General features: G+C 71.4%; 95 protein-coding genes and 1 pseudogene. 44 read left to right on the top strand and 52 right to left on the bottom strand.

What is annotated here, in order from left to right; genetic code table 11:
- Positions 1-97: 97 nt before the first annotated feature.
- Together H293_RS0117340 and H293_RS0117335 are read right to left on the bottom strand one after the other, a co-directional pair.
- Positions 98-2,446 (bottom strand): MFS transporter, encoded by a 2,349-nt coding sequence (locus H293_RS0117340; protein WP_020119130.1) that lies wholly within the window; start codon positions 2,444-2,446, stop codon positions 98-100.
- A gap of 148 nt (positions 2,447-2,594) precedes the next feature.
- Positions 2,595-3,038: an SRPBCC family protein gene (locus tag H293_RS0117335; protein ID WP_020119129.1), complete on the bottom strand. Its 444-nt coding sequence runs from the start codon at positions 3,036-3,038 to the stop codon at positions 2,595-2,597.
- Between the two features lie 143 nt (positions 3,039-3,181).
- On the opposite strand from H293_RS0117335, the gene H293_RS0117330 reads away from it, so the two are divergent.
- The 4 genes from H293_RS0117330 to H293_RS0117315 all read left to right on the top strand — a co-directional run bounded on the left by H293_RS0117330 (position 3,182) and on the right by H293_RS0117315 (position 6,974).
- The gene (locus tag H293_RS0117330; RefSeq protein ID WP_020119128.1) at positions 3,182-4,219 is read left to right on the top strand and encodes an Rv2578c family radical SAM protein; all 1,038 of its coding nucleotides are present in this window, start codon (positions 3,182-3,184) and stop codon (positions 4,217-4,219) included.
- A gap of 135 nt (positions 4,220-4,354) precedes the next feature.
- The gene (locus H293_RS0117325) at positions 4,355-5,950 is read left to right on the top strand and encodes an alpha/beta hydrolase (protein WP_028807929.1); all 1,596 of its coding nucleotides are present in this window, start codon (positions 4,355-4,357) and stop codon (positions 5,948-5,950) included.
- Positions 5,951-6,069: 119 nt separating this feature from the next.
- Positions 6,070-6,405, top strand: a complete 336-nt coding sequence (locus H293_RS0117320) for a RidA family protein (RefSeq protein ID WP_020119126.1) — start codon at positions 6,070-6,072, stop codon at positions 6,403-6,405.
- A 41-nt stretch (positions 6,406-6,446) separates the two neighbouring features.
- Entirely contained in the window at positions 6,447-6,974 is a 528-nt protein-coding gene (locus H293_RS0117315; RefSeq protein ID WP_020119125.1) for a GNAT family N-acetyltransferase, read from the top strand.
- Here the strand turns inward: H293_RS0117315 and H293_RS0117310 are convergent.
- Positions 6,955-7,554: an adenylosuccinate lyase gene (locus H293_RS0117310; RefSeq protein ID WP_028807927.1), complete on the bottom strand. Its 600-nt coding sequence runs from the start codon at positions 7,552-7,554 to the stop codon at positions 6,955-6,957. The genes H293_RS0117315 and H293_RS0117310 overlap by 20 nt on opposite strands.
- Positions 7,555-7,963: 409 nt before the next feature.
- Here H293_RS0117310 and H293_RS0117305 point away from each other — a divergent pair, with 409 nt between their 5' ends.
- From H293_RS0117305 to pssA, 13 genes are all read left to right on the top strand, one after another.
- Complete coding sequence (locus H293_RS0117305) at positions 7,964-9,769, top strand: 3-hydroxyacyl-CoA dehydrogenase family protein (protein WP_020119123.1); 1,806 nt, start codon at positions 7,964-7,966, stop codon at positions 9,767-9,769.
- Positions 9,770-9,911: 142 nt separating this feature from the next.
- Positions 9,912-10,745, top strand: coding sequence for a TetR family transcriptional regulator (locus tag H293_RS0117300; RefSeq protein ID WP_199790171.1), 834 nt, complete (start codon positions 9,912-9,914; stop codon positions 10,743-10,745).
- Positions 10,746-11,060: 315 nt separating this feature from the next.
- Positions 11,061-12,338 carry a nucleotide sugar dehydrogenase gene (locus H293_RS0117295; protein ID WP_020119121.1) on the top strand — a complete coding sequence of 426 codons (1,278 nt, stop codon included), beginning with the start codon at positions 11,061-11,063 and terminating at the stop codon, positions 12,336-12,338.
- Complete coding sequence (locus H293_RS0117290) at positions 12,335-13,831, top strand: glycosyltransferase family 2 protein (protein ID WP_020119120.1); 1,497 nt, start codon at positions 12,335-12,337, stop codon at positions 13,829-13,831. Before H293_RS0117295 ends, H293_RS0117290 begins: the two co-directional genes overlap by 4 nt.
- Before the next feature lie 100 nt (positions 13,832-13,931).
- Positions 13,932-16,001, top strand: a complete 2,070-nt coding sequence (locus tag H293_RS49650; protein WP_158694425.1) for a polysaccharide deacetylase family protein — start codon at positions 13,932-13,934, stop codon at positions 15,999-16,001.
- On the top strand, positions 15,953-16,798 hold the full coding sequence (locus tag H293_RS0117275; RefSeq protein ID WP_020119117.1) for a hypothetical protein: 846 nt from the start codon (positions 15,953-15,955) through the stop codon (positions 16,796-16,798). Before H293_RS49650 ends, H293_RS0117275 begins: the two co-directional genes overlap by 49 nt.
- Positions 16,799-17,139: 341 nt before the next feature.
- Positions 17,140-18,477 (top strand): crotonyl-CoA carboxylase/reductase, encoded by a 1,338-nt coding sequence (ccrA, locus tag H293_RS0117270; RefSeq protein ID WP_028807925.1) that lies wholly within the window; start codon positions 17,140-17,142, stop codon positions 18,475-18,477.
- A 17-nt stretch (positions 18,478-18,494) separates the two neighbouring features.
- A complete protein-coding gene (locus H293_RS0117265; protein WP_028807924.1) occupies positions 18,495-20,543 on the top strand; it encodes a protein meaA in 2,049 nt (682 codons plus the stop codon).
- Positions 20,540-21,499: an HpcH/HpaI aldolase/citrate lyase family protein gene (locus tag H293_RS0117260; protein WP_020119114.1), complete on the top strand. Its 960-nt coding sequence runs from the start codon at positions 20,540-20,542 to the stop codon at positions 21,497-21,499. The genes H293_RS0117265 and H293_RS0117260 overlap by 4 nt, the downstream gene beginning before the upstream one ends.
- A 5-nt stretch (positions 21,500-21,504) precedes the next feature.
- The gene (locus tag H293_RS0117255; protein WP_007385824.1) at positions 21,505-22,011 is read left to right on the top strand and encodes a MaoC family dehydratase; all 507 of its coding nucleotides are present in this window, start codon (positions 21,505-21,507) and stop codon (positions 22,009-22,011) included.
- A gap of 5 nt (positions 22,012-22,016) precedes the next feature.
- Complete coding sequence (locus tag H293_RS0117250; protein WP_020119113.1) at positions 22,017-23,222, top strand: acyl-CoA dehydrogenase family protein; 1,206 nt, start codon at positions 22,017-22,019, stop codon at positions 23,220-23,222.
- Between the two features lie 170 nt (positions 23,223-23,392).
- A complete protein-coding gene (locus H293_RS0117245) occupies positions 23,393-24,049 on the top strand; it encodes a phosphatidylserine decarboxylase (RefSeq protein ID WP_020119112.1) in 657 nt (218 codons plus the stop codon).
- A 22-nt stretch (positions 24,050-24,071) separates the two neighbouring features.
- Positions 24,072-24,890, top strand: coding sequence for a CDP-diacylglycerol--serine O-phosphatidyltransferase (pssA, locus tag H293_RS0117240; protein ID WP_020119111.1), 819 nt, complete (start codon positions 24,072-24,074; stop codon positions 24,888-24,890).
- 76 nt (positions 24,891-24,966) lie between these two features.
- On the opposite strand, the gene H293_RS0117235 is transcribed toward pssA, so the two are convergent.
- The 5 genes from H293_RS0117235 to H293_RS0117215 are packed head-to-tail and all read right to left on the bottom strand — an operon-like array spanning position 24,967 to position 29,758.
- A complete protein-coding gene (locus H293_RS0117235) occupies positions 24,967-26,235 on the bottom strand; it encodes an ABC transporter substrate-binding protein (RefSeq protein ID WP_020119110.1) in 1,269 nt (422 codons plus the stop codon).
- Positions 26,232-27,314 carry a branched-chain amino acid ABC transporter permease gene (locus H293_RS49645; RefSeq protein ID WP_020119109.1) on the bottom strand — a complete coding sequence of 361 codons (1,083 nt, stop codon included), beginning with the start codon at positions 27,312-27,314 and terminating at the stop codon, positions 26,232-26,234. The genes H293_RS0117235 and H293_RS49645 overlap by 4 nt, the downstream gene beginning before the upstream one ends.
- Entirely contained in the window at positions 27,307-28,197 is an 891-nt protein-coding gene (locus H293_RS0117225) for a branched-chain amino acid ABC transporter permease (RefSeq protein ID WP_020119108.1), read from the bottom strand. Before H293_RS0117225 ends, H293_RS49645 begins: the two co-directional genes overlap by 8 nt.
- Complete coding sequence (locus H293_RS0117220) at positions 28,194-28,976, bottom strand: ABC transporter ATP-binding protein (RefSeq protein WP_028807923.1); 783 nt, start codon at positions 28,974-28,976, stop codon at positions 28,194-28,196. Before H293_RS0117220 ends, H293_RS0117225 begins: the two co-directional genes overlap by 4 nt.
- Positions 28,964-29,758, bottom strand: a complete 795-nt coding sequence (locus H293_RS0117215; protein WP_020119106.1) for an ABC transporter ATP-binding protein — start codon at positions 29,756-29,758, stop codon at positions 28,964-28,966. Before H293_RS0117215 ends, H293_RS0117220 begins: the two co-directional genes overlap by 13 nt.
- Before the next feature lie 181 nt (positions 29,759-29,939).
- Between H293_RS0117215 and H293_RS0117210 the strand changes: the two genes are divergently transcribed.
- Positions 29,940-31,136: a PucR family transcriptional regulator gene (locus H293_RS0117210; RefSeq protein WP_020119105.1), complete on the top strand. Its 1,197-nt coding sequence runs from the start codon at positions 29,940-29,942 to the stop codon at positions 31,134-31,136.
- A gap of 40 nt (positions 31,137-31,176) precedes the next feature.
- Here the strand turns inward: H293_RS0117210 and H293_RS0117205 are convergent, their stop codons facing one another.
- Positions 31,177-32,295 carry a glycerate kinase gene (locus H293_RS0117205; protein WP_020119104.1) on the bottom strand — a complete coding sequence of 373 codons (1,119 nt, stop codon included), beginning with the start codon at positions 32,293-32,295 and terminating at the stop codon, positions 31,177-31,179.
- A gap of 168 nt (positions 32,296-32,463) precedes the next feature.
- Between H293_RS0117205 and H293_RS0117200 the strand changes: the two genes are divergently transcribed.
- From H293_RS0117200 to H293_RS0117190, 3 genes are all read left to right on the top strand, one after another.
- On the top strand, positions 32,464-33,543 hold the full coding sequence (locus H293_RS0117200) for an ADP-ribosylglycohydrolase family protein (protein ID WP_020119103.1): 1,080 nt from the start codon (positions 32,464-32,466) through the stop codon (positions 33,541-33,543).
- Positions 33,544-33,584: 41 nt separating this feature from the next.
- The gene (locus tag H293_RS0117195; protein WP_020119102.1) at positions 33,585-34,079 is read left to right on the top strand and encodes an NUDIX domain-containing protein; all 495 of its coding nucleotides are present in this window, start codon (positions 33,585-33,587) and stop codon (positions 34,077-34,079) included.
- 93 nt (positions 34,080-34,172) lie between these two features.
- The gene (locus H293_RS0117190) at positions 34,173-34,910 is read left to right on the top strand and encodes an SIR2 family NAD-dependent protein deacylase (RefSeq protein WP_020119101.1); all 738 of its coding nucleotides are present in this window, start codon (positions 34,173-34,175) and stop codon (positions 34,908-34,910) included.
- On the opposite strand, the gene H293_RS0117185 is transcribed toward H293_RS0117190, so the two are convergent.
- The 3 genes from H293_RS0117185 to H293_RS0117175 are packed head-to-tail and all read right to left on the bottom strand — an operon-like array spanning position 34,907 to position 39,110.
- Positions 34,907-35,389, bottom strand: coding sequence for a methylated-DNA--[protein]-cysteine S-methyltransferase (locus H293_RS0117185; protein WP_020119100.1), 483 nt, complete (start codon positions 35,387-35,389; stop codon positions 34,907-34,909). The genes H293_RS0117190 and H293_RS0117185 overlap by 4 nt on opposite strands.
- A gap of 9 nt (positions 35,390-35,398) precedes the next feature.
- A complete protein-coding gene (locus tag H293_RS0117180) occupies positions 35,399-36,889 on the bottom strand; it encodes an AlkA N-terminal domain-containing protein (protein WP_020119099.1) in 1,491 nt (496 codons plus the stop codon).
- A 49-nt stretch (positions 36,890-36,938) separates the two neighbouring features.
- Positions 36,939-39,110: an HAD-IC family P-type ATPase gene (locus H293_RS0117175; RefSeq protein WP_028807922.1), complete on the bottom strand. Its 2,172-nt coding sequence runs from the start codon at positions 39,108-39,110 to the stop codon at positions 36,939-36,941.
- Between the two features lie 35 nt (positions 39,111-39,145).
- Here H293_RS0117175 and H293_RS0117170 point away from each other — a divergent pair, with 35 nt between their 5' ends.
- Positions 39,146-39,508, top strand: coding sequence for an ArsR/SmtB family transcription factor (locus H293_RS0117170; protein ID WP_028807921.1), 363 nt, complete (start codon positions 39,146-39,148; stop codon positions 39,506-39,508).
- A gap of 16 nt (positions 39,509-39,524) precedes the next feature.
- Complete coding sequence (locus H293_RS0117165) at positions 39,525-40,658, top strand: MFS transporter (protein WP_020119096.1); 1,134 nt, start codon at positions 39,525-39,527, stop codon at positions 40,656-40,658.
- A gap of 42 nt (positions 40,659-40,700) precedes the next feature.
- Here H293_RS0117165 and H293_RS0117160 read toward each other — a convergent pair whose 3' ends face one another.
- The 7 genes and pseudogenes from H293_RS0117160 to H293_RS59190 form a co-directional block, all read right to left on the bottom strand.
- Positions 40,701-44,561 (bottom strand): glycoside hydrolase family 2 TIM barrel-domain containing protein, encoded by a 3,861-nt coding sequence (locus H293_RS0117160; RefSeq protein WP_020119095.1) that lies wholly within the window; start codon positions 44,559-44,561, stop codon positions 40,701-40,703.
- Between the two features lie 261 nt (positions 44,562-44,822).
- Positions 44,823-45,392, bottom strand: coding sequence for a hypothetical protein (locus H293_RS0117155; protein WP_020119094.1), 570 nt, complete (start codon positions 45,390-45,392; stop codon positions 44,823-44,825).
- A gap of 188 nt (positions 45,393-45,580) precedes the next feature.
- Positions 45,581-46,090 (bottom strand): O-acetyl-ADP-ribose deacetylase, encoded by a 510-nt coding sequence (locus tag H293_RS0117150; RefSeq protein ID WP_020119093.1) that lies wholly within the window; start codon positions 46,088-46,090, stop codon positions 45,581-45,583.
- A 53-nt stretch (positions 46,091-46,143) separates the two neighbouring features.
- Positions 46,144-47,556, bottom strand: coding sequence for a phytoene desaturase family protein (locus H293_RS0117145; protein WP_020119092.1), 1,413 nt, complete (start codon positions 47,554-47,556; stop codon positions 46,144-46,146).
- A 318-nt stretch (positions 47,557-47,874) separates the two neighbouring features.
- Positions 47,875-48,720: an inositol monophosphatase family protein gene (locus H293_RS0117140; protein ID WP_020119091.1), complete on the bottom strand. Its 846-nt coding sequence runs from the start codon at positions 48,718-48,720 to the stop codon at positions 47,875-47,877.
- 125 nt (positions 48,721-48,845) lie between these two features.
- The gene (locus tag H293_RS0117135; RefSeq protein WP_020119090.1) at positions 48,846-50,675 is read right to left on the bottom strand and encodes a gamma-glutamyltransferase family protein; all 1,830 of its coding nucleotides are present in this window, start codon (positions 50,673-50,675) and stop codon (positions 48,846-48,848) included.
- Positions 50,676-50,758: 83 nt separating this feature from the next.
- Positions 50,759-50,866, bottom strand: a pseudogene (locus tag H293_RS59190) (DNA-binding response regulator); the annotation flags it as partial.
- 449 nt (positions 50,867-51,315) lie between these two features.
- On the opposite strand from H293_RS59190, the gene H293_RS0117125 reads away from it, so the two are divergent.
- Together H293_RS0117125 and H293_RS0117120 are read left to right on the top strand one after the other, a co-directional pair.
- Positions 51,316-52,284 (top strand): carboxymuconolactone decarboxylase family protein, encoded by a 969-nt coding sequence (locus H293_RS0117125; RefSeq protein WP_020119088.1) that lies wholly within the window; start codon positions 51,316-51,318, stop codon positions 52,282-52,284.
- A 150-nt stretch (positions 52,285-52,434) separates the two neighbouring features.
- Positions 52,435-53,106 carry a hypothetical protein gene (locus H293_RS0117120; protein ID WP_028807920.1) on the top strand — a complete coding sequence of 224 codons (672 nt, stop codon included), beginning with the start codon at positions 52,435-52,437 and terminating at the stop codon, positions 53,104-53,106.
- Positions 53,107-53,160: 54 nt separating this feature from the next.
- On the opposite strand, the gene H293_RS0117115 is transcribed toward H293_RS0117120, so the two are convergent.
- The 9 genes from H293_RS0117115 to H293_RS0117075 form a co-directional block, all read right to left on the bottom strand.
- On the bottom strand, positions 53,161-54,711 hold the full coding sequence (locus tag H293_RS0117115) for an NCS1 family nucleobase:cation symporter-1 (RefSeq protein ID WP_020119086.1): 1,551 nt from the start codon (positions 54,709-54,711) through the stop codon (positions 53,161-53,163).
- A 161-nt stretch (positions 54,712-54,872) separates the two neighbouring features.
- Complete coding sequence (locus tag H293_RS0117110; RefSeq protein ID WP_020119085.1) at positions 54,873-55,892, bottom strand: TIGR03842 family LLM class F420-dependent oxidoreductase; 1,020 nt, start codon at positions 55,890-55,892, stop codon at positions 54,873-54,875.
- An 11-nt stretch (positions 55,893-55,903) separates the two neighbouring features.
- Positions 55,904-57,298 (bottom strand): dihydropyrimidinase, encoded by a 1,395-nt coding sequence (hydA, locus tag H293_RS0117105; protein WP_020119084.1) that lies wholly within the window; start codon positions 57,296-57,298, stop codon positions 55,904-55,906.
- Positions 57,299-57,329: 31 nt separating this feature from the next.
- Entirely contained in the window at positions 57,330-58,172 is an 843-nt protein-coding gene (locus H293_RS0117100) for a nitrilase-related carbon-nitrogen hydrolase (protein WP_020119083.1), read from the bottom strand.
- A 155-nt stretch (positions 58,173-58,327) separates the two neighbouring features.
- A complete protein-coding gene (locus H293_RS0117095; protein ID WP_020119082.1) occupies positions 58,328-59,911 on the bottom strand; it encodes a PucR family transcriptional regulator in 1,584 nt (527 codons plus the stop codon).
- Positions 59,912-59,934: 23 nt separating this feature from the next.
- Positions 59,935-61,224 (bottom strand): aspartate aminotransferase family protein, encoded by a 1,290-nt coding sequence (locus tag H293_RS0117090; protein ID WP_020119081.1) that lies wholly within the window; start codon positions 61,222-61,224, stop codon positions 59,935-59,937.
- Entirely contained in the window at positions 61,221-62,063 is an 843-nt protein-coding gene (locus H293_RS0117085) for a nitrilase-related carbon-nitrogen hydrolase (protein WP_020119080.1), read from the bottom strand. Before H293_RS0117085 ends, H293_RS0117090 begins: the two co-directional genes overlap by 4 nt.
- Positions 62,064-62,243: 180 nt before the next feature.
- On the bottom strand, positions 62,244-64,244 hold the full coding sequence (locus tag H293_RS0117080; RefSeq protein ID WP_028807919.1) for a hypothetical protein: 2,001 nt from the start codon (positions 64,242-64,244) through the stop codon (positions 62,244-62,246).
- Between the two features lie 134 nt (positions 64,245-64,378).
- A complete protein-coding gene (locus H293_RS0117075; RefSeq protein WP_020119078.1) occupies positions 64,379-64,630 on the bottom strand; it encodes a helix-turn-helix domain-containing protein in 252 nt (83 codons plus the stop codon).
- A gap of 33 nt (positions 64,631-64,663) precedes the next feature.
- On the opposite strand from H293_RS0117075, the gene map reads away from it, so the two are divergent.
- Both map and H293_RS0117065 read left to right on the top strand, forming a co-directional pair.
- Positions 64,664-65,431, top strand: a complete 768-nt coding sequence (map, locus tag H293_RS0117070) for a type I methionyl aminopeptidase (RefSeq protein ID WP_020119077.1) — start codon at positions 64,664-64,666, stop codon at positions 65,429-65,431.
- A 172-nt stretch (positions 65,432-65,603) separates the two neighbouring features.
- The gene (locus tag H293_RS0117065; protein ID WP_020119076.1) at positions 65,604-68,144 is read left to right on the top strand and encodes an ATP-dependent Clp protease ATP-binding subunit; all 2,541 of its coding nucleotides are present in this window, start codon (positions 65,604-65,606) and stop codon (positions 68,142-68,144) included.
- Between the two features lie 51 nt (positions 68,145-68,195).
- On the opposite strand, the gene ggt is transcribed toward H293_RS0117065, so the two are convergent.
- Positions 68,196-69,992 carry a gamma-glutamyltransferase gene (ggt, locus tag H293_RS0117060; protein ID WP_028807918.1) on the bottom strand — a complete coding sequence of 599 codons (1,797 nt, stop codon included), beginning with the start codon at positions 69,990-69,992 and terminating at the stop codon, positions 68,196-68,198.
- A 144-nt stretch (positions 69,993-70,136) separates the two neighbouring features.
- Between ggt and H293_RS0117055 the strand changes: the two genes are divergently transcribed.
- Both H293_RS0117055 and H293_RS0117050 read left to right on the top strand, forming a co-directional pair.
- Positions 70,137-70,898, top strand: a complete 762-nt coding sequence (locus H293_RS0117055; protein ID WP_020119074.1) for a hypothetical protein — start codon at positions 70,137-70,139, stop codon at positions 70,896-70,898.
- Positions 70,899-71,014: 116 nt separating this feature from the next.
- Entirely contained in the window at positions 71,015-72,580 is a 1,566-nt protein-coding gene (locus tag H293_RS0117050; RefSeq protein WP_020119073.1) for a CocE/NonD family hydrolase, read from the top strand.
- A 170-nt stretch (positions 72,581-72,750) separates the two neighbouring features.
- Here H293_RS0117050 and H293_RS0117045 read toward each other — a convergent pair whose 3' ends face one another.
- The 6 genes from H293_RS0117045 to H293_RS0117020 form a co-directional block, all read right to left on the bottom strand.
- Positions 72,751-73,497, bottom strand: coding sequence for an amino acid ABC transporter ATP-binding protein (locus H293_RS0117045; protein WP_020119072.1), 747 nt, complete (start codon positions 73,495-73,497; stop codon positions 72,751-72,753).
- Between the two features lie 126 nt (positions 73,498-73,623).
- Positions 73,624-74,031, bottom strand: coding sequence for a DUF6278 family protein (locus tag H293_RS0117040; protein ID WP_020119071.1), 408 nt, complete (start codon positions 74,029-74,031; stop codon positions 73,624-73,626).
- Between the two features lie 87 nt (positions 74,032-74,118).
- Positions 74,119-74,898, bottom strand: coding sequence for an exodeoxyribonuclease III (locus tag H293_RS0117035; RefSeq protein WP_020119070.1), 780 nt, complete (start codon positions 74,896-74,898; stop codon positions 74,119-74,121).
- Positions 74,899-74,928: 30 nt separating this feature from the next.
- Positions 74,929-75,564: an MBL fold metallo-hydrolase gene (locus H293_RS0117030; protein WP_020119069.1), complete on the bottom strand. Its 636-nt coding sequence runs from the start codon at positions 75,562-75,564 to the stop codon at positions 74,929-74,931.
- A gap of 33 nt (positions 75,565-75,597) precedes the next feature.
- Positions 75,598-76,920: a bifunctional 3-oxoadipate enol-lactonase/4-carboxymuconolactone decarboxylase PcaDC gene (gene pcaDC, locus H293_RS0117025; protein ID WP_028807917.1), complete on the bottom strand. Its 1,323-nt coding sequence runs from the start codon at positions 76,918-76,920 to the stop codon at positions 75,598-75,600.
- Between the two features lie 430 nt (positions 76,921-77,350).
- Positions 77,351-78,376, bottom strand: coding sequence for a 6-phosphofructokinase (locus tag H293_RS0117020; RefSeq protein WP_020119067.1), 1,026 nt, complete (start codon positions 78,374-78,376; stop codon positions 77,351-77,353).
- Between the two features lie 62 nt (positions 78,377-78,438).
- Here H293_RS0117020 and H293_RS59185 point away from each other — a divergent pair, with 62 nt between their 5' ends.
- The gene (locus H293_RS59185; protein WP_199790170.1) at positions 78,439-78,771 is read left to right on the top strand and encodes a hypothetical protein; all 333 of its coding nucleotides are present in this window, start codon (positions 78,439-78,441) and stop codon (positions 78,769-78,771) included.
- A gap of 109 nt (positions 78,772-78,880) precedes the next feature.
- The gene (locus tag H293_RS0117010) at positions 78,881-79,582 is read left to right on the top strand and encodes a CBS domain-containing protein (protein ID WP_020119065.1); all 702 of its coding nucleotides are present in this window, start codon (positions 78,881-78,883) and stop codon (positions 79,580-79,582) included.
- A 243-nt stretch (positions 79,583-79,825) separates the two neighbouring features.
- On the opposite strand, the gene H293_RS0117005 is transcribed toward H293_RS0117010, so the two are convergent.
- The 5 genes from H293_RS0117005 to H293_RS0116985 all read right to left on the bottom strand — a co-directional run bounded on the left by H293_RS0117005 (position 79,826) and on the right by H293_RS0116985 (position 87,950).
- Entirely contained in the window at positions 79,826-81,808 is a 1,983-nt protein-coding gene (locus H293_RS0117005) for an SWIM zinc finger family protein (protein ID WP_020119064.1), read from the bottom strand.
- Positions 81,809-82,398: 590 nt separating this feature from the next.
- Entirely contained in the window at positions 82,399-85,281 is a 2,883-nt protein-coding gene (locus H293_RS0117000) for a DEAD/DEAH box helicase (RefSeq protein WP_028807916.1), read from the bottom strand.
- An 85-nt stretch (positions 85,282-85,366) separates the two neighbouring features.
- Positions 85,367-85,951: a hypothetical protein gene (locus H293_RS0116995; protein ID WP_020119062.1), complete on the bottom strand. Its 585-nt coding sequence runs from the start codon at positions 85,949-85,951 to the stop codon at positions 85,367-85,369.
- Positions 85,948-87,096 carry an ROK family glucokinase gene (locus H293_RS0116990; RefSeq protein WP_020119061.1) on the bottom strand — a complete coding sequence of 383 codons (1,149 nt, stop codon included), beginning with the start codon at positions 87,094-87,096 and terminating at the stop codon, positions 85,948-85,950. The genes H293_RS0116995 and H293_RS0116990 overlap by 4 nt, the downstream gene beginning before the upstream one ends.
- 116 nt (positions 87,097-87,212) lie before the next feature.
- The gene (locus H293_RS0116985; protein ID WP_199790169.1) at positions 87,213-87,950 is read right to left on the bottom strand and encodes a GntR family transcriptional regulator; all 738 of its coding nucleotides are present in this window, start codon (positions 87,948-87,950) and stop codon (positions 87,213-87,215) included.
- A 130-nt stretch (positions 87,951-88,080) separates the two neighbouring features.
- On the opposite strand from H293_RS0116985, the gene H293_RS0116980 reads away from it, so the two are divergent.
- Entirely contained in the window at positions 88,081-89,103 is a 1,023-nt protein-coding gene (locus tag H293_RS0116980; RefSeq protein WP_020119059.1) for a Gfo/Idh/MocA family protein, read from the top strand.
- Positions 89,104-89,173: 70 nt separating this feature from the next.
- Here H293_RS0116980 and H293_RS0116975 read toward each other — a convergent pair whose 3' ends face one another.
- The 3 genes from H293_RS0116975 to H293_RS0116965 form a co-directional block, all read right to left on the bottom strand.
- Entirely contained in the window at positions 89,174-90,376 is a 1,203-nt protein-coding gene (locus H293_RS0116975) for a cytochrome P450 family protein (RefSeq protein ID WP_020119058.1), read from the bottom strand.
- Positions 90,377-90,415: 39 nt separating this feature from the next.
- On the bottom strand, positions 90,416-91,105 hold the full coding sequence (locus H293_RS0116970; RefSeq protein ID WP_020119057.1) for a response regulator transcription factor: 690 nt from the start codon (positions 91,103-91,105) through the stop codon (positions 90,416-90,418).
- 82 nt (positions 91,106-91,187) lie between these two features.
- Positions 91,188-92,447, bottom strand: coding sequence for a sensor histidine kinase (locus H293_RS0116965; protein WP_020119056.1), 1,260 nt, complete (start codon positions 92,445-92,447; stop codon positions 91,188-91,190).
- 169 nt (positions 92,448-92,616) lie between these two features.
- Between H293_RS0116965 and H293_RS0116960 the strand changes: the two genes are divergently transcribed.
- A complete protein-coding gene (locus tag H293_RS0116960) occupies positions 92,617-92,817 on the top strand; it encodes a hypothetical protein (RefSeq protein WP_020119055.1) in 201 nt (66 codons plus the stop codon).
- A 49-nt stretch (positions 92,818-92,866) separates the two neighbouring features.
- On the opposite strand, the gene H293_RS0116955 is transcribed toward H293_RS0116960, so the two are convergent.
- A complete protein-coding gene (locus H293_RS0116955) occupies positions 92,867-93,256 on the bottom strand; it encodes a guanyl-specific ribonuclease (protein WP_020119054.1) in 390 nt (129 codons plus the stop codon).
- A 187-nt stretch (positions 93,257-93,443) separates the two neighbouring features.
- Here H293_RS0116955 and H293_RS0116950 point away from each other — a divergent pair, with 187 nt between their 5' ends.
- On the top strand, positions 93,444-94,190 hold the full coding sequence (locus tag H293_RS0116950; protein ID WP_028807915.1) for a 3-oxoacyl-ACP reductase family protein: 747 nt from the start codon (positions 93,444-93,446) through the stop codon (positions 94,188-94,190).
- Between the two features lie 117 nt (positions 94,191-94,307).
- Here H293_RS0116950 and alc read toward each other — a convergent pair whose 3' ends face one another.
- Together alc and allB are read right to left on the bottom strand one after the other, a co-directional pair.
- Positions 94,308-95,423, bottom strand: a complete 1,116-nt coding sequence (alc, locus tag H293_RS0116945; RefSeq protein WP_028807914.1) for an allantoicase — start codon at positions 95,421-95,423, stop codon at positions 94,308-94,310.
- A 36-nt stretch (positions 95,424-95,459) separates the two neighbouring features.
- Positions 95,460-96,800: an allantoinase AllB gene (gene allB / locus H293_RS0116940; RefSeq protein ID WP_020119051.1), complete on the bottom strand. Its 1,341-nt coding sequence runs from the start codon at positions 96,798-96,800 to the stop codon at positions 95,460-95,462.
- A gap of 263 nt (positions 96,801-97,063) precedes the next feature.
- Here allB and H293_RS0116935 point away from each other — a divergent pair, with 263 nt between their 5' ends.
- Positions 97,064-97,858 carry an IclR family transcriptional regulator gene (locus H293_RS0116935; RefSeq protein ID WP_020119050.1) on the top strand — a complete coding sequence of 265 codons (795 nt, stop codon included), beginning with the start codon at positions 97,064-97,066 and terminating at the stop codon, positions 97,856-97,858.
- Between the two features lie 34 nt (positions 97,859-97,892).
- On the opposite strand, the gene H293_RS0116930 is transcribed toward H293_RS0116935, so the two are convergent.
- Entirely contained in the window at positions 97,893-98,177 is a 285-nt protein-coding gene (locus tag H293_RS0116930; protein WP_020119049.1) for a DUF5955 family protein, read from the bottom strand.
- Positions 98,178-98,379: 202 nt separating this feature from the next.
- Between H293_RS0116930 and H293_RS0116925 the strand changes: the two genes are divergently transcribed.
- Together H293_RS0116925 and aceB are read left to right on the top strand one after the other, a co-directional pair.
- Complete coding sequence (locus tag H293_RS0116925) at positions 98,380-98,979, top strand: nucleotidyltransferase family protein (protein WP_020119048.1); 600 nt, start codon at positions 98,380-98,382, stop codon at positions 98,977-98,979.
- Positions 98,980-99,163: 184 nt separating this feature from the next.
- A complete protein-coding gene (aceB, locus tag H293_RS0116920) occupies positions 99,164-100,798 on the top strand; it encodes a malate synthase A (RefSeq protein WP_020119047.1) in 1,635 nt (544 codons plus the stop codon).
- Positions 100,799-100,805: 7 nt separating this feature from the next.
- Here the strand turns inward: aceB and H293_RS0116915 are convergent, their stop codons facing one another.
- Entirely contained in the window at positions 100,806-101,093 is a 288-nt protein-coding gene (locus H293_RS0116915; RefSeq protein WP_020119046.1) for an Rdx family protein, read from the bottom strand.
- An 11-nt stretch (positions 101,094-101,104) separates the two neighbouring features.
- Positions 101,105-102,010, bottom strand: coding sequence for a HipA family kinase (locus tag H293_RS0116910; protein ID WP_028807913.1), 906 nt, complete (start codon positions 102,008-102,010; stop codon positions 101,105-101,107).
- Between the two features lie 302 nt (positions 102,011-102,312).
- On the opposite strand from H293_RS0116910, the gene H293_RS0116905 reads away from it, so the two are divergent.
- Positions 102,313-103,794: an RICIN domain-containing protein gene (locus tag H293_RS0116905; protein WP_020119044.1), complete on the top strand. Its 1,482-nt coding sequence runs from the start codon at positions 102,313-102,315 to the stop codon at positions 103,792-103,794.
- Between the two features lie 115 nt (positions 103,795-103,909).
- On the opposite strand, the gene H293_RS0116900 is transcribed toward H293_RS0116905, so the two are convergent.
- Together H293_RS0116900 and H293_RS0116895 are read right to left on the bottom strand one after the other, a co-directional pair.
- Positions 103,910-104,428, bottom strand: a complete 519-nt coding sequence (locus tag H293_RS0116900; protein ID WP_020119043.1) for a GNAT family N-acetyltransferase — start codon at positions 104,426-104,428, stop codon at positions 103,910-103,912.
- 47 nt (positions 104,429-104,475) lie between these two features.
- A complete protein-coding gene (locus tag H293_RS0116895; RefSeq protein ID WP_051138116.1) occupies positions 104,476-105,993 on the bottom strand; it encodes an IucA/IucC family protein in 1,518 nt (505 codons plus the stop codon).
- 71 nt (positions 105,994-106,064) lie between these two features.
- Here H293_RS0116895 and H293_RS0116890 point away from each other — a divergent pair, with 71 nt between their 5' ends.
- The 3 genes from H293_RS0116890 to H293_RS0116880 are packed head-to-tail and all read left to right on the top strand — an operon-like array spanning position 106,065 to position 109,672.
- Positions 106,065-107,552: an IucA/IucC family protein gene (locus H293_RS0116890; RefSeq protein ID WP_020119041.1), complete on the top strand. Its 1,488-nt coding sequence runs from the start codon at positions 106,065-106,067 to the stop codon at positions 107,550-107,552.
- Between the two features lie 45 nt (positions 107,553-107,597).
- On the top strand, positions 107,598-108,863 hold the full coding sequence (locus H293_RS0116885) for a VWA domain-containing protein (RefSeq protein ID WP_028807912.1): 1,266 nt from the start codon (positions 107,598-107,600) through the stop codon (positions 108,861-108,863).
- Entirely contained in the window at positions 108,863-109,672 is an 810-nt protein-coding gene (locus H293_RS0116880; RefSeq protein WP_020119039.1) for a hypothetical protein, read from the top strand. The genes H293_RS0116885 and H293_RS0116880 overlap by 1 nt, the downstream gene beginning before the upstream one ends.
- Positions 109,673-109,716: 44 nt before the next feature.
- Here the strand turns inward: H293_RS0116880 and H293_RS0116875 are convergent, their stop codons facing one another.
- Entirely contained in the window at positions 109,717-110,343 is a 627-nt protein-coding gene (locus tag H293_RS0116875) for a winged helix-turn-helix transcriptional regulator (RefSeq protein WP_020119038.1), read from the bottom strand.
- 87 nt (positions 110,344-110,430) lie between these two features.
- Here H293_RS0116875 and H293_RS0116870 point away from each other — a divergent pair, with 87 nt between their 5' ends.
- From H293_RS0116870 to H293_RS0116860, 3 genes are all read left to right on the top strand, one after another.
- Positions 110,431-111,639 carry a pyridoxal phosphate-dependent aminotransferase gene (locus tag H293_RS0116870; protein WP_020119037.1) on the top strand — a complete coding sequence of 403 codons (1,209 nt, stop codon included), beginning with the start codon at positions 110,431-110,433 and terminating at the stop codon, positions 111,637-111,639.
- Between the two features lie 103 nt (positions 111,640-111,742).
- On the top strand, positions 111,743-114,061 hold the full coding sequence (locus tag H293_RS0116865; protein WP_020119036.1) for a hypothetical protein: 2,319 nt from the start codon (positions 111,743-111,745) through the stop codon (positions 114,059-114,061).
- Positions 114,058-114,453: a DUF5955 family protein gene (locus H293_RS0116860; protein WP_020119035.1), complete on the top strand. Its 396-nt coding sequence runs from the start codon at positions 114,058-114,060 to the stop codon at positions 114,451-114,453. Before H293_RS0116865 ends, H293_RS0116860 begins: the two co-directional genes overlap by 4 nt.
- Positions 114,454-114,849 lie beyond the last annotated feature (396 nt).

Below are 114,849 nucleotides of genomic sequence, written 5' to 3'. Positions count from 1 at the left end.
TGCTCCACCGTACGGCGCCGGGCGGTCACGGTGTGCGGCAACGCGGGAATTGGCCCGGACCGGGTCTCCCCGGCGTGCGCCCCGCGCTGACGCACCGTCAGTCCTCGTGTCCCAGCTGGAGATCCCGCTCCGTGCGGCCGCCTCCGGCCACCTGGAGGTGGGTGGCGACCGGCGGGTAACCGGCGGCGATGACCGTGTACTCGCCGCCGGTCAGGTCGACGAAGCGGAAGCTGCCGTCGGGGCCGGTCGTGAGGGTGTCCACCACGTTGCCCGCGACGTCCAGGAGCGTCACGCGCGCGTCCTCGACGCATCGTCCGTCACCGGCCCGCACGGTGCCGCGCAGCACCGCGCCGCCCGCGAGTTCGACGTCCTGGCGGGTCTCCCTGGAGGCCCGGACGGTGACGGGGAGCGCCGCGGGGCGGAACGCGGGCGCGCCGACGGCGAGGGTGTACTCCCCCGCGACCAGTTCGGTGACGACGTAGGTGCCCTCCGGTCCGCCGCGGGTGGTGGCGACGACCTCACCGCGCGCGTCGGTGAGGGTGACGGTGGCGTCCGGTACGGGTGAGCCGCCGGAGAGCACCCGGCCGGCGAGCCGTCCGGCGCCGCCGAGGACGATGTCCAGCTCGACCGGGCCGTCGCCGATTGTCACGGAGACGGCCTGCGGCTGGTGGCCGCTCGCGGCGGCGATGAGGACGTACGCCCCTGGCCCGGGCGTCGACAGCGCGAACCGTCCGTCCTCGCCGCTGGCACCGCGCCCGGTCTGCGCCCCGGCGACGTCGATGAGGGTGAGGGCGGCCCGGGGGACGACGGTCCCGTCGGTGTGCCGCACCGCGCCGCACACGGGGAGCGCGGTGGCGTGCGGCGAACGGCACTGTGGGATCGGGGCCGTCTCCGTGTCGGCGGGGTGGGACACCAGCGGTTTCTCCTTGAGGAAGAAGGCGATGAGCAGACCGAGGACGAGCACCGGCACCAGGTAGAGGAAGATCCTCGGCATGGCGTCGGCGTAGGCCCGGATGTAGCCGTCGCGCAGCGCCGGGGGCAGACCGTGGACGAGCTGCGGGGTGAGGGACTCGGGGTCGGGCAGCCCTTCCGCGCTGGGGAGTCGCTGCTGCAGGGAGTCCGCGAGCCGGTGGGCGAAGAGGGTGCCGAAGACCGCCGCTCCGACGCTGCCGCCGATCTGCCGGAAGTAGGTGTTCGCGCTGGTGGCGGTGCCGAGGTCGGCCGGGCGGACCGAGTTCTGCACGGCGAGCACCAGCACCGGCATCACCATGCCGATCCCGGTGCCGAGGACCGCCATCCAGATGCTGTAGTGCAGCCTGGGCGTGTCCACCTCCAGGCGGGACAGCAGCCACATGCCGACGGCGGAGAGGGCACTGCCGAGGATCGGCCAGATCCGGTAGCGGCCGGTGTGGCTGATGAGCTGTCCGGCGAGGACGGAGGCGCCAACGATGCCGGCCATCATGGGCAGCATCAGCAGGCCGGACTCGGTGGCGCTCGCGCCGTCGACCATCTGCAGGAAGGTCGGCAGGTAGCCGGCGGCCCCGAAGAGTGCGACCCCGATCACCAGACCCACCAGAGCGGTGATGTTGAAGACGGAGTCCCTGAACAGCCGGAGCGGGATGAGGGGTTCGGCCGCGAAGTGCTCGGCGACCAGGAAGAGGATGGTGGAGGCCACCGCTCCGGCCCCGAGGCCGAGGATCACCCGGGAGTCCCAGGCGTACTCGGTGCCGCCCCAACTGGTCAGCAGCACCAGGCAGGTGGAGGCCGCGGCGAGCAGCAGCGCGCCGGGCAGGTCGAGCCGGGGCCGCACCCGCGGCTTCGGAAGCTTCAGTACGGCGGTGACGACGGCCAGGGTCAGCAGCCCGAAGGGCACGTTGACATAGAAGCACCACCGCCAGGACAGGTGGTCGGTGAAGTAGCCGCCGAGCAGCGGGCCCGCGACGGAGGCGAGTCCGAAGGCGGCGCCGATCAGGCCCATGAAGCGGCCGCGCTGCCGGGGCGGCACGATGTCGGCGATGATCGCCTGCACACCGATCATGAGGCCGCCCGCGCCGACGCCCTGCACCGCGCGGAAGGCGATCAGCTGGTCCATGGTCGCGGCCCGTCCGGCCAGCGCGGAGCCGGCGACGAAGACGACGATCGCGAACTGGAAGACGCCCTTGCGGCCGAGGAGGTCGCCGAGCTTGCCGTAGACCGGCAGTCCGATCGTGGCGGTGAGCAGGTAGGCGGTGATCGCCCAGGACATCCGGTCCAGGCCGTGCAGTTCACCGACGATCCTGGGGAGCGCGGTGGCGACGATCATCTGCTCCAGCGCGGCGAGCAGCAGCGCGAGCATCAGCCCGAAGAAGATCAGCCGGACCCGGCGCGGGCCGAGTTCGACGGTCGGGGCGGGGGCTTTCGGTGGCGCTTCGACCCGTTCCTCGTGCGTCGCAGTCGTCACGCCCACGTCCCGCTCCCCTCGTCGCGCCTGCCCCGCATTTCCCGCATAAGGCGACAACTACGAGCAAGCGCGACGAGTTACGGCACGCCGGTGGGCCGTACGGAGATCCACTCGATCCGGTGACCGAGAGCAACGTCCGCCCGGTGCCGGGGACTTACTTCTCGACCTCGGCGGCGAGCCGGTCGAGGAGGGAGTCGTAGATCCGGCCGAGGCCCTTGGGGGCGAAGGTCTTCTCGAAGAAGCCGCCGATACCGCCGGCGCCCTCCCAGGTGGTGGTCACGACGACACGGGACTTGCCCTCGCCGGCCGGGGTGACCCGCCAGGTGGTGACCATGGAGGAGTTGCGGTCCTTCTCGACGAGCTCGCCGTCGGTGGGCTCGGTGACCTCCAGGAGGCAGTCGCGCACGCGCTTGCTGGTGGCCTGGAGCTTCCAGTGGACGAGGGTGCCCTCGCCGTCGCCGCCCTCGCGCACCTCGTACTCGCTGAACTGCTCGGGCAGCACCTTCGACCGCGTGCCGGTGTAGTCGGCGACGGCGTCGAACACCTTCTCCGCGTCCGCCGCGACGATCCGCTCCGTAGTGGCCTCGACCTGCGCCATCGACTTCCTCCAGGACTTCGGGTTCTCGGGTTCTCGGGCTGGGGGCAAGCCAACCACCCCCGCCCGCGGGCCCCCAAATCGGGGTTGCACAGAAATTCGAACAAGTGTTTCACTCAAGGGGCAGTGCTACCCGAGGAGGCCTCATGCGCTGGGAGAACCTCACCGAGTCCGCGGAACACGGGCGGGCCGACGCCGCCCTCTTCGGCGCCGACGCGGTGGTCAGCCGTACCTTCGACACACCCGAGTTCGCCGGGATCACGTTCCACGAGATCCGGGCCCGCTCGATCATCAACCGGGTGCCGGGCGCCTCCCGCATGCCCTTCGAGTGGACCGTCAACCCCTACCGGGGCTGCTCCCACGCGTGTGTGTACTGCTTCGCCCGCAAGACCCACAGCTATCTCGACCTGGACACCGGTCTCGGCTTCGACTCGCAGATCGTCGTCAAGGTGAACGCCCCCGAGCTGCTGCGCCGCCAGCTGGGCTCGCGCCGCTGGACCGGCGACCACATAGCGATGGGCACCAACGTCGACTGCTACCAGCGCGCCGAGGGCCGCTACCGGCTGATGCCGGGCATCCTCGCCGCCCTGCGCGACCACGCGAACCCCTTCTCGATCCTGACCAAGGGCACGCTGATCCTGCGCGACCTCGACCTGCTCCGGCAGGCCGCCGCGGTGACGGACATCGGCATCTCGGTCTCGGTCGGCTTCACCGACCCGGAACTGTGGCGCACCGTGGAGCCGGGCACACCCGCCCCGGAGCGGCGCCTGGACGTCGTACGGACGCTGGGCGAGCACGGCATCGGGTGCGGGGTGCTGATGGCGCCGGTGATCCCGTTCCTGAGCGACGCCCCGGCGCAGCTGCGGGCGACCGTGCGCGCGATCGCCGCCTCGGGGGCCACGTCGGTCACCCCGCTGGTGCTGCATCTGCGGCCCGGCGCCCGGGAGTGGTTCATGGCCTGGCTGAACCGGGAGCACCCGTATCTGGTACGCCGTTACGAGCGGCTCTACGCGGACGGCGCCTACGCTCCGAAGTGGTATCAGCGCCGGATCACCCGTCAGGTCCATGAGCTGGCCCAGGAGTACGGCATCGGTCCCGCGGGCGCGGGCATGCCCCGGCGGATCCGGGAGCCGGAGCCCGAGGTCGAGCCGGTGTCCGAACCGATTCAACTCACGTTGATCTGAGAGCGTTCGAGCGCATCGGACTGACCAATCGGGTCAACTATCGTCATAACACGTTCTTCCGGGCGCGCTTTCCGGGACGATGCGGCAGGGACCGTGACCCTCGCGGTCCGGAACCCTCCGTCCTGGGAGGACCCCATGAGAAAACGCGCAGCCGTGCTGTGCGGTGCCGCCGTCGTCGTGGCCGGGACCTTCACCGCGGTCCCCGCCGAGGCCGGCACCCCGCAGCACACGCAGACCACTTCGACCGCTCTTGCCGCTCACGCCGCGAAGCTCACCTGGAAGAAATGCGGCACCGCCAACTACCCGACGCTTCAGTGCGCGTCCCTCAAGGTGCCGCTCGATCACGCGAACCCGCGCGGGCAGCAGATCACCCTCGCGCTGTCCCGGGTCCCGCACACCGCGAAGACGTACCAGGGCCCGCTGCTGGTCAACCCCGGCGGTCCCGGCGGCAGCGGTCTGACGTTCGCCGGGTTCATCGCCTCGGGCCTGCCCAAGGCGGTCGCGGCCCAGTACGACGTCATCGGCTTCGACCCGCGCGGGGTGGGCGCGAGTAAACCCGCCCTTAACTGCAAGCCGGGCCACTTCAAGCCGGTGCGCCCGGACTCCGTGCCGAGCACACCCGCGATCGAGAGGGCCAACCTCACACGCGCCCGGTCCTTCGCCGCCGCCTGCGGCCGGAAGTACGCGAGCGTGCTGCCGTACATCGACACCATCAGTGCCGTGCGGGACATGGACTCGATCCGCCGGGCCCTCGGCGCCAGGAGGATCAACTACTTCGGGTACTCGTACGGCACCTACCTGGGCGCGGTTTACGCGAAGCTCTTCCCGCACCAGGTGCGCCGTCTGGTCCTGGACTCGATCGTCGACCCGACCGGCGTCTGGTACGACGACAACCTCGCCCAGGACTACGCCTTCAACGACCGGCACCGCGCGCTGATGGCCTGGATCGCCAAGTACGACACCACGTACAAGCTCGGCACCGACCCGGAGCGGATCGAGGCCAGGTGGTACGCGATGCGGGCGGCCCTCGCCAAGAAGCCCGCGGGCGGCAAGGTCGGCGCCTCCGAACTGGAGGACACCTTCATGCCGGGCGGCTACTACAACGGCTACTGGCCCTACCTGGCCGAGGCGTTCGCGGCGTACGTGAACCACAAGGACGCCGACCCGCTGGTCGAGGCGTACGAGAACTTCGCCGCCGTCGACGCCTCCGGGGACAACGGCTACAGCGTCTACACCTCGGTGCAGTGCCGTGACGCCTCCTGGCCGCGCGACTGGCGCCAGTGGCGGAAGGACAACTGGGACGTGTACGAGAAGGCGCCGTTCATGGCCTGGAACAACGCCTGGTACAACGCACCGTGCGCGTTCTGGCCCACGAAGTCGCTGAGCCCGGTGAACGTCGCCAACGGCAAGCTGCCGCCGGTGCTGCTCTTCCAGGCGACGAACGACGCGGCCACGCCGTACGAGGGCGGTGCCACGGTCCACCGGCTGCTGGCGGACTCCAGTCTCGTCGTCGAGGAGGGCGGCGGGAACCACGGCATCACGCTCAGCGGAAACACGTGCCTGGACAAACACCTGGCCGCGTACCTGACCGACGGAAAGGTGCCGCGGGGCGGCGGCGAGGCCGACGCGGTGTGCAAGGCGCTGCCCGATCCGAAGCCGCTGACCTCCAAGGCGGCGTCGACGTCCGCGCGCGGCGCGGCACTGCACAGGCTGCTCGGCTCCCGCGGCTGAGCGTCCGGGGCTCCTTCGGGGACGGGGACTGTCAGTGGCGTGGTCCACCATGGACGCATGGTGAGCTGACCAGGATTCCCGCCCCCGACGGGGTCGCCCCCGCGGCCCAGTACTCCCACGTGGTGCTGGGCCGCGGCCGTTTCGTGGCGGTCTCGGGCCAGGTGGCCGTCGACGAGGACGGCAAGGTCGTCGGGGAGAGAGACGCCGTCGCCCAGGCCCGCCAGGTCTTCGAGAACCTCCGGCGCTGTCTGGCCGCCGCCGGAGCAACCTTCGACGAGGTCCTCAAACTCACCTATTTCGTCTCGGACATGGCCCACCTGCCGGCGATCCGGGCGGCCCGTGCCGCACACATACCCGACGACCGGCTGCCGGCGGCCTCGGCCGTCCAGGTGGCAGCGCTGGTGCGGCCGGAGTTCCTGCTGGAGATCGAGGCGTTCGCCGTGGTGGACGGGTAAATCGGAGGCCGGAGCGGATGGGTGGTGCCTAGGGTGCCGCCATGGACGACCCTCTCCTCATCCGCGAGATGACGCTCGCCGACTGCCCCCGCGTCTCCGAGATCCGGATCCGGGGCTGGCAGCGCGCGTACCGAGGCCTCCTGCCCCAGCCGTTCCTCGACGCGCTCAGCGTGAAGGGGGACACCGAGCGCCGCCGGGCCCGGTTCGGACGGGGCGGCGGCAGCGTGGTGGACCTGGTCGCCGACCGGGACGGCGAAATCCTGGGCTGGGCCTGCCACGGCCCGTACCGCGACGGCGAACGGCGCACCGAGGACGCCGAGTTGTACGCGATCTACGTGGACGCGCGGCGGTACGGCAGCGGTCTCGGACACGCCCTGCTCCAGGAGTCCGTACGCCGCTGCACGCGGGCCGGCCACCCCCGCATGCTGCTCTGGGTCGTCAAGGGCAACACCCGCGCCCGGCGCTTCTACGAACGCCAGGGCTTTCGGACCGACGGCGCCGAGGATCCCTACGAGGTGGACGGGGTCGCAGTGCCCGAGGTGCGGTACGTCAAGGACCTGTCCCTTTGACACCTCCCCGCTGCCCCGGAATCCGCGCCAGCGCCCGCACCGCCGCCTCCGCGAGCGCCGGATGCGCGAGGGCCTCGTTGAGCACGGGTCTGGCGCGGGCGTCGGCCAGGGTGCCCAGCCCCTCCACACAGGCGAGCGCCACGCGGCGGTAGGGGTCGTGCGGGCGCAGCCGGCGCTCCAGTGTGGTGATGAGGGCGGGTACGGACTCGGGAGAGCCCAGTTCGGCCAGCAGCCGGACCGGGTGCAGGGCGTAGGCGACCCTCAGTTCGTTGGTGGCGAGGGCGGCGGCCGCGCGGGCCGTGCGCGGGTCGTCGAGCCGGGCGAGGGCGTACGCGGCGGCGGCGCAGCGCGGCGGATCGCGGTGGTTGAGCAGCAGGACGAGCGACTCGAAGGCCCGGCGGTCCCCGGCGAGGCCGAGCCGGAACGCGGCCAGCTCCCGGGCCCACAAGGGCTGTCCGGGTTCGGTGAGCACTCCGGCCAGTTCGTCCGGGTCCTCGGTCGCCACCAGACGGTCGAAGGCGGCCGACGCACCCGACTCCTGCCGTAAGCGCTCCGTGAGCGATCGCAACTCTTCGTCCATGAACCCGAGGTTAGGCGGCCCGCCCGGGGCGCGGGACGTACATCACAAATCCGGGGGCTGGCGCGCTCGTTACCCACCGGTTAAGCTCAGACGAGCGAGTTACCCACTCGCGGAACTCCTTGCGGTGGCCTGGTGACGCAGCCGCCGTGTGGGGGCACCTCCCACGCCCTTAGGGCAGTGGGGGAAGTCGGTTCGGTACCTCAGGTACCACCAGTACGACCCGGCCTGGGACAGGGCCGGTCGGATTCCACCGTTCTCCGGGCCTGTGCAAGGCCTGCGACGACGGCCCGGGCGTGTGCGCTCGCAGCCCGGCAACACCCGCAACGCAGCAGTTCCGCACGCACCCGGTGCGCCTCTCGGCGTACCGGGTCGCGTTCCCAGTCGTCACCCTCATTCCTGGAGTTCCGCGATGGCCACTCCCCTGTCCGACCCTTCTCTGTCCCCTCTCCAGACGATCGCCGTCGTGGGCCTCGGCACCATGGGCACCGGTATCGCCGAGGTCCTTGCCAGGGCCGGCCGCGAGGTCGTCGGCATCGACGTCAGCGAGGCGCAGGCCGCCAAAGCCCTCGCCACCCTGGAGACCGCGACGGCCCGTGCCGTGGAGCGCGGCCGGCTCACCGAGCAGGAGCGCGCGGACGTCCTCGCCCGCGTCCACGTCTCCACCGACCTGCGGGCGGCGGCCGACGCCGACCTCGTCATCGAGGTGACTCCGGAGTCGTACGAGATCAAGCACCAGATCTTCCGCGAACTCGACGGGATCGTGCGCCCCGAGACGATCCTCGCGACCGGCACCAACGCCCTGTCGGTGACCCGTCTGGCCGCCGACTCGGCCCGCCCGGAGCGGGTGCTGGGGCTGCACTTCTTCAACCCGGCGCCCGCGATGAAGCTGGTCGAGGTCGTCTCCTCGGTGCTCACCGCCCCGGCGGCCGTCACCGCGGTCACCAACCTCGCCCTCGACCTCGGCAAGGAGCCCGTCGCGGTCGGCGACCGGCCCGGTTTCGTCGCCGACGGGCTGCTGTTCGGCTACCTCAACCAGGCGGCCGCGATGTACGAGGCGAAGTACGCCTCCCGCGAGGACATCGACGCGGCGATGCGGCTCGGCTGCGGTCTGCCCATGGGACCGCTCGCCCTGCTCGACCTGATCGGCGTCGACACCGCGCGCACCGTCCTGGAGGCCATGTACGCCGAGTCCCACGACCGGCTGCACGCCCCCGCCCCGATCCTCAAGCAGCTCAGCGAGGCGGGCCTGACCGGCCGTAAGTCGGGACGCGGCTTCTACACGTACGAGGCTCCGGGCAGCGCGGCGGTCGTGCGGGACGCGCTGACGCCCTCGGAGAGCGCCGCGCAGGTCCAGGGCCGCGAGGTCCGTTCCGTCGGGGTCGCGGGCTCCGGGACCATGGCGTCCGGTATCGCGGAGGTCTTCGCCAAGGCCGGGTACGAGGTCGTGCTCGCCGCCCGCAGCGAGGAGAAGGCGCAGACGGCCAAGGCGCGTATCGGCAAGTCTCTTTCGCGCTCTGTCGACAAGGGCCGCATGACCGCCGAGGCGGCCGAGCAGACCCTGGACCGGATCACCGCGGCGGGCTCGTACGAGGCGTTCGCGGACGTCGACCTGGCCGTCGAGGCCGTCGCCGAGGACCTGGAGATCAAGCAGCAGCTGTTCCAGGCGCTGGACAAGGTCTGCAAGCCCGGCGCGGTCCTGGCCACCACCACCTCCTCGCTGCCCGTCGTCGCCTGCGCCCGCGCCACCTCGCGCCCGCAGGACGTGATCGGCATGCACTTCTTCAACCCGGCGCCCGCGATGAAGCTGGTCGAGGTCGTCCGCACGGTCCTGACGGCCGAGGACGTGCACGCCACGGTCCGCGAGGTCTGCGGCAGGATCAAGAAGCACGCGGTGGACTGCGGGGACCGCGCGGGCTTCATCGTGAACGCGCTGCTGTTCCCGTACCTCAACAACGCGGTCAAGATGGTGCAGGAGCACTACGCGTCCCTCGACGACATCGACGCGGCGATGAAGCTGGGCGGCGGCTATCCGATGGGCCCCTTCGAGCTGCTGGACGTCGTCGGCCTGGACGTCTCGCTCGCGATCGAGAAGGTCCTGCACCGCGAGTTCCGCGACCCGGGTCTGGCTCCGGCCCCGCTCCTGGAGCACCTGGTGGCCGCGGGCTGCCTCGGCCGAAAGACCGGTCGTGGCTTCCGCGAATATGCCCGCCGCTGAGCACGTCGGCGACTGGTTCAACGACGGCGAGGACTGGGGCGGACTGCTCGATCCGGGCAGTCCTCTCCCGCCCGCGGGATCCGGCGGCTCCCTGCCGGCCCGGGGCGGGACAAACCCCGGACAGGCGCACCAACCTGCGCACATGCAGTACGTTCGGGTCATGCCCCAGCCCGCCAAGTCGTCCCGTACACCAGCCACGCCCGACGCGCCGGAGAGTGCCGCAGGCAATCGTGCGGCCGCCCAGCGGCTCAAGATGCGCCGCGAGCTGGCCGCCGCCGCGATGGAGCTGTTCTCCACCAAGGGGTACGAGGCGACGACCGTCGACGAGATCGCGGCCGCGGCCGGTGTCGCCCGCCGCACCTTCTTCCGCCACTTCCGCTCCAAGGAAGAGGCGATCTTCCCCGACCACGACGACACCCTGATCCGCGCGGAGGCCGTGCTGAACGCGGCCCCCGCGCACGAGCACCCGCTCGACACGGTGTGCCGCGGCATCAAGGAAGTCATGAAGATGTACGCGGCCCGGCCGGAGATCTCGGTCGCCCGCTACAAGCTGACGCGCGAGGTGCCGACCCTGCGGGAGGCGGAGATCGCCTCGGTGGCCCGCTACGAGCGGCTGTTCACGCGGTATCTGCTCGGGCACTTCGACGAGCACGCGCACGACGACGACGCGAACGACGACCCCCTGCTGGCGGAGGTCGCCGCGTCGGCCGTGGTCACCGCGCACAACCATGTGCTGCGACGGTGGCTCCGGGCCGGGGGCCAGGGGGACGTCGAGGCGCAGCTGGACCACGCCTTCGCGATCGTGCGCAAGACCTTCGGGACCGGGATCGGGGCGGGCCGCACCGCCACCGCCCAGCCGCCGACCGCCGCGACGGTCTCCGCCCAGGGTGAGGTCCTCGTCGCCCTCGCCCGCACCGACGCCCCGTTGGACGAGGTCATGCGCACCATCGAGCAGGCGCTCAAGGAGCGTTCCTGAGGTACACGTCAAGGGGCCGGTACCGGGAAAACCCGGTACCGGCCCTTTTTCGCGTTCGAAGAAAAGATTCTCTTCGAACTCTTCGCCAGGGATGATCCAGCTCCTTCGCGATCTTCACCGAAAATCCCTTTCGCGGTCCGACGGCATGGCAGGCTTTCGGATCGTCGGACCAAAGACCCGCGGGCCTGGGGAGGCCTGCGGTCCTGGCGCGGACACCGGAGAAAGCCTCGGGGAACAGGGGAATGAGGCTCGGTGCGCGCCCTCTCGCAATCCTTTTGTGCCGCCTGCCCGCGGCATTCTTCAGGGGGGATTTCCATGTCCTTTTCCACGCCACCTGTCGTCGGCATCATCGGACTCGGCTATGTCGGCCTGCCGACGGCTCTCGCCCTGCTGGAGTCGGGTCTCACGGTCATAGGCCTCGACGTGGACTCCGCCCGGCTGGACGCCATCCGTGCGCACCGCGTCGACCTGGTCCCCGACGACCACCGCCGACTGCGCGCCCACACCGGTGCCGGCCCGGGCGCCGACCGATTCGTCCTGACCACCGACCCCACGGCCCTGCGCGCCGCCGAGACGGTCCTGATCTGCGTCCCGACCCCCGTCGACGACCACCTGGTGCCCGACCTGCGGGCCCTGTCCGGCGCCTGTGCCACCGCCGCGGCCCAGGCGGTCCCCGGGCAGACCCTCGTGCTCACCTCGACCAGCTATGTCGGCACCACCCGGGACCTGCTGCTGGGCCCGCTCGCCGAGCGCGGACTGCGGGTGCCCGAGGACCTCAGCGTGGCCTACGCACCGGAGCGCATCGACCCGGGCAGCACCGAGCACACCCAGAGCACGACCCCGCGGGTGGTCGGAGGAGTGAGCCCCGAGTGCACCCGACGCGCCGCCGACGTGTTGCGGCGCACCGGCGCCGAGGTGCACGAGGTGCTCTCGCCCGAGGCCGCCGAGATGACCAAGCTGCTGGAGAACACCTTCCGCGCGGTCAACATCGCCTTGGCCAACGAGTTCGCCACCATCTGCGGGGAGTTGGGTCTGGAGGCCCTGGAGGTCATCCAGGCGGCGGCCACCAAGCCGTACGGCTTCATGCCGTTCTTCCCCGGCCCCGGCGTGGGCGGCCACTGCATCCCCTGCGACCCGCACTACCTGCTGTGGCAGCTGCGCGAGAAGCGGGTCGCCTCGCCTTTGATCGACACGGCGATGACCGCGATCGCCACCCGGCCGCACGCGGTGGTGCAGCGCGCCCGGGACGTCCTCGCCGACGGGGGTGTGCCGCTGCGCGCGGCCCGGGTGCTGGTGGTCGGGGTGACGTACAAACCTGGGGTGGCCGATCTCCGGGAGTCGCCCTCCCTGGAGATCATGGCCGCGCTCGGCGAGGCCGGCGCCGACGTCGCGTACACCGATCCGCTCATTCCGTCGGTGTCCGTGGGCGGGCGGCGACTGCGGTCCGAGCCCGAGCCCGGCGAGCGGGACTGGGACCTGGTGCTGGTCCACTGCGTGCACCCACGGCAGGACCTGTCATGGATCGGGGACGACGTCCCGGTCCTGGACACCACCTACCGACTGCAGGACTTCAAGCACCGGGCGGTGGTATGAGCGTCCAGGCCCGGCGGCCCGCCCCTCCCGGCGGACCCGAACCCTCCCCGTTCGTGCCCGGTCAGCGCGGTGAACCGCCGGCCGGCCGGGCCCGCCTCACCGCGCTGACCGACCGTATGGACCCCGGGGTACGGCACGCCGCGCGCCGTCTGCTCGTGGTGATCGTGCTGCTGCCGCTGCTGCTGATCCTGGCCCACGAGGCGCCCCGGCTGGTCCAGGCCCCCCTGATCCTCGGGTACGGCTTCCTGGTCCTGACGGTGACCGTCTCCATGCTGTTCATCGCCTACAGCCGCTACGACGACCCGTCCCGGCGGACGCTGCGCGGCCGACCGCGCCACCTGGACCGCTTCCCCGAGCTGCCCGCACGAGCACGGGTGAGCTTCCTCGTGGCGGTGAAGGACGAGGAGGACGGCATCGAGGCGTGTGTGCGGTCGATGGCCGGGAGCGACTACCCGAACCTGCAGATCGTGGTGGTCGATGACGCCTCCACCGACGGCACCCGCGCGGTGCTGCGCCGCCTGGCGCGTGAACTGCCCCTGCGGGTGCTCTACCTGGAGCACAACGTCGGCAAGAAGCACGCCCTGGTCCGGGCCGCCGAGCTCGCGGACGGGGACATCCTCGCCTTCACCGACTCCGACTGCGTACTCGCCCCCGACGCGCTGCGGCGGTGTGTGACCGCGCTGACGCTGCACCGGGAGCTGGGCGCGGTCAGCGGCCACGCCCGGGCGCTGAACGCCGATGAGAGCGTGCTGTCCAAGGCGCAGGACGTCTGGTACGAGGGCCAGTTCCGGGTCGCCAAGGCCGCGGAGGCGACGTTCGGGTCCGTCTCGTGCGTGTCCGGGCCGCTCGCCGTGTTCCGCCGGGACGCGATTGTCAACTACCTCCCCGCCTGGGCCGGCGACCGTTTCCTCGGTGGTGAATTCCGGTTCGCCACCGACCGGCAGCTGACGGGATACGTCCTGGGCCAGAAATGGAAGGGGCAAAAACTCAAGGCGCAGTACGCCGACTCCCCTTTCGTCACCGAGCGGAATCATCCGGAACTGCCGTGGCGTATCGGCTATGTGCAGTCCGCGAAGGTCTGGACGACCGTGCCGGCTCGATTCAGGCCTTTCATGCGGCAGCAGGTGCGCTGGAAGAAGAGCTTCATCCGCAATCTGTTCTTCACCGGCACCTTCATGTGGCGGCGCGGGCTCGGTCCGGCGGTGCTCTTCTACGGGCACGTCCTGTGGGTGCTGTGTGCTCCGCTGATGGCCGTGCGCCACCTGGTCTGGGCGCCGTACCACGGGCTGTGGTTCCTGACCGGGCTGTATCTGGGGGGCGTCCTGCTCAAGGGCGTGGTGTGGGGCCTGGCCTTCAAGGCGGACAACCCCCGCTCCACGCGGTGGCGGTACCGGCCGCTGATGAGTCTGCTGTCGTCGCTGGTGCTGTCCTGGCTGCTGCCGTACTCGCTGCTGACCATCCGGCGCGGCGTCTGGTCGAGGAGGCTGTCGTGAAGGCCGTACGAGCCGTCGGACGGGGGCTGGCCGCGCTGCTGGCCGCGGGCGTCGTCATCGCCCTGTATCTGCTGGTGCTGACCCGGGGGAGCTGGCAGCCGTGGACCGCCCTGTGACCGGGAGGCGGTCCCGCCTCACCGCCCGCCTGCGCCGCGGCACCCTGCGCGGCGCCCTGGCCGCGCTGACCGCGCTGGTGCTCACCGTGCCCTTCGTGGTCGCCTGGCGTGTCTACGTCGACCAACGCAACGTGACCCGCCAGGTGAGCGTGCCGGCCGCGCGCGTCGACGCGGCGACCGCCGCCCGCTGGAAGGCCGTCGGAGCCGGTCTTCCGGAACGCGCGGCGCCGGTCATCCTCACCTACCACGACCTCAAGCCGTACAGCGGCAGCCGCTACATCGTGGACCCGGCCGTGTTCGAACGGCAGCTCAGCGCCCTCCAGGCGGCGGGATACCGCACCCTCACCACCGACGAGTTCGTCGCCTACCTGCTCGGCGCGCCGGTGCCGCCGCGCTCGGTGATGCTGACCTTCGACGACGGCACCCACGGCCTGTGGAGCTACGGGGACCGCATCCTCGCGCGGCACCGCATGAACGCCGTCTCGTTCCTCATCACCGGCAGGGTGGGCCGGCACCGGCCCTACTACCTGTCCTGGCAGGAGATCGCCCGGATGGCCCGCTCGGGCCGCTGGGACTTCGAGGACCACACCCACGACCTGCACAGCCGCACCCGGATCGGCCCGCACGGCGAGCTGGGCTCACTGCTCGCCCACCGCAGATACCTGGCCTCCACCGGCAGTCTGGAGAGTACGGAGCACTATCAGCGCCGGGTGAGAGCGGACTTCACCAGGTCCCTGGCGGACTTCGAACGACACGGCCTGCCCCGGCCCAGTCTGTTCGCCTATCCCTTCTCGGAGTCGGCGGACCCGCAGCAGACCTCGTATGTGCGCGACCTGATCGAGCGGACCTTCGCGGCGGCCCTGACGGACAAGACGTTCAGCCCCGAGCCGGCGGCCCGCAGATCGGCTGTCCACCAGGAGTACCAGCGTCTCGAGGTCTTCGCGGACACCACCCCCGACGCCCTGCTCGCGCAGGTGGCGGCCCGTACGCCGGTGCCTCCGGCGGGCGACCCGCTGCGCTTCCCCGAGCGCTGGACGGGCATCAGCTGGAAGCCTCTCGGCGGCACCGGCGCCCTGACCGGCAAGGACATCCCCCCGGGCGCCGGGCGTTATGTGTACGGCGCCTACGCCCCGTACGGCGCCGCCGACTGGGACCACTATTCGGTCGCCGCCGGCCTGACCGCCCTGCCCGCGCGAGGGGGCAGCGCCACGGTGTTCGTGCGGGTGGGCGGGGACGCCACGGTCGGGGTGCGCGTCTCCCACGGCACCGCCCAGATGGTCGGCGGCCGGACGCGGAACCGTGTGCTGGCCGAGCACACGCTGACTCCGGGGCCGACCCACGAGGTCCGGCTGACGGTGGACGGTACCCGGACCGAGGCGGTGGTGGACGGCCGCCACCGGTTCACCGTCCCGAACAGCGGCGGGGTGCGCGGCACCGGCGGGATCGCCCTGGCCCTGTCCCAGGGGGACACCGGCCCGTCCTGGCCGGCGTTCAGCCACGTGGAGACCGCTCCGCTGCCCGGCTCGCCCGCCATCGCGGGGACCTTCGACGGCCCCGCCGGCTGGACCGACGGGGACGGCCGCCGGGCGCGGGCGGTGATCGGGGCCGGCGGTGTGCAGCCGATCGGCTCGCGCGGCTGGGCCTTGGCCGCCTACCGGCCCGGCAGCACCGCGCACTGGTCCGGCTACACGCTGAAGAGCCGGCTGACGGGCCTGTCGGAGGAGGGGCTGCACAGCTCGGTCGTGGTGCGCCGGGGCGCCCCGGACCAGCTCACGGTCCGCGTCTCCCGCGGCTGGATCACAGTCCTCTCCGGGCCCGGCGCCCACCCTCGTACCGTGCTCTCCCGCAAGCTGCCGGACGCCGCGGAGAGGGACGTGCGGGTGTCGGTCGGGGCACGGACCACCGAAGTCACCGTCGGTGCCGGGCTGGTGCACACGTCCGTCCCCGCCGCGGGCGGCACCGGTGGCATCGCGCTCGGCGTCTACCGGCGGTCGGAGGCCCAGCCGTGGCCCGGGTTCGAGGGCTGCGCCGTCAGCGGGGGGCGTACGGCGTGATCCGGCGGCTCGCACGGCGCAGGCGGGCAGGGCTCCTCACCGGGGCCCTGCTCGCTCTGCTGCTGGCGTCGGCGTTCGCGGGCGGGCTGACGCTGCACGCCGTCGGCCGGGTCGGGCCGGCGTCGGAGTTCCGGCCCGAGTTTCCCGAACGGGGCCTGGTCACCAATGAGTTCGCGTACTGGCACCCCGACGCCCCCGGCGCCCACCACTCCCCCGACTGGACCATGACCAGCGGCTCGCTGTTCGGGCTCGACGGCGCCGGCTGGTCGGGCCATCCAGACGGTGAGCGTCCCGACGCCGAATCCGTCCGGGCCACGGACTCGGCGGTCTTCCGGCTGGCCTCGCGGCGCCGCGACTTCGGTGACACCCGCCTCTCCCTGCGGCTGCGCCTCACGGACCTGGTGACGACACCGCGCACCCCGGCGCAGCCGTACGACGGCGTCCATCTGTGGCTGCGGTTCCACAGCGAGCAGGAGTGCTACGCGGTCAGCGTGGTCCGGCGGGACGGGCAGGTCGTGGTGAAGCGCAAGACGCCCGGCGGCCCGGCAAACGGGGGCACCTATGTGACCCTTGCCAGCGCATCCGCCATGTTCCCGCCGGATGTCTGGACCCAGGCGGTGGCCACGGCCACCGACCTCCCGGACCACCGGGTGCACATCACCTTGGAACTCGCGGGCCGTCGGGTGCTGGATGTGACCGACGCCTCACCGGGGGGCCTGTACGCACCCGGCGGCATCGGCGTCCGGGGTGACAACACGGAGTTCCTGTTCCGTGACCTCACGGCACAACCGGAATGACCCAAACGGGACGAACCGTCTACCGTCCGGTAGCTTTGATCGATCATCGCTCATTTGTTACGTAAAGATTTCATCTGAGGGCAATATCTGGCACTCAGTGCCTTGCACGGTGGCACGCGGTGTCTTACGTTGAGGGGAGTCCGGGCGGCCGGCGTGCAGAGACCTTTCGTACGCCGGCTGTCCCAGCAAGTCATCGACTTGCCCGCCCGGACGCCTGCGTCACAGGCAACCTCCCGCGCCACAAAGCGCTGCCGAACAGCACGACCGCCGAACCGACGGCACCGACGTAACCCTCAGCGTCTCCCCTCAAGACGCCATTCGCCGGAGGCAACACCGTGACCGTGAAGGACATCCTGGACGCGATCCAGTCGCCGGACTCGACGCCGGCCGACTTCGCCGCCATGCCGCTCCCCGAGTCGTACCGCGCCATCACCGTGCACAAGGACGAGACGGAGATGTTCGCGGGCCTGGAGACCCGCGACAAGGACCCGCGCAAGTCGATCCACCTCGACGACGTGCCGCTGCCCGAGCTCGGCCCGGGCGAGGCCCTGGTCGCCGTCATGGCATCGAGTGTCAACTACAACTCGGTGTGGACCTCGATCTTCGAGCCGCTGTCGACCTTCGGGTTCCTGGAGCGCTACGGCCGCACCAACGACCTGGCCAAGCGGCACGACCTGCCGTACCACATCATCGGCTCCGACCTCGCGGGCGTGGTCCTGCGCACCGGCCCCGGCGTCAACGCCTGGAAGCCCGGTGACGAGGTCGTCGCGCACTGTCTGTCCGTCGAGATGGAGTCCTCGGACGGCCACAACGACACCATGCTCGACCCCGAGCAGCGGATCTGGGGCTTCGAGACCAACTTCGGCGGCCTCGCCGAGATCGCGCTCGTCAAGTCCAACCAGCTGATGCCGAAGCCCGGCCACCTGAGCTGGGAGGAGGCCGCCGCCCCGGGTCTGGTCAACTCCACCGCCTACCGGCAGCTGGTCTCCCGCAACGGCGCCGGCATGAAGCAGGGCGACAACGTCCTGATCTGGGGCGCGAGCGGCGGACTCGGCTCGTACGCCACGCAGTTCGCCCTCGCCGGCGGCGCCAACCCGATCTGTGTCGTCTCCAGCGACCAGAAGGCGGACATCTGCCGCTCCATGGGCGCCGAGGCGATCATCGACCGCAACGCCGAGGGCTACAAGTTCTGGAAGGACGAGCAGACCCAGGACCCCAAGGAGTGGAAGCGCTTCGGCAAGCGCATCCGCGAGCTCACCGGCGGCGAGGACATCGACATCGTCTTCGAGCACCCCGGCCGCGAGACCTTCGGCGCGAGCGTCTTCGTCACCCGCAAGGGCGGCACGATCACCACCTGCGCCTCGACCTCGGGCTACATGCACGAGTACGACAACCGCTACCTGTGGATGTCCCTGAAGCGGATCATCGGCTCGCACTTCGCCAACTACCGCGAGGCCTGGGAGGCCAACCGGCTCATCGCGAAGGGCAAGATCCACCCGACCCTCTCCAAGGTGTACTCCCTGGAGGAGACCGGGCAGGCCGCCTACGACGTGCACCGCAACCTCCACCAGGGCAAGGTCGGCGTGCTGTGCCTGGCCCCCGAGGAAGGTCTCGGTGTGCGCGACGAGGAGATGCGCGCCCAGCACATCGACGCCATCAACCGCTTCCGCAACATCTGAGACACCCGGGGTCATAGATGACTGAGCGTCAGAATGCCGCAGGCAAGCGGGAGAAGGACCGGCCGTGGCTCATGCGCACGTACGCCGGTCACTCCACGGCCGAGGCGTCCAACGAGCTGTACCGGCGCAACCTCGCCAAGGGGCAGACAGGGCTCTCCGTGGCCTTCGACCTGCCCACGCAGACCGGCTACGACTCCGACCACATCCTCGCCCGGGGCGAGGTGGGCCGGGTCGGCGTGCCGATCGCGCACCTCGGTGACATGCGCCGGCTGTTCCAGGACATCCCCCTGGAGCAGATGAACACCTCGATGACGATCAACGCCACCGCCATGTGGCTGCTGGCGCTCTACCAGGTCGTCGCCGAGGAGCAGGGCGCGGACATCACCCAGCTCCAGGGCACGACCCAGAACGACATCGTCAAGGAGTACCTGTCCCGCGGCACGCACGTCTTCCCGCCGGGGCCGAGCCTGCGTCTGACGACCGACATGATCGCGTACACGGTCTCCCACATCCCCAAGTGGAACCCGATCAACATCTGCAGCTACCACCTGCAGGAGGCGGGCGCCACGCCGGTCCAGGAGATCGCGTACGCGATGTCGACGGCGATCGCGGTCCTGGACGCCGTCCGGGACTCGGGGCAGGTGCCGCAGGAGCGCATGGGCGACGTCGTCGGCCGTATCTCCTTCTTCGTGAACGCGGGCGTCCGGTTCATCGAGGAGATGTGCAAGATGCGCGCCTTCGGCCGCATCTGGGACCAGGTCACGCGTGAGCGCTACGGCATCGAGAACCCCAAGCACCGCCGCTTCCGGTACGGCGTCCAGGTCAACTCCCTCGGGCTGACCGAGGCGCAGCCGGAGAACAACGTCCAGCGGATCGTCCTCGAGATGCTGGCCGTGACCCTCTCGAAGGACGCACGCGCGCGTGCCGTCCAGCTGCCGGCCTGGAACGAGGCCCTGGGTCTTCCCCGGCCCTGGGACCAGCAGTGGTCGCTGCGGATGCAGCAGGTGCTGGCCTACGAGAGCGACCTGCTTGAGTACGAGGACATCTTCGAGGGCTCGCACGTCGTCGAGGCGAAGGTGAACACGCTCGTCGAGGAGTCGCTCGCGGAGATCGAGCGGATCCAGGAGATGGGCGGCGCGATGGCCGCCGTCGAGTCGGGCTACCTCAAGTCGCAGCTCGTCTCCTCGCACGCCGAGCGCCGCGCCCGGATCGAGTCCGGGCAGGAGAAGATCATCGGCGTCAACATCTTCGAGACGACCGAGCCGAACCCGCTGACGTCCGACCTGGACACCGCGATCCAGACGGTGGACCCGGCCGTCGAGGCCCGGGTCGTGGCGGGGCTCCAGCACTGGCGCGACACCCGCTACCAGCCGCCCTTCAACCATCCGCGCCCCTGCAAGGCGCTGGAGAAGCTGAAGGAGGCCGCCAAGGGCACGGCCAACCTCATGGAGGCCACTCTGGAGTGCGCCCGCGCGGGTGTCACGACCGGCGAGTGGGCCGGGGCCCTGCGGGAGGTGTTCGGCGAGTTCCGGGCGCCCACGGGCGTCTCCTCGGCGCCGGTCGCGGTCCCCGCGGAGGCGGGCTCGGCCATGGCCGACGTGCGCCGCCGGGTCGAGGTGACCGCCAAGGACCTCGGCGTCGGCAAGCTGCGCTTCCTGGTCGGCAAGCCGGGCCTGGACGGGCATTCCAACGGGGCCGAGCAGATCGCCGTACGCGCGCGTGACGCGGGCTTCGAGGTGGTCTATCAGGGCATCCGGCTGACCCCGGAGCAGATCGTGGACGCGGCCCTCGCCGAGGACGTGCACGCCGTCGGGCTGTCGATCCTGTCCGGCTCGCACGCCCAGCTCGTTCCGGACGTGCTGGAACGGCTCAGTGTGGCCGGTGCCACAGATGTACCTGTCATCGCCGGTGGGATCATCCCCAATGGAGACGCCGAACAGCTGAGGGCTGCGGGCGTGGCCGCCGTCTTCACCCCGAAGGACTTCGACATCACCGGCATCATCGGCCGCATCGTCGACGAGATCCGGAAAGCGAACAAGCTCGACCCCCTGGAGGTCCCCGCATGACCGTCAACCGTCTGCGTCCCCGCCGCTCGTGTCTCGCGGTACCGGGAAGCAACCCCCGCTTCCTGGAGAAGGCGCAGGGCCTCCCGGCGGACCAGGTCTTCCTCGACCTGGAGGACGCGTGCGCCCCGCTCGCCAAGCCCGAGGCGCGGCACACCATCGTCAAGTTCCTCAACGAGGGTGACTGGACCGGCAAGACGAGGGTCGTGCGCGTCAACGACTGGACGACCGAGTGGACGTACCGCGATGTCGTCACGGTCGTCGAGGGGGCCGGCCAGAACCTCGACTGCATCATGCTGCCGAAGGTGCAGACGGCCGAGCAGATCGTCGCGCTCGACCTGCTGCTGACCCAGATCGAGAAGACCATGGGCTTCGAGGTCGGCAAGATCGGCATCGAGGCGCAGATCGAGAACGCGCAGGGTCTCAACAACGTCAACGAGATCGCGACGGCCTCCCAGCGCGTCGAGACGATCATCTTCGGCCCGGCCGACTTCATGGCGTCGATCAACATGAAGTCGCTGGTCGTGGGCGAGCAGCCGCCCGGCTACCCGGCGGACGCCTACCACTACATCCTGATGAAGATCCTGATGGCGGCCCGCGCCAACAACCTCCAGGCGATCGACGGCCCCTACCTCCAGATCCGCAACATCGACGGCTACCGCGAGGTCGCCCAGCGCGCCGCCGCGCTCGGTTTCGACGGCAAGTGGGTGCTGCACCCGGGACAGGTCGAGGCGTCCAACGAGATCTTCTCGCCCTCCCAGGAGGACTACGACCACGCCGAGCTGATCCTGGACGCGTACGACTACTACACGTCCGAGGCCGGCGGCAAGAAGGGCTCGGCGATGCTCGGCGACGAGATGATCGACGAGGCCAGCCGCAAGATGGCGCTGGTCATCTCCGGCAAGGGACGCGCGGCCGGCATGCAGCGGACCTCCAAGTTCGAGATCCCGGAGGGCTGAGCGCCATGCAGTTCGGACGCACCTACGAGGAGTTCGAGGTCGGCGCGGTCTACAAGCACTGGCCAGGGAAGACGGTCACCGAGTACGACGACCACCTCTTCTGCCTCCTCACCATGAACCACCACCCGCTCCACATGGACGTCAACTACGCCGAGAAGACGACGGACTTCGGCAAGAACGTCGTGGTCGGGAACTACATCTACTCCCTCCTGCTCGGCATGTCCGTGCCGGACGTCTCCGGCAAGGCGATCGCCAACCTGGAGATCGAGTCGCTCAAGCACGTGGCGCCGACCTTCCACGGCGACACGATCTACGGCCAGACGACCGTGCTCGACAAGTGGCCCTCCAAGTCGAAGAACGACCGCGGGATCGTGTACGTCGAGACCAAGGGCTACAAGCAGGACGGCACGCTGGTCTGCGTGTTCCGTCGCAAGGTCATGGTCCCCACCGAGACCTACATCAAGGAGCGCGGCGGCGAGCAGCCGGGCCGCCCGGAACTTCAGGAGGGCTGACCGACATGGCACGCCTCGCCCAGACCCACGGCCTCACGGACATCCAGCGGGAGATCCTGTCCACCGTCCGGGACTTCGTGGACAAGGAGATCATCCCGGTCGCGACCGAGCTGGAGCACCGCGACGAGTACCCGCAGCAGATCGTCGACGGGCTCAAGGAGTTGGGCCTGTTCGGGCTGATGATCCCCGAGGAGTACGGCGGTCTGGGCGAGTCCCTCCTGACGTACGCGCTGTGCGTGGAGGAGATCGCCCGCGGCTGGATGTCGGTGTCCGGCATCATCAACACCCACTTCATCGTGGCGTACATGCTCAAGCAGCACGGCACGCAGGAGCAGAAGGACCACTTCCTGCCGCGCATGGCGGCCGGCGACGTCCGGGGCGCCTTCTCGATGTCGGAACCGGGTCTGGGTTCCGACGTGTCGGCCATCACATCGAAGGCGGTCAAGGACGGCGACGAGTACGTCCTGAACGGTCAGAAGATGTGGCTGACGAACGGCGGAACGTCAACTCTGGTCGCCGTTCTCGTCCGAAGTGACGAAGGACACCCTGAGGGCACCGCGCCCCACAAGTCGATGACGACCTTCCTGATCGAGAAGGAACCCGGTTTCGGAGAGGTCCGTCCGGGTCTCACCATCCCCGGGAAGATCGACAAGATGGGCTACAAGGGTGTCGACACCACCGAGCTGATCATGGATGGCCTGCGACTTCCGGCCGATCGCGTGCTCGGCGGGACCACCGGCCGAGGTTTTTACCAAATGATGGACGGGGTGGAAGTGGGCCGCGTCAACGTGGCGGCGCGTGGCTGCGGCGTCGCCCAGCGCGCCTTCGAACTGGGCGTCCGGTACGCCCAGCAGCGTCACACTTTCGGCAAGGCGATCGCCCAGCACCAGGCGATTCAGTTCAAGCTGGCCGAGATGGCTACCAAGGTCGAGGCCGCGCATGCGATGATGGTCAACGCGGCTCGCAAAAAGGATTCCGGTGAGCGAAACGACCTCGAAGCAGGGATGGCGAAGTACCTCGCCTCCGAGTACTGCAAGGAGGTCGTGGAAGACGCCTTCCGGATCCACGGCGGCTACGGCTTCTCCAAGGAGTACGAGATCGAGCGCCTCTACCGTGAGGCTCCGATGCTGCTGATCGGTGAAGGTACCGCCGAGATCCAAAAAATGATCATCGGTCGCAGGCTGCTCGAAGAGTATCGGTTCCAGGGCTAGATGTCCGGATACGGGGTGTTTTCTTGGAGAAGAAGATCACACCCCGGCAGTACGGTTCAGCCGCCGACTCGGCTTCCTGGCTTGCCCAGTTGTGGCCCGCGACCGGTACGATCCCGGAAAGCCGCCGTCCCCCGTCTAGTGCGCGGCATCATCCGCTACGAAGGTCATCCATGCCCCACAGCCAAACCTCTGCACCTCGCGACAGCCTGGCAGGCGTACGCCTCGCGCGCGGAGCATCGCCGTGGCTCCTCCCGACCGTCGCCACCGCAGCACTGAGCCTGGTACGCGCGCGCAAGTCCGGCGCCGCCAAGGCCGTCGCCGTGCCCGCCACCGCGCTGGCGGCGGGCATGCTGTGGTTCTTCCGCGACCCCGAGCGCGAGATCGCCCCGGGCCGGGTCATCTCGCCCGCCGACGGTGTGGTGCAGAGCATCATGCCGTGGAAGGACGGGCGCACCCGCGTCGCGATCTTCATGAGCCCGCTCAACGTCCATGTCAACCGCGCGCCGCTCTCCGGCACGGTGACCTCGGTCGAGCACATCCCCGGCGGGTTCGTTCCGGCGTTCAACAAGGAGAGCGAGAACAACGAGCGCGTCGTCTGGCACTTCGACACCGAGCTCGGTGACATCGAGATGATCCAGATCGCGGGCGCGGTGGCCCGTCGCATCGTGCCCTACGTCCCGCAGGGCACGAAGGTCGAGCAGGGTGAGCGAATCGGTCTGATCCGCTTCGGCTCGCGCGTCGACATCTACCTGCCGGAGGGCGTGGAGGTCGCGGTCGAGGTCGGCGAGAAGACGATGGCTGGGGTGACTCGCATTGACCGTGATTGATCCCGAGACACAGGCGGGCTGGGTGCCCGGGGCCGACGAGGTCGACGACGAGGAGGAGATGCCCCTTTCTCTCCGCCTCTCGATAGCGGACACTCTCACCCTCGGCAACGCCACGTGCGGCTTCATGGCGGTGTACTTCACCACCACCGGCATCCTGATCCCGCACCTGACCGACAGCCAGGAGTCCGGCATGGCGCGCAACAGCGCGGCCACGGCGGTCATCCTGATGCTCTGCGCGGCGGTCTTCGACCTCTTCGACGGCCTGGTGGCGCGCAAGCTGCGCTCCTCGCCGATGGGCGCCGAGCTGGACAACCTCTCCGACCTGATCAGCTTCGGCCTCGCGCCGGCGTACTTCGTGCTCGTCTACGGCATGGTCGCCGACGACGCGTCGCAGCGGGTGGCGGCGGTGGGGGCCGTGGTGGTGCTGCTCGCGGTGGTCCTCAGGCTGGCCAGATTCTCCTGCGTGACCGTGGCGAACGGCATGTTCCAGGGCATGCCGTCCCCGTTCGGCGCGCTCACGGTGGTCGCGATCGTGCTGCTGGAGCTGCCCTTCGTGGCGACGCTCCTGGCGATCCTGGGCACCGCGTGGCTGATGGTGAGCCGAGTGGAGTACCCGAAGCCGCGGGGGCGGCTCGCGGTGGCGATGCTCTCCTGGATCGTGCTGGCGATGGGGCTGCTGGCGGCCTGGGCCTTCGGTGCTCCCAGCGGTCAGCTCCTCCTCCAGACCGGCTGCGCCCTGCAGCTCGTCACGGGGGCGGTGATCCCGCTGTTCGCCACGGCCCGCCGGGTGAACAACTTCCGCGGCAACAGGCGCGAGGCGCGGGCGGCGCAGCTGCCGTAGCGCTTGGCCGTCGTACTCCCGAGGGGCCCGAACCGATGACGGTTCGGGCCCCTCGGCCGTGTGCCCGGACGGCTTCTCACGCCCCCGGTGTGTACCCCTCCGCAGCCTGCGACGCCCCGGCTTCCCGTACGACCTTCATGCCGCCGGTGACGTTCTTGTCCGGCCGGAGGATCACGCTCTCGCGGGAGGACGGGGACTTGGGGTCGGTGAAGTCCTGGGCGACGCCGAAGCCGATGTCGTAGGAGTCGATCGACAACAGGGCCCTGTCCACGGCCTCCCGGGTGAGGTCCTTGCTCACGCAGGCCTTCTTCAGGGCCTCGCCGAAGGCCGCCACAGCGGTCCAGCCGGCCACGATGCCGTTGTCCAGGGCGTCCTTCGGGTAGGCGGCCCGGTAGTCGGCGACCAGCTTCTTCGCCTGCGGGGTGTCGGCGCCGATGGGGAGCGAGGGTGAGGCCACGTAGTAGTTCTTCATCAGGGCGGGGCCCGCCTGGGTGGCGAGGAGCTGCGGCGCGAAGGCGGAGTTGTTGCCGATGACCGGCACGGTGAAGCCGCTCGCCGCCGCCACCCCGACCAGGGAGGCCGCCTGCCGCGGGCCCGCGCTGATCACGATCGCCTTGACGCCGGCCTGCTTGAGGGCGGTGACCTGGGCGGTCATGTCGTTGTCGGTGGGCTTGATCTTCTGCTCGACGACGGTCAGCCCGGCCTCCTTCGCGATGTGCTTCGAGCCCACGAGGGCGCTCTCGCCGTAGTCCCCCTCGAAGTAGACATGGCCGATCCTGTCCCCTTTCTTCACCCCCTTCTCCTTGATCAGGAAGTCGACCGCGTTGATCGTCTCGATGTCGTAGGTGGATCCGATGACCCGGATGTACGGGCTGCCGAGCAGCGCGGCCGACCATGCCTGCGGGAGGACCAGCCCCTTGTCCTGGCCGTCGATGCGCTGTTTGACCGCGGCGACGAACGGCGAGCCGATGAACTGCGTGAAGCCCAGCACCTTCGGCTCCAGCTCGGTGTAGCCGGAGACGGCCTTCTGCGGGTCGTAGCCGTGGTCGCGGACCGAGAGGTCCACCTTGTAGCCGCAGACACCTCCGGCGGCGTTCAGCTGCTTCACGTACAGCTGCTGGGCCTGGGTGACACTCTTGCCGAGGGTCGCGTAGACGCCGGTCATGTCGGTGAGGGCGCCCAGGGTGATCGTCTTCCCTGAGATGCCCTCCCCGGTCTTCACTCCGCCCGCGGCCGCCTTGTCGCCGTCCCCGTCGGGGTCCTTGGCCTTGGAGCTGCATCCGGCCAGCACCAGCAGCGCGGCGAGCGCGCCCGCGGCGGCTCTGGCGCCGTGTGTCCTGATCATCGTTCCTCCCCTGGTTGGGTGGTGACTCGACGCCGTACGGCCGTCCCGACCAGGCCGCCGGGCAGGAACAGCACCACCAGCACGACGGCGGCGCCGTAGAGGTACCGGGATGCCTCGCCCGGTGCGATGCCGCCCGTGCCGGGGGCGGAGACCAGCGGCAGCGCGTCGCTGTAGCGGGTCAGCAGCTGCGGCAGCACGGAGACGAACACGGCCCCGGCCACGGCCCCGGAGACCGAGCCGAGCCCCCCGATGACGATCATCGCGAGGTACTCGAGCGAGAGCGTGATGCCGAAGTAGTCGGGCACCGTCCGCTGGAAGACCAGCGCGAGCAGCACGCCCGCGAGACCCGCGTACATCGACGACAGCACGAAGACGGCGGCGCGGTGGCGGGCTACCGGCACGCCGAGCACTCCGGCGGCGATGCGGTGGTCGCGGATCGCGTTCATGGCCCGGCCCGGACGGCCGCGCAGGACGCCCCGCGCGAAAAGGGCGCCGGCCGTGAGCAGGACGAGGCCCGCATACCAGAGCTTCTCCGCCGAGCCGAACGGCACGGCGGCGACCAGGAGTTCACGGTCGTCGAAGGTGAGGCCGAACAGGCTCAGCGGCGGGACGTCACGGCCGTTGGCGCCGCCTGTCAGCTCGTGGGCGTTGAACATGACGTGCTGGCCGATGAAGACGAGCGCGAGCGTGGCGATGCCCAGGTACGCGCCGCTGAGCCGCCCGGAGATCGGGCTGAACAGCCCGCCCGCGACGCCCGCGACGAGGACCGCGAGCACAGCCGCGAGCCAGGTCGGCAGCCCAAGACCGGTCAGCCCGTCGCCGCCGTCCGCCGCGAACACGCAGTAGGCGTAGGCGCCGACGGCGAGGAAGAAGGCGTGCCCCATGGAGAGCTGGCCGGTCGCCCCGGTGAGGAGGTTGATGCCGATCGCGCCGATCGCGGCGGCCATCGCGAACAGGCCCGCCTGGAGCCAGAACCGGTCCAGGTAGAAGGGCAGGGCCAGCAGGACCACTCCCCCGGCGGCCCGGACGTATGTACGGGAGCGGACCGCCCGCAGCGGCTTCACCAGGGCCTCAGACACGGGCCAGCTCCTTCGTGCCGAACAGTCCGGCGGGCCGTACGAGCAGGGTCGCGACCATCACGAGGTAGGGCGCCAGGTCCCCCAGCCCCCGTCCCAGGAAGGTCAGATCGCTCTGGTAGCCGGTCGCGAGGGATTCCGTGACGCCGACCAGCAGGCCACCCACCAGTGCGCCCGTCGTCGAGTCCAGCCCGCCGAGGATGGCGGCCGGGAACGCCTTGAGCGCGGCCAGCGAAGTCGCCCGCTCCAGCCCCGGCGTCGGGAACACGGTGAGGAACAGGGCGGCCACGGCGGCGAGTCCGCCCGCCACTGCCCAGGCGCCCAGCGACACCCGCCCGAGGCGTACCCCCATCAGCGCGGCCGTCTCCGCGCTCTCCGCCGCCGCCCGCATCGCGATCCCCCACGACGTGTACCGGAATGCCAGCAGGAACGCGGTGATCAGCAGCGCGGCGGCCACGAGCGCGGCGATCCGGGTGTGGGCGAGCGAGATCGGCCCGAGCCTGAGCACGGCGTCGCCCCACGGATCGCCGAGCGTGAGGACGTCCGTGCCCATACGGCGGGTCAGCTCCGTCGTGAGCAGGATGTCCACGCCGATGGTGACGATGGCGAGGACGCTGTGGTCGCCGCCCCGGTACCGCCGCATCACCAGGAACTCCACGGCCGCCCCGACCAGCGCGGCACCCGCGATCCCGGCGAGCAGCGCGGGCCAGAAGCCGATGTCGTCGTGGAGGACCGCGGTGACGTATCCGCCCGCCAACAGCAGGGACGCGTGGGCGAAGTTGACGACCTCGGTGGCCCGGAAGATCACCACGAAGCCGAGGGCGATGAGCGCGTACACCGAGCCCAGCGAGAGGCCGTTCAGCAGGATCTCGGCGAAGGTGCTCATGACGCGGCCCCCAGATACGCCTGTACGACGGCCGGATCGTTCTGTACGTCGGCGGGGGCGCCGTCGGCGATCCGGCGCCCGAAGTCCAGTACGGTCACCGCGTCCGCGAGCCGCATCACCACCCCCATGTCGTGTTCCACCAGCACGATCGAGATGCCGAGGGAGTCGCGGACACCCGCGATCACGGCGGCCGTCCGGCGTCGTTCGTCGGCCGTCATGCCCGCGACCGGCTCGTCGAGGAGCAGCAGGCGGGGTTCCATGCACAGCGCGCGGGCGAGCTCGGCGAGCTTCTGCTGCCCGTACGGCAGGGAGCCCGCCGGCCGTGGCAGGCAGTCCGCGATACCGGCGAACTCGGCGATCTCCCGGACGCGTTCACGATGGAGCCGTTCCTCGCGGGCCGCCGACGGCAGCCCGAGTCCCGCGGCGAGGAAGCCGGTCCGGGTGAGCCGGTGCCGGCCGAGGAGCAGACAGTCCTCGACCGAGGCGCGGGGCGGCAGCGCGAGGTTCTGGAAGATGCGGGCGACACCGAGAGCGGCGATGCGGTGCGCGGGCATGCCGGTGAGTTCGTGCGCGCCGAAGCGGACGCTGCCCGCGGTGGCCCGGTAGACGCCGGACAGGACGTTGAAGCAGGTGGACTTTCCGGCGCCGTTGGGGCCGATGAGGGCGTGGACGGTGCCGGGGCGGACGGTGAAGTCGACGTCGTCGAGAGCGGTGAGTCCGGCGAAGCGGACGGTCAGCCCGCGGACCTCCAGGGCGTCCATCGCGCTCACCCCTTCCATCGCGTGAGGGTCCGGTCCGTCGCCCGGTCCGCGTCGGCCGCCGCGTCCTCGTCGACCACGCCGAGGTAGCGGCGGCGGACCTCGTCGGAGGCGGCGAGTTCGGCGGTCGGGCCCGACAGGGTGACCTCGCCGACTTCGAGGACGTACGCGCGCGTGGCGAGCCGCAGGGCGAGGGCCGCGTTCTGTTCGACGAGCAGGACGGAGGTGCCCTGGGTGTTGATCTCGCGGACGGTGTCGGCGATCCGCCGGGCCATGAGCGGGGCGAGGCCGAGGGAGGGTTCGTCGAGGAGCAGGACGCGAGGGGTGGCCATGAGGGCGCGGGCGACGGCGAGCATCTGTTGTTCGCCGCCGGAGAGGAGTCCGGCGCGCTGCGCGGTGCGTTCGGCGAGTACGGGGAACAGTTCGTGCACCCGGTCAAGGGCCGCGGACCGTCCCGCGCGGGTGCCGCCGAGGGCGCCCGCGCGGAGGTTGTCGGAGACCGTCATGCGCGCGAACACCCGTCTGCCTTCCGGTACTTGGCAGACTCCGGCGGCGACCACCCGATCGGGTGGAAGGGCGTCGAGGCGGCGGCCGTCCAGGGTGACCGTGCCCGCGGTGACCGCGCCGCCGTGGAAGGCGAGGGTCCGGCTGATCGCGCGCAGCAGGGTGGACTTGCCCGCGCCGTTGCCGCCGAGCACCGTCACCACGGCGCCCTCGGGCACCTCCAGGGACACCCGGCGCAGGGCGCGCACGGGGCCGTATCCGACCGACAGGTCGCGGACGACCAGTCCGGCTCCGGTCATGGGCTCCCCCCTTGTCCGCATTCGGTGTGGCGCTCACCCCAGCACCGGCGCGGGCGTGCGTCCACGGCCCGCGGCGGAATCGCTGCGGGTGCCCAGCGGGCCGGTGCCGCCGTTGTGCGCGCGCACAACACCGCGTGTCAGGGGCCTGTGCGCGGCCGGGCCCCGGTGGCATCCTCCCCACATGGGAGGGCGACGGCCGCGGACCGGTCACGACTGGAAGCTGCTCGCGGAGTCCTGCACGGCGCTGCTGGATCGGGTGCCGGAGCTGGTCGACGAGCACCTGCGACAACTCACCGACCACTCCCCCGTCTACGGACAGGTGCTGGCGTACGACCAGCAGTGGCGGGAGGCGGAGGAGGCGATACGGATCGGCATCGAGACGATCTCCGCGCCGCGGGACTCGCCGCGCCGCGACCTGGAGTACGCCGAGGACGCGGGCCGGCGCCGGGCCCACCAGGGCCTGCCGCTGGACCTGCTGGTGCACGCGTACCGGAACGCCGGCTATCTGGTGTGGGACGCGCTCGTGGAGGGGACCGCCGGGCGGGAGCCGGAGCGGCTGGCGGCGCTGATGCGGTCGACGACGATGGTGTGGTCGGCGGTGGACGCGCAGGCGCAGGCCGCGTCGGAGGCGTATCGGGCCACCGAGGCGGAGCTCAGACGGCGTACGGACGAACAGCTCCAGGCGCTCCTCGACGCCCTGCTGGAGGGGCAGGTCACTCCCGGGCTCGCGGCGCGGGCGGCGGCGGGGCTCGATCTGCCGGAGCACGGCCCGTACGCGGTGGTGGTGCTGCGGGCCGAGCGGCGGGAGGCGGCCGAGCGACCGGTGCGGGGCGCCGGGTTCCGGTTCATCTGGCGGATGCGGGCGGACGGCGAGGTGGCGGTCGTGGCCCTGGCTCCCGGTCAGGGTCTGGACGGCGTGGCGCGTGCGCTGGAGGGGCGCTGCTCCGGGCCCGGCGGGATCAGCCCCGTCGTGCCGGGGCTCGCCGAGCTGGGCCGGGCCCGGCGGCTCGCCGAACTGGCGCTGCGCACGTGTCCGCCGGACGCCACCGCGGTCGTACGCCTCGATCAGCGGATGCCGACCGCGCTGGTGGTGAGCCAGCCGGAGCTGGCCGACCGGCTGGTCAAGGACGTGTTCGGCGCGCTCCTTGAGCTGGAGCCCGCCGACCGGGCCGTGCTCCTGGAGACCCTCGACGTATGGCTGGTGTGCGAGGGGTCGGCGGGCCGGGCCGCCGGACGGCTGTATTGCCACCGCAACACGGTCTTCAACCGGCTACGGCGGCTGGAACAGCTCACGTCCCGGTCGCTGGCCCGGCCCCGGGACCTGATCGAGATGACGCTGGCGCTGGACGCGTACCGGTTGTCGGGAGCCCGCGGCTGAGCCCGGACCAGGATGCCCCGGCGACCCGGCACGGCCAGGCTCAGACCAGGAAGTCCCGACCGATCCGCTCCGCCACGTCCTCCAGGATCGGGCCCGCTTCGGCGATGCAGCGCTGGATGTCGGGCTCGGCGTCGGTGAGGGGGTAGACGCGGCGGATGCCCGCCCGGCCGAGGGCCTCCGGAGGGAGGGCGAGGCGGCCGCACACGGCGACGACCTCCTTGTCCTTGGCGCGGGCGGCCGCGGCGACGCCCGCCGGGGCCTTGCCGTGCAAGGTCTGCTCGTCGAGGGAACCCTCCCCGGTGATCACCAGGTCCGCCCACTCCAGGGCGGGCGCGAAGCCGAGGACGTCGAGCATGACGTCGATGCCGGGGCGGAACCGGGCGCCGAGCAGGAGGGCGCCGTAACCGATGCCGCCGGCCGCGCCCGCACCCGGCGAGGCGGCGTACTCGGCGGCCTTCGCGCCGACGGCCTCCTCCAGCACCTTCGCGTAGTGGGCGAGGGCGGTGTCCAGGGCCTCCACGTCGTCCGGCGAGGCGCCCTTCTGCGGGCCGTAGACCGCGGGGGCGCCCTTGGGGCCGGTCAGCGGGTTGTCGACGTCGCTGGCCAGGATGAACTCGACGGACGCGAACCGCGGGTCCAGGCCCGACAGGTCGGCCGAGGCCAGGTCGGCGAGACCGGCGCCGCCGGGGGCCACGGGCTCGCCGTCGGCGTCCAGGAAGCGGGCGCCGAGCGCGGAGAGCATTCCGGCACCGCCGTCGGTGGTGGCGCTGCCGCCGACCCCGAACACGATCGTGCGGGCGCCGGCGTCCAGCGCGGCGCGCAGGAGCTCCCCGGAGCCGTACGTCGACGCCGTGAGCGGAGCGAAGACGCCCGCGGGCAGCCGCTGGAGGCCGCTGGCCTCGGCCATCTCGACGACTGCGGTCTCCCCGCGGACCGCGAAGGCGGCGGTGGTCTCCTGCCCGAGGGGCCCGGCGACCGCCACCTCCCGGCGCTCGAAACCGGCCGCGACCGCTGCGGCGACGGTGCCGTCACCGCCGTCGGCGACGGGCAGCGACTCGATCTCCAGGTCCGGCACGACCCGGCGCAGCCCGGCCGTCACCCGCTCGGCGACCTGCACGGCCGTGAGCGAGCCCTTGAACTTGTCCGCGGCGATGAGCACGCGCTGTGTCACGATTTCCCCTTGCTCTCCGGGCCTCTCGCACGTCAAGGCCAGTCGCGCCGCTGCGACCTTAACCGCAGACGCCCCCCGGAGTCATGCACCGACCAGCCCCTGAGAAGGCCCCGCGAACCGTCTGTGCGGTGCTCCGGAATGGGGTAAACCGGAGCTATGACCCTTGTGGGCACTGAGCCAGAGCTCGCCGACCGCATCCACGGGGGCTGGCTCGGCCGAATCGCGGGCAACATGCTCGGCAAGCCGGTCGAGCAGGGCGACCTGTGGACGCGGGACCGGATCGACCGCTATCTGCGGCAGGCCGCCGCGCTGCCCCTGACCGACTACCTCCCCGAGCCCATCGGCGAGAGCGACGGCTTCGAGCTGCGGCCCGAGTGGCGCGAGTGCGTGCGCGGCCGCATCCACGGCAGCTGCCGCGACGACGACGTCGACTACGCCATCCTCGGCCTCGACCTCCTGGAGACCCACGGCTTCGGCTTCAGCACCGAGCAGGTGGGTGACCTGTGGCTGCTGAGGCTGCCGTATCTCCAGACGTTCACCGCCGAGCGGGCCGCCTATCGCAACCTGGCCAACGGGCTGAAACCGCCGCTGACGGCGACGTACGACAACCCCTGCCAGGAGTGGATCGGGGCGCTGATCCGGGCCGACATCTACGGCTGGACCTGCCCCGGTGCCCCGCGCCGCGCAGCCTCGCTGGCCCGCCGGGACGCGGTGCTCTCGCACACCGGGAACGGCGTGTACGGGGCGATGTGGGCGGCGGCGCTGATCTCGGCGGCGTTCACCGCCGACACCGTGCGACAGACCGTGGACGAGGCGCTCGCGGTGATCCCGGCGAGCAGTCGCCTCGCCCGCACGGTACGCCGGGTGGCGTCCCTGCACGACACCCGGATGACCTGGGAGGACACGCTGACCACCGTCACGGAGGAGACCGCGGGGCTCGGCTGGATCCACACGATCCCCAACGCGGCCGTCCTGACCGCCGGGCTGCTGTACGGCGACGGTGACTTCACCCGCACCATCACGCTCACCGTCCGGGGCGGCCTGGACACCGACTCCAACGGCGCGACCGCGGGTTCGGTGGCCGGGGTGCTCACCGGGGCGGAGGCGATCCCGGACCAGTGGAAGGACCCGCTGGAGGACCGGGTGCGCAGCGCGGTGTTCGGGTTCGACGGGGTGCGCATCAGCGAACTGGCCGAGCGGACGGTGCGGTTGGCGGGGGCGGAGGCCGCCTGCTGAGCCTGGCGAGGGCGGCCGCGGATGCTGGTTACCCTTCGAGGGTGACCACCACCCCTGACTTCGCCACGTACATCGCCGGTCTCCCCCGGATCCTCGCCGGTGCCGCCGCTCTCTTCCGTGACGCCTCGGGCCGGGTCCTGCTCGTCGAGCCCAACTACCGTGAGGGCTGGGCGCTTCCGGGCGGCACGATCGAGTCCGACGAGGGTGAGACCCCGCGCCAGGGCGCGCGTCGCGAGACGCTTGAGGAGATCGGGCTCGACCGCGACCTCGGGCGGCTGCTCGCGGTGGACTGGGTGTACCGGCCGCCCTGGCCGCCACTGGTGGCGTACCTCTACGACGGCGGTGTCCTCGGCGAGGAGGACCTGAAGGCGATCCGGCTCCAGGAGGAGGAGCTGCTGTCGTGGCGGCTCGTGCCGCAGGAGGAGCTGACCGAGTATCTGCCGGACGGGCTCGGCCGCCGGGTCCTGGTCGCGCTGGACGTACTGGCGCAGGGGTCGGGGACGGCGGAGCTGGAGAACGGGCGCCGGGTGGGCTGATCCGGCGCGCTGGTCGGCCCTCACGGTTGCTCGCGCCCTGGGGGTGGGATATCCGTTCGCCGCACCCGGATCACCCGTCCTACCCTCGGCACCATGACCAAGCCCCTCGTCGCCCTCCTCAGCGGCGCCGGAATCTCCACCGACTCCGGGATCCCCGACTACCGCGGCCCCAACGGCCTGTGGCGCAAGGACCCCGAGGCCGAGAAGCTCGTGACGTACGACTACTACATGGGCGATCCGGAGATCCGCCGCCGCTCGTGGCAGATGCGGCGCTCGAACCGGACCCTGAAGGCCGAGCCCAACACCGCACACGTGGCGGTGGCCGGGCTGGAGAAGTCCGGGGTGCCGGTGCGGGTGATCACGCAGAACGTGGACGGGCTGCACCAGCTCGCCGGGCTGCCCGCCCGCAAGGTCCTCGAACTGCACGGCACCGCACGGCAGGTGGTGTGCACGAAGTGCCACGCCCGCGGCCCGATGGAGGACGCGCTCGCCCGGGTCGAGGCCGGCGAGGCGGACCCGCCGTGCCTGACCTGCGGCGGCATCCTCAAGTCGGCCACCGTGATGTTCGGCGAGCGTCTCGACCCCGTGGTCCTCGGCGAGGCCGTCGCCATCACGAAGGCGTGCCAGATCTTCATCGCCGTCGGCACCACCCTCCAGGTCCAGCCGGCTGCGGACCTCGCGGGCGTCGCCGCCGACCACGGTGCCCGACTCGTCATCGTCAACGCCGAGCCGACACCGTACGACGACCGCGCCGACGAGGTGATCCGCGAGCCGATCGGCACGGCACTGCCCGAACTGCTGCGCAGGGTGAGCGCCGGTAGCGGCCGCTAGAACAGCGCCGCCCCCCGCTCGAAGTCCAGCAGCCGCTGCTTGCGTTCCAGTCCGCCGCCGTAGCCCGTGAGGCTGCCGTCCGCGCCGACCACGCGGTGGCAGGGGACGATGATGCCGATCGGGTTCCTGCCGTTGGCGAGGCCGACCGCGCGGGAGGCCTTGGGGTTGCCGAGGGCGTCGGCGAGTTCGCCGTAGGTGCGGGTCTCGCCGTGCGGGATCCGGCGCAGCTGTTCCCAGACCGTGCGCTGGAACGGTGTTCCGTGCAGGCGCAGTTCCAGGGTGAACTCCTTCAACTCGCCCTGGAAGTACGCCGTCAGCTGGTCCTCGGCCTCCTTGGACCATCCGTCGTCCGGCGTGCCGAAGGTATCGTCCGGCGGGCGGTGGCGCTGGTCGGTCATGTAGAGGCCGCACAGGACGCCGTCGTCGGCGACGAGGGTCAGCGGACCGTAGGGGCTGTCGATCACGGTGTGCTGCTTCATCGAACGTCCTTACACGGGGAGGAAGTTGATCGGGTGGCTGTCGGTGGCCCACAGGTACTGGACCGCGTAGGCCCGCCAGGGCTGCCAGGCCGCCGCGCGGGCCGTCAGCGCGGCCGGGGTGGAGGGCAGGCCCAACTCCTGGGCGGCGCGGCGGATGCCGAGGTCGGTCGGGAGGAAGGCGTCCGGGTCACCGAGGCCGCGCATGGCGATGACGTCGACCGTCCAGGGGCCGAAGCCGGGGAGGGCGAGGAGGCGGGCACGGGTCTCGGACCAGTCCTGCTCGACGCCCAACTGAAGTCTGCCGTCGGCCAGTTGGTTCACCAGGGTGGTGAAGGTCGTGCGCCGGGTACGGGGCATGGCGAGCGTGGTGGGGTCGAGCGCGGCCAGTGCCTCGGGGGACGGGAACAGGTGCGTGAGACCCCCCTCCGGGTCGTCCACCGGTTCGCCGTGCGCGGTGACCAACCGGCCCGCGTGGGTGCGGGCCGCCGCCGTGGAGACCTGCTGGCCCAGCACGGCCCGTACGGCGAACTCCGCCTCGTCGACCGTGCGCGGGACGCGTCGGCCGGGCGCCTTGTCCACCAGGGGGGCCAGCAGCGGGTCCGTGCGCAGCTGGTCGTCGATCGCCACCGGGTCGGCGTCCAGGTCGAGCAGCCGGCGGCAGCGGCTGATGGCGACGGTCAGGTCGCGAAGGTCGCTCAGCGTCAATCGGCAGGCGATGTGGTCGGGGCGGGGCGTGAGGGCCACGACGCCGTGTCCGTACGGCAGTCGCAGCGTGCGCCGGTACGCGCCGTCCCGCCACTCCTCCACACCCGGGACGGCGGTGGCCGCGAGGTGGCCGAAGAGGTTGTCGGGGTTGAGGGGGACGCGGAACGGCAGGCGCAGGGACAGGAAGCCGGGGGTGTCCGGCGGGTCCGGCGCGGTCCTCTTCGCGGCGCGTGTGCGCAGCTCGCCCGGTGCGAGCGCGAAGACCTCGCGCACGGTGTCGTTGAAGGTGCGGATCGCGGAGAAGCCGGCCGCGAAGGCGATGTCGGCCATCGGGAGCGCGGTGGTCTCGATGAGGATCCTCGCCGTCTGGGCGCGCTGGGCGCGGGCGAGGGCGAGCGGGCCGGCGCCGAGTTCGGCGAGGAGCTGGCGTTCGACCTGCCGGGTGCTGTAGCCGAGGCGGGCGGCGAGGCCGGGCACGCCCTCGCGGTCGACCACGCCGTCGGCGATCAGCCGCATCGCGCGGGCCACGAGGTCGGCACGCTGGTTCCACTCCGGGGAGCCCGGGCTGGTGTCGGGGCGGCAGCGCTTGCAGGCCCGGAATCCCGCCTGCTGGCAGGCCGCCGCGCTCGGATAGAAGGTCATGTTCTCGGGCTTGGGCGGGACGACCGGGCAGCTCGGCCGGCAGTAGATGCGGGTCGTCAGGACGGCGGTGAAGAACCAGCCGTCGAACCGCGCGTCCTTGGACTGCACGGCGCGCACACAGCGCTCGGTCTCGGTGTACATCCCCGTCTGCATGCGTCCAGCATCGACCACCCGGCAGAGCCGGGCTGGCGAGAATCCGACATCAACCTCGCGTGCCCTGGGACGGGACCTGCCCAGGTCGCCACGCGGACTCGCGCAGCAGCCGCAGTCCGTTCAGACCGACGAGGACCGTCGAGCCCTCGTGCCCGGCGACCCCGAGCGGCAGCGGGAGGCGGCCGAGGAGGTCCCATAGGACGAGCCCGGTGATGAAGGCACCCGCGATCACCAGGTTCTGGAGGACCAGTCTGCGGGCGGCCCGGGACAGCCGTACCACCGCCGGAACGGTCGCGAGCTCGTCCCGTACGACGACCGCGTCCGCCGTCTCCAGCGCGAGGTCCGAGCCCGCCCGGCCCATCGCGATGCCGGAGTGGGCGGCGGCGAGCGCGGGTGCGTCGTTGACTCCGTCCCCGACGAACAGCACCTTGCACCCGGCGTCCTGGAGCTCCCGGACGGCGTCCACCTTGCCCTCGGGCAGCAGGTCGGCACGGACGTCCACCAGGCCGGTGGCCTCGGCGACCCGCACGGCGGCCCGCGCGTTGTCGCCGGTGAGCAGGACGGGGGCGGTGCCGGTCAGGGCGGTGAGCGCGGCGGTGGCGGCGGGGGCGTGCGGGCGGAGGCGGTCGGTGAGTGCGAGGGTCCCGAGGGGGACGCCGTCGCCGGTCACGAGGACGACGGTGGCGCCGGCCGCGGCGCGGGGAAACACCACCTCAGGATCATCGGCGACCGCGCTCCCCTCGGTACCGGCACCCATGGCGAGGACGACGGTGGCGCCGGCCTCGGCGCGGGAGCCCAGCGCGTCGGGGCCGGCGACGGCCGTGCTCCCCTCGGTGCCGGCATCCACGGTCTCGGCACGGCGGGCGGCCCTGTCCTCGGGGCGGCCCGCGCCGGCATCCGGAAGGACGAGGCCCGAGGGGCCATCGGCCCGGCCGACCTCGATCGTCCGCCCTCCGACGACCGCCGTCACCCCGTGCCCGGGCACGGCGACGAAGTCCCGCGCGTCCGCGATCCGCAGCCCCCGCTCCTGCGCCGCCCTCACCACGGCCCGCCCCAGCGGATGCTCGCTGGGGAGCTCGGCCGCGGCGGCCAGCGCGAGAAGGGCGTCCGGAGTCAGCCCGGAGCCCGGCAGCGGCCGTACGGCCGAGATCTCCGGGGCGCCCTCCGTCAGCGTGCCCGTCTTGTCGAGGGCCACGGCGTCCACCTCGCCCAGCCGCTCCATCGCGACCGCCGACTTCACCAGGACGCCGTGCCGCCCGGCGTTCGCGATGGCCGAGAGCAGGGGCGGCATGGTCGCGAGGACGACCGCGCACGGCGAGGCGACGATCATGAAGGTCATGGCGCGCAGCAGCGCGTCCGTGAGGTCGGCGCCGAACAGCAGCGGCACGCCGAAGGTGGCCGCCACGATCCCCACCGCGTACCGCTGCTCGATCTTCTCGATGAACAGCTGTGTCGGCGCCTTGGTGCGCGAGGCGTCCTCGACCAGGGTCACGATGCGGGCGATCACGGAGTCGGCGGGGTCGCGCTCGACGCGGACACGCAGTGCGCCGGTGCCGTTGAGGGTGCCGGCGAAGACCTCGTCGCCGGGGCCCTTGGCGACCGGGAGTGGTTCGCCGGTGATGGTGGCCTGGTCGGCCTCGCTCGCGCCGTCCAGGACCCGGCCGTCGGCGCCGATGCGCTCGCCGGGCCGGATCAACAGGACGTCTCCGACGGCGAGTTCGCTCGTCGGGACGGACTCCTCGGCGTTCTCCGTCACCCGGGTGGCCGTCGTGGGCGCGAGGTCGAGCAGGCCGCGCACCGAGTCGGCGGTGCGGGCGGTGGCCAGTGCCTCCAGGGCGCCGGAGGTGGCGAAGATGACGATCAGCAGGGCGCCGTCCAGGACCTGGCCGATCGCTGCCGCGCCGAGCGCCGCTCCGATCATCAGCAGGTCGACGTCCAGGGTCCGCTCACGCAGCGCCCTGAGCCCTTCGAGGGCCGGCTCCCAGCCGCCGGTGGCATAGGCGAGCGCGTACAGCGGGCCGTACGCCCACCACGGCAGACCGCCGAGGTCCAGGGCGAGAGCGAGCAGGAACGCGGCGGTCGACGCCAGCGCCCAGCGGGCCTCGGGGAGGGCGAGCACCCGGGTGCGGCGGCTCGGTGCCGGGTGCGCGGGCGAGGGGGCACGAACGGGAGCGAGAGTCGTGGACACCCGAGCACCATACAGGAATACATGAAGACTCATTCATCTGTTCATGTGCGATGGGTAAGATGCCGCCCATGGGTCATGGAGCCGTCACCACCGCGCAGGAAACCGCCGAGCGCGTACGTCTGGACGCGGCGAACGTGGCCAAGATGGCCACCACCCTCCAGGCCCTGTCCACCCCCTCCCGCCTGCTGATCCTCGCGCGGCTGCGCGAAGGACCGCTGCCGGCCACGGAGTTGGCCGCCGAGGTGGGGATGGAGCAGTCGGCGTGCTCGCACCAGCTGCGGTTGCTGCGCAACCTGGGCCTGGTCGTGGGCGAGCGCCGGGGCCGGTCGGTGGTGTACGCGCTGCACGACCACCATGTCGCCGAGTTGCTCGACCAGGCCGTCTACCACGTGGAACATCTGCGGCTGGGCCTCAGTGACACCACCGAGTGAGCCGCCCCGGCAGGTGATGTGGCCGCTGTACGCGGCCGGGTTCACCACCGCCTTCGGCGCGCACGGCATCGCCGCGAACCTCGGCGCGGACTCGTCGGACGCGGTCACCTCGCTGCTCGTGCTGGGCGGCCTGCTCGCCCTGTACGACGGTGCCGAGGTCGTGCTCAAGCCGGTGTTCGGCACGCTCGCCGACCGGATCGGGGCGCGTCCCTTGCTGCTCGGCGGACTGGTCGCCTTCGCCGTCGCGTCCGCCCTCTACGCCCTCGCCGACAGCCCCGGCTGGCTGTGGGCCGCGCGGCTCGGGCAGGGGGCGGCGGCCTCCGCCTTCTCGCCCGCCGCGTCCGCACTGGTGTCCCGGCTGAATCCGGCCGCCAAGCAGGGGCGGGCCTTCGGGAGTTACGGCTTCTACAAGTCCGTCGGTTACACCCTGGGCCCGCTGCTCGGCGGGGTGCTCGTGTGGACGGGCGGACTGCGGCTGCTGTTCACCGTGCTGGCGGTGCTGGGCGCGGCCGTGGCGGGGTGGGCGCTGATCGCCGTACCCGTCGTGCCACCCCTGCCCCGGGCCCGGCAGACCGTCCTCGACCTGGCGCGGCGGCTGGCCGACCCGGTGTTCCTGGTCCCGACGGCCGCGCTGGCCGGGGCGACCGCCGCGCTGTCGGTGGGCGTGGGCTTCCTGCCCGTGTCGGGCGCGGTGGCGGGACTGGGCACGCTGGCGACGGGGGCCGCGGTGTCGGTGCTCGCGGCCTGCGCGGCGGTCGTACAGCCGCGCGCCGGGCGGGCGTTGGACGCGGGCCGGATCACGGTACGGGGCGGGTTGACCGCCGGGTTGCTGCTGGCGGCGGCCGGCCTGGGCTGCGCGATGCTGCCGGGTCTCGCCGGCGTCCTGCCGGCGGCCGCGCTGATCGGCGTCGGAACGGGGCTGATCACTCCCCTGGGATTCGCGGCGCTCGCCTCGTCGACTCCGCGGGAACGGTTGGGGCAGACGATGGGCGCGGCCGAGCTGGGACGCGAACTGGGTGACGCCGGCGGACCGTTGCTGGTCGCCGGGGTGGCCACGGCGGCGAGTCTGACGTACGGGTACGGGGCGCTGGCGGTCCTTCTTGCCTGCGGGCCGGTGGTCGCGGTGGGCCTGCTTCGCCGACGTGGGTGAGGCGTTACCGGGAGTCCGGAGCCGCCCCACCCACGCGGTGAACTAGGCGGAGGCCGTCGGCCGCCGTGCAACCGCCGTCGCCCGGGCCACGTCGGTCAGAGGCCGCAGCCGGTAGGTGTACGCGTAGTCCCGGTCGGCGGACAGCTTGTACTCGTCGTGGGTGTGCGCACCCCAGCTGTTGTCACCGCCGACGCCCATCTGCCGGTGGTTGACCCGCAGGACGACGGCGTCACGCGGGGTGAGCTGGTAGTCGTGGCGCACCCCGTTGGACAGGTCCTCCGGGGTGAAGTGCGAGGCGTTGACCTCCAGCAGGGGCTCGCCGGAGACCAGCAGGCCCACGCCGTCCCGGCCGGTCAGGGCGGCCCAGCGGACGTCGGTCTTGTTGCCGTTCTCCTGCGGGCGGATGTAGGAGGTCCACTGCTCGGCGACGGTCCCGGACCAGAGGCCCACGTCCGTACCGTCGTTGCGGTCCCAGTGGTTCTCCTCGGGTCCGCGGCCGTAGTAGTGCAGCCGGTCCAGACGGCGCGGCAGGAACAGGAGCGTGCCGACCTCCGGGATGTACGGCAGTGAACTCGCCCCCGGGTGCAGGGTGTTGTCGACCTTGATCTCACCGTTGCCGAAGAGGGTGTAGGTCGTGCTGTACGCCGACTCGGTCGTCGTCGGCAGGGTGCCGCTCACCTTGATCTCCACGGCCCGGTCCCGCAGGGCCCGCACGCTCACGTCGGTCACCTTGCGGTGCGTACCGGCGTCGCGCCAGGTCTGGTTGCGGGTGTGCTGCCCGTTGCCGTGGTCGTTGTCGGTGGGCGCCCGCCAGAAGTTCGGGACGGGACCGGAGGTGATCAGACGGGTGCCGTGCGCCTGGTACGACGTGATGGTCCCGCTGCTCTTGTCGACGGTGACGGAGAAGTCCTTGCCGGTGACGTCGACTTGGCCCGCGGCGTCCTTGTACTTCAGTGCCGGGACCTTCGCGAGCGGCACCGGCGTCACCGCCGGGCTGTTCGCGTCCACGGCGAGCTGCTGCGCGGCCACCTCGAAGCCGGCGCGGGCCCAGGGCGTGGACTCCCTGGTGGCGAAGGAGAGCCGGAGGTGGTACTCCGTGCCCGGCGCGGGGGTGCTCGGGAGCTTGTACGGGACGGTGATGTCCTTGCTCGACAGCGGGGCCACGTTCAGCTGGTCCCGGGTCAGCTTCCCGCGCTGCACCACCTTGCCGTCAGCGCTGAGCGTCCAACTGCCTTCGAAATCTCGCAGGTTGGTGAAGAGGTTCTCATTCCTCAGGGTCACCGCCGCCCCACCCGGGGCCCAGGCCGCCTGGACCGCCTGGTAGATCCGCTTGACCTCGGCGGCCTTGCCGGTGTGGCCGCGGTCGGCGGTGACGATGCCGTCCGCGACGAAGGCACCGTCGTTGGGGTTGTCGCCCCAGTCGCCGCCGAAGGCGAAGAAGGTCTTCTGGGCGGGCCGCTTCTCGGTGAGCCCCACGGTCGCCGCGTCGAACCAGAACCGCACACCCTCGTCGCCGGGGCCCCGGCCGTCCGAGGCCAGTTCGGCGGCGGTCAGGGCACGGGCGTACACGCGCGCCTTCCTGATCGTGCCGCTGAACTCCCTTGTGGGGTTGTCGACATCGACGGCCAGCGCGAGGGGCGCCGTGTTGCTGCTCGGCTTCTGGGTGGTGGTCCGGGTGGCCCTGACCTGGCCGTCCACATGGAGGGTCAGCGTGCCCGCGGCCGCGTCGAAGACACCGGCGACATGGTGCTCCCGGCCCGTCCAGTCGTCCGGGAGCGCCCAGGTGGTGGTGATCCACTGGCCCCCGCCGTAGAGGAAGAACTCCATTGTCTTCCCGGACTGCTTGAGCGCGTAGTGGGTGTCGCCCTTGGCGATGACCGGCTGGTGACTGCCCGTCACCTTCGGGGTGAACCAGGCCTCCAGGGTCAGTGAGCCGGTGAGGTCGAGGCGGGCGTCGCGGGCGAAGACCGTGCCACCGGAGACGCCCATGTCGCGGTCGAACCTGGCGCGCGCGGGCAGCACTTCGCCCTTCAGGGCGCCGGGCCCGCTCTCGGTCAGCAACTGGCGTACGGGGACGGGCTCACTGAGGGACTGGTCGACGAAGTCCCAGATCCAGCCACCCTGGAGGACCGGGTAGCGGCGGACGATGTCCCAGTACTTCTTGAAGTTGCCGTTGGAGTTCCCCATCGCGTGGCAGTACTCGATCATCACGTACGGCCGGGTGTCGGAGGTGTCCTTGGCACGCTGCTCCACACGTGCGGGGCTTTCGTACATCTCCGAGCGGATGTCGCTGATGGTGGGCCCGTCGTCGCCCTCGTACTGGACGACGCGGGTGGTGTCGTACGACTTGATCCAGTCGCGCATGTTCACGAAGGTGCTGCCGCCGCCCGCCTCGTTGCCCAGCGACCAGATCACCACCGAGGCGTGGTTCTTGTCGCGGTGGACCATGTTCTGGGCGCGCGCCACACAGGCCGCGCTCCAGTCGGGGTGGTCGCCGGGGTACTCGTCGCGGATGCCGTGGGTCTCCAGGTTGGTCTCGCCGACGAGGTACAGGCCGTACTCGTCGGCGAGTTCGAGCCAGAGCGGGTTGTTGGGGTAGTGGGAGGTGCGGACGGAGTTGATGTTCATCCGCTTGATGATCGTGATGTCCTTCACGAGGTCCGCGCGGGTGAGCGCGGTGCCGCGGTCGGGGTGCATCTCGTGGCGGTTGGTGCCGCGGAAGGAGATGGGCTTGCCGTTGATGCGCACCAGCCCGTCCTTCAGGGCGAACTCCCGCAGGCCGACGCGGTGCGACAGCGTCTCGATCACCTTGCCTGCGGGGTCGCGCAGCCGCAGAACGGCGGTGTACAGGTTCGGGTGCTCCGCCGACCACAGCTTGGGCGCGGGTACGGCCTTCGCCGCCTGTACGGTCGTCTCGTCGCCCGCGTCGAGCGCGACGGCCTGCTGGAGCGGGCGCGACCAGACCGCGTGGCCGCCCGAGTCGTAGAGCTGCGTCTCGACCGTGTAGCGGCCCGCGTTGCCGCCGCCGTAGTCGCGCACGCTGGCGGTGACCGAGAGCTGGGCGGATGTGTAGTCGTCGCCGAGCGGGGTGTCCAGCTTGAAGTCGCGCAGGTGGACGGCCGGGGTGGAGTAGAGGTAGACCGAGCGGAAGATGCCGCTCAGCCGGATCATGTCCTGGTCCTCCAGCCAGTCCCCGTCGGAGTAGCGGTAGACCTCGACCGCGATCTGGTTGGTGCCCGGCTTGAGGTGCGGCGTGATGTCGTACTCGGCGGGCGTGTAGGAATCCTCGTGGTAGCCGACGAGTTCTCCGTTGATCCACACGTAGTGGGCCGACTTGACGCCCTCGAAGTGCAGGAAGGTCCGCCGTCCGGACCAGTCCTCCGGGACGGTGAAGGTGCGCCGGTACTGACCGACCGGGTTGTAGCGGGTCGGGGCGGCGGGCGGCTGCGCCTCCTCGCCCAGACCGTTGGGGCCCCACCACGGGTAGGTGATGTTGATGTAGATCGGGAAGTCGTAGCCATGCACCTGCCACACCGAGGGGACAGGAATGGTGTCCCAGCCCGTGTCGTCCACGTCGGTGCGGTAGAAGTCGGTGTCGCGGTCGGCGGGACGGGCGGCGTAGGCGAACTTCCACTTGCCGTCGAGGCTCACGCGGTACGGCGAGCGGGTGCGGTCGGCGGCGAGCGCCTGGCCGACGTCGGCGTACGGCATGAGGGTGGTGTGCGGGGGCTGGGTGCCCACCCGGAAGAGGTCGATGGCGCCGTTCCACTCCGGGGCGCCCTCCGCCGCGTGGCCGCGACCGGCCAGGGGTCCGGAGGAGAACGCGAGGGCGCCGAGGACGGCGGCCCCCGACTCCAGCAGACGCCTGCGGCTGAGGAGGGCAGGCAGATACGGGTGGGGCATCGGTGGAACCTTCCTCGGGACGACAGTGCGGTGTACGTACTGAGGGAGCGTCAATTCCTGTGCGTTATTGGTGACTTTGGGGCACAGGATGCGACTCAACCTAGATCCCGAAGACTGCCGAGGCAATGACTCTGTCGGTCTTTGTGTGGTCCTGGGGACATGACGACATGCGGCACCCCCGCGTGCGTTCACGCGGGGGTGCCGTGGGGTGCGGTGCTGCGGCCGGTGCGGTGCCGTCGCCGGTGCGGTGCCGCCTTCGGGTCAGTCGGCGGCCGGCAAGGAGGGCAGTCCGCCGCCGAGGAGTCCGGTGACGGTCCCGACCACGGCGCCCAGGAGGCCGGTGACCGAGCCCACCACACCGTTCAGGTCCAGCGAGGTCAGCGACTTGAGCAGGTCGTCGATCGTGGACTGGAGCGAGTCCAGGAGGTCGGAGACCGGGTCGGCCGCCGCCGCGGCCCGATCCGTGCCGCTCTGCTGCCGCAGCCGTTCCCGGACCTCGGTGTTCGCCGCCTTCACGGCCGTCGCTTGGGCGGCCGCCTCGCTCGCGTCGAGGTTGCTGCCGTTCAGGCCGATGAGGCCGGTGACGGCATCCAGGAGGGGCTGCAGAGGCTGGAGGAGACCGGCGTCCCCGGACCGGTTCAGCGTGTCGAGGCGGTCCGTCAGGGTGTCCGCGTCGTCGATGCCGTACGCGCTGGCTGTCTGGGCCACTCCGTGGTCCGACGCGCCGCGGCCTGCGTCGACGGCGGCGGCCGCGGTGCCGACCGGGCCGAGGATCAGCGCGGCACAGACCAGGGACGGCAGGAGAAGGCCGCGGGGGACGAGGGGGCGCATGCGGGGTCCTTTCGAAGGGTTTCGTAAGGCCCACCGTGAGAACCGGCCAGATGTCCCGCAACCGATCGCGGGCCCGACGCCCGGCCACGCACCACCTCAAGAGGGCTCTGAACAGGCACTTTTCCTCCGCGCTCCCCCGTTTGCCTCGTCCGGCGCCGTTCGGCCGTCGGGGTACGGGCCCTCCGGCGTCAGGCGACCTGCCCCTCGAACGCCCGGTACGCCTTCTCGTCGAACAGCACGAACCGGACCTCCTCGACCGCGGTCTCCGTCTCCCGTACGGTCTCCACCGCGATCCGGGCGGCGTCGTCCATCGGCCAGCCGTAGATGCCGGCGGACACGGCCGGGAAGGCGACGGTCCGGGCACCCAGTTCGTCGGCGACGCGCAGGGACTCGCGGTAGCAGGAGGCCAGCAGCTCCGAGCGGTCCTCCTCATGGCTGTAGCGGGGGCCGACGGTGTGGATCACCCAGCGCGCGTCCAGGTCGCCCGCCGTGGTGGCCACCGCCTTTCCGGTCGGCAGGCCCTTGCCGTAGTGCGAGGCACGCAACTTACGGCAGTCGGCGAGGATCGCGGGGCCACCGCGGCGGTGGATGGCCCCGTCGACTCCTCCTCCGCCGAGCAGGGAGGAGTTGGCGGCGTTGACGATCGCGTCGGCGCTCTCTCGGGTGATGTCGCCCTGGACGAGCCTGATGGTGGTCATGACCGCCACTCTTCCAGCCCGCCCAGCCGGGGGCAGCCCGGTATCGATCTCCCTCAGGTCTGCTGTCGCAGCCTGCGCCATACGGCCTTCGCGGCGTTGTGTCCCGACATGCCGTGCACGCCCGGTCCCGGTGGGGTCGCCGACGAGCAGATGAAGACGGCCGGGTGGGGGGTGCCGTACGGGGACAGGGAGAGCTTGGGACGCAGCAGGGTCTGGAGCCCGGTGACCGCGCCGGAGCCGATGTCGCCGCCGACGTAGTTGGCGTTGCGCGCGGCGAGTTCGGGCGGGCCCGCGGTGGCACGGGCGAGGACACGGTCACGGAACCCCGGGGCGAAGCGCTCCAGTTGGCGCTCCATGGCGTCGGTGAGGTCGCCGGTCCAGCCGCTGGGCACATGGCCGTAGACCCAGAACACGTGCTTCCCGGCGGGGGCCCGGCTCGGGTCGACGACACTGGGCTGCACAGTGATCATGAACGGTCTGTCGGGCGCACGGCCCTCCCGGGAAGCGGCTCGCAGCGCGGTACCGATCTCCGCGCTGTCGGCGCCGATCTGCACGGTGCCCGCGCCGCGCGCCTCCTTCGCGGTCCACGGCACCGGGCCGTCGAGGGCGTAGTCGACCTTGAAGACGCCCGGGCCGTAGCGGTAGCCCTCGTAGTAGGTGCCGAAGCCGGCGATGCGGGCCAGGGCGGTCGGCGAGGTGTCGAAGACGTACGCGCGGGCCGGCGGCAGATCGTCGAGCCGCTTGACCTCGTAGTCGGTGTGGACGCTGCCGCCGAGGTCGTCGAGGTACGCGGCGAGCGCGTCGGAGATCGACTGGGAGCCGCCGCGCGCCACGGGCCAGCCGCGCGCGTGGGCCGCGAGGGCGAAGACCAGACCGATGGCGCCGGTGGCGAAGCCGCTGAGCGGGGCCATGACATGCGCGACGAGTCCGGCGAACAGCGTCTTCGCGCGCTCGTCGCGGAAGCGGCGCATCAGCCAGGTCGAGGGGGGCAGGCCGACCAGACCGAAGCGGGCCAGGGTGACCGGGTCGCGGGGCAGCGCGGTCGCGGGCAGGGACATGAAGTCGCGGGCCAGGGTGTCCCACTTGGGCAGGAACGGCTCGACGAGCCTTCGGTACGTCCCCGCGTCACGCGGCCCGAACGAGGCGGCCGTCTCGGCGACCGACCTCGACAGCACGGCGGCGGTGCCGTCGGTGAAGGGATGCGCCATGGGCAGCTCGGCGTGCAGCCACTCCAGGCCGTAGCGCTCCAGGGGCAGGGCGCGGAACGCCGGGGAGTTGATACCGAGGGGGTGGGCCGCGGAACACGGGTCGTGCCGGAAGCCGGGGAGGGTCAGCTCCTCGGTGCGGGCTCCCCCGCCCACGGTGCCGCGCGCCTCGAAGACGGCCACGGAGAAGCCGCGGCGGGCCAGCTCCACGGCAGCCGTCAGTCCGTTCGGCCCCGCACCCACCACGACCGCATCGAGCATCGACGGCACCTTCGGACCCCTTCGTCAGCCGATGGCCAGAGGATCAGGATATGCCGGGGGACCGACAGTCTCGGGGCGTGGGGGTAAGTCGGGGGAGCGGGGGGGCGGGGATGGGGGTCGGGACGGGGGCGGGTCGGCTTTAGGGACTGGAGCCTGCCCCCGCAGAGTCCTGAGCTGACCGTGCCCGCGACCTCGACCTCGACCTCGTCCTCGACCTCGTCCGACGGTCCCCCGGCTCCGGCTCCGGCTCCGGCTCCGGCCTCGGTTCCGCTCCGCCCCGCTCCGGACATGACTCCGGCCTGCGGCTCAGCCGTCGCGTCAGGCCTCGCCCGCCAGCAGCCCCCTCACCCGCCGGGCCGTCGCCGCGTCGCGGGCCGCGGTGAAGGGGAGGGTGTTGCCGCCCTTGATGCTGAACGGTTCGCCGGTGAGAGTCAGATGGGCGCCGCCCGCCTCCTCGACCAGCAGCAGGCCCGCCGCGTGGTCCCAGGCCGCCTCCCAGGAGAACGCCACGGCGTCCGACTCGCCCCGGGCGACGGCGAGATACTCCAGTCCGGCCGAGCCGCACGGACGCGGTGCGACTCCGTCCGTCCACAGGCCCAGCAGGCCGCGCTTCTGCTCGTCCGTCGTGTAGTCCGGGTGGGAGGTGGCCACTTGGAGGTCGCGGCCCTGGTCGGGGACGCCCGCGCGCAGCCGCTCGCCGTCGAGGAACGCGCCCCGGCCGCGTATCGCCGTGGCCAGTTGGTCCCGGGCCGGTGCGTAGGTCCAGGAGGCGAGCAGGACGCCGCTCCTCGCGAGCGCGACCAGCATGCAGAAGCCGGGGTCGCCGTGCACGAACTGCCGGGTGCCGTCGACGGGGTCGACTATCCAGACGGGGGTGTCGCCCTGCAGCGCCTCGTACGACGCCGGGTTGGCGTGGACCGCCTCCTCGCCGACCACGAGGGAGCCGGGCAGGAGGGGGCCGAGCACCTCGGTGAGGTACTGCTCGGCCAGCCGGTCGGCGTCCGTGACCAGGTCGTGCGGGCCGGCCTTCTGGTCGACCTCGTGCGCGGCGAGCCGCCGGAAGCGCGGCATGACCTCGGCCGCGGCGGCCTTGCGCACCGCCTCTTCCACGTCGCCCGCGTGCCGGTCGAGAAACTCGTCGATGGTTTCCGTGTCTCCGATCATGACTCCATGAGAGCACGACGGTCTGACAATCCCCACCCGCCCGGTAAAGGGCGGGTGCAATCACCGTGAACACCGGCAATGCGGAGACAACGGGCGCTTAAATCAGTACAAATGATGCATATCTGTCACCGTCCCACCGCATACCCCTGCATCCCCCGCGGATTGGCCGCCGCCGACAGCACCCCCGTCTCCGGATCCCGTGCCACCGCGCACAACCGTCCCTCCGACCAGGGCTCCCCCACGGTGACGTCGTGCCCCCGCCGCCGCAGCTCCTCGACCACCCGGGGGTCCGTCCGCGCCTCCACGGTGAGGCTCCCCGGCCGCATACCCCGCGGATAGAACGACCCGGGGAAGCTGTCGTTGTGCCAGTTCGGGGCGTCGATCGCGCCCTGGAGGTCGAGACCGCCGCGGACCGGGGAGCGCAGGGCGACGGCCAGGAAGAAGTGCAGCTGCCACTGGTCCTGCTGGTCCCCGCCAGGGGTGCCGAAGGCCAGGACGGGCACCCCGGCGCGCAGGGCGATCGAGGGCGTGAGGGTGGTGCGGGGGCGGCGGCCGGGCGTGAGGGAGTTCGGCAGGCCCTCCTCCAGCCAGGTCATCTGGAGCCGGGTGCCGAGCGGGAAGCCCAGTTCGGGCACGACGGGGTTGGACTGGAGCCACCCGCCGCTGGGCGTGGCGGCGACCATGTTGCCCCAGCGGTCGACGACGTCGAGGTGGCAGGTGTCGCCCCGGGTGGTGCCGTCGGGACCGGTCTCGGGCTCACCCGGTACGGGGGACGTGGGGTTCTTCGCGACCGTGGGCTCCCCCACCCCCATCGGACTGAACCCGGGCTCGTCGGTGACGACCACGTACGCGTGTGCGCTGAGTCGCGGGGCGCGCCCGCCGGGGCTGCCCGGCCGCAGCTCGTACGAGGCCTTGTCTCCGACGAGTTCACGTCGCCCCGCGTTGTACTCGGCCGACAGCAGCTCGGCGAGCGGCACCTCGGCGGCGTCCCCGTACCAGGCCTCCCGGTCGGCCATGGCCAGCTTGCAGCCCTCGACCAGCAGATGGACGTACTCGGCGGACCCGTACCGCGGCAGCTCGGGCGGCAGAAGCGCGAGCTGCTGGAGGAGGACCGGGCCCTGGCTCCAGGGGCCGGCCTTGCACAGGGTCCAGCCGTTCCAGTCGTACGTCGCCGGAGCCTCGTAGGTCGCGGACCACCCCGCGAGATCGGCGGCCGTGAGCGTGCCGGAGTGCCGCGCGCCGCTGGTGTCCAGGGTGGGCCGTTGCGCCTGCCGCACGAGCGCCTCGGCGATGAACCCGGTACGCCACACCTCGCGTGCCGCCTCGATCTGCGCGACCCGGCCACCCGCCCCCGCCACCTCGTCGATCAGCCGCTTCCAGGTGGCGGCGAGGGCCGGGTTGCGGAACAGCTCGCCCGGCCGCGGGGCCTTCCCGCCCGGCAGATACAGCTCCGCCGACGAGGTCCACTCCGTCTCGAACAGCTCCCGTACGCTCTCGACGGTCGCGCCGACGTTCTCCACGGGCGCGTGCCCGTCCTCGGCGTACCCGATGGCGTACCTGAGGACGTCGACGAGGGACTTCGTGCCGTGGTCACGGAGCAGCAGCATCCAGGCGTCGAAGGCGCCGGGGACCGCGGCGGCGAGGGGTCCGGTGCCGGGGACGAGATCCAGGCCCAGTCCCTTGTAGTGGGCGACGCTCGCCCCGGCCGGCGCGACGCCCTGACCGCACAGCACCCGCACCTGTCCTCCGGCGGGCGCGAGCAGGATCGGCACCTCGCCGGCGGGCCCGTTGAGGTGCGGCTCGACGACGTGCAGCACGAAGGCGCCGGCCACCGCCGCGTCGTACGCGTTGCCGCCGTCCTCCAGCACCGCCATCGCCGACTGCGAGGCCAGCCAGTGGGTGGAGGACACCATGCCGAAGGTGCCCTGGAGGGTCGGCCGGGTGGTGAACGACATCTCTCACCTCATTGGTGGGGCGCGCCTCGGCCGGTCCGAAGCGGTCACGGTCACGGATCCTTTCATTCCCGGGCGCCCGGACCTCAGGAGCCGCGTGCCGTCACCAGCCCCGACTCGTAGGCGAACACGACCAGTTGGGCCCGGTCCCGGGCGCCCAGCTTGGTCATCGCGCGGCTGATGTGGGTCTTGGAGGCCAGGTGCACGGCGGCGAAGACGGACAGCGCGCCGAGGGGGCCCGGGTGGGCGTGCAGGACGTAGGCCGCCCCGCTCACCGTGGCCACGGCCAGCACCACCAGCGGGGCCGTGCGGTGGAACGCGAGCGCGGCCGCGCTCACCACGAGGAACCCGAAGTCGAGGGCGGTCGTGTCCGCGTCGAGAGCCGCCGCGGCCACGACGAGGGCGCCGACCACGACCACGAGGGCCAGGTCGGCGAGCCGTTGGGAGATGGCCGAATCGACCGGGTGCCCGCTCATGCCCACACGCTAGACCGGCGCCCCGACACCGGCGTCAGCCCTGTGGACAACTCCCCCGCTACTCCCCCCGTAGTAGTCCCCGGCCCGGCCCGCGCTCCCGGACGCAGCGCCAACTCCCTTCGGCCGTACGACGACCGCGCCCGAGGCCGGGGGGCAGGCTGCTGTGCATGTCCACACCCTTCCGCTACACGCGACCCCTGCCGCCCAAGTCCGCCACCGGCCCGGTCGCCGAGGTCTACGAGCAGCTGTCCCGGGACTTCGGCATCGACGAACCCGTCACCTTCGTGGTCCTGTCCTCCGCTCCGGAGCTCCTCGCCCCCGCGTGGGCGCTGATGCGCGAGTCGCTGATCGCCGGCCCCGGCAGCCGCACCGGCAAGGAACTGGCGGCGCTCGGGGTCTCACTGGCCAACCGGTGCCCGTTCTGCGTGGACGCGCACACCATGCTGCTGCACGCCACCGGCGACCACGCGCTCGCCGAGCGCGTCGCCCGAGGCGAGCGGCCGGTGAACGAGGAGCACGCGCGCGTGCTGGAGTGGGGCAGGCACACGCGCGTGCCGGGCGGCCTCGGCGCGGCGCCCTACCCGTTCCCGCGCGAGCACGCTCCGGGCTATCTCGGCACCGTGTTCGCCTTCCACTTCATCAACCGGATCGTGTCCGCCCTGCTCACCGAGGACCTGCTGCCGGGCAACGCCCAGCGCTTCAGGGCCGTGCGCAGTCTCGCGGGCCGTACGCTCGCCCGGACCGTACGCCGGCCCGCCCGGCCCGGCGAGGCGCCCGCGTGGGCGGACGGTACGCCCGTCGGAGTCGCGTACGCGGCGCTGCTTCGGGCGGCCATGGCGGGCGCCGGACTCCTCGGCACCGACGACCAGGACCTCGTGGAGGAGGTACTGCTGGACTGGGACGGCTCGCACCCGCCGCTCGACCTGAGCCGCTTTCCGGATCGGCGGGAGCGTCCCGGTGCGCGTCTGGTGCTGCTGGCCGCGCTCGCGCCGTACCGGATCACCGACGAGGACGTGGCGGCCTGGCGGCGGCCGGAGCACACCGACCACACTCTGGTGCACCTCGTGGCCTACGGGGCGTTCCTGGCCGTGGACCGCATCGAGTCGGCCCTCCACCGGCCCATCGCCCGGACATAAGCGGACACATGACGCAACGACGGCGGGGCACAGTGACGGCACAGGTACGGAGCGAGTTCACACTTCCGCCCCACAGGCAGACATGTGAAACTGGCGTCCGTCCGCAGTGCGGACCCCTCCGCACCGTCCGTCCCCCACGAAAAGTGCGCCGTGCGAAATATTTCCCTGCCGCTCGCGCTCACCGCGCGCATCTCGCCCGTCGTCGTACTCGCCGCGGCGGGCTGGGTGCTGACGTCGGGCCCGGCCACGACGCCGGCCGCCCAGAAGGAGTCCTCGTCGGCTCCGCAGTCCGCCGGCGAGTCTCCTTCGGGCGCGTCCACGGCGGCCGCCACGAAGCAGTACGCCGCCGCGCCCGCGCCGTGCGGCAGCATCGGCGCGGCGACGATCAAGTCGCTGGTGCCGGGCGCCAAGACGGCCGGCAAGGAGATTCCCTCGACGGACACGGCACTGCGCCGCACCTGCTCCTGGAACGCGCTCAAGGGGTACGACTACCGCTGGCTGGACGTGTCCTTCGAGATCACGGAGTCCGACCAGGCCGCCGCCAAGTCGTACAAGGACAACGTCGCCGAGAAGAGCGGCGGCGGAAACGTGCCCGGCGTCGGGGACGCCGGGTACTCGGTGGTGAACCTCACCACCGAGAACAAGCAGCAGACCCGTGAGGGCGTGGTCATGATCCAGGCGTCCAACGCGCTGGTGACCGTGACGTACAACGGCAGCGACTTCGAGTCGAAGAAGGCGCCCAGCACGGACGAGATCAACAAGGGCGCCATCAAGGCCGCCAAGGAGGCGGTGGCGGCGCTGGAGAGCGGCCGGAAAGCCTGAGCCGGAAGATCCGGGCCGAGCCCGGCCGCCCTCCACACACGCGAGGCGGCCCCGTCAGGCCGCGATGCCCTCCTGCTCCTTGCCCTTCGGCAGCATCAGCGCGACGTACAGCACCAGTGACGTGGCCAGGCCCACCGCCCAGCCGTAGTCGGCCAACGGCTTGAGGAACGGGATCAGACCGTCGGTCGGGAAGGGCCCGGCCTTCTTTCCGTCCGCGCCCACCCCCGAGTACGAGCCGCCGACCGCGAGCAGACCGCCCACCACGAAGGCGACGATGGCCCGCCAGTTCCAGCCGTTGGCGTACCAGTAGCGGCCACCGGGCGTGTAGAGGTCCGCGAGGTGCAGGACCGTGCGCCGGACGATCCAGTAGTCGGCGATGAGGATGCCCGCGACCGTGCCGAGCAGGCCGCCCACGACTCCGAGCCAGGTGAAGATGTAGAACTCCGGCGTGGAGATCAGCTTCCACGGGAAGATCAGGATGCCGACGACACCGGTGATCAGCGCGCCCGTACGGAAGTTGATGAACTTCGGGGCCAGGTTGGACAGGTCGTACGCCGGCGAGACCACGTTGGCCGCGATGTTCACGGAGATCGTGGCGACCAGCACGACGACCAGCGCGAAGAGCAGCCCGAAGGCGCTGTCCGTCTTGGCGGCCAGCGCGACCGGGTCCCAGATGGCCTCGCCGTAGATGGCCTCGGATCCCGAGGTGACCAGCACGGCGAGGACCGCGAAGAGGGTCATCGTCGTGGGAAGACCGAGGGCCTGCCCCCAGGTCTGCGCCTTCTGGCTGGCGCCGAAGCGGGTGAAGTCCGGGATGTTCAGCGACAGAGTGGCCCAGAAGCCGATCATTCCCATCAGGGACGGGAAGAAGACCGGCCAGAAGTCGGGGCCCCAGCCCAGCTTCGAGGGCTGGTCGAGCAGCGCGCCGAAGCCGTCGGCCTTGACCGCGATCCAGATCAGCAGCACGAGCGCGCCGGCGATCACGAACGGCGCGGCCCAGTTCTCGAAGTGCCGCAGGAAGTCCATGCCGCGGTAGATGATCGCGATCTGGAGCGCCCAGAACAGCAGGAAGCAGAGCCACAGGGGCCAGGGGTTGCCCGCGATCTTGCCCGCGTCCTCCCAGTGACCGCCGGTGAGCTTGGAGCCCAGGGCGAAGATGCCGCTGCCGCCGATCCAGGTCTGGATGCCGAACCAGCCGCAGGCCACGGCGGCCCGGATCAGCGCCGGAATGTTGGCGCCGCGCAGCCCGAAGGAGGCGCGGGCGAGCACCGGGAAGGGGATGCCGTACTTGGGCCCGGCATGCCCGGTGGCCAGCATCGGAAACAGCACGATGATGTTGGCCAGGGCGATGGTGAACACGGCCTGCTTCCAGTCCATGCCGAGCGCGACCAGGCCGGAGGCCAGGGTCCAGCTGGGGATGCAGTGGGCCATGGAGATCCACAGGGCCGCGAAGTTGTACGTCGTCCACTTGCGCTCGGAGACCGGTACGGGACGCAGGTCCTCGTTGGCGAAGGGGCTGTCGGCGGGGAATGCCTCGGGGGCGAGCTCGACGCGGCCGCCGGCGGACTGCGGTATCGGCGACCCCGTGGGGACTGTTTCGGTCATGGGCAGGCCAATCGATCAGGACGGGACGGGATAGGCCGTGCGGGGCCTTGGGCGGGACCGGGACGGGCGGGGAGGCCTTTCCCGGCCCCGCCACCCTTCCCCGGGACGGCGGGGAGGGGGACAAGGAGTGGGGGGTCGGTCGAGCGGCTGTGCGGTCCGGGTCAGGAGTTGAGAGCGGGGATGACCGTGGAGCCGTAGGCGTCGATGGTCGCTTCCTGGGCGTCGTGCATGTCGTAGACGGCGAACTGGTCGACGCCCAGCTCGCGCAGCGCGTTCAGCTTCTCGATGTGCTTCTCGACCGGTCCGATGACGCAGAACCGGTCGACGATCTCGTCGGGCACGAACGCGGTGTCCGGGTTGTCGGCGCGCCCGTGGTGCGAGTAGTCGTACCCCTCACGCGCCTTGATGTAGTCCGTCAGCTCGTCGGGGACGGCGGCCGAGTGCTCGCCGTACTTGGAGACCAGGTCGGCGACATGGTTGCCGACCATCCCGCCGAACCAGCGGCACTGCTCACGCGCGTGGGCGAGCGCCTCGGGCGAGTCGTCCGCGGTGACGTAGGCGGGGGCGGCGACGCAGATCTTGACCTCGGACGGATCGCGCCCCGCGGCGACCGCCGCGTCCTTGACCGCCTTCACCATGTACTCGGTGAGATACAGGTCGGCCAGCTGGAGGATGAACCCGTCGGCCTCCTCACCGGTCATCTTGAGGGCCTTCGGGCCGTACGCCGCCATCCATACGGGGAGTTCGGCGTCCTCCTTGATCCACGGGAACCTGATCACCGTGCCGCCGAGGTCGGCCTCCTGGCCCGAACCGAGCGCCCGGATGACCTTCATCGCCTCGCTGATCCTGGCCAGCGTGTTGGGCGTACGGCCCGCGACGCGCATCGCGGAGTCACCGCGGCCGATGCCGCACACCGTGCGGTTGCCGAACATGTCGTTGAGGGTGGCGAAGGTGGAGGCGGTGACCTCCCAGGTGCGGGTGCCCGGGTTGGTGACCATCGGGCCGACCTTCAACTTCGAGGTGTTCGCGAGGATCTGACTGTAGATCACGAACGGCTCCTGCCAGAGCACGGCGGAGTCGAAGGTCCACCCGTAGGTGAAGCCGTTGCGTTCGGCCCGCTTCATCAGGCTGATGACCTTCGAGGCGGGCGGATCCGTCTGCAGGACGAGTCCGAAGTCCATGGGCGCCACTCCTAGTTGAGGTACTGACAGGTGGAGCGCGGGGTGTACGTGCCGTGCCCGGCGCGTCCGGTGTACTCCCGCTCGGTGATGACGAGTTCGCCCCGCGAGAGGACCGTCTCGACCCGCCCCGTGAGGCGCTTGCCCTCGTAGGCCGAGTAGTCGACGTTCATGTGGTGGGTCTCGGCGGAGACGATCTGCTCGGCGTGCGGGTCGTAGATGACGACGTCCGCGTCGGCGCCCGGGGCGATGGTGCCCTTCTTCGGGTACATGCCGAACATCCGGGCCGGGGTGGCGCAGGCGATCTCGATCCAGCGGCGGCGCGAGATGTGCCCGTCGACGACGGCCTGGTGGAGCAGGTCCATACGGTTCTCGACGCCCGGGAGGCCGTTGGGGATCTTGGAGAAGTCGCCGCGGCCGAGCTCCTTCTGGCCCACGAAGCAGAAGGGGCAGTGGTCGGTGGAGACGACCTGGAGGTCGTTGGTCCTGAGCCCCTGCCAGAGCTTGGCCTGGTGCTCCTTGGGACGAAGCGGCGTGCTGCACACGTACTTCGAGCCCTCGAAGTCCGGTTCCGCGAGGTTGTCCGTCGACAGGAACAGGTACTGCGGGCAGGTCTCGCCGAAGACGTTGAGGCCCTCGTCGCGCGCCCGCGCCAGCTCGGCCACCGCCTCCATGGCGGAGACGTGCACGACGTAGAGGGGCGCGCCGGCGACCTGCGCGAGCTTGATGGCACGGTGGGTGGCCTCGGCCTCAAGCAGCGCCTTGCGGACCTCGCCGTGATAGCGGGGGTCGGTCTCGCCGCGTGCCAGCGCCTGCTCGACCAGGACGTCGATCGCGATGCCGTTCTCGGCGTGCATCATGATCAGGCCGCCGTTCTCGGCGGAGCGCTGCATGGCGCGCAGGATCTGGCCGTCGTCGGAGTAGAAGACGCCGGGATAGGCCATGAACTGCTTGAAGGAGGTGACGCCTTCCTCGACGAGGTGGTCCATCTCCTTGAGCGTCCCCTCGTTCACATCGGAGACGATCATGTGGAAGCCGTAGTCGATGGCGCAGTTGCCCTCGGCCTTGGCATGCCAGGCGTCCAGGCCCTCGCGCAGGGAGTGGCCCACGCTCTGCACCGCGAAGTCGACGATGGTCGTCGTACCGCCCCAGGCGGCAGCCCGGGTGCCGGTCTCGAAGGTGTCGGAGGCGAAGGTGCCGCCGAAGGGCAGCTCCATGTGGGTGTGGACGTCGACGCCACCGGGGATCACGTACTTCCCGGTGGCGTCGATCGTGCGGTCCGCGGTCCAGTTCTGGGTACCGGGCACGGCGAGGGCGGCGATGCGGCCGTCCTCGATCAGCACGTCGGCGTGGATCTCGTCGGACGCGGTGATGACGAGGCCACCGCTGATGACGGTACGGCTGCTCATGTTCCCTCTCCTGCCAGGGTGGACGTTTCGGTCAGGGTGCGGTCAGCGGGGGGTACGCGTCCGGACGGCGGTCCCGGTAGAACTGCCAGCGGTCGCGGACCTCCCTCAGCTTGGCCATGTCCAGGTCGCGGACGACGAGTTCGGTCTCCTTGTCCGAGGCGACCTCGCCGACGAACTGGGCCTCCGGGTCGACGAAGTACGTCGTCCCGTAGAAGTCGTTGTCGCCCAACTCCTCCACACCCACCCGGTTGATCGCGCCGACGAAGTACTCGTTGGCGACGGCCGCCGCGGGCTGCTCCAGCTGCCACAGGTACGCGGACAGACCGCGCGAGGTGGCCGACGGGTTGAAGACGATCTCGGCACCGGCCAGGCCCAGCGCCCGCCAGCCCTCCGGGAAGTGGCGGTCGTAGCAGATGTACACGCCGATCCTCCCGACCTTGGTGTCGAAGATCGGCCACCCCAGATTGCCGGGACGGAAGTAGAACTTCTCCCAGAATCCGGGCACTTGGGGGATGTGGTGCTTGCGGTACTTGCCGAGGTACGAACCGTCCGCGTCGATCACCGCGGCGGTGTTGTAGAGGACGCCGGGCTGCTCCTCCTCGTACATCGGCAGGACGAGGACGATCCCCAGCTCCTTGGTCAGCGCCTGGAACCGCTTGACGATCGGGCCGTCCGGGATCTGCTCGGCGTACTCGTAGAACGCCTTGTCCTGGACCTGGCAGAAGTACGGCCCGTAGAACAACTCCTGGAAGCACAGGACCTGAGCACCCTGCGCGGCCGCGTCCCGGGCCGCCTGCTCGTGTACCTGGATCATCGACTCTTTGTCGCCCGTCCACGCGGTCTGGAAGAGGGCGGCACGAATCACTCTGCTCATCGGGACCTCCGGTCGCTCGGTGTGCGAGAAGACTAGGAAGTCCGAAAACTTGCTTTGAGTTGCACGGTGTCACGTCTGCGGGCGTGCGGCGTGCCACGGTGTCACTCTTTCGTGTGCCCATGTTTCACCGCCGTTTTCCCAGGTCGTGGCTTGTTTCAGGCCTGTTGCGCATCGTGTGCGAGGAGTGCGATGTGCACCGAGGCGGCCTGCTCGAAATCGTCCAGGTCGACGCCCAGCCGGCCCTGTATCGCCTCCAGCCGGCGGTAGAGCGCGGGCCGGGAGACGTGGTGCAGCTGGGCGGTGCGTGACTTGTTGCGGCCGGTGGCGAGATAGGTGCGCAGCACCGCCAGCAGATCGTCTCCCGCCGCGCACAGCAGCCCGTCCAACTCGCGCTCGGCGAAGGACTGCACGTGCGGGTCGTCGCGCAACAGCCTTATCAGTCCGCGCAGATGGACGTCCTTGAGGCGGACGACGGCGGGAAGGTCGAGTGCCCCCGAGGCGACCGCGTCCGCGACATGCCGGGCCTCACGCATGCCGGCGGGGACGTCGTCCCAGGCGGTGCGCGGGTCCGCGGCGGCCACGACCGTCTGGGTCAGCCGCGCCGCGAAGTTGGCGGTGAGCACGGCGGCGTCCTGGTCCCGGGCCAGACTCAGCAGCACGGCGGTGGCCCCGTCGGCGAGTTCGGCGACGATTCCGGGCAACCCCAACAGCCGTAGCACCCGGTCGAGTTCGGCCGGATCGCCGTCCCGCACGACGAGCGGGACGAAGGTGCGCCGGTTGACGGGCAGCCCGGCCGCCCGGGCGCGGGGCAGCAGCTGCCGCGCCGGTACGACCCCGCTGACCAGGTCGGTGAGCAGGCTCTGCGCGGACTGCTCCTCCCAGGTGTGGGCGGAGGTGCCGCCGAGCATGCGGTGCAGGACGAGGGATTCGGCGGCGCGGTCGGCGAGGAGGCGTCCGGTGGCGGTGTCGCCGCGGTAGCCGCACAGCATGATCTGGCCCCAGCGCTCACCGCGCCCGCCCAGTTCGGCGCGGATCCAGCCGTCGCCCTCGTTGCCTCCCCCAGTGCCTGAACGGCCTGGGAGGTGCCCCCATGCCTGGCGGGCGATGCGTTCCCAGTCGCGCAGCACGTCGTCCACCGCGGACCGCTCCCCCGCCGTGGCGAGGACGCGGTGGGCGAGGTTGGTGACGACGACGGGGCAGCCGCTGTGGTGGGCGATCTCGTCCAGCAGGTGCTGGAGCGGGGCGCCCGCGGTGATGAGTCCGGTGAGGGCGGTGCGGACCGCCTCGGACATGCTGACGGCGGCGAACTTCCGCCGCACCAGCCGGGCCTGGACCTCCTCCGTCAACTCCGCGAAGGGGAAGGGCCGGTGCAGGACGACCATGGGCAGCCCGCACCGCTCGGCGGCCCGGCGCATCACGTCCGGCGGGGCCGGGAAGGCGCGGCCGAGTCCGAGGACCACGGCCGCGGCCTCCGCGCGGTGCAGGGACTGGATGTACTCGGCCTGCTTGCCGTCGTCACCGGCGAGCAGCACACCGGTGGTGAGGACCATCTCGCCGCCGCTGAGCATCACACCGACGTCGGCCGCCTCGGCCACGTGCACCCAGCGCACGGCCCGGTCGAGCTGAGCGGCACCGGCCACCACCTCGGGCTCCCCGGCCAGGACCCGTTCCAGCATGAGGACCTGACGGACCGAGAGGGTCGGCGCCAAGGACTCCAGGGGCTCCGAGGTGGTGCTCATGACGGTGTTCCCTTGCTGTGGACCTACTGGATGGTGCTCCTCAGAGCGTGTTCGAGGATCGTGGCGCCCTCTTCGGCCTCCGCGACGGTCAAGGACAGCGGCGGGGCGATCCGCAGGGCGCTGGTGTTGTGCCCGCCGCCCTTGCCGAGGAGCAGCCCCTCGGCGCGGGCCGCCTCAAGGACGGCGGACGCGGCCTGCGGGTCGGCCTCGTCGGTGCCGGGTTTCACCAGCTCGACGCCGAGCATGAGCCCACGCCCGCGCACCTCCCGTACACCCGGGAGCTGTGCCGCGGCGGCCCGCAGCCGCTCGATCAGCAGTCCGCCGACGCGCCGGGCGTTGCCCTGGAGGTCGTGTTCCAGGAGGTACGTCAGGTTCGCGAGGCCGGCCGCCATGGTGATCTGGGTGCCGCCGAAGGTCGAGATGCTGTTGGAGTCGAGGCAGTTCATGATCTCGGCACGGGCGACGACCCCGCCGATGGACATGCCGTTGCCGATGCCCTTGGCGAAGGTGAGGATGTCCGGTGGGCCGTTGCGGTCATGGGCCTGCCAGCCCCAGAAGTGGTCGCCGGTGCGGCCCCAGCCGGTCTGCACCTCGTCGGCGATCCAGAGGATGCCGTGCTCGTCGAGCACTTCGCGGAAGGCGGCGTAGAGGCCGTCGGGCGGGGAGGTGAAACCGCCGACGCCCTGGATCGGCTCGGCGATCAGGGCGGCGGGCGGCCGGGTGTGGCCGAGGAGGTCCCGGAGGTCGTCGACGCAGGCCGCGATGAAGTCGTCGTCGCCGAGGGAGGCGTAGGGGCCGCGGGTCCGCATGCCTCCGTGGACGTACAGCGTCTGGAGCGGGGACAGCGAGGTGGGCGACCAGCCGCGGTTGCCGGTGATGCCGACCGCGCTGAAGGAGCGGCCGTGGTAGCTGTTGCGCATCGCCAGGATCGTGTTGCTGCGCCGGTAGGTGGTGGCGAGCAGCAGGGCGGTGTCGTTGGCCTCGGTGCCGGAGGTCGTGAAGAAGACCCGGGCGTCCGGGATGCCGGACAACTGGGCGATGCGCTCGGCGAGTTCGACCATCGGCCGGTTCAGGTACAGGGTCGACGAGTGGATGATCCGCCCGGCCTGGTCGCTCACCGCCTTGGTGATCTCGGGCAGGGCGTGCGCGGTCATCGTCGTCAGGATGCCGCCGAAGAAGTCGAGGTACCTGTTGCCCTCGGCGTCCCACACGTACCGGCCCTCGCCGTGGGTGATCTCCAGCGGGTCCTCGTAGTAGAGGGCGAGCCAGTCGGGCAGGACGGCCCGGTGGCGTCCCAGCAGGTCCTTGGTCACGGCTGCACCAGCCCTTCGTAGGCGTCGGGGCGGCGGTCGCGGTAGAAGGCCCACTGCTGCCGCACTTCCTCGATGAGGTCGAAGTCCAGGTCGCGGACGACCAGTTCCTCCTCCTTGTCGCTCGCCGTCTCCCCCACGAACTGGCCGCGCGGGTCGACGAAGTACGACGTCCCGTAGAAGTCGTTGTCGCCGTACTCCTCGACACCGACCCGGTTGATGGCGGCGACGAAGTACTCGTTGGCGACGGCCGCCGCGGGCTGCTCCAGGCGCCACAGATGGGAGGAGAGCCCCCGGTGCGTGGCGGACGGGTTGTAGACGATCTGGGCGCCGTTCAGGCCCAGTTGCCGCCAGCCCTCCGGGAAGTGCCGGTCGTAGCAGATGTACACGCCGACCTTGCCGACGGCCGTGTCGAAGACCGGCCAGCCGAGGTTGCCGGGCTTGAAGTAGTACTTCTCCCAGAAGCCCTTGACCTGCGGGATGTGGTGCTTGCGGTACTTGCCGAGGACGCTGCCGTCGGCGTCGATCACGACCGCGGTGTTGTAGTAGAAGCCGGACTGCTCGACCTCGAACACCGGCACGACGATCACCATGCCGGTCTCGCGGGCGAGGTCCCGCATACGACTCGTGGTGGGGCCGTCCGGCACCGGCTCGGCCCAGCGGTAGTGCTCGGGTTCCTGGACCTGGCAGAAGTAGGGGGCGTTGAACACTTCCTGGAACCCGATGATCTTCGCGCCCTGTCGGGCCGCCTCGCGGGCGTGCTCCTCGTGTTTCGCCACCATGGACTCGGTGTCGCCGGTCCAGGTGGCCTGGACCAGAGCGGCGCGTACGACGTTGGCCATGAGCTGCTCCTTCGGCGGGACGTCAGAGCCTCTACGCCCGTAGAAGGGGCCGTAGAGGGACGAACGTAAGCCTCCTGGAGAGGCTTGCCAAGACCATCGTCGTTAACCCGCGAAGTCGATCACGTTTCACACTCCAGTGGAGGAGTGATGTGCCCGGTCAGCGGGGTTGTGAGGGACCTGTCAGGCGGAGAATCCGGCCACCCGCAGGGCGTGCACCAGATCCCAGTGCCGCTCGTCCGAGACGCCTCGCGCGGCCGCCAGGAGGAGCGGCACGAGGGTCCCCGGGCCGGGTTCGGCGCTGCGGGCGGCCTCCTCGGGGGCGCGGACGCGGACGTAGGCGTCGAGGAGCGCGGTGACCTCGCGGCGGCGGCCCTCGGCGACCAGCCCGAGCACCGCCGTGCCGATCTCGCCGGCGGGCCGGGCGACGCCCTGTCTGAGGATCTGTTCCCCGTCCGCGCCGCGCCCTGCCGCGACCAGCGCGTCGGCGGCGGCCACCAGCCGGTCGGCGGGCAGCGACGCGGCCTCCCACAGCAGGGAGGCCCAGTCGGCGCCGAGCCCGGCGTGCTGAAGCTCCGCGGCGAGCAGCGGGAAACGGACGGCGGGCCAGTGGGCGAGCTCGACGAGCACGCCGTGCGCCTCGCCGGTACGCCCCTCCGAGCGCAGCCGCACCAGCGTCGCGACCGTATCGGCGGTCTCCCGCCGCGCCACCGCGTCCAACGGCTCGGCCCCCTGCCCCGGACCCGCCGCCGACACCTCCGCGGCCCCGGCGAAACGGGCCCCGCGCGGGGTCCGCCCCTTCGCCGCAGGCGCGGTGGGCAGCTCGGGCACGGCCGCCGGGGGTACGACGACGGGTGCACCGTCCTCCTCGACCGCACCGGCGAACCGGGCACCGCCACGGCGGCGCTTGCGCTTTGCCTCCGGCGGTGGGGCGGTGGGGGTGGGTTGCTGCGGGGGGTCGATGTCTGGTGGGGGTGTGCGGTCGGGGGCCTGCTGGTACGGGGCGTGGGCCGTGGGGGAGGCGTCGGCCTGGCGGTGCTGGTGCGGGGCGTGTCCGGGGTGGGCGGCTTCTGCGGGGCCAGGACGCTGGGGTGCGTGGTCGGGGGTGGTGTCCGCATCGACCGGGGCCACTGGGTGCGGGCGGTAACCCGGACGGGCCGTTCCAGCGACACCGGGGCGCCGAGACACGTCTCCGGAAGCGTCCCCCCAGGCGGAGGGCTGCGGAGCGGGGGCCGAGCGGACCGTTTCCGCGGCCCCGGAGCGCCCTGCCACGTCTCCGGAAGCGTCCGCCCAGACGGAAGGCTGCGGGACAGGCGCCGAGCGGACGGCTTCCGCGGCATCGGCGCGATGTGGCGCAGCTCCGGAGGAGTCCGCCCGGCCGGGCCCGGATGCGTGTCCCGAGCGGGCGGCCTCGGTGGGGCCGGCCCACTGCGGGGCGTGTCCGGTGTGGGGCGCTTCGGCATCAGTCGCCGGCGCGGCATCGCGCTGCTGCGGGATGTTCGGGAACTCAGTGCTTCCGGGGCCGGCCTCGCGACCGGCGCCCCCTCCTGCATGTCCGCCGCCCCCGGCGTCCCCCCAACCGCGGTCGCCCCGGACCCCGTCCCCGCGCGCTTCCCGGAACACCCCGCCGTCCGCGACCTGTCCCCGCCTGATCGCCCGGGCCCGGTTGTCCAAGGTGCGGTGGTCCAACTCGGCCATCCGGGACTGGAGTTCGGCGCAACGGCGTACCGCGCGTTCATGGTCGTCGCGGGCCCAGGCGAGGTCCAGGCGGATGGCGTCGGCCTCCTCCTGGGTGGTGGCGCCGGCGAGGCGGCGCCCCAGCTCGGCCTGGCGTTCCGCGGCGTAGCGCTGTTCGCGGAGCATCACGTCGAAGCGGTCACCCAGGGCGTCCCGGCCGCCGGGGCGGGCGTCGTGGGCGGCCTGCGCGGCGGCGTGCAGGGGGCGGGCCCGGTCCGCCTCGGCGTGGGCCACCTCCGGGCCGTACGCCGCTGCGAGGTCCTGCAGAAGCGACTCGACCACGTCCCACGGCGGCACTTCGCGGCCGTCGAGGCAGGCCTGCATACCGTCCGGGTCGCGCTGCCAGAACACCGCGCACCAACCGGCGCCCTGATCCAGGCGCGCGAGCACACCGTCCAGGTAGGCCACGAACTCCCGCATCCGACCCGGGAGTTGATCCACTGCCATCGCTCAACTCCCGTTAGACCGGAGCACTCCGGTCCGTAAGGCAACACCAGCAGTGTTACGAACGGGCTACGGACAGTTTTCAAAGGCGCAGCAGGAGCCTCATGGCGCGCACACCGCCGCTGAGCGAACTCGCGTCACACGCCCGCCAACTCGCACAGCCCGGCCAGCTCGTCCATGGACAGCCCGAGCGCCCGGGCGAGCGCGGCCACCGTGAAGAACGCCGGGGTAGGAGCCCGTCCGGTCTCGATCTTCCGGAGGGTCTCCGGAGAGATCCCGGCACTCGCCGCGACCTCCGCCATGCTGCGGCCGCCGCGGGCCTCGCGCAGCAGCCGGCCGAGCCGCTCGCCGCGTTCGTGTTCTTCGGGAGTGAGAGGGGTGCGCACCATGCCCCCCATTCTAATACCGGTATAGTAATTGGCATGGTGGAGCTGAAGACGGACACATCGATGGATGCCATGTACGAGGCGGGACAGGTGGTCGGGCGCGCCCTGACCGCCGTACAAGAGGCCGCTGACGTGGGTGTTTCCCTGCTGGAGCTGGACGAGGTGGCGCGTGGGGTGCTGCGGGAGGCCGGGGCGTCCTCGCCCTTCCTCGGCTATCGCCCCTCGTTCGCCTCCACGCCCTTCCCCGCCGTCATCTGCGCCTCCGTGAACGACGCGATCGTGCACGGCATCCCGGACGGCTACCGGCTGCGCGACGGCGACCTCGTCTCGATCGACTGCGGTGCCCAACTCGGCGGCTGGGCGGGTGACTCGGCGATCAGTTTCACGGTCGGCGGGCCGCGCGCCGCCGACGTACGGCTGATCGAGACCGCGGAGCGGGCGCTGGCGGCCGGGATCGCCGCGGCGGTCGTGGGCAACCGCATCGGCGACATCGCGCACGCGATCGGCACGGTGTGCCGGGACGGCGGGTACGGCATCATGGACGACTTCGGCGGCCACGGCATCGGCCGCCGTATGCACGAGGACCCGCCGGTGCCGAACGAGGGGCGCCCGGGGCGGGGGCTCGCGCTGCGGCACGGCATGGTGCTCGCGATCGAGCCGATGCTCATCGCCGGCGGCACGGACGAGTACCACACGGCGCCGGACGGCTGGACGCTGAAGACGAACGACGGCTCGCGGGCGGCCCACACCGAGCACACCGTGGCCGTCACCGACGCGGGACCACGCGTCCTGACGGCACGCTGAGCGGCCCTCGGCGAGGGGCTCGGTGAACGGCGTTTCCGGCCGACCGTCGAATGTGCCCCACTCCCCCATCCGTGCGAAGGTGTAACCGGCTGACACCCGGGTTACCCGGCCCCGGCACGTCGATCAGCGAGGTTGTCCCCGGCCCGCGTGGGGATGCCGGATGGGAACGCCCATGACCAGCGGATTCAGCGGATCGGAAGGCTATGACGCCTTCGGAGAGTTCCTCGCCCGTTTCTTCGGCGGGCCGCGTCCAGGCCCCCGCCAGATCAACATCGGCCAGCTGCTGAGCCAGCCGGCCAGAGAGCTGGTGCGGGGCGCCGCGCAGTACGCGGCCGAGCACGGGAGCCGGGATCTGGACACCCAGCACCTGCTGCGGGCCGCGCTCGCGGCCGAGCCGACCCGGACGCTGCTGAGCCGGGCCGGGGCCGATCCCGACTCGCTCGCCTCGGAGATCGACGAACGCTCCGGCCCCGTCCAGCACCAGCCGGAGGAGGCACCTCCCCCCACGTCGCTGTCCCTCACCCCGGCCGCCAAGCGCGCGCTGCTCGACGCGCACGAGCTGGCCCGGGCCCGGGGCGCCGGTTACATCGGCCCGGAGCACGTGCTCAGCGCCCTGGCCGCGAACCCCGACTCGGCCGCCGGGCACATCCTCAACTCGGCCCGGTTCGCCCCCACCGGTCTGCCTCCCGAGACGGCCCCGGACGGCGGGCAGCCCAGCGGTGAGGCACCGCGCGGCACAGGGACGCCGACCCTGGACAAGTACGGCCGCGATCTCACCGACCTGGCCCGCCAGGGCCGTATCGACCCGGTGATCGGCCGGGACGGGGAGATCGAGCAGACCATCGAGGTGCTGTCCCGGCGCGGCAAGAACAACCCGGTGCTCATCGGAGACGCGGGCGTCGGCAAGACCGCCATCGTGGAGGGCCTGGCCCAGCGGATCGTCGACGGGGACGTGCCCGACGTGCTCATCGGCCGTCGGGTCTTCGCCCTCGACCTGACCGGGGTGGTCGCGGGCACCCGCTACCGGGGCGACTTCGAGGAGCGACTGACGAACATCGTGGGCGAGATCCGCGACAACTCCGACCGGCTGATCGTCTTCATCGACGAGCTGCACACGGTCGTCGGCGCGGGCGGCGGCGGTGAGGGCGGCTCCCTGGACGCCGGCAACATCCTCAAGCCCGCCCTGGCCCGCGGCGAACTGCACATCGTGGGCGCGACCACCCTGGAGGAGTTCCGCAGGATCGAGAAGGACGCGGCCCTGGCCCGCCGCTTCCAGCCGATCCTGGTCCCGGAGCCCACCCCGGCGGACGCCATCGAGATCCTGCGCGGGCTGCGCGACCGCTACGAGGCCCACCACCAGGTCCGTTACACCGACGAGGCGCTGGTGGCCGCCGTGGAGCTGTCCGACCGCTATCTCCCCGACCGCCGTCTGCCGGACAAGGCGATCGACCTCATCGACCAGGCGGGGGCACGGGTACGCCTTCGCGCGCGGACCAAGGGCACGGACGTACGGGCCCTGGAACGCGAGGTCGAGCAGCTGACCCTGGACAAGGACCAGGCGGTCACCGCCGAGCAGTACGAGCAGGCCACACAACTGCGGGACCGCATCGCCGAGTTGAAGCAGCGGATCGGCGAGGCCACCGGGCACGACGAGGCCGACGAGGGCCAGCACCTGGAGGTCACCGTGGAAGCCATCGCCGAGGTGGTGTCCCGGCTGACCGGCATCCCGGTCAGCAGTCTCACCGAGGAGGAGAAGGACCGGCTGCTCGGCCTGGAGCAGCACCTGCACGAGCGGGTGGTCGGCCAGGACGAGGCCGTACGGGTCGTCTCGGACGCCGTCCTGCGCTCCCGGGCCGGCCTCGCGAGCCCGGACCGGCCGATCGGCAGCTTCCTCTTCCTCGGCCCGACCGGCGTCGGCAAGACCGAACTGGCCCGCGCCCTCGCCGAGGCCCTGTTCGGCAGCGAGGAGCGCATGGTCCGCCTGGACATGAGCGAGTACCAGGAGCGGCACACCGTCAGCCGCCTGGTCGGCGCCCCGCCCGGGTACGTCGGCCATGAGGAGGCGGGCCAGTTGACCGAGGTGGTCCGCAGGCACCCGTACTCGCTGCTCCTCCTGGACGAGGTGGAGAAGGCTCACCCGGACGTCTTCAACATCCTCCTCCAGGTCCTCGACGACGGACGGCTCACCGACTCCCAGGGCCGCACGGTCGACTTCACCAACACGGTGATCGTGATGACGAGCAACCTCGGCTCGGAGGCGATCACGCGCAGGGGCGCGGGCATCGGTTTCGGGCCCGGCGGCGCCGACTCGGACGAAGAGGCCCGACGGGAACGGATCCTGCGTCCCCTGCGCGAGCACTTCCGTCCGGAGTTCCTGAACCGCATCGACGAGATCGTGGTCTTCCGCCAGCTGACGGGAGAGCAACTGCGTGAGATCACCAAGCTGTTGCTGGAACGCACCCGCCGCCTGCTCCACGCCCAGGGCGTCACGGTCGACTTCACCGACGCGGCGGTCGACTGGCTGGCCGAACGCGGCTACCAGCCGGAGTACGGCGCCCGCCCATTGCGCCGCACCATCCAACGGGAGGTGGACAACCAGCTGTCCCGCCTCCTGCTGGACGGCACGATCACCGGGGGCGACACGGTGACGGTGGACACGGAGGCAGGCAGTCTGACGTTCACGCGGTCTCCTCAGGGGCGCGGGGCTGTATAGATCTGCGGCTCCGCCGCGGGGCGCGACGAGCCCCCGCGCGCCTGAGGACGACTACGGCGCGGGGTACACCACTTGCGCAGATCCCCCACCCCGACGAACGGTCTCAGCAGCCGCGAGCCACTTCCCACCCGGCAACCGCTGCACACCCGTCGCCGCCCCGATCTCCGGATTCAGCTTGAACGAGTGCCCGATGGCCTCCAGCTGGGACCGTTCCCCACTGCTGTACAACGTCGGCTCCAGCTCGGTCTGCGCAGCATTCCGCTGACTCGCCCGAGGCGCCGCGATCGCGTCCACGAGCGGCAGCCCGCGGTCGACGAACTCGGTCAGCACCTGGAGCACGGTCGTGATGATGGTCGCCCCACCGGGCGAACCCAGCGCGACCACAGGCTGGTTGTGCCGGTCGAGCACGATCGTCGGCGAGATCGAGGACCGCGGCCGTTTGCCGGGCCCCGGCAGGTTCGGGTCGTGGACGGCCGGGTTGGCGGGAGCGAAGGAGAAGTCCGTCAGCTCGTTGTTGAGAATGAACCCACGCCCGGGAACGGTGATCGCACTGCCGCCGGTCTGCTCGATGGTCAGGGTGTAGGAGACGACGTTCCCCCACTTGTCGGCCACCGTCAGATGCGTGGTGTTCTCGCCCTCGTACGTCGTCGGAGCCGCGGTGCCCCGGTCCGTGCAGGCCCCGGGATGCCGCGGGTCTCCCGGTGCCACCGGACTCGTGAGCACCGCGTCGTCCTTGATCAGGCAGGCCCGCGAGTCGGCGAACTTCTGCGACAGCAGCCCCTTCGTCGGTACGTCCTCGAAGGCGGGGTCGCCGACCCAGCGCCCCCGGTCCGCGAAGGCGATCCGGCTGGCCTCGATGTAGTGGTGCAGGTACTGGACCTCACTGGCCTTGGAAAGGTCGGTGTGCTCAAGGATGTTGAGGGCCTCACCGACCGTCGTGCCGCCGGAGGAGGAGGGCGCGATGGAGTAGACGCCGAGCCCTCGGTAGGAGGTCTTGGTCGGCTTCTGGAGCTTGGCCCGGTAGGCGGCGAGGTCCTTCTCCGAGAGGTCCCCGGGACGGGCTTTCCACCCCGAACTCGGGTCCACCGGAGGGTTGTTCACGGTGTCGACGATGTCGTCGCCGAGGTCGCCGTGGTAGATCGCACCGACGCCCTTGCGGCCCAACTGCTGGTAGGTGCGGGCGAGATCGGGGTTCTTGAAGGTGGAGCCGACGACCGGCAGCTGCCCGCCGGGCAGAAACAGCTTCGCGGTGTCCGGGAAGTACCGGAACCGCGTCTCGTTGGACGCGGTCTGCGAGCGGAACGTGTCGTCGACCGTGAACCCGTCCCGGGCGATCCGCTCGGCGGGCTTCAGGACGCTGCCGAGCGGTCTGCTGCCCCACTGGCCCAGCGCCGTGGCCCAGGTGGCGGGCGTGCCGGGGGTACCGATGCTCAGCCCGCTGCTGACGGCGTCGGCGAACGCGAGCGGCTTGCCGTTCTCGAGGAACAGGTCGGTGCCGGCGGTCAGCGGTGCCGTCTCGCGGCCGTCGATCGTGTGGACCGTACGGGACTTGGCGTCGTAGTAGACGAAGTAGCCGCCCCCGCCGATGCCGGAGGAGTACGGCTCGGTGACACCGAGCGCGGCGGCGGTGGCGACGGCCGCGTCGACCGCGTTGCCGCCCTTCCTCAGCACCTCGATGCCGGCGGCGGAGGCGTCCGCGTCGACGCTGGAGACGGCGCCGCCGTAGCCGACGGCGACGGGTACTTTCTCGGGTGTCGAGGTGGCCTGCGGCGGTGCTGCCGCCCCCACCGACACCACGGCGGCCGAAACCGCCAGCACCGACAGTTTCCGTGCGACAGGGCGACGCATCCGTACCTCCAGTCCAGGACCGTCCGCGCAGCGTAACCACATCGCCGTGGCCCCGACACCCCTCTTCGGGCCAGGTGTCATGCGAATGCCACACTTCGAACACCGGTACGTAGGAGTCGTGTCGGCCCGCTAACATGCGCGCCCATGACAGACGACGTGCGCAACATCGTCCTGGGGGTGGTGGCGGCGGGCATCAGCGCCACGCTCGGCTGGCTCGCCCGGACGTACCTGTGGAAGCGGAAACTCCGCCGCAAGCAGGCGTTCTTCGGGCTGCCGGACAACTCCGAGTCACTGCTGGTCGTGAACCGGGACGCGGGCAGCAGCGAACTCGCGGTACACCGCTACGACGTGTTCGCGCTGCTCGAACTCTCCGCCCTCATCAAGGACTGCGGCGCACACGCCGAGGTGATCACCCAGGACGCGGCCCGGCAGGGCTTCGGGGAGCGCACGGAGTTCTGCGTCGGCGGCCCCACGTCGAACCGGCGCATGATGGCGCACATTGCCGCCATGCTGCCGGGGGTGCTGGTGACCGTCGATCCGTCGGAACCCGGCCCGATCCGCATGACGTACCAGATCGGCAGCGAGCGCTACCTCTTGGAGAAGGGGGTGTCCGAGTACGTCCTGCTCGCCCGTCTCACCGCCGGACAGCCCGGCCTGACCAGGCCCGTCTTCCTGTTCTGCGGTCAGACCGCGATCACCAACCAGGCCGCGACCCGCTACCTGGCCCGCAATCACGAGCGGCTGTTCCGCAAGTACGGCGACAACTCCTTCGTCCTCCTGCTGAAGGTGGTCAACTCACAGGCGTACGGCCCCGATGTCGCCGAACTCGTCGCGGACGTGACGCGCGCGGCCCAGACGCCGCTGCCGACGCCCGCGGCTCCACGCAACTCCCACCGCGCCTCCTGAATTGATTCACACCACAACAATCGTTACTCCCACGTAACTTACCGACGGGTTACCTCTGGTAAGACGTCGAGGTTACCGTCGGGTCACTTTGCATTGACACGAGTAGGGAGTGACCCGTGGGACACCCTCGCAAGGCCCTGCGTACGACGACCGTGGGCGCCGTCTCCGCGACTCTGATCGCCGGTAGCGCCCTCGGACTCGCCCCCGCCGCCCAGGCAGCGAACCCCGTCCGCTTCGTCGACATCGCCGGTGACGGCGGAACCGTCCTCAAGGCGAACGTCGTCACGCCCGCCGGTTCCGACGGCACCCGGCGCTACCCGCTGCTCGTCCTGCCCACGAGCTGGGGCCTCCCCCAGGTCGAGTACCTCGCCCAGGCCCAGAAGCTCGCCAACTCCGGTTACATCGTGGTCAGTTACAACGTCCGGGGCTTCTGGCAGTCGGGCGGGGAGATAGAAGTCGCGGGCCCGCCCGACACCGCCGACGCGTCCAAGGTCATCGACTGGGCGCTCGCCAACACCCCCGCGGACGCACAGCACATCGGCATGGCGGGCGTCTCCTACGGCGCCGGCATCAGCCTGCTCGCCGCCGCGCACGACAAGCGCGTCAAGGCCGTGGCCGCCCTCAGCGGCTGGGCCGACCTGATCGACTCGATCTACTCCGGCCGCACCCAGCACATCGAGGCCGGGGCCGTGCTGGACGGCGCGAGCCTGGTCACCGGCCGCCAGAGCGCCGAGATCCGGCAGATCTTCGACAACTTCTACGCGTCGAACCTGTCGAAGGAACAGGAGATGATCGACTGGGGGAAGAAACGTTCGGCCGTTACCTACGTGGACCAACTGAACGAGTACGGCACGGCGGTCATGATGGCCAACGCGTGGGGCGACACGGTCTTCTCCCCCAACCAGTACGCGGACTTCTACGAGAAGCTGACCGGCCCGAAGAGACTGGAGCTGCGCCCCGGCGACCACGCCACCGCCGAGCTGACCGGCCTGTTCGGCCTTCCCAACGACGTGTGGACCGACACCGGGCGCTGGTTCGACCATTACCTCAAGGGCGCGGACAACGGCATCGACCGTGAGCAGCCGGTCCAGCTCAAGTCCCGGTCCGGGGGCGGCTACGAGGGGTACCCGGACTGGAAGTCGATCGTCGCGACCCGCAAGAAGATCGCTCTCTCGGGCACCACCACGATCCACACCAACGTGGACTCGGGCGCGGACGGCGGGATCGTCTTCCTGTCCAGCATCCTCGACCAGATCGCCCAGGCTCCCCCGGTCGCCTCGATCCCCCTGCTCCCCCGCCGCTGGGCCGCCGTATGGCAGTCGGAGAAGTACCCGACCGCCCAACAGGTGCGCGGCACCGCGAAGTTGCACACCACGGTCACCCCCACCAAGGAGAGCGGCACCCTCGTCGCCTACCTGTACGACGTGGGGCCGCTCGGCCTCGGCAAGCTGGTCTCCAACGCGCCCTTCACCTTCCACGGACAGACGCCCGGGAAGCCGTTCGGCGTCGACCTGCAGCTGTTCTCCACGGCCTACGACGTCCCGGCAGGGCACCGTCTGGCCCTGGTGGTCGACACGGTCGACCCGCTCTACATCGAGCACAACCCGTCCGGCGCTCAGCTGACCTTCTCCTCACCGGCGAACGACCCGTCGTACGTGTCGATTCCGCTGCGCGAGCAGTGATCTCCGGCCGGCGCCGGGCGGGTAGGGCTCTGTGACTGCTGCCCCCTACGGCTGACGGGCCGTGGGGGGACCCCCACCAGGCAGCAGCGTCCCTGGAGGCTCGGTCGCCGTCACCGTGGGGGTGAACGGACCATCGTAGTCGAGGCTCGAAGACATGGCGGTCGCCTCCCTCAGTGCTTGAGGATCTTGGAGAGGAAGTCCCTGGCGCGCTCGCTGTCCGGGTTGGTGAAGAAGTCGTCGGGGGAGCGGTCCTCGACGATGCGGCCGTCGGCCATGAACACCACGCGGTTGGCGGCCGAGCGGGCGAAGCCCATCTCGTGGGTGACGACGACCATGGTCATGCCCTCCCGGGCCAGTTGCTGCATGACCTCCAGCACCTCGTTGATCATCTCCGGGTCGAGGGCCGAGGTGGGCTCGTCGAACAGCAGGGCCTTGGGCTCCATGGCGAGGGCGCGGGCGATGGCCACGCGCTGCTGCTGACCACCGGAGAGCTGGGCCGGGTACTTGTCGGCCTGGTCGGCGAGGCCCACCCGGTCGAGGAGTTGACGGGAGCGCTGGTCGGCCTGGTCCTTCTTGCGTCCGCGGACCCTGACCTGGGCCAGCGAGACGTTCTGCAGGACCGTCTTGTGGGCGAACAGGTTGAAGGACTGGAAGACCATGCCGACCTCGGCACGGAGCTTCGCGAGGGCCTTGCCCTCCTCGGGCAGCGGCTGCCCGTCGAGCGTGATGGAACCGGACTTGATGGTCTCCAGGCGGTTGATCGTCCTGCAGAGCGTGGACTTGCCCGACCCCGAAGGGCCGATGACCACGACCACCTCCCCCTTGCCGACGGTGAGGTTGATGTCCTGCAGGACATGCAGCTCCCCGTAGTACTTGTTGACGTCACGCAGTTCGATCAACGGATCGACGACGGCCATGCCCAGCCCTACTCACTCTCAGCTGTGTCGTGGTTGCCGCAACTTATCGAGGCAAGATCGCACTTGAGGAACGACACGCACTTTTCGGTCATTAGCCGTATTTACGCCGTGCTTACGGCCATGGGTTCACTCCTCGGCGACCTCCGCGTAGAGCTGGGACAACTCGGGCACCCCGCTCGCGGCCCACTCATGACCGGAGGCCACGACGTCGAACTCACGCCCCGACCGCAGCCGGATCACGGGCTGGCCGTCCGAGCGCAGATCCCAGGCCGCCCCGGGGACGGTGCGTACGATGACCGTGCCCAGATAGAGCCCGGCGTCGTTACCGAGCCAGAGCAGGATCTCCTCGTCGTCCCGCCAGCCCGGCACCAGCTGGTCGAGCGCCTCCAACGAGGCCGCCGTGTCGTCCAGTTGGACACCCGAACGGGAGGCGTGGGAGCGCAGGAGCTCGCACTCGGAGAGGAGTTCGGCGATGCCCTCGGGGTCGCGGGTCCCCGGTTTCTCACTCCAGCCGCCCAGAAAAGGGATCTTCATACACCCAGCGTGTCACTCACCCGGCCGCATGCACCACAGGCGCGCGGCCCTGGTTTCCCGAAGGCTTCGCACAGGGTGTCCTGAGACCTAGACGTCCAGATCGACGACCACCGGCGCGTGATCGGAGGCGCCCTTGCCCTTGCGCTCCTCACGGTCGACGTAGGCGTCGGTGACGGCCTTCGCGAAGGACTCGTTGCCGTACACCAGGTCGATGCGCATGCCGCGGTTCTTGGGGAAGCAGAGCTGGCGGTAGTCCCAGTACGTGAACGGGTGGTCGTACTTGAGGGGCCGCGGGACCACGTCCGACAGGCCCGCCTCGCGCAGGGAGGCGAGGGCGGCGCGCTCGGCCGGGGTGACGTGGGTGAGGCCCTCGAAGGCGGCCACGTCGTAGACGTCGTCGTCCGTCGGCGCCACGTTGTAGTCGCCCAGGACCGCGAAGGGCCGGCTGCCCGCCGCGTCACCGGCGACAGCGGCCTTGAGGGCCTCGAACCACTGGAGCTTGTAGGCGTAGTGCGGGTGGTCGACCTCGCGGCCGTTCGGCACATAGACCGACCAGACGCGGGCCGGACCGCAGGTCGCGGAGATGGCGCGGGGCTCCGGGGCGCCGTCGTAGCCGGGGTCGCCGGGCAGGCCCTTGACCACGTCCTCCAGGCCCACCCGGGAGATCACCGCCACGCCGTTCCACCGCCCTGTCGCGTGGACCGCCGCCTCGTAGCCCGCCTCGCGCAGCTGGTCGAACGGGAACTGCTCCTCGGCGACCTTGGCCTCCTGGAGGCACAGCACATCGGTGCCGGTGCTCTCCAGCCAGGCCAGCAGCCTCGGGAGACGAGCGGTGATCGAGTTGACGTTCCAGGTCGCGATGCGCATGCCTCACAACCTACCGGGCGGCACTGACACTCACAGAGCCGTGCTCTCCCCCGGCTTCAGCCGCAGGTGCTCCGCGCCGCCGAGGGCGGCGATCTGATTGTCGTAGATCGGGCGGGCGAGGTCGGTGAGGAGGGCGTCGTGGATGTCGTAGGCGCGCTGGGGCTTGACCTCACGGACGTAGTCGATGACCTCGGAGATCTTGCTCCAGGGGGCCATGACGGGAAGCATCAGCGTCTCCACGGCGTGGTCGGGGACGGTGAGGGCGTCGCCGGGGTGGAAGACCTTGCCGCCGTCGACGAGGTAGCCGACGTTGGTGATGCGTGGGATGTCCGGGTGGATCACCGCGTGCAGTTCGCCGTGGACCTGCACGTCGAACCCGGCGGCCGTGAACGTGTCGCCGTGGCCGACGGTGTGCACACGCCCCGGGAAGGCGGCCGTGATCTTCTCGGCGACCGACCTCAGGGTCCAGATCTCGGCGGCCGGGTTGGCGTCCAGGGCCTTCCGCAGTCGTTCCTCGTTGAAGTGGTCCAGGTGCTCGTGTGTGACCAGGATCGCGTCCGCCCCGAGGGCTGCGTCCTCCTCGCTGAAGGTCCCGGGGTCAAGGACGAGCGTCTGCCCGTCCTTCTCCAGACGGACACAGGCGTGCGACATCTTCGTGAGCTTCATGGGTCCATCCTGCCCCTGGGCGATGTGACCGGCTCACTCGGTGGGGGTGGTCTCCTCGCGGATGACCTGCTGGGCCACCTTGAAGGCGCTGTTGGCCGCCGGGACTCCGCAGTACACGGCCGCCTGGAGCAGCACTTCCTTGATCTCGGAGGGCGTGAGGCCGTTGCGCAGGGCGGCCCGGGTGTGCGAGGCGAGCTCGTCCAGGTGTCCGCCCGCGACCAGCGCGGTCAGGGTGGCGACACTGCGGGAACGGCGGTCGAGCCCGGGCCGGTCCCAGATCTCGCCCCAGGCGTAGCGGGTGAGGAGCTCCTGGAAGTCGGCCGAGAAGTCGTCGGCCTGCGCCAGTACCCGGTCGACGTGCGCGTCGCCGAGCACCTCGCGGCGCACCTTGATGCCGGTGTCGTACGGATCGGCGCGGCCGGCCGACTGAGGGGCCGGGGCGGCCGGGGCGATCTCGGCGATGGGCACCGGGTGCGGTGGCGCGGCGTGCGGTGGCGCGGCCATGAGAGCCGGGTTGACGGGGTTGAGCGGGGCGCCGGGGATCGCGGTCTGGCCGGTGCTGGAGTCGAAGGCGGGCTGCCAGGCGGTGGAGAAGTGTCTGACGAGCAGGTCGGTGACGGCGGCGGGTTGCTCGACCGGCACCAGGTGGGAGGCGCCGGGCACCACGGCGAGCCGGGCGTCCGGGATGCCCGCGACCAGAGTTCGGGCCTCCGCGGGACCGGTGACCTGGTCGTCGGAGCCGACGAGGACCAGGGTCGGCACGCCGACGCTCGCGAGGTCGGCCCGTACGTCGAAGGCGGCCAGCGCCTCGCAGGCCGCGATGTAGCAGCCGGGGTCGGTGGTGCGCACCATCTGCACGGCCCACTCGGTGATCGCGGGCTGGGCGGCGGCGAACCCCGAGGTGAACCAGCGGTCGGGCGAGGTACGGGCGATGGGATCGAGCCCGTTCGTCCGTACGATCACCCCGCGCTGGCGGAACTCGTCGGCCGTGCCGAAGCGGGGCGAGGCGGCGATCAGCGCGAGCGAGGCGAGGCGCTCCGGGTGGCGCAGCGCCAGCTCCATGCCGACCGCACCGCCGAGCGCACAGCCCGCGTAGCCGAAGCGCTGCACCCCGAACCGGTCGAGCGTGGCGAGCAGCCGGTCGGTGAGGTCGCCGACCGAACCCGCCGGGTAGGCGGGCGCGCCGCCGTGCCCCGGCAGGTCGAACCGGAAGACGCGCCACTGCTTGACCAGTTCGGGGACCTGGCGGTCCCACATGTGCCAGGTGGTACCCAGTGAGGGACCGAGGATCAGGACGGGAGCCTCTTCTGGCCCGTCAAAGCGGTATTGCAGGGTGTTCGACGGTGTCTCACTCACGCCTCAGACCCTCTCACGTGTCACGAAATCTCACACAGGCCGGGGGGAACCCGGCGGCTCTTGACCCGCCCGGCGCGACACGTCCGGCACTGCCGGAACGCTCGGGGATCCGGATACGAGTTCTCCGGCGTGCACGCGTGGCCGTGGGGACAGTGCGTCCTCCTGGCCCGCGCGCTGTCCCGGTCCCCCGCGCCGCAGAGCTTCCTTTCTCCGGCACGGCTTCCAGGTGGTCCGGGTTGCGGCAAAGCGTAAGGTGCCGTCCCCGGGGATCGGCATGACGCGCCTGGAAGCCCTCCGGAATCTCACCGACCCGCAACCTGAACACCACACGGTGAACAAGCTGTGACTTTTCCTGGTAGGAGCCACCTTGATCTGGTGAGGGTGGAGAGCCGCCAGGAGGGCGCGACGGGACGGCTGGGCAGCAAAGGGGTCAGCCGAAGAACACCCCGAATTCGTCGTAGAGGGAGGGATCCACCACCTTCGTCCTCGCACCGGCGTCGGGGAGGGGGCCACGGACGATCCGGGTGCCGCGAAGTGCCACCATCGTGCCGAATTCGCCGTCCTTGACGGCATCCACGGCATGCAGACCGAAGCGCGTGGCAAGCCACCGGTCGAAGGCGCTCGGAGTACCGCCGCGCTGGATGTAGCCGAGGACCGTTGTGCGGGCGTCCTTGCCGGTGCGCTTCGAGATCTCCTGGGCCAGCCACTCGCCGATGCCGGACAGCCGTACATGGCCGTACTCGTCCAGCGACCGGTCCTTCAGGATCATCTGGCCCTCTTTGGGTACGGCTCCCTCCGCGACGACGACGATCGGCGCGTAGTTGAACCTGAATCGGCTCTGCACCCACGCACAGACCTGATCGATGTCGAACGGCCGCTCCGGGATGAGGATCGCGTTGGCGCCGCCCGCGACACCGGCGTGCAGGGCGATCCAGCCGGAATGCCGCCCCATCACCTCCACGACCAGGGTCCGCATGTGCGACTCCGCGGTGGTGTGGAGGCGGTCGATGGCTTCGGTCGCGATGCCGACCGCGGTGTCGAAACCGAAGGTGTAGTCGGTGCCCGACACGTCGTTGTCGATGGTCTTCGGTACGCCGACGAGACGGAGTCCCTGCCTGCTCAGCTCACCGGCTGCCCCGAGCGTGTCCTCGCCGCCGATCACGACGAGAGCGTCGACCTCGTGCGCGGCAAGGGTCTCCTGTATGCGCCGCACTCCGTCCTCGTGCTTGAACGGGTTGGTGCGGGAGGAACCGAGGATGGTTCCGCCACGGGGCAGTATTCCCCGCACGCTCGCGATGTCCAGCGGCACGACATCGCCCCGTAGCGCACCGAGCCAGCCGTCGCGCAGGCCCACGAAGTCGAAGGCGTACTCCTGGATGCCCTTGCGGACGACGCTGCGGATCACGGCGTTGAGGCCGGGACAGTCACCGCCGCCGGTCAGTACTCCAACCCGCATGGCTTCTTCCCTTCTCCGCACGACGTGACGTCGCGGCAACGCCTTGCGGCTCTCCCTCCATCGTGAGCGACAGCGACCCAGCGTGCGACTCCTCCCGGGACGTACCGGTGCCGGGCACCGGGCGGCCGGAGATCCGGGTGGGAACGGCGCCGCGAAGGGGTGCGGTGTTGGCCGAGGCCGACCGGCCGGGCTCCCCGTCGGAACGGGACGCGCATTGCGGGCTGGAGAAGACCGTCGCCCTGGCCGACGCCGTGCCGGCGGTCGCCGGGCACTGCCGCCGGCTGGTGGACGCCGGTGTTCCCACGGCCTCGGTCGAGGAGATCGACTTCGGTCCGCTGTCGCGTGCCCGGGAGGACACCGGTCCGCACGACGCGGCGGCGTGGAGAGCGGGGTGAAGACCGTCGCCACATTGCCGTGCCGTAGGGACCGTCCGGCCCATGCGGCTCACGCCCACCGGGCGGAGGGTGGAAGAAGGAACGCACGCGACACGAGGAGGCGGGCGCCATGTGGCACCGGACCGTGAGCGAGCTCATGACCGCATCGGTCGTGAAGGTGCGCCGGGACACCGGATTCAAAGAGATCGCCAAGCTGCTGGCCGAGCACGACATCACCGCCGTACCGGTGGTGGACGACGAGGAACACGCCGTGGGCGTCGTCTCCAAGGCGGACTTGCTGCGCAAGGAGGCAGCCCAGCTGGATCCGGCGGGCCTGCTGCCGGTCCTGCGCCCCGGGCCTGCCGACCGTGCGAAGGCCGAGGCCACCACCGCCGAGGAACTGATGAACAGCCCGGCCGTGACAGCCAGACCGCAGTGGACGGCTGTGGAGGCCGCCCAGGTCATGGAGCGCCACCACATCAAACGGCTGCCGGTGGTCGACGAGGACGACAGGCTGATCGGTCTGGTCAGCAGGGCCGATCTGCTCCGGATTTTCCTGCGGGGCGACAGCGCCATCCGGGAGGAGATCTCGGGAGAGGTGCTCCTGCGCACGCTCGGGATCGCGCCTGGCACGGTCACCGTACGGGTCATCGACGGCCGGGTATCGCTGAAAGGCACCGTCGAGCGCACATCGCTCGTCCCGGTGGTCATACGCCTGTGCCAGGGCGTGGACGGGGTCGTCGATGTCTCCGCGGAGCTGCACCACCGGGTGGACGACGTCTCCGCCGTCGGGGAGCCGGAGGCGTCGCGCCGCGCCGGACTGGCCACATGAGCCGGAGGACGAACACGAGACCAGGCGGCCGGAAGTGCCCGGGGGTCACGTACAACGTGAGCGATGTGATGACCCACGGTCGTGGCCGTCGGACGCGACGCGCCCTTCAAGGAAATCGTGCGCACCACGGAGCAGTGGACGTCGCCCAGCCAGGCCGCGGAGATCATGGGTGTTGTGCGGGTGCTGCGAGGTGACGCGGGGTCCCGGGACGGGTGGAGGGCGGGGGCGGGCGGGACAGTCGGGTCAGAGGTCGGCGGTTGTGCCGAGGCCTGTGAGGGCGCCGACCGGGTCCAGGTCGGGGGTGCCGCGGGGCCACCAGTCGTCGTGGCCCGGTTCGGACTCGTAGGCATACCACAGGCCGTCGCGGCCGAGGCGGAGTTGGATGTGGCCGCGGGGGTGGGTCAGGTGGTTGCGCCAGGGGCGGAAAGCGGGGAGGTCCGCGGCGAGGAGGAGGGGGCGGGCGCGGTCGAAGCGGCCGGCCGGCGGGTCCCAGGGTTCTTCGAGGACGGCCAGTCCTTCGGGCCCGCCCTGCCTCCAGGCGGCGACCGCGCGGGCCAGGTCGGCCGGGGTGCGGTCGGTTGCCGCGGCGAGGGAGGCGTAGAGGGATCGGGTACCGGCGGTGAGGCCGGAACCGGGGCGGGCGGCGGCGAGGCGGACCGCGTCCTGCCACAGGGTGAGTTCGCCGACCGGGTCGCGGCCGGTGCCGAGCAGGGCGTGAGCGCGGGCGGCCGCGTCGGTGGCCAGCTGGTCCAGGGCGAAGGGGTCCGGGCCGCCCGGGGACGCGGGATAGGCCGGGGGCTGCTCCGGGTGCGGAGGGACGGGCAACGGGGCCGGAAGCGGCGGGAGCCGGCGCGGAACAAGCGCTTCGCCGGCCCGTACGCCGGGCAGCGGCGTCGGCTCCTTTCCCTGGGCGGCACGCGCCGCGCGGGCGGCGCTGAGGCGGGACAGGGCGTCTAGCAGCTCGCGTTCGCCCCGGCCGCGCAGCAGGAGCAGGACGAAGGGGTCGGCGTCGAGCAGACGTGCCGTCTGATAGCAGAGGGCGGCGGCGTGTTTGCAGGGGTGACCGCGGTCGGGGCAGCTGCACTGCGGTTCGAGATCGCCGGGGCCGGGAAGCAACGGCACTCCGCACTCGGCCAACGCCTCGGGCATCTCCCTGTCGAGCAGGGCGGCGATGTGTCCGGTCCGGTCGGCGGCGAGGTCCAGGAACCGGTCCCAGTCGGCGTCCCCCAGCGTCCGCAACCGCACCTGCACGCGGTACGGCCGGGCGCGGCTGCCCTGCACATAGGCGAGCACGAGCCCGGGCGTCACGGTGATCGCGTCCACATTCCCCTGCTCGGCATAACCACGGCCCCGCGCCAGCCGCTTGGCGTCCAGCGCGCCCTCCTCCAGCGCGGTGACCCAGGCGTTGCCCCACCAGGTGGCGGCGAACCGGGCGTCCTCGGAAGCGTGGGCAGGAAAGGCGGGGAAGGTGCGACGCAGGTCGTTGTCCCGGTTGGGGGCGGCCATGGAGTGGGGGTGTCGGGGGGAGGTCGGGGTGGCTGCGTCCAGAAGAAAACCGCCTTGCTGCGTAAGGCTGTTGTCCTTGGCCCTCTCCTGGTCCTTCTCCCGGTCCTCGTCCTCGTGCTCCTCCCCGGGCTGGGGCATGTCGTCGGGCATGCGGAACGCGTCGGCCAGCAACTCCCGTACGTCACGCGCCCGGACGCCGGCGGCCGTACTCGGCGTACGGCTCCGGTCCCGGGGCGCGGTCGGGGTGGTCCTGCGCGGCCGACGTGCGAGAGCGGCCTCCGCTTCTGCGGCCTCGGCGTCCGCGCGCCGCTTGCGTGCGGCGCGCAGTGCTTCGCGTGCCGCATCGGCGGGCCGCACCCCGGAACGCCCCGCGGATGCGCCCTCGCCGGCGTCCGCGACCGGAGACGCCGCCTCGGCGACGCGATCCGTTTCCTCACCGCTGGGTTCGACGGAGGCGGTGGGGGCGGCGGGGGCGGCGGCCACGTCGGGTTCCCCGCTCGTGTCATGCCGAGCCGCGACAGCCTCCGGTCGGGGTGCATGGGACTGCGCGGGGTTGACGGGTTCGGAGGAATCACGGTCGGCGCCCGTCTCGGACCGGCCCGTGGCACCGTCCGCGAGCGCGGCACGCCGTGCCGCGGCAGCTTCCCGCAGGGCCGCGCGAGCCGCGTCACCTGGCCGGGGCTCGGCCGGGGCGGGGTCGGTCACGGCGCTCCCGGGCACCGCGCCCTCCTTGTGCTGCCCGCCGGCGGTACCCGACCCATCGGCGTCTGCGTCCCCCCGGAGAACTGCACCCTCCGCCGCCGAACGTTGCGCACCCGTGGCCGCGCTCCCTGCGCCCTGCGCTGCAGTGCCGCTCTCTTCCTGCCCCGAGGGGCTGCCCCCTCTCTCGACGGCAGGGCGCCCGGCGCCCTGCATCACCCGGCCCGCCGCAGAGCTCCCGGGTCCCTCGGTTACGTGCCTCTCCGAACTCTGCGCGCGAGCGCGATCGAGTCCCGTCCCGCTCGTGCCCGGGTCGCCGATCTCCTCAGCCGCGCGGCCCTCCGCCCCCTGCGCGACACCACCACCCGCACTCTGCTCGGCACGGTCCCCGATCCCCCCAGCCGCCGAGCTCCCGGCTTCGGACGCCGCAGAGTTGCCGACCTCCCGCACAGCCGGGCCACCGCCCTCCTCAGCCGCGAAGTGCCCCGCACCCGACGCCGCGGAATCGTCGGCCGCCCCCACCACCGGTTCCCCATCCTCGCTCGTCTCTCCGGCCGCCCGCTCCCGTGCCGCCCGCAGGGCCCGGCGGGCCTCGTCGGCGGGGCCCGGGGTCATGACGGCCTCCGGAGGGAGACCAGGTCGGTCAGTTCGCGGTCGGTGAGTTCCGTGAGGGCGGACTCGCCGGAGCCGAGGATCGCGTCGGCGAGGGCGCGCTTGGATTCGAGCATCTCGGCGATGCGGTCCTCCACGGTGCCCTCGGTGATGAGCCGGTGGACCTGGACGGGCTGGGTCTGGCCGATGCGGTAGGCGCGGTCGGTGGCCTGTTCCTCGACGGCCGGGTTCCACCAGCGGTCGAAGTGGACGACGTGACCGGCTCGGGTGAGGTTGAGGCCGGTGCCCGCCGCCTTCAACGACAGGACGAGCACCGGGATCGCGCCGCTCTGGAAGCGGTCCACCATGCGCTCGCGCTCCGGCACCGGCGTCCCGCCGTGCAGCAGGTCCACCGGGACGGCGCGGGCGGCGAGGTGGGCGGTGATCAGGCGGGCCATCCCCACGTACTGGGTGAAGACGAGGGCCGAACCGTCCTCCGCCAGCAGGGTGTCCAACAGCTCGTCCAGCAGGGCCAGTTTGCCGGAGCGGGCGACCAGGCGCTCGCCGGCCGTCGGCGGGACCTCCTCCTTCAGGTACAGCGCGGGATGGTCGCAGATCTGCTTCAGCGCGCCCAGCAGCTTCAGCACCAGGCCCCTGCGCGCGATGCCCTGCGCCGTCTCGATCGCCAGCAGCGACTCGCGCACCACCGCCTCGTACAGCGAGGCCTGCTCGCGGGTGAGCGGGACGGGGTGGTCGGTCTCGGTCTTGGGCGGCAGCTCGGGCACGATCCCGGGGTCGGACTTCTTGCGGCGCAGCAGGAACGGGCGGACCAGGCGGGCCAGCCTGGTCACCGCCTCCTCGTCCTCGCCGTTCTCCACCGCGCGCGCGTGCCGGGCACGGAAGGACTTGAGCGGGCCGAGGAGTCCGGGGGTGGTCCAGTCGAGCAGGGCCCAGAGCTCCGAGAGGTTGTTCTCGACCGGGGTGCCGGTCAGGGCCACGCGCGCGGGCGTCGGGATCGTGCGCAGGGCTTTGGCGGTGGCCGAGTACGGGTTCTTCACATGCTGGGCCTCGTCCGCCACGACCATGCCCCAGCGCTGTTCGGCCAGCCTCGCCGCAGCCGCCCGCATGGTGCCGTACGTGGTGAGGACGAAGCCGCCGTCGAGGTCGTCAAGACTGCGCTCGGTGCCGTGGAAGCGGCGGACGGGGACGCCCGGCGCGAACCGGGTGATCTCCCGCTGCCAGTTGCCCAGGAGCGAGGCGGGGCAGACGACGAGGGTCGGTTCGCGGCGTGCCCGCCGCAGGTGCAGGGCGATGACGGTGATCGTCTTGCCGAGTCCCATGTCGTCGGCGAGGCAGCCGCCGAGGCCGAGGGAGGTCATGAGGTCCAGCCAGGCCAGGCCCCGGAGTTGGTAGTCGCGGAGGGTGGCGTGCAGACCCGCGGGTGGCTCGGCGGGCCGCACTCCGGTGGTCAGGCGGTCGCGCAGGGCGGCGAGCGCGCCGACCGGCACCGCCTCCACCGTCTCGCCGTCGACCTCCGCACTGCCGCTCAGCGCCACGGAGAGCGCGTCGACCGGGTCGAGCAGGCCCAGTTCGCGTTTGCGGGCCTTGCGGACGAGGGCGGGGTCGACCAGCACCCACTGGTCCCTGAGGCGGACGACGGGGCGGTGGGCCTCGGCCAGCGCGTCCATCTCGGCCTCGCTGAGCGGGTCGCCGCCGATCGCCAACTGCCAGCGGAACTGCAGGAGTTCCTCGCTCTCGAAGAATCCGGTGCCGTCGGTCGCCGAGCCCGGCGCGGGGCGTACGACCGCCGCCGCGGTGAGGTCCTGGGCCAGGTCTCGCGGCCAGTGCACGGCCACTCCGGCCGCCGCGAGCCGGGTCGCGGCCACGCCGAGGAGGTCGCCCAACTCCTCGTCGGACAGGGCCAGTACGTCGGGCACGTCCTGCTCGGAGAGCCGGTCCAGGGGCGGCCAGACGCGCGCCGCGCGCCGCACGGCGAGAGCCGCGTCCACGCGAGCGCGTGGCCCGAAGACGGCGTCGGCGTCCCCCGCCCACAGGGCCGCCGCGTCGGTCACCAGGGTCGGGTCGGCGAGGCTGTGCACCTGGACGATCGCGGCGCCGGCACTGCGCACGCCGTCCGCCTCGGCGTTGAACAGGTTGTACGCCGACAGGTCCAGGCGGAGTGAGATCCGCACGCCCGCGTCCATGCCGGCGGCGACCTCGGCGGCCCAGTCCTGCGCGTGCGGCAGCCGCTGCGGCGCTCGGGCGGCGAAGGGCTTGCCGGAGGCGTAGGGGGCCGCGGGGGTGCGGGGCAGGGTGTCGGCGACCGCGTCCAGGAAGGAGCGCATCAGTGCTTCCGGCTCCGGCAGCCGGAGCGGGCCGGGGCCGGGCAGCGGGACCGCGTGGCCCTCGTGGGGCAGGGCGGCGGCGACCGCGCGCAGGTGGGCGATGTCCTCAGGGTCCAGGGGCCCGGCCCGCCAGGCGTCGTGGCCGGTGACGGTGAGTCCGGGCAGCAGGCGGCCGCGGGCGGTGAGCCGCAGCGCGTGCAGGGCGGCGGCGCCCCAGCAGGCGGTGGCGGGATGGGCGGCGGGGTCGCGCCGGGCCCGGACGAGCAGCGGCAACGCTTCGGCGACAGGGAGCGAGAGGGCGGGGACGGCCCGGCGCCGGACTCCGGCTCCGTGCGGTCGTACGACGGTGAGCTCGGTGCGCTCGGGGGACGGGATGCCGGCGTCGGGGCTCTCGGCCGGGAGGGGGGCGCCCTCGGGGTCCCAGAACGCGATACGGCCCTCGCGGGGAAGGGGCGCGGGCAGGAAGACGGCGACGAGCCGGACGGGGACGGCCGCCGCCCCCTGCTGCTCGCGCCTGGGCTCAGCCCCGCGCTCGGCCACCATGGCCCTGTCGCTCATACGTCCTGTCACCTCCCGCCCACATGTCGGATCAGTCGTCTTCGACTCTACGGGCGGGGTCTGACAATCGGCTCCGGCGACCTGGTCAGGGAACCGTGCGCGAGACGACGTACACCTTCGGGGCGTTCGGGACGGTCAGGTTGACCATGACGTCCTGGGTGGGCGCCGGGTCCTTCTGCGGGTGGGTCAGGCCCCACCAGGACCGGGGGCCGTCGAACTTCCAGCCGCTGACCTTCTGGTCGCGCCCGCTGATGGTGATGTCGTTCTTCTTGAGGTCGGCGCGGCTGACGCCCATGCCGGTGAGGAAGGCGGCGAGGCCCGCGTCGGTCGTCCGGAACTGGACGTAGAGGCGGCTGGTCTTCCAGTTGTTGGTCTCGTAGGAGGCGACCAGGTCGGCGGGGTGCGGCACGGGCACCTGGTAGAGGCGGCGCTGGACCTTGGACGGCCAGTCGGGCGTGAGGCCCGTCGCCGAGTACTTCGCCTCCTTGTCCTTGCCGCTGTCGCGGCTCTGGTTGGCGGAGATCACCAGATAGCCCGCCGGGACGCCGATGAGCAGGCCGATGATGAGCAGCGTGATCGCCCGGCGGCGGTTCCGGTGGCGGCGGTCCTCGGTGGGACGCTCCGGTTCACCGGGGGGCGCCGAGGCCTGGCGCGGCAGGGAGGCCGTCATGCGGTGTCCCGGGACGTACGACGGGCCTCCACGTACCGTTCGTAGCGCTCGTGCCGCTCCACCCGGCGCCGGTTGGCGCGCCGGAAGCGGCGGGCGACCAGGCGGGCGAGGTCGGCGGCGCCGACCATACCGGCCTCGGGGCCGAGCTGGGCGCGGGCGATACGGGCCTCGGGGCGGTAGCCGCGGCCGGTGAGCTGGCGCTTGAACGCGTCCCGCGCGGGGCCGATCAGCAGGTCGTCGGCCGCGCTGACGCCTCCGCCGATGACGAAGCAGGAGGGGTCGAGGGCGGCCGCGAGGTTCGCGATGCCGACACCGAGCCACTGGCCGATGTCCTGGAGCAGCTCGATGCACATCGCGTCGCCCTCGCGGGCCAGCTCGGTGATCATCGGGCCGGTGATGTCGGCGATGTTGCCCTTGACGTGCTCGATGATCCCGTACGCCACCGGGGAGTCGGCGGCGGCCAGCTCCCTGGCCTCCCTGACCAGCGCGTTGCCGGAACTGTACTGCTCCCAGCAGCCGCGGTTGCCGCACGGGCAGCGGTGGCCGCCGGGGACGACCTGCATGTGGCCGAACTCGCCGGCGACACCGTACTTGCCGCGCTTGACCTGGCCGTCCTCCAGGATCGCGCCGCCGATACCGGTGCCGAGCGTGATCATGACGAGGTGGTCCTCGCCGCGGCCCGCGCCGAAGCGCCACTCGGCCCAGGCGGCGGTGTTGGCGTCGTTGTCCACGAGGACGGGGACCGCGAGGCGGCCGGCGATGCGGTCGCGCAGCGGCTCGTTGCGCCAGGACAGGTGGGGGGCGAACAGCACGCGGTTGCGGTCGGCGTCGACCCAGCCGGCCGCGCCGATGCCGACCGCGTGGACGTCGTGGCGGTCGGACAGGTCGAGGACCAGTTCGACGATGGTGTCCTCGACGACCTTGGGGCTCTTGGACTTGTCCGGGGTCTCCGTGCGGACCTTCTCCAGGATGTTGCCGTCGGCGTCGACGACACCCGCCATGACCTTGGTGCCGCCGATGTCGATGCCCACTGTCGGCACGCGGGGTGCGGTCAGGTGTGAGCGGCGTTCCCGCGTGCCGACGGTCCGCAGGGCGGGGGCGCGGCGGGAGCCTATGGGGGCGCTGAAGTTGCCGTAGGTGCTCATCGGCCCCGATTCTGCCGCACGCTCACGCGGGGTGCCGAACGGGGGAGCCGAGGGGCATGCGCGATTCGTTGCCGGGTGCGGGTGCGTGGGGGGCTGAGCGCGCCTTCCCCGCGCCCCTAAGGGCGCACCAGGAGCTGGAATTCGAAGGAGTAGCGCGTTGGGCGGTATGTATGCGTGCCGTACTCGACTGCTCTGCCCGTGTCGTCGAAGGTGACCCGCTGCATGGTGAGCAGGGGGGCGCCCTCCTGTTCCGCCAGGCGGTCCGCCTCATCCACTGTGGCCGCTCTCGCGCCGATCGTCTGGCGGGCGCTGTGGAGGGTGATGCCGGCAGCTCGCATCATGCGGTAGAGGCCCGTGGTCTCCAGTTGCGCGGTGTCCAGGTCGAGGAGGGCCGGCGGGAGGTAGTTGCACAGGTACGCCATCGGCTCGCCGTGGGCCAGGCGCAGGCGTTCGACCTGGTGCACGTCGCTGCCCTCGGCGACGCCGAGCGCGGCGGCGATCTCGGCGGTGGCGGAGACGAACGTGTTGACGAGGACCCTCGTCGCGGGGCGCTGGCCGGCCGCCTCCAGGTCGTCGTAGAGGCTGCTCAGCTCCAGCGGGCGCTTGACCTGGCTGTGCACGACCTGGGTGCCGACTCCACGGCGGCGCACGAGCAGGCCCTTGTCGACGAGCGACTGGATGGCCTGGCGGACGGTGGGCCGGGACAGGCCGAGCCGGGCGGCGAGCTCGATCTCGTTGCCCAGCAGGCTGCCGGGGGTGAGCGTGCCGTGTTCGATCGCGGCCTCCAGCTGCTGGGACAGCTGGAAGTACAACGGCACCGGGCTGCTGCGGTCCACACTGAGCTCGAGCGTCACGGTCGGGTCCACTCCTGGTTTCGGCACGGGCCCGAGCGTAGCTCCGCGCGCTGTTGACGGGAAGTCGTGTAGTCAGATTGTCCGGACATACGCATTGACAGCATGGGGTTCGCGACCACACTTTGTTCACATGCGCATCGGGGTCATAGGGACGGGCCGCATCGGCACCATTCATGCGAACACGCTCAGCCGTCACCGGGAGGTCGGTTCCTTAATCCTCACGGACGCGGACGGCGCACGGGCCCAGGAGCTCGCGCACCGGCTGGGGGAGACCGCTGCCCCCGGCGTCGACGAGATCTTCAAGTGGGGCGTGGACGCTGTGGTGATCACCACCGCGACCTCGGCCCACGCAGAGCTGATCGGCCGGGCGGCGCGCTCGGGACTGCCGGTGTTCTGCGAGAAACCCATCGCACTCGACCTGCCCGGCACGCTGCAGGCCATCGCCGAGGTGGAAACCGCCGGGACGATTCTCCAGATGGGTTTCCAGCGCCGCTTCGACGCGGGCTACACCGGCGCGCGGGAGGCCGTGCGCTCGGGACGGCTCGGACGGCTGCACACCGTGCGGGCGCTCACCTCCGACCAGGCGCCGCCGCCGGCGGAGTGGCTGGCGCTGTCCGGGGGTCTGTACCGGGACACCCTGATCCACGACTTCGACATGCTGCGCTGGGTGACCGGGCACGAGATCGTCGACGTGTACGCGGCCGGGTCCGACGCCGGGCCGCCGATGTTCCGGGCCGCCGGGGACGTCGACACCGCGGCGGCCGTGCTCACCCTCGACGACGGGACCCTCGCGACCGCCACGGCGACACGGCTGAACGGCGCCGGGTACGACGTGCGCATGGAGCTGGCCGGGGAGCTGGACCAGGTCGTGGTGGGCCTGGACGACCGCACGCCCATCGCGTCCACCGAGCCCACGGGGCCGCCGGCGGCGGACAAGCCGTGGACGGGGTTCCTGGAGCGGTTCGGACCGGCGTACGAGGCCGAGCTGGACGCGTTCATCGAGGTGGTCCGGGGCGAGAGGGCGAACCCCTGCGACGGGCGCGAGGCGTTGCAGGCGCTAAGGATCGCCGAGGCGTGCGAGGTGTCCCGGCGCGAGCGCAGGGCCGTACGGCTGGCGGAGCTCCCGGGCGGCACGAGCGCGGCCGGGTTCTGAGCCCGGCCGGCCCGCCCGGCCGCGCCCCGGCACGCCCCTGCTGACCTCCCCCTGTGCCGCCGTACCGTCCTCACGCCGTCGAGTCCTGCCACCGGACCGGCAGGCTCCGCACTCCCCTGATCAGCATTCCCGGCAACCACTCCCCCGTGGGCCCGTCGAGTGCGAGGGCGGGGGCGCGCTCCAGCAGGGCCCGGATCGCCGTGCGGGCCTCCAGGCGGGCCAGCGGGGCGCCCAGGCAGTAGTGGATGCCGTGGCCGAACGCGAGGTGCCCGCGGGGGTCGCGGCGGATGTCGAAGCGGTCCGGGGCCGGGTAACGGGAGTCGTCGCGGTCGGCCGCGCTCAGGCAGATCATCACCGGGTCGCCCTTGGCTATGGTCCGCCCCGCTATCTCAAGGGGCTCGGCGGCGTACCGGAAGGTCGCGTTCTCCACCGGGCCCTCATAGCGCAGCGTCTCCTCGACCGCGCCGTCGACGAGGCTCATGTCGGCGCGCAGGGCGGCGAGTTGGTCGGGGTGGGTGAGCAGGGCGTGCACGCCGTTGGTGATGAGGTTGACCGTGGTCTCGTGGCCCGCGATCAGCAGCAGGAAGGCCATGCCGCGCAGTTCCGACGGGGAGAGCCGGTCGCCGTCCTCGGCGGTGGTGCGGATGAGGTCGCCGAGCAGGTCGTCGCTCGGTCCGGCGCACCGCTTGTCCTCGATGAGCTCCGTCAGGTACGCGCCGAGGCGCCGGACGGCGTCGTACGAGCTCTCCGGGCTGGTGGGTGCCACGACCTCCGTGGACAGCTTCCGGAACTCGGTGCGGTCCATCTCGGGTACGCCGAGGAGTTCGCAGATCACGGTGATCGGCAGCGGATAGGCGAGGTACTGCACCAGGTCGGCGTGGCCGTGCGGCAGCATCGCGTCGAGGAGGTCGTCGGTGATCCGCTGGATCCTGGGCCGCAGTTGCTCGACCCGGCGCATGGTGAAGGCGCGGGACACCAGGCCGCGCAGCCGGGTGTGCTCGGGTGGGTCGCTGCCGAGCAGATGGCGGCCGATCAGTCCCTCGCCGTCGAACACCATGCCGATCCTGCGGCCGTCCTTGGACAGTCTCGGATCGGCGAGGGCCGCGCGCGCCTCCTCGTGCCCGACGACGAGCCAGGTCGAGTAGTCGGCGTCGGAGCCGGGCGGGCGCACCCGGTGCACGGGGCCGAGACCGCGCAACCGGGCGTACACCGGGTGCGGATCGACTCGGAACGCGTCGCCGTACTCCCCCAGATCGATCACTGCTTCGGCCATGAACTCCCCTTTCACCCCGTCAACGCCCGGCGACCGCGACTAGTGCCCGTTCGACTCGCGTTCCTCGGCGGGCTCCAGCAGTCCCGCGTCGTAGGCCAACAACGCGATCTGCACCCGGTTGTTGAGGTCGAGCTTGGCCAGGACGCGGGACACGTGCGTCTTGACGGTGGCCACGCTCATGTAGAGGGCGGCGGCGATCTCGGCGTTGGACAGGCCCTGGCCGACGGCGAGGGCGACCTCGCGTTCGCGGTCGTTGAGGGCGGCGACGCGCTCACGCGCGCGTGCCCGTCGGGTGTCGGCGGCGGTGCCGGCCGCGTGGGCCATCAGCTGACGGGTGACGGTGGGCGACAGGACGGGATCGCCGGCCGCGACCCGGCGGACGGCGGCGAGGATCTCGGCGGGCGGGGTGTCCTTGAGGACGAATCCGGCGGCACCCGCGCGCAGGGCGCGCAGGACCTGCTCGTCGGCGTGGAAGGTGGTCAGGACGACGACCTGCGGGGCGTCGGGGCGGCCGCGCAGCCGCTCGGTGGCCGTGAGGCCGTCCACCGCCGGCATCCTGATGTCCATGAGGACGACGTCCGGGCGGGTCCGGTCGACGGCGGCCTCGACCTCGGTGCCGTCCGCCGCCTCTCCGACGATCTCGATGTCCTCGGCTCCGCCCATCATCAGGGAAAGACCGGCCCGCACCAGGGGGTCGTCGTCGACGAGGAGCAGTCTGATCACAGTCATGGGCCCTACGTAACCACGCGGAGGCGGGGCGCAATCAACCTTGCGGGCGGGCGAGTTGCACCTCCGGCGACGCCCCGGACCGTCATCCCCACGGCAGCCACGCCCGCACCGCGAACGCCCCGTCCTTCTCCACCCCGTGCTCCAGCCGGCCCCCGGCGAGCGTGGCGCGCTCGGTGAGGCCGATCAGGCCCTGGCCCGAGCCGGGGACGTGCGGCACCTCGCCCTCGGGCGGGAGGTTCCGGACGGTCACGGCCAGGCCCTCGCCCGGGCCGCCGGTGACGGTGACCGTGACCTCCGTGCCGGGGGCGTGCTTGCGGGCGTTGGTGAGGCTCTCCTGGGCGATGCGGTAGGCCGTGCGGCCCACGGAGGCGGGCACGGCGGCGGGGTCGGCGACCCGGCTGTCGAGGACGACCTTCATGTCGGCCTCACGGGACTCGGCTACCAGGGTGTCGAGCGCGGCGAGGGTCGGCTGGGGGCGGCCCGTGTCGTCGTGATCCGCGGCCCGCAGCACGCCGATGATCTCCCGCAGGTCCTGGAGCGCCTCGTGCGCGCTCTCCCGGATGACGCCGGCCGCCCGGGCGACCTCCTCCCGGGGCGCGTCCGGCCGGAACTCCAGGGCGCCCGCGTGGACGCTGAGCAGGGTCAGCCGGTGCGCGAGGACGTCGTGCATCTCGCGCGCGATGGCCTCGCGGGCGAGCCGCTGCGCCTGCTCGGCCCGTAGCCGCGCCTCGGTCTCGGCGCGCCGGGCGCGGTCGCGCAGGCTGAACATGAGCTGCCGTTTGGCCCGTACGAGCAGACCCCAGCCGACGACGGCGGCGACCAGGACCGCGGTGAGGACGACCGAGACGAGGTACGGCAGGTCCGCGTCGGGCCGCAGCCGGAAGGTGAGGGGGACCGCGGCGATGTTGAGGCCGGCCACCCAGGCGACGTACCGGAGGGGGCGGTGTACGGCGAGGGTGAAGACGGCGATCAGGCAGGCGCCGCCGGCGGTGTCGGAGAGCACCCCGAGCGGGATCGTGGCCAGGGCGAGGCCTAAGGGCCAGCGGCGGCGCAGCCACACGGCCGCGCAGGCGAGCGCGCCGAGGAGTTGGTCGAGCTCGGCCGCGGTGTGCGACACATGCGGGTTGTCACCCACCGCGTCCGCCGCGATCAGGCCGACGAAGACTGCCAGGAGGAAGCAGGAGAAGTCGACGAGCCAGTCGCGCGCGGTGCGCCGCGGCCGCCGTCCGGGCCGCGCGGCGGCGGGGTCGAACTCGTGGATCACGGCGGACGGCAGCAGCCAGCGCCGGCCGGGGAAGGCCGGGGGTTCGGGAACCGTCTCGTCAGCGCTCACGGTCGACAAATCTACGCAGTGAGGCCCGGGCACACCTCCCCGTGACCGGGATCGGCGACCAAAGTCGCGGCACCGCAGACTTTCGGCGCGGGCGGCCGCGTCGGACCGATGCTTCGGTGGGACGGGGTTCGCCCCGCGGCCGATGTCGGTGGGGGTGCCGCGGGGCGAGGGTGTTCCCATGAAGCAACTGCTGGAACTGCTCGGCTTCCTCGCCCTGGTGCAGGGCGGGGCGGGTCTGCTGCACGAGTTCACCGACTGGCACGTCGGCCTCGTCCAGCGGATCGGTTTCCTCGACGGCTACGAGATCTACGCGAGCGTCGCCCTGATCGTGCTGGCGTTCGCACTGTTCGCCGCCGCGGAGAGCCGGAGGTCGGGCTGAACGCGGGCCTCCTGCTGGTCGCGCCGTTCTCCCGGCCGCTACGACCTTGTCAGCAGCCGTAGTTGACGAGGTTGAACGTGGCGTAGTGGTCCGCCGTGTAGTAGTCCTCCCGGGTCTTCTCACCGGTGACGATCCGGCGTGCTCCGCGCGTGGAGGAGCCCGGCGTGATCACCGTGTACTCGTGGTAGTAGCCGGTCGACTGGCTCGGCAGGACGCCTTCGCGGTTCTGGAAGACGACGCCGTCCTGCGAGTAGGGGTAGGGGCCGCCCTGCTCGATCAGGTCCAGGGTGTCGTACGCCTGGGAGGGCAGCTTGGTGTAACAGATGCTGCCGACGGCGGCGGCCGCCGGGGTGGCGGTGGTGACCGTACCGCCGACGAGGAGGGCGGACAGGACGGCGGCAGCGGCGCCGATGCGAGTGATCCGTGGGGGGAATCTCATGCCTTCATGATGACGCGCGTAGACCATGGCATGTCAATGACAACTCCGTGGATTTTCCCGTCAAGTCCGATGTGTTTTCAGGGAGTTAACCTGCCGCCCGGCGTCTTCACGAGCACCGCTGCGGCAGCTGAGGTCCCTGTCCGTTCACCGCCGGCGGTTCGGGGGCCGGGCCGGTGGGATGGGTGTCATGACAACGACTCACGGAACTCTGAACGGCAAGGTCGCGCTCGTCACCGGGGGCAGCCGGGGGATCGGCGCGGCCACGGCGGTGCGGCTGGCGCGGGAGGGCGCGGATGTGGCCGTGACGTACGTGGGCGGCGAGGAGGCGGCCTCGGACGTCGTACGGCGGGTCGAGGCGCTGGGGAGGCGGGCCGTCGCCCTGCGGGCGGACTCCGCGGACCCGGAGGAGGCGGCGGGGGCGGTGCCGCGTACGGCTGAGGCGCTCGGTGGACTGGACGTACTCGTGAACAACGCGGGCGTGGGGGTGCTCGGGCCGTTGGGCGAGCTGTCCCTCGCGCAGGTCGACCGGGTGCTGGCCGTCAATGTGCGCGGGGTGTTCCTGGCCTCTCAGGCGGCGGCCGCCCGGATGCGGGACGGAGGGCGGATCATCACGATCGGCAGCTGTATGACCCAGCGGGTGCCCGGCCCCGGCGGAACCCTGTACGCGACGAGCAAGTCGGCGCTGATCGGGCTGACGAAGGCCCTCGCGCGTGAGCTGGGGGCGCGGGGGATCACGGCGAACATCGTGCATCCCGGGCCCATCGACACGGACATGAATCCGGGGGACGGCCCGTTCGCGGCGGGGCAGGCCGCGATGACCGCGGCGGGGCGGTTCGGGGCGGCGGAGGAAGTGGCGTCGATGGTGGCGTATCTGGCGGAAGCGGACTACGTCACCGGGGCGGAGTTCTCGGTCGACGGGGGGCACGCGGCGTGAGGTAGCGGCTTTGTGCGGGGCTGCCGTCAGGCCTCGGCTCCCAGGCTCCCACTACCCGCACGCCGGGCGGGCTGAAAGCAGCCCGCCCGGCGTGCGGATACGAGGAGAAGCTTCGCTTCAGCCGCCCAGCTCCTGGTGCCTCGCCGACAGTGCCGCCGAACCCGACTCCGTCAGCGAACCGAACAGCCGCAGACGGGAGACCCCGCCGTCCGGGAAGATGTCCACGCGCGCGTGCGTGCCCACCGCCGGGGCCGGCAGGATGAAGCGGTGGTTCGTGTCGGGCTGGAGACGGGTGCGCGGAAGGATCTCCCGCCAGTCGCCGTCCTCGCCGTCGCGGACCGACACCGACGCCCAGCCGGCGCTGTTCCCCTTCAGATACGCCGTGTCGATCTCGATCGCCCGGATCTGGGACTGTGCCACCAGGCGGTAGCGGATCCAGTCGTTGCCCTGGTCACGGCGGCGGCGGGTCTCCCAGCCGTCGTCCATCTTGCGGGAGCGGCCCGGCTGGATGGTGTTGGACGCCGGTGAGTAGAAGAGGTTGGACGCGTCCTCCGCCCGGCCGCCGTTCTCCAGGGCGACCACGTCGAAGGTGCCGAGCACCTCCAGCCACGCCGGGTCCGGGACGACCTCGCCGTACACGCGCAGGCGGGCGATGCCGCCGTCGGGGTGCTGGTTGACCCGCAGGTGGGTGAAGCGCTGTTCCAGGGACACGGTGAAGCCGTTCGCCGCGTGGCCGCCGACCGGCGTCCGCGGAACGAGCGTCGTCCACTTCACGTCGCCGCCCAGCAGTTCCTCCGGGGACGGGGAGCCTGCCACGGACGTGCCTTCGACCGACACCGCCTGCGGGTAGTTCCCGCGGAAGTGCGCGGTGTCGACCACGATCCCCCGGATCACCCCGGGCGCGCCCAGGCGCACCAGCGCCCAGTCGTGGTCTTCGGCCGTCGGCCAGGGGTGTTCGGCCGAGGCGCCCCGGCGGCGCCGCGTCTCCCAGCCGTCCATGATCTTGCCCTTGTGCCCGAAGTGCTCGGGGTCGAACTCGGCCCGCTCGGGCATCAGCAGGTTCTCGCGCTGGGCGAAGAACTCGTCGTTGGCGGCGATGACTCCGGCGCCGAGCGTGCGTGCGGCGAGGTTGGCGTACTGGGTGAAGGGGAAGTCGGCGGTGCGGTAGTCCGCGTAGGGGTCACCGCCGCCGTACGGGTTCGCGTCGCCGGTGAAGCTGGGAATCGCCGTCACGTACATGTGCCTTTCTGGGGTTGCCGGTGCGGGTGATCAGGGCGTACGGGTGAGCAGTCGGCCCTTCGGAGCGGTGAACTCGCCGTTCGCCACGATGCGTTCGCCGCGCAGCCAGGTCGACTTCACGACTCCGTGCAGGGTCTTGCCCGCGTAGGCCGTCACGCGGTTGCGGTGCTGGAGGGCCGCAGGGTCCACGGTGAAGGTCTCGTCGGGTGCGAGGACCGCGAAGTCGGCGTCACGGCCGGCCTCGATGGCGCCCTTGCGCGCGTCCAGGCCCACCAACTCGGCCGTGCGCGCGGACATCCAGCGGACCACGTCCTCCAGCGAGTGACCGCGCTTCCGCGCCGCCGTCCAGACCGCCGCCAGGCTCAGCTGGAGGCCCGAGATGCCGCCCCACGCCGTGGCGAAGTCGCCCGTCTTGAGGTCGGCCGTGGACGGGGAGTGGTCGGTGACCACGCAGTCGATGGTGCCGTCGGCCAGCGCCTGCCACAGCAGGTCCTGGTTGGCGGACTCCCGGATGGGCGGACAGCACTTGAACTCGCTGGCGCCGTCCGGGACTTCCTCGGCGGTGAGGGTGAGGTAGTGCGGGCAGGTCTCGACGGTGATGCGCACCCCCTCCGCCTTGGCCTGGGCGATCAGCGGGAGCGCGGCGCTCGACGACAGGTGCAGCACGTGCACGCGCGCGTCCAACCGCTTCGCCTGGGCGATGAGTTGGGCGATCGCCGTGTCCTCGGCGTCGCGCGGACGGGACGCCAGGAAGTCGGCGTATTTGGGACCGGCCTGCTGCGGGGCGGCCTCCAGGTGGTGCGGGTCCTCGGCGTGCACGATCAGCAGCCCGCCGAAGGAGGCGATCTCGGCCAGGGAGCGGGCGAGTCCGTCCTGGTCGAGATGCGGGAACTCGTCCACCCCGGACGGCGACAGGAACGCCTTGAAGCCGAAGACACCCGACTCGTGCAGCGGCCGCAGGTCCTTGACGTTGTCGGGCAGGGCGCCGCCCCAGAAGCCGACGTCGATGTGGGCCTTGTCGGCGGCGACCTCCTGCTTGGTCCGCAGGTGGTCGACCGTCGTCGTGGGCGGGAGGGAGTTGAGCGGCATGTCGACGAGGGAGGTGATGCCGCCGGCCGCCGCCGCGCGCGTGGCGGTCCAGAAGCCCTCCCACTCGGTGCGGCCCGGGTCGTTGACGTGCACATGGGTGTCGACCAGACCCGGCAGCAGGACGTCGTCCCCGAGGTCCTCCAGGCGGACGCCCGACAGTACTTCGGCGTCGTACGGCAGTACGGCCGCGATCTTCCCGTCGACGACCGCGACCGACGCGGGCCGCGTCCCCTCGGGCGTGATGACGCGCGTCGAGCGCAGCACCAGTTCAGTGTCGGACACCCGGACCCCTCTCTGCCGCCGTTAACTTCCGCGTAACGGAATTCAACTTTCTGTTGAAGGAGTCTTCACTCCCGGTCGGGCGCCGTCAAGGGCACACTTCCCCAGGGTGCGTCTTGCGTCGACACTCTGGACGTTTCCACAAAGCGGAATTAGGATTCCAGCAAGCAGAACGTAGCTATGCACCAGCGGGGAGTCAACCGACTGCCGGGTAGGCTTCTGCCCTCCTGCCCAGACCCGAAAGGCAGCCCCGAAAGGAACGCGCCGTGCCGACGTCCAGCGCCAGCACCACCGACTCCGCAAAGTCCGCCGGTGGCGGGGTCCAGTCCCTCGAGCGCGCCTTCGATCTGCTGGAGCGGATGGCGGACGCGGGCGGAGAGGTCGGACTGAGCGAACTGTCCGCGAGCAGCGGGCTGCCGCTGCCCACCATCCACCGTCTGATGCGGACCCTCGTGTCCTGCGGATACGTCCGCCAGCAGCCCAACCGGCGCTACGCCCTCGGCCCGCGCCTGATCCGCCTCGGCGAGTCGGCCGCCCGGCTGCTCGGCACCTGGGCCCGTCCCTACCTCGCCCGTCTGGTCGAGGAGACCGGCGAGACGGCCAACATGGCCCTCCTCGACGGGGACGAGATCGTCTACGTCGCCCAGGTGCCCTCCAAGCACTCGATGCGGATGTTCACCGAGGTCGGCCGGCGGGTCCTGCCGCACTCCACGGGCGTCGGCAAGGCCCTGCTCGCCAACACCCCCGACGACGAGGTGCGCGCCCTGCTCTCCCGGACCGGCATGCCGGCCGCGACGGAGAAGACGATCACCACGCCGGACGGCTTCCTCGCGGCCCTGAAGGACGTGCGCGGCCAGGGCTACGCGATCGACGACAACGAACAGGAGATCGGCGTCCGCTGCCTCGCGGTGTCGGTGCCCAACTCCCCCACCGCCGCCGCCATTTCGATCTCCGGCCCGGCCGGCCGGGTCACCGAGGCGGCCACCGAGAAGATCGTGCCGGTGCTGCAGCAGGTGGCGTCGGAGCTGTCGGAGGCGCTGGCCAGCCAGAACCCGGCGTGACGGACTCACAGCACCGGCCGGGTTCCAACAGGCCCTAGCGGCGCGGCTCCCCGAACAGCTCCACCGCGTCACGCACCGCCGTCAGCCCCCGCGACAGCGCGCTCACCGATCCGATCGCCCCGGCGATCAGCAGCAACGACCGCCGCAGGCGCGGGACTTCGGGGGCGCCGTCGATCGTCATGGCGGCCAGCGCGGCGAGTTCGTCCTCGGCGATGCCCCGGTCGGGGAACTCGGCCGGGTGCGCGGCGAGGTCGCGGCGCAGCCGGGACACCGCGGTCCGCAGTTCCGCCACTCTCGGATCGTTGTCGCTGCCGGTCACTGGCCTCTGCCCCACGCTCCGCAACACAGCTCTCCCCCTCGCACACCCGTGCGCCCCGGCGTCGTGAAGGCCCTTCGGTGTCGGTAGGCCCCGAGGGACGCGGGTCAGTAAACGCCACGCAGGGCGCCGCGCGCCACCGTGCGGACCGAAATTCAGCCCCCCGAAACCCGGCGCACACCGACGCGTCAGGTATGCAGGACGCATGACGGAGAACGAACGGCAGGTCGCCGGACTGCTGCTGGCCGCGGGCGGCGGACGGCGGCTCGGCGGGCGGCCCAAGGCACTGCTCGCGCACCGGGGACGCCCGCTGATCGAACACGCGGTCGGCGTCCTGCGGGCGGCCGGCTGCACCCGCGTGCACGTGGTCCTGGGAGCGGCCGCGGCGGTCGTACGGGAGCGGGCCGAGCTCGGCGACTGCGTGCTGGTGGAGAACCCGGAGTGGGCCGACGGCATGGGGTCGTCGCTGCGGACCGGGCTCGACTCGCTCGCCGGAACGCGGGCGCGGGCCGCGCTGGTCTCGCTCGTCGACCAGCCCGGCATCGGGGCGGCTGCCGTGCGCCGGGTGCTCGCCGCGTACGAGGACGAGACCTCGCTCGCCTCGGCCGCCTATGACGGCGTACGCGGGCATCCCGTCCTCCTCGGCGCCGCGCACTGGGCCGGGATCACGGCGACTGCGACCGGCGACCGGGGGGCACGCGCCTATCTGAAGGAGCACCACGGCGCGATCACACTCGTCGAGTGCGGGGACGTGGCCGAGCCGTACGACATCGACACGCCCGAGGATCTGGCGCACCTTGAGTGAACTCGGTGGCACGCAGAGCCACCCTTGCTCGACCCGGAGAATCTCGACATCAACAAACCATTGAACTTCCACGATGAGGAAACTAGTATCCACTGCTCAGAAGCGCCCTACCCCTGCGAGGGGCGCCGCTCGCGTACCCGGTTCGACTGGCACCCGGTGCCACCGCTGAAGGAAGTGACCGCTCATGTCCGCACCAGCGCCGTCCCCGCTGGCCATCGTCGACGCCGAGCCCCTGCCGCGACAGGAGGAGGTCCTCACCGAGGCGGCCCTCGCCTTCGTGGCCGAGCTGCACCGCCGGTTCACGCCCCGGCGTGACGAGCTCCTCGCCCGCCGCGCCGAGCGCCGCGCCGAGATCGCCCGCACCTCCACGCTCGACTTCCTCCCGGAGACCGCCGCGATCCGCGCGGACGACTCCTGGAAGGTGGCCCCCTCCCCCGCGGCCCTGGACGACCGCCGGGTCGAGATCACCGGTCCCACCGACCGCAAGATGACCATCAACGCCCTGAACTCCGGCGCCAAGGTGTGGCTCGCGGACTTCGAGGACGCCTCGGCACCGACGTGGGAGAACGTCGTGCTCGGGCAGGTCAACCTGGCCGACGCGTACACCCGGAACATCGACTTCACCGACGAGAGGTCCGGCAAGTCGTACGCCCTCAGGGCCGACGAGGAGCTCGCCACCGTCGTCATGCGCCCGCGCGGCTGGCACCTGAACGAACGGCACCTGGTCGACGCGAACGGCACCCAGGTCCCCGGCGCCCTGGTCGACTTCGGGCTGTACTTCTTCCACAACGCCCAGCGTCTGCTCGACCTCGGCAAGGGCCCGTACTTCTACCTCCCGAAGACCGAGTCGCACCTCGAAGCGCGCCTGTGGAACGACGTGTTCGTCTTCGCGCAGGAGTACACCGGCATCCCGCAGGGCACCATCCGCGCGACCGTGCTGATCGAGACGATCACGGCGGCGTACGAGATGGAGGAGATCCTCTACGAACTCCGCGACCACGCCTCGGGGCTGAACGCGGGCCGCTGGGACTACCTGTTCTCCATCGTCAAGAACTTCCGTGACGGCGGCGCCAAGTTCGTCCTGCCGGACCGCAACGCGGTCACCATGACGGCCCCGTTCATGCGCGCGTACACCGAACTCCTCGTCCGCACCTGCCACAAGCGCGGCGCGCACGCGATCGGCGGCATGGCGGCCTTCATCCCCTCGCGCCGGGACGCCGAGGTCAACAAGGTGGCCTTCGAGAAGGTCCGCGCCGACAAGGACCGCGAGGCCGGCGACGGCTTCGACGGCTCCTGGGTCGCCCACCCGGACCTGGTCCCGATCGCCATGGAGTCCTTCGACAAGGTCCTCGGCGACAAGCCCAACCAGAAGGACCGCCTGCGCGAGGACGTCCACGTCGAGGCCGCCGACCTCATCGCGATCGACTCGCTGAAGGCCAGGCCGACGTACAACGGCCTGGTCAACGCGGTCCAGGTCGGCATCCGGTACATCGAGGCATGGCTGCGCGGACTGGGCGCGGTGGCCATCTTCAACCTGATGGAGGACGCGGCCACCGCCGAGATCTCGCGCTCGCAGATCTGGCAGTGGATCAACGCGGGCGTCGAGTTCGAGCACGAGGGAAACACCGTGAAGGCCACGCCGGAACTGGCCCGCGAGGTCGCCGCCGAGGAACTCGCGACCATCCGCCAGGAGATCGGCGAGGAGGCCTTCGCGGCCGGACACTGGCAGCAGGCCCACGACCTGCTGCTCCAGGTCTCCCTCGACGAAGACTACGCGGACTTCCTGACGCTTCCGGCGTACGAGCAGCTGCGCGGCTGACGTACCGTCACTTGTCCGGGTGGCCCAGGGACTTCCCCGGGGCCACTCGGTCGCGTACGGCCTGCTTGACGGCCGTGGGCTCCGGGAAGCCCTGCTCCCTCCGGTCCCAGACGACCTCGTCGTCGACGCGCACGACGAAGATCCCGCCCTTGCCGGGCTTCAGGGCGAGTTCCGTCAGCTCGGTCTCGAAGGTCGTGAGCAGCTCCTGCGCCAGCCAGGCCGCGCGCGGCAGCCAGCGGCACTGGGTGCAGTACTCGATCTCGACCCGCCGGGTGGGCGAAGAAAGCTCCGTCATCAGAGGCTCCGTCATCCGAGGTGCACCGACCAATCCTGTTCCGCGGCCGGTTTGCCGTGCAGGTCGGGGACCCGCTTCAGCCACTGGGGCCGGCCTTCCTGTGTTCTCGCCGCCCGCAGGGCCTCCTCGGCGGCGAGTTCGTCCCGGGAGGGGAAGTCGGTGGGCAGCCACGCCCCGGAGGCCCGCACGCGCGCGTGGAGGTACGTCACGTAGGCCTCGCGTGCCTCGGCCGGCGTCGCGAAGTCGTTGAGCCAGGCGTCGGGGACGGCCGCGGTGACCTCGCGCAGGAGGTCGAGGGTGACGCTGGGCGCCAGTTCCGCGTCGGCGGCGCGGACGTCCGGGCCGTAGTGGCCGAGGGCGTGGTGGCGGAAGTCGTAGGACTTCGAGGGGTCCGTGCCCTCCCAGCGGTGGTGGAAGACGAGGGCGGCGCCGTGGTCGATCAGCCACAGCCGCGGGGGCGCGATGCCCAGGGTCGGCCAGACCATCAGGTTCGAGCTGTGGACCGTGCGGTCGACGTTGACGGTGAGCGCGTCGAGCCAGACGATGCGGCCGGCTTCCAGCGGGTCCACGGGGAAGGTCCTGGCGATCTCGGGAGTGAAGTCGCGCGCACCCGGCAGGTGGTCCATGCCGAGGTTCACCCCGGCGCTCGCCGCATGGAGGTCCCGGACCTCCTGGTGCGGTTCGCTGTCGGCGATCGCCGGGTCGAAGCGCACGAGGACCAGCTCGGGGAAGCGCAGCCCCAGCGCCCGCGCCAGCTCACCGACGATCACCTCGGAGACCAGCGCCTTGCGGCCCTGGGCGGAGCCGGTGAACTTCACGACGTACGTCCCCAGGTCGTCGGCCTCGACGACACCGGGGACCGAGCCGCCGGAGCGCAGGGGTTCGACGTAACGGGTCGCGGTGACCTCTCTCAGCATGAAGTGAGCATAGTAACCGCGGTGATCGCCGACCCGTCCGCGGCGCCGGACGAGGGTGACGGTCAAACAAACCCGACCAGCAGGTGACAGATTCCGACTACGGCGAAGTTGTAGCCCCTCTTCGTGCGAGAGGTCAACCCTTCGTTCACGCAGGACGGATGGCCGAAATATCGGACAGAGGGGGCGCGGGTCAAGAACGAACAAAATCGATCGCACTCATTGACGCCACCATGTCATCGGCCCTCTCATTGGTCCCCGCCAGGCGGCAGGGATCCGTCTGTTCGGAGCGGAGAGGGAAACGCATGTCCGAAGGAACATCTCGTCGGCCGGGCGGCCGACGGCGCAGAGCCGGCGCGGCCCTCCTGACCCTGCTCGGCGCCCTCGCGGCCCTCCTGCTCCCGGTGGCGGAGGCGCACGCCGCCACGGTGTCGTTCACCACGGGCGCCGCACGCACCGACACGAACGGCAACACCCTCCAGTTGCACGGCCTCGGCATCGTCAAGGTCGGCACCACCTGGTACGGCTTCGGCGAGGACAAGACCGGCGAGACCTCGGCGGACACGTCCTTCCAGGACATCACCTGCTACTCCTCGACCGACCTCGCCACCTGGACCTACCAGGGCCAGGCCCTGAGCCGGCAGAGCAGCGGCGATCTCGGACCGAGCCGGGTCGTGGAGCGGCCCAAGGTCATCTACAACGCGTCGACCAGCACGTACGTGATGTATCTGCACATCGACAGCACCAACTACTCCGAGGCCAAGGTCGGTGTGGCCACCAGCAGCACCCCCTGCGGCCCCTACACCTACCGGGGCAGCTTCCGGCCGCTGGGCAATCTCAGCCGTGATCTCGGCCTGTTCCAGGACACCGACGGCACCGCCTACCTGCTGAGCGAGGACCGCAACAACGGGCTGCGCATCGACAGGCTGTCCGCCGACTACCTCTCCGTCGACAGCGCGGTGGCGGTGCTCGGCAGCAGCGGCAGCGTCGAAGCGCCCGCCATGCTGAAGATCAACGGCATGTACTACGTGTTCGGCTCCCACCTGACGGGCTGGAGCCTGAACGACAACATCTACGCCACCGCGACCTCGCTGAGCGGCCCCTGGTCGGCGTTCCGGAACTTCGCCGCCCCCGGCACCCACACCTATGGCAGCCAGACGGCGAACGTCATCACCGTCCAGGGCACCTCCGGCACCACCTACCTCTACGCGGGCGACCGCTGGGACACCTCCGACCTGGGCGCGTCGAAGCTGATCTGGCTGCCGCTGACCATCCGGGGCACGACGGTGAACCTCGGCCAGTACCCCACCTGGTCCCTCGACACCGCCGCCGGGACCTGGAGCGCCGGCAGCGGCCTTCCGTCGGAGGGCGCCCACACTCTGAAGAACGGCAACAGCTCCCTGCTGGTCGACGTGTCGAGCGGCTCCACGGCGAACGGCGCCAAGATCATCCAGTGGGCCTCCAACGGTGGCGCCAACCAGCAGTGGACCCTGACGAAGGTGGCCGACAACGTCTACACGCTCAAGAGCGTCAAGAGCGGCCTGTGCCTGGACGTACCGAACCGGTCGACCACCACCGGCGCACAGTTGCAGCAGTGGACCTGCAACGGCGGAGCCAACCAGCAGTGGTTCCTCGACCTGGTCGGCAGCTACACCGGCAGCACGTACCTGCTCGCCGGGGTCGGCAGCGACCTGAACATCGGCGTCGCCGGCTCGACCACCCAGGGTGCGGCGGCGGACCAGGAGACGGGCACCGGCGCGACCAGCCAGCAGTGGAGCCTTTCCTGACCCGTCCCTCACAGAGCCGGTCGGCCTGAGAGGTGGGCGTGCGCCCGTGCGGTCCGGGGCCTGAGGGCTCCGGACCGCCCTGCGGCCGGTCCTGGCTGCCGGGGAGCGCGGGCGCTCAGGCCAGGTCGCCGCGCAGGATGCTGTAGCGCACGCCGTCACGCCACTGCCCGTCGCGGAAGGCGACGCTGCGCAGAACGCCTTCGCGGGTGAACCCCGCCTTTTCCAGGGCGCGTTGCTCGGCGATGTTCTCCGCCTCGGTGTCCGCCTCGATCCGCACGACCGTGGTGTGCGCGAAGAGGTAGCGGACCAACTGCCGTTGCGCCTCGGTCCCGACGCCGCGTCCGCGCGCCTCCGCCAGCAGGCCGATGCCCATGTTCCAGTACGAGGTGGTCGGCGTGGGCCTGACCTTCCGCCAGGCGACGAACCCCAGCCGCTCCGTGCCGCTCACCACCATCAGGTGCCCTGCGTCGTCACCGAGCAGTCGGTCCTCCGCCCACCGGCGCCGCCAGCGCCCGGTGTCCCACCAGCCGAACCACTGGAAGGGTGCGGCGGCCTCCGGGTCGGTGAGGAACCGTTCCATGAGCGGCAGGTCGTCCTCGGCCAAGGGGCGCAGCGCGACATCGTCGATGCTCATGCGGGCCACCCTATGACGCGGCTCCCCGGTGTTCGGCGCCCTTCGGATCAGGCGCCGGCGAGTGGGTTCGGCAGCGGCAGGTACCGGGCGTCCGCCCCGTCCGCCCCCGTCCACCTCAGCAGCAGGTTGGTCTTGCCGGGCAGGGTCGGCGCGGTGAGGAGGGCGGCGGCTTCGGGGAGGTCGTGGCGGGACAGTTCGCGGCGGGCTGCGGGCCAGGGGTCGAAGCCGGGCCGGCGTTCGGCGAGGGCCGCGGCGACCTCGCACAGGTGGTTCACGACCAGGCAGTACACCAGCCGCTCCCACCCGGCCGCGCGCGGGACGTCCGGCAGCAGCTTCACGCCCTCGGCGTCCCGGAACAGCGCCTGCACGGGCGTACCGTCGCCGTCCACGGCGACCAGGGTGTTCTGCAGGTGTGCCTCGAGTACGACGCCGTGGTCGGCGAAGGCCGCGAGGGCGGGCGGGACGACCGCGCCCAGGTACGCCTCCCACCAGGCCGCCGGGTCCCCGGTGCCGTCGAGCGGGTTGCCCTCGAAGCCCTCCACCAGGGCCGCGGCGAGCAGCGGGGTCGTCCTGGGCCGCACATGGTCGCGCAGACCGTCGCGGACCAGGACGGCGAGTTCCTCGAAGGCGAAGTCGGCGGTGCGGTAGCCGCGGTCGCTCAGCCAGGCGGCGGAACCGGGACCCGCGGCGAAGGCGTTCACGACCGCTTGATCCGTACGGCGGAGTGTGAGCAGGTCGTGACGCCAGAGCCGCCGGATGTCGTTCGTGATGCGGACGTCGAGGCTGAACTTGAGGAAGAGGTCCCGCGAGGGGGCGTACACCGTGCGGATCGCGGCCGTCGGCCAGGTCTCGAAGGCGGTCGTGCCGAGCCGGACCAGGCGGCCGTCCGCGAAGGCCGCCGCGCAGTTCACCAGGTCGAGCTGCCAGGGGTGGGCGGGCAGCAGCCGGTAGCCGGGCGGGGCTTCGCCGAGCGTGTCGAGGGCCGCGGTGTCCCCCTCCTCCACGACGGCGTCCTCGCGCACCCCGAGCAGGACCAGCGGGAAACGGACGTGGGCCTCGGGGGCGTACGGCAGCCAGGTGGCGACGGGGCCGCCGCCGCGGGCCTTGGGGGCGGGGTGGTAGGGGTGGCCGGTGACGAGGCACTGCTCGGAGCGCTGGTACGGGTCGTCGGGCGCCGTCGCCCGGCCTCTTGCCGTGAGGAGGGCGGCCACCGCGTCCCGGCTGTCGATCATCTCGGCGGGCAGCTCGTGGTTGGACACTCCGGTGTGCCGGGTCAGTTCCTCGGCGACGAGTTTCACGAGTTCGGTGTGCCCGACCCGCCGCCAGCCGGCCGCCGTGCGCACCTCGGGCTCGGCGGGCCGCCTCTCGCCCCGCACCCTGAGCAGGCGCCCGCTAGGCAGCCGGTACACCCTGTGCTCGCCGGGGTCCGGGAGCGGCACGGCGACCTCGCGCAGCAGGCAGTTCAGCAGGGGCGCCGCCGCGTACGCGTCGGCGCGGTGTGCGCCGGCGCTGTCGGCAGGCAGGGGCGGGAGGTCCACGCGGTTCACTCGTTCTCTACGGTTCATCTGGGGCGATGACGATCAGTATGTCTGCCGTCACGGTCCCGCTGTGTCACCAGTATCCGAGGAGTCCGCCCGTGCACCGTCCCCCCGCCGCCGAGGCCCGGTTCGCCGAAGAGCTGGCCGGCCTGCGCCCCGATCTCGTGGCGCGGTACGCGGCCGAGCTGCCCGGCGCCCGCGCGGCCGTGCTGTCCCGGCTGTGGCGGGGGCTCACGCACGAGCCGCTGCCGTGGATCGTGGCTCGGGAGGCCGGCCGGGAAGGACTCACCCTGCGCCTCTCGGACGGCCGCCGGCTGCACGGCCCGCACCCGGACCCGTTCGCCACCGCCGCCCACGTCACCGCCGTACGGCTCGACGAGGTCGTCCACGACGATCCGGCGCGTGTGATGACCGGTCTCGGCGTACCGCACGGGGCGGACTTCGCGGCCGAACTCGCCGACAGTGTCGCGTCGATGGCGCTGTCGAGGGCAGGACAGCCGCCCCGCTCGAAGGAGTGGCCGGCGCACGACTGGGAGTGGGAGCAGCGGATCGTCGACGGGCATCCGTACCACCCCAACTGCCGTTCCCGGCCCGGCTTCTCGGTGGCCGAGCAACTGGCCTACGGGCCCGAGCACCGGCCGCTGGTACGGCTGGGGCTGCTGCCCGTGCCGGCCGGTGAGTGCCTGCTGAGGGGCGCGTGGCCGGCGGAGCTGCGGGACGGGGAGCGGCTGCTGCTGCCCGTGCATCCGTGGCAGGCGGACCATGTGCTGAAGCGGCCCGTCACGGAGGGCGTGGAGGCACACCCGCTGATGTCCCTGCGCACCCTCGCCCTGACCGGCGGCGGACCGCATGTGAAGACCGCGCTCAGCGCACGGCTCACGTCCTCGGTGCGGGACATCTCCGTCTACTCGATCGGCATGTCGGCGACCCTCTCGGAGTTCGCGGAGACACTGACCGCACGCATGGACGACCTCCTGCACTTCACCCGCACGCTGGGGGCGGTGACGGCCAACTCCCCCGATCTGGCGGCCGTGTTGCGCGAGTCGCCTCAGGTGTACGGCGACCGGGTCCTGCCCGTGGCGGCCCTCGCCACCACGGAACTGCCCGAATCCCCGGCATGGCTGGCCGAGTTCGCCCGGCTGGCCCTCACTGCCGGGCTGCGGCTCCTGGAGCTCGGCGTCGCACTGGAGGCCCACGGCCAGAACCTTCTCGTGGTCCTGTCCGCATCGGGCGCGCCGCTCCGGCTGGTCTACCGGGACCTCGCCGACATCCGGGTCAGCCCGGTCAGGCTGGCACGGCACGGCATCCCGGTCCCGGCCCTGTCCGGGCGGGTCGTCACGGACGACGTGACGACCCTGCGGCGCAAGCTGTTCGGCTCCCTGGTGGCCGGGGCCCTCGCGGGTACGGCGGGTTCGGAGGCGGCGTTGCGAGGGGCACTGGAGAGGGCCGTAACGGAGCTGCCGCGCACCCCCGATCTGGCCGCACTGCTCGAACAGCCGCTGCCCGCGAAGGCGTTGACGCTGATGCGGCTCTCGCCGGGGAGTCCGGGCGACCAGTGGACCGAGCTGCCCAACCCCCTTCTCTGAGCGGCCGTTTTGGAGCCCGGCGCACCTGATCAATAGGATCCGGCGATGATCACAAGAAAACGGCTGGCGGCAGGAGTGTGCGCCCTGCTCGCCGCCCTGACGGCCGGGATCGCCTTCCCGGTCGCGGCGGCAGCCGGTGAACCCACGGGCGGCACCGCACCCCAGGTCGACCTCGTCCTCGACGTGAGCGGCTCGATGCGGACGGCGGACATCGACGGCGGCACCCGGATGGCGGCGGCGAAGCGGGCCTTCAACGAGGTGCTGGACGCGACGCCCGAGGAGGTCCAGCTCGGCATCCGGACCCTCGGCGCCAACTACCCCGGCGACAACCAGAAGACGGGCTGCAAGGACACCGCGCAGCTCTACCCGGTCAGCACCCTGGACCGCACCGAGGCCAAGACGCAGGTGGCGACGCTCTCGCCCACCGGCTGGACACCGATCGGCCCCGCACTGCTGAAGTCGGCCGGCGACTTCACCGACAGCGCCTCCTCCAAGCGGATCGTGCTGATCAGCGACGGCGAGGACACCTGCGCCCCGCTCGACCCGTGCGAGGTGGCCCGCGAGATCGCCGCCAAGGGCATCGGGCTGACCATCGACACCCTCGGCCTGGTCCCGAACACCAAGATGCGGCAGCAGCTGAGCTGCATCGCGGAGGCGACCGGCGGTACCTACACCTCCGTCGAGCACGCCGACGAACTCACCGACAAGGTCAACCAGTTGGTGGACCGCGCGGCCGACCCGGTGGTGACGCCGGTGGCCACCGAGGGCGCCGGGACCTGCGCCACCGCGCCCACGCTGAAGTCCGGGCTGTACACCGACCGCGAGGAGTTCACCCAGCAGCGCTGGTACCGGGTGGACGTCGACCCGGGCCAGGAGCTGCGGGCCTCGGTGAGCGTGGGAGCCGACCGGACCGTGAACCCGTCGTACGGGGTGCTGCTGCGGGCGGTGACCGTGCACGGCCGGGAGATCGTGCGCGGGGAGGGTGCGGGCAACGGCCGTACCGATGTGATCTCCACGGGGCTCAGGTACCCGAAGGCGGACAGCGACGACGAGGACGCCCCCGCCGAGACCGTCTGCCTCCAGCTCACCAACTCCTTCTCGGCCGCCTCCGGGGTGAAGACCACCCCGGGTCTGCCTCTTGAGCTGACCGTCGACGTCGTGGACGCGCCGTCCCAGGCGAGCGACGTGGCCTCCTTCGGCCTCGGGCGCGGCTGGTGGCTGCTCGGCGTGCTGATCCTCGCCGGCTTCGTCGCCGGTCTGCTGTGGGGCTGGCTGTCACGCTGGCGGGTCGCGGTCTGGAGGACCAACTGATGCGGATCACAAGCGCGTTGAGCGTTTCCCTGCTGCTGCTCGGGCTGGCCGTCGCGCCGGCCGCGGCGGACTCCTCGCCCACGCCCACGGATTCGGCCTCGGCGGACGGTGACGCGCCCACCCAGGCGGGCACCTCCTTCCGTACGGCGACCGAGGTCGAACAGGGGCAGACCGCCACGGCGAGCGGCTCCACGGGCGACTACCTGTACTGGTCGTTCCCCGCGGACGCCGGACAGCGCCCCACCGTGAAGGCGACGGTGAAGCTGCCCGAGACCCATGCCGCGCAGACCTGGCAGGTCGACGTGTACGACGGACTGCGCCGCCGCCAGTCCTGCCAGTACGGCGCCCAGACCCGCAACGCCGCCGCGGACTCCTCCTCGGTGGAGCTGGCCTGCACCCTGCGCACGGTCCGCGCCTGGTCGGAGACCTGGGCCAACGACCCACTGCCGGGCACGTACTACGTCCGGCTGACGGCCGTCGGTCTCACCACGGCCGACCTGGGTCTCCCGGTCGGCACCGAGGTCCGGGTCGACTCCAAGGACATCGGCGGTTCGGCCGCGGTGGACGGTTCGCTGGCCGAGCCGCTGGTGCCGGGCATCGCGGTGAAGTCCGAGGCGGACAAGGACGGTTCGAAGGACTCGGCCGTGCTGTCCGCCATCGAACCCGAGGACGGCTGGTCCTCCGGCTGGTGGTCCGACCGCTGGGTGTGGACCGCGATCGGCGGCGTGCTCGCCGCGCTGGCGGGGGTCGGCGGGTATGCGCTGACGCGCGGGTCGGGACGCCCGCACCGGGTGCCGCCGAGCGCCTGACGCTCCGTCCAAGGCCCGCCGTGCTCAGGTACGGCGGGCCTTTCTCACACCTCCCGCAGCACCTTGGCGATCGCTCCGTCCCCGGTCACCTCGACCCGCCCGTCCCGCACCGCGTCCGGCAGGCTCAACTCCCCCCGGCTCAGAGCCCCGCAGGTCTCGACGTCCAGGACGAGCCGGGCGTCGGGCTCCCCGGGGGCCGGCCCGTCGCCGTACGCCGGACCCTGCTGCGCGCCGACGTACACATGGAAGTCCCCCTCCTCCAGCCGCACTTCGACGAGCCCCTCGCCCTCCAGCGAGCGCAGCAGGGGCAGCGCGAACCAGTGCGCGCGTACGGCGTCGGTGGGCCGTCGTTCGGTGAGTTCGGGCCCGCCCCAGGTGCCGAGGGCCTGGAGAACGGGCAACAACTCGCGTCCACGCGGGGTGAGTTCGTAGACGTAGGCCGCGCTGGGCGGGGGCAGCCGGCGCCGGGTGGCCAGGCCGTCGCGCTCCATGTCCTTCAGCCGGGAGGCCAGTACGTCCGTGCTCACGCCGGGCAGGTCGGCGTGCAGGTCCGTGTAGCGGCGCGGCCCCGACAGCAGTTCCCGGACGATCAGCAGGGTCCAGCGGTCGCCCACGGCATCGAGGGCGCGGGCCGCGGAACAGTACTGGTCGTAGCTTCGGCGAGGTGACATGCGACGCAGTCTAGACAAGTTGTTGGACTTTCCAAGCTCCTACTTGGTAAAACCAAGCAACATCCGAAACCGGAGAGGCGGCAGCGCATGGAGTTCCGGCAGTCGAGCAAACTCAGTGAGGTCTGTTACGAGATCCGGGGCCCGGTGATCGAGCACGCCGACGCACTGGAGGAGGCCGGCCACAGCGTGCTGCGCCTCAACACCGGCAACCCCGCGCTGTTCGGCTTCGAGGCGCCGGAGGAGATCCTCCAGGACATGATCCGGATGCTCCCGCAGGCGCACGGCTACACCGACTCGCGCGGCATCCTCTCCGCCCGCCGGGCCGTGGCGGGGCGCTACCAGACCCTGGGCCTGGAGGTCGGCGTGGACGACGTCTTCCTCGGCAACGGCATCTCCGAACTGATCTCGATGGCCGTTCAGGCGCTGGTCGAGGACGGCGACGAAATCCTCATCCCCGCCCCCGACTTCCCCCTCTGGACGGCGGTCACCACGCTCGCCGGCGGCAAGGCGGTCCACTACCTCTGCGACGAACAGGCCGACTGGTACCCGGACCTGGACGACATGGCCTCGAAGGTCACCGACCGCACCAAGGCCGTCGTCATCATCAACCCGAACAACCCCACCGGCGCGGTCTACCCCAAGGAGATCATCGAGGGCATCCTCGACCTCGCCCGCCGGCACGGCCTGATGGTCTTCGCCGACGAGATCTACGACCAGATCCTGTACGACGACGCCGTGCACCACTCCGTCGCCGCCCTCGCCCCCGACCTGGTCGTGCTGACCTTCTGCGGCCTGTCGAAGACGTACCGGGTCGCGGGCTTCCGCTCGGGCTGGCTGGTGATCACCGGCCCGAAGCAGCACGCGCGCAACTACGTGGAAGGCCTGACCATGCTGGCCTCCATGCGGCTGTGCGCCAACGCGCCCGCGCAGTACGCCATCCAGGCCGCGCTCGGCGGCCGCCAGTCCATCCACGAGCTGACCGCGCCCGGCGGCCGGCTCTACGAACAGCGCACCGTGGCCTGGGAGAAGCTCAACGAGATCCCCGGCGTGTCGTGCGTGAAGCCGAAGGGCTCGCTGTACGCCTTCCCGCGACTCGACCCCAAGGTCCACAAGATCCACGACGACGAGAGGTTCGTCCTGGACCTGCTGCTGCGGGAGAAGATCCAGGTCGTCCAGGGCACCGGCTTCAACTGGCCGTCCCCCGACCACTTCCGCATCCTGACGCTGCCTCACGCGCAGGACCTGGAGGCGGCCATCGGGCGGATCGGGCGGTTCCTGAGCGGGTACCGGCAGTAGCTGGTGGTGTGGATGGGGTTCACGGTCGGTGAGAGCGGGGATGCCATAGAGTGCGGCCACTGATCCCGGGGGCCGGGGGGACCGGGAGATGGGGGAGCCCCAGATGTTCTTGTCACGTCGGCGTGCGTCCGGCACGCCCTCGGCCTTACGCGGCCGTCTCACGCTGCTGATGCTGCTCGTGGTCCTCGCGGGCAGCCCGTGGGTGCAGCGGCCGCTCTCGGACTACTACACCAGGAAGTTCTACATAGAGCTTTCCGACGACAAGATCCTTCGCTGGCTCGTGGAGGCCGCGTTCCTGCCCCGCTGGGATCTGTCCGCCGACCGATACGGCGGCACGTCCTCGCTGGTCGTCAACGATCTCGCCGTCCTGGTCCTGCTGGCCGCGCTCGCGTTCTTCGCCCGGCGGCTGTGGGCCGGCGGGGCGTCGCGCCCGCTCCGCTGCCTCGTCGCGGGTGTGCTGGCCTCGGCACTGGCCAACCTGGCCTGGTGGGGCATGCACGAGGTCTTCGTCGACGACGTGACGCTCGAACCGGCCGACATCCTGGTGAAGGAAATGCTGCGCGGCGCCCTCCTCTTCGGCCTCGCGGTCGGCGCCCTGCTCGCACTCCTGGGCACCGGTGTGCCGAGCACCGTCAAGGGCGCCGCAAGGGCGCCGCTGCGTCGCTGGAGAGAGGGAGGGCCCGGCATGACGACCGCGCCGGTCCACATGCCGGTCGGGAGCGCACCGGGTGACGTCACCCGGTATCTGTGCGCCGCGGCCTACGTGGACGAGGGATTCGCCGAACGCGTGGTGGAGGACGTACTGGCCGACGAGGCCGGCGCGGTGGCGTCCTCACCCGACGTCGACCTGGTGACCGTCGTACGGCACTGTCTGACGGCACAGGACATGCGGCACCGCCGGGATCAGCGGCTGACGGGCGCGTTCGCCCTCGTGGCCGTGTTCGCGCCGCTGTGGCTGCTGTTCGTCTCGCTGTTCCTGTCGATCACCCGCCAGGCGGGCGGTCGGCCCAGTCTGGCCACCCGCGGCCGGCACCAGCCCGCGGGCAGGGTGCTGGTGGGCACGGCCGTCGCGGCGGGCATCGCGGTGCTCTTCGCGTTCTCCTTCGGGATCGCCCTCTCCTCGCTGCCCACCCCCGCGTTCGTGAGCTGGCTGCTGGGCTCCTACCTGGCCGGGGTGCCGGCCGCACTGGTCTCCGTCACGGCGATGGCGCTCGCGTACGTGACGGTCGTACGCCATGACCTCGCCGTCGACCGGCTGCTGCGCACGACCATGACCCGCGAGGCGTTCTCCCGGCAGCCACGCCCGACCGTGCCGCCGCGCAAGTGGATGGCCGCGCGGCTGGCGGCCATCCGGGAGGCGCAGGACGGGAACGTCACGGTGTACAGCGGGTACACGCCCTTCCTCGGTTATTCGGCGGCCGCCTCGCAGTGGTCGATCGCCGTTCCGCTGCTGCCCGCCGACGATCCCGTGGGCGGGGGTTCGCGTTCCGCCGGGCCGGAGCGTTTCACCGTCACCGAACTCGTCGACCACGTACGCGCGCGGTTGCGGGCCACGGCCGCGGCCGGCGTGGCCGACGCGGCGACGGACGGTGAGGCGGCGCTCGGGTCCCTCGTCGTGACGGACCGGGTCTTCGCGAGCGGCACGGCCGTCGGCGACGACGAGCGGTTCATCAGGTCCACGAGCCTCGCCCCGGTCGCCCGGCTGTCGGCCGACCAGGTCGAGCGGATCATGGAGCGTCCGACCGGTGCGGTGCGGCACTGCCTGGCGATTCATCTGCCGCTGTGGGGCGGGGACGTGGTGCCGACCGTGTTCCTGCACTTCTCGACCGAGGGCAGAACACTCCACCTGCACTGCAGCAACCACGTGCTCGGTCCGGTGAGAGCCGACTTCCACGCGGTCGACCGGCTGCGCGGCCCCCTCTCCCCCGAGGCGCGGCGGGGGCTGCTGCTGGACGCCGTCCCCGGCACCGGCAGGGCCTTCTTCGCCGCCCCGTTCCGGGCGCTGCGGCAGGCCCGCTTCGAGGAACGGCACAGCAGACGCATGATGGACGAGCTGAGGGCCCTGCAAGAGGACCCGGTCTACGACTTCGGCGCCCGGCTCAGCATTCGGGAGCTCGCGGTGAGCCCGAACTACCAGAACTACTTCCAGGTCGTGGACGCCGCACGGATCACGGCCCTGGTGGAGCGCCACACCCTCGCCGCGATCCGGGTGTTCCTCGACACGCACGGCTACGACATCACCGACTTCCGCGCCCAGCAGCAGACCATCCTCAACCAGGGGCTCATCCAGCAGGGCGGCATGAGCATCATCGGCAACCAGGCGATCGGCACGGGTGCGACCGCGACCCAGCAGGTCCCGCAGCAGTCCGGCGCGGCGGCGCCCGTCGCCGGCTCCAGTCCGGCAAGTAGGAGGTCCGCATGACGGGCAACGACGACGGCCGGCAGGACCCTCCGGTCAACAACGGGGTCATGATCAGCGGCGGCACCCACTACGTCGGCAACCAGGCGGTGGGGCACGGCGCCCAGGCGTACTCCGGCTCGGTCTCCTTCCAGCCGCAGGACGCCGAGCGTACGGCCGAACTCCTCGCGTACGTCGAGCGGTTGCTGGAGGAGCACCGGGCTTCGCTCGCCGATCCCGACGCCACCACCAGGGAGCTGCGCCGCCTCCGCGAGGAACTCGACGAACCCGAACCCCAGCGGACAGTCCTGCGACGGGCCCTCGACCGCCTCAACGATTTCGTACAGCCGGTGACCCCGCTCGTCGTCGCGGTGGGGCAACTCGCGCAGTCCGTGCAGGGGTTGCCGGGGGTTTGAGGGCGGGCGTCTTGCCGGAGACGGGCCCGAACTTACGGTGCCGGAGGGCTACTTGGGCGAACGGGTCGAGTGGGTGTGGCCCGGGCCCGCCTGATCGCAGGACGGGAGCGGTCGGGGGCGGGGGGTAGGGGCGGGTGCGTCGAACCTGGTCGAGCCGGTCGTTCTGCGGGCTGGACAGCCGGCTACCTGGTCGGTCTCAGGGCTGGGCCTGTCGATCCGGACGGGCTGGGCTCGGTCGATCGGGAGGGGCTGGGCCTCGTAGAGCCGGGCGCGGCCTGTCTGGTCGAGCGGGACGCGCTGGACGCGCTGGCGCTGATCCAACGGGACGGACCGGACCGGATCGAGCCGGACACGGCATCCGCCGGATCGCAGGACGGGAGCGGTCGACGGCGCGGG

Origin of the sequence: Streptomyces canus 299MFChir4.1 (genome assembly GCF_000383615.1) — a bacterium.
Taxonomy (GTDB): domain Bacteria; phylum Actinomycetota; class Actinomycetes; order Streptomycetales; family Streptomycetaceae; genus Streptomyces; species Streptomyces canus_C.
The sequence above is the reverse complement of the archived record's forward strand: the minus strand, read 5'-3'. Positions and strand labels throughout refer to the sequence as shown.

Excerpts from the sequence above, each read along its gene's own strand:
- aceB (WP_020119047.1), top strand. The coding sequence starts at position 99,164 with ATGTCCGCACCAGCGCCGTCCCCGCTGGCCATCGTCGACGCCGAGCCC.
- H293_RS0117210 (WP_020119105.1), top strand. The coding sequence starts at position 29,940 with ATGGGAGGGCGACGGCCGCGGACCGGTCACGACTGGAAGCTGCTCGCG.
- H293_RS0117000 (WP_028807916.1), bottom strand. The coding sequence starts at position 85,281 with ATGAGCGACAGGGCCATGGTGGCCGAGCGCGGGGCTGAGCCCAGGCGC.
- H293_RS0117325 (WP_028807929.1), top strand. The coding sequence starts at position 4,355 with ATGAGAAAACGCGCAGCCGTGCTGTGCGGTGCCGCCGTCGTCGTGGCC.
- H293_RS0117030 (WP_020119069.1), bottom strand. The coding sequence starts at position 75,564 with ATGAAGCTCACGAAGATGTCGCACGCCTGTGTCCGTCTGGAGAAGGAC.
- H293_RS0117085 (WP_020119080.1), bottom strand. The coding sequence starts at position 62,063 with ATGGCCAACGTCGTACGCGCCGCTCTGGTCCAGGCCACCTGGACCGGC.
- H293_RS0116905 (WP_020119044.1), top strand. The coding sequence starts at position 102,313 with ATGTCCGAAGGAACATCTCGTCGGCCGGGCGGCCGACGGCGCAGAGCC.
- H293_RS0117165 (WP_020119096.1), top strand. The coding sequence starts at position 39,525 with ATGTGGCCGCTGTACGCGGCCGGGTTCACCACCGCCTTCGGCGCGCAC.
- H293_RS0116870 (WP_020119037.1), top strand. The coding sequence starts at position 110,431 with ATGGAGTTCCGGCAGTCGAGCAAACTCAGTGAGGTCTGTTACGAGATC.
- H293_RS0117290 (WP_020119120.1), top strand. The coding sequence starts at position 12,335 with ATGAGCGTCCAGGCCCGGCGGCCCGCCCCTCCCGGCGGACCCGAACCC.
- ggt (WP_028807918.1), bottom strand. The coding sequence starts at position 69,992 with ATGCGTCGCCCTGTCGCACGGAAACTGTCGGTGCTGGCGGTTTCGGCC.
- H293_RS0117065 (WP_020119076.1), top strand. The coding sequence starts at position 65,604 with ATGACCAGCGGATTCAGCGGATCGGAAGGCTATGACGCCTTCGGAGAG.
- H293_RS0117305 (WP_020119123.1), top strand. The coding sequence starts at position 7,964 with ATGGCCACTCCCCTGTCCGACCCTTCTCTGTCCCCTCTCCAGACGATC.
- H293_RS0117155 (WP_020119094.1), bottom strand. The coding sequence starts at position 45,392 with ATGCGCCCCCTCGTCCCCCGCGGCCTTCTCCTGCCGTCCCTGGTCTGT.
- H293_RS0117310 (WP_028807927.1), bottom strand. The coding sequence starts at position 7,554 with ATGGACGAAGAGTTGCGATCGCTCACGGAGCGCTTACGGCAGGAGTCG.
- H293_RS0117135 (WP_020119090.1), bottom strand. The coding sequence starts at position 50,675 with ATGTCGTTCACCACCCGGCCGACCCTCCAGGGCACCTTCGGCATGGTG.
- H293_RS0117250 (WP_020119113.1), top strand. The coding sequence starts at position 22,017 with ATGGCACGCCTCGCCCAGACCCACGGCCTCACGGACATCCAGCGGGAG.
- H293_RS0116910 (WP_028807913.1), bottom strand. The coding sequence starts at position 102,010 with ATGCTGAGAGAGGTCACCGCGACCCGTTACGTCGAACCCCTGCGCTCC.
- H293_RS0117315 (WP_020119125.1), top strand. The coding sequence starts at position 6,447 with ATGGACGACCCTCTCCTCATCCGCGAGATGACGCTCGCCGACTGCCCC.
- H293_RS0116950 (WP_028807915.1), top strand. The coding sequence starts at position 93,444 with ATGACAACGACTCACGGAACTCTGAACGGCAAGGTCGCGCTCGTCACC.
- H293_RS0117100 (WP_020119083.1), bottom strand. The coding sequence starts at position 58,172 with ATGAGCAGAGTGATTCGTGCCGCCCTCTTCCAGACCGCGTGGACGGGC.
- H293_RS0117180 (WP_020119099.1), bottom strand. The coding sequence starts at position 36,889 with ATGCAGACGGGGATGTACACCGAGACCGAGCGCTGTGTGCGCGCCGTG.
- H293_RS0117330 (WP_020119128.1), top strand. The coding sequence starts at position 3,182 with ATGCGCTGGGAGAACCTCACCGAGTCCGCGGAACACGGGCGGGCCGAC.
- H293_RS0117150 (WP_020119093.1), bottom strand. The coding sequence starts at position 46,090 with ATGACCACCATCAGGCTCGTCCAGGGCGACATCACCCGAGAGAGCGCC.
- H293_RS0117245 (WP_020119112.1), top strand. The coding sequence starts at position 23,393 with ATGCCCCACAGCCAAACCTCTGCACCTCGCGACAGCCTGGCAGGCGTA.
- H293_RS0117215 (WP_020119106.1), bottom strand. The coding sequence starts at position 29,758 with ATGACCGGAGCCGGACTGGTCGTCCGCGACCTGTCGGTCGGATACGGC.
- H293_RS0116980 (WP_020119059.1), top strand. The coding sequence starts at position 88,081 with ATGCGCATCGGGGTCATAGGGACGGGCCGCATCGGCACCATTCATGCG.
- H293_RS0116915 (WP_020119046.1), bottom strand. The coding sequence starts at position 101,093 with ATGACGGAGCTTTCTTCGCCCACCCGGCGGGTCGAGATCGAGTACTGC.
- H293_RS0117260 (WP_020119114.1), top strand. The coding sequence starts at position 20,540 with ATGACCGTCAACCGTCTGCGTCCCCGCCGCTCGTGTCTCGCGGTACCG.
- H293_RS0117115 (WP_020119086.1), bottom strand. The coding sequence starts at position 54,711 with ATGACCGAAACAGTCCCCACGGGGTCGCCGATACCGCAGTCCGCCGGC.
- H293_RS0116875 (WP_020119038.1), bottom strand. The coding sequence starts at position 110,343 with ATGTCACCTCGCCGAAGCTACGACCAGTACTGTTCCGCGGCCCGCGCC.
- H293_RS0116860 (WP_020119035.1), top strand. The coding sequence starts at position 114,058 with ATGACGGGCAACGACGACGGCCGGCAGGACCCTCCGGTCAACAACGGG.
- map (WP_020119077.1), top strand. The coding sequence starts at position 64,664 with ATGGTGGAGCTGAAGACGGACACATCGATGGATGCCATGTACGAGGCG.
- H293_RS0116970 (WP_020119057.1), bottom strand. The coding sequence starts at position 91,105 with ATGACTGTGATCAGACTGCTCCTCGTCGACGACGACCCCCTGGTGCGG.
- H293_RS0117185 (WP_020119100.1), bottom strand. The coding sequence starts at position 35,389 with ATGAAGCAGCACACCGTGATCGACAGCCCCTACGGTCCGCTGACCCTC.
- H293_RS0117035 (WP_020119070.1), bottom strand. The coding sequence starts at position 74,898 with ATGCGCATCGCGACCTGGAACGTCAACTCGATCACCGCTCGTCTCCCG.
- H293_RS0117040 (WP_020119071.1), bottom strand. The coding sequence starts at position 74,031 with ATGAAGATCCCTTTTCTGGGCGGCTGGAGTGAGAAACCGGGGACCCGC.
- H293_RS0117125 (WP_020119088.1), top strand. The coding sequence starts at position 51,316 with ATGTCCACACCCTTCCGCTACACGCGACCCCTGCCGCCCAAGTCCGCC.
- H293_RS0117095 (WP_020119082.1), bottom strand. The coding sequence starts at position 59,911 with ATGAGCACCACCTCGGAGCCCCTGGAGTCCTTGGCGCCGACCCTCTCG.
- H293_RS0117255 (WP_007385824.1), top strand. The coding sequence starts at position 21,505 with ATGCAGTTCGGACGCACCTACGAGGAGTTCGAGGTCGGCGCGGTCTAC.
- H293_RS0117140 (WP_020119091.1), bottom strand. The coding sequence starts at position 48,720 with ATGATCGGAGACACGGAAACCATCGACGAGTTTCTCGACCGGCACGCG.
- H293_RS0117265 (WP_028807924.1), top strand. The coding sequence starts at position 18,495 with ATGACTGAGCGTCAGAATGCCGCAGGCAAGCGGGAGAAGGACCGGCCG.
- H293_RS0116995 (WP_020119062.1), bottom strand. The coding sequence starts at position 85,951 with ATGACGGCCTCCCTGCCGCGCCAGGCCTCGGCGCCCCCCGGTGAACCG.
- H293_RS0116900 (WP_020119043.1), bottom strand. The coding sequence starts at position 104,428 with ATGAGCATCGACGATGTCGCGCTGCGCCCCTTGGCCGAGGACGACCTG.
- H293_RS0117055 (WP_020119074.1), top strand. The coding sequence starts at position 70,137 with ATGACAGACGACGTGCGCAACATCGTCCTGGGGGTGGTGGCGGCGGGC.
- H293_RS0117080 (WP_028807919.1), bottom strand. The coding sequence starts at position 64,244 with ATGGCAGTGGATCAACTCCCGGGTCGGATGCGGGAGTTCGTGGCCTAC.
- H293_RS0116960 (WP_020119055.1), top strand. The coding sequence starts at position 92,617 with ATGAAGCAACTGCTGGAACTGCTCGGCTTCCTCGCCCTGGTGCAGGGC.
- H293_RS0116955 (WP_020119054.1), bottom strand. The coding sequence starts at position 93,256 with ATGAGATTCCCCCCACGGATCACTCGCATCGGCGCCGCTGCCGCCGTC.
- H293_RS0117170 (WP_028807921.1), top strand. The coding sequence starts at position 39,146 with ATGGGTCATGGAGCCGTCACCACCGCGCAGGAAACCGCCGAGCGCGTA.
- H293_RS0116880 (WP_020119039.1), top strand. The coding sequence starts at position 108,863 with ATGCGGATCACAAGCGCGTTGAGCGTTTCCCTGCTGCTGCTCGGGCTG.
- H293_RS0117295 (WP_020119121.1), top strand. The coding sequence starts at position 11,061 with ATGTCCTTTTCCACGCCACCTGTCGTCGGCATCATCGGACTCGGCTAT.
- H293_RS0117200 (WP_020119103.1), top strand. The coding sequence starts at position 32,464 with ATGACCCTTGTGGGCACTGAGCCAGAGCTCGCCGACCGCATCCACGGG.
- H293_RS0117335 (WP_020119129.1), bottom strand. The coding sequence starts at position 3,038 with ATGGCGCAGGTCGAGGCCACTACGGAGCGGATCGTCGCGGCGGACGCG.
- hydA (WP_020119084.1), bottom strand. The coding sequence starts at position 57,298 with ATGAGCAGCCGTACCGTCATCAGCGGTGGCCTCGTCATCACCGCGTCC.
- H293_RS0116885 (WP_028807912.1), top strand. The coding sequence starts at position 107,598 with ATGATCACAAGAAAACGGCTGGCGGCAGGAGTGTGCGCCCTGCTCGCC.
- H293_RS0117160 (WP_020119095.1), bottom strand. The coding sequence starts at position 44,561 with ATGCCCCACCCGTATCTGCCTGCCCTCCTCAGCCGCAGGCGTCTGCTG.
- H293_RS0116990 (WP_020119061.1), bottom strand. The coding sequence starts at position 87,096 with ATGAGCACCTACGGCAACTTCAGCGCCCCCATAGGCTCCCGCCGCGCC.
- H293_RS0117110 (WP_020119085.1), bottom strand. The coding sequence starts at position 55,892 with ATGGACTTCGGACTCGTCCTGCAGACGGATCCGCCCGCCTCGAAGGTC.
- H293_RS0117175 (WP_028807922.1), bottom strand. The coding sequence starts at position 39,110 with ATGAGTCTTCATGTATTCCTGTATGGTGCTCGGGTGTCCACGACTCTC.
- H293_RS0117020 (WP_020119067.1), bottom strand. The coding sequence starts at position 78,376 with ATGCGGGTTGGAGTACTGACCGGCGGCGGTGACTGTCCCGGCCTCAAC.
- H293_RS0116895 (WP_051138116.1), bottom strand. The coding sequence starts at position 105,993 with ATGAACCGTAGAGAACGAGTGAACCGCGTGGACCTCCCGCCCCTGCCT.
- H293_RS0117235 (WP_020119110.1), bottom strand. The coding sequence starts at position 26,235 with ATGATCAGGACACACGGCGCCAGAGCCGCCGCGGGCGCGCTCGCCGCG.
- H293_RS0116925 (WP_020119048.1), top strand. The coding sequence starts at position 98,380 with ATGACGGAGAACGAACGGCAGGTCGCCGGACTGCTGCTGGCCGCGGGC.
- H293_RS0116975 (WP_020119058.1), bottom strand. The coding sequence starts at position 90,376 with ATGGCCGAAGCAGTGATCGATCTGGGGGAGTACGGCGACGCGTTCCGA.
- H293_RS0117045 (WP_020119072.1), bottom strand. The coding sequence starts at position 73,497 with ATGGCCGTCGTCGATCCGTTGATCGAACTGCGTGACGTCAACAAGTAC.
- H293_RS0117225 (WP_020119108.1), bottom strand. The coding sequence starts at position 28,197 with ATGAGCACCTTCGCCGAGATCCTGCTGAACGGCCTCTCGCTGGGCTCG.
- H293_RS0117300 (WP_199790171.1), top strand. The coding sequence starts at position 9,912 with ATGCAGTACGTTCGGGTCATGCCCCAGCCCGCCAAGTCGTCCCGTACA.
- H293_RS0116865 (WP_020119036.1), top strand. The coding sequence starts at position 111,743 with ATGTTCTTGTCACGTCGGCGTGCGTCCGGCACGCCCTCGGCCTTACGC.
- H293_RS0117075 (WP_020119078.1), bottom strand. The coding sequence starts at position 64,630 with ATGGTGCGCACCCCTCTCACTCCCGAAGAACACGAACGCGGCGAGCGG.
- H293_RS0117190 (WP_020119101.1), top strand. The coding sequence starts at position 34,173 with ATGACCAAGCCCCTCGTCGCCCTCCTCAGCGGCGCCGGAATCTCCACC.
- H293_RS0117010 (WP_020119065.1), top strand. The coding sequence starts at position 78,881 with ATGTGGCACCGGACCGTGAGCGAGCTCATGACCGCATCGGTCGTGAAG.
- H293_RS0117145 (WP_020119092.1), bottom strand. The coding sequence starts at position 47,556 with ATGCTCGATGCGGTCGTGGTGGGTGCGGGGCCGAACGGACTGACGGCT.
- H293_RS0117220 (WP_028807923.1), bottom strand. The coding sequence starts at position 28,976 with ATGGAAGGGGTGAGCGCGATGGACGCCCTGGAGGTCCGCGGGCTGACC.